The 115,343-nt window shown below is 37.5% G+C and carries 95 protein-coding genes and 3 tRNA genes (2 of these 98 only partly in view); 37 read left to right on the top strand and 61 right to left on the bottom strand.

Features of this window, described 5'->3' with window-relative positions; translation table 11 throughout:
- On the bottom strand, positions 1-342 hold the 5' end (the start) of the coding sequence (locus JM81_RS16670; RefSeq protein ID WP_144805078.1) for a carboxypeptidase-like regulatory domain-containing protein. The gene continues 1,254 nt to the left of window position 1, outside the view; the window shows 342 of its 1,596 coding nt (coding positions 1-342); its start codon is at positions 340-342; its stop codon lies beyond the left edge, outside the window.
- Between the two features lie 213 nt (positions 343-555).
- Positions 556-1,494, bottom strand: coding sequence for a calcium/sodium antiporter (locus tag JM81_RS16665; protein WP_144805076.1), 939 nt, complete (start codon positions 1,492-1,494; stop codon positions 556-558).
- Between the two features lie 149 nt (positions 1,495-1,643).
- Here JM81_RS16665 and JM81_RS16660 point away from each other — a divergent pair, with 149 nt between their 5' ends.
- The 3 genes from JM81_RS16660 (at position 1,644) to JM81_RS16650 (ending at position 4,132) form a co-directional block, all read left to right on the top strand.
- Positions 1,644-2,003, top strand: coding sequence for a BlaI/MecI/CopY family transcriptional regulator (locus tag JM81_RS16660; protein WP_089259653.1), 360 nt, complete (start codon positions 1,644-1,646; stop codon positions 2,001-2,003).
- Positions 2,004-3,473, top strand: a complete 1,470-nt coding sequence (locus tag JM81_RS16655; protein ID WP_144805074.1) for a M56 family metallopeptidase — start codon at positions 2,004-2,006, stop codon at positions 3,471-3,473. It abuts the gene before it with no gap.
- 506 nt (positions 3,474-3,979) lie between these two features.
- On the top strand, positions 3,980-4,132 hold the full coding sequence (locus JM81_RS16650) for an SsrA-binding protein (protein ID WP_144805072.1): 153 nt from the start codon (positions 3,980-3,982) through the stop codon (positions 4,130-4,132).
- Here JM81_RS16650 and JM81_RS16645 read toward each other — a convergent pair.
- Positions 4,129-4,641 carry an adenine phosphoribosyltransferase gene (locus JM81_RS16645; RefSeq protein ID WP_144805070.1) on the bottom strand — a complete coding sequence of 171 codons (513 nt, stop codon included), beginning with the start codon at positions 4,639-4,641 and terminating at the stop codon, positions 4,129-4,131. The genes JM81_RS16650 and JM81_RS16645 overlap by 4 nt on opposite strands.
- 75 nt (positions 4,642-4,716) lie before the next feature.
- On the opposite strand from JM81_RS16645, the gene JM81_RS16640 reads away from it, so the two are divergent.
- Positions 4,717-4,790, top strand: a tRNA-Arg gene (locus tag JM81_RS16640).
- Positions 4,791-4,890: 100 nt separating this feature from the next.
- Here the strand turns inward: JM81_RS16640 and JM81_RS16635 are convergent.
- From JM81_RS16635 to JM81_RS16585, 11 genes are all read right to left on the bottom strand, one after another.
- The gene (locus tag JM81_RS16635; RefSeq protein WP_144805068.1) at positions 4,891-7,125 is read right to left on the bottom strand and encodes a c-type cytochrome; all 2,235 of its coding nucleotides are present in this window, start codon (positions 7,123-7,125) and stop codon (positions 4,891-4,893) included.
- Positions 7,126-7,167: 42 nt separating this feature from the next.
- Complete coding sequence (locus JM81_RS16630) at positions 7,168-8,478, bottom strand: TRAP transporter large permease (RefSeq protein ID WP_186435598.1); 1,311 nt, start codon at positions 8,476-8,478, stop codon at positions 7,168-7,170.
- On the bottom strand, positions 8,479-8,952 hold the full coding sequence (locus tag JM81_RS16625; RefSeq protein ID WP_089259649.1) for a TRAP transporter small permease: 474 nt from the start codon (positions 8,950-8,952) through the stop codon (positions 8,479-8,481).
- Positions 8,952-9,977, bottom strand: coding sequence for a TRAP transporter substrate-binding protein (locus JM81_RS16620; protein WP_144805066.1), 1,026 nt, complete (start codon positions 9,975-9,977; stop codon positions 8,952-8,954). The genes JM81_RS16625 and JM81_RS16620 overlap by 1 nt, the downstream gene beginning before the upstream one ends.
- Before the next feature lie 9 nt (positions 9,978-9,986).
- Positions 9,987-11,183, bottom strand: coding sequence for a mannonate dehydratase (gene uxuA / locus JM81_RS16615; protein ID WP_144805064.1), 1,197 nt, complete (start codon positions 11,181-11,183; stop codon positions 9,987-9,989).
- Between the two features lie 85 nt (positions 11,184-11,268).
- Positions 11,269-12,087, bottom strand: coding sequence for an SDR family oxidoreductase (locus JM81_RS16610; RefSeq protein ID WP_089259646.1), 819 nt, complete (start codon positions 12,085-12,087; stop codon positions 11,269-11,271).
- The gene (locus tag JM81_RS16605; RefSeq protein ID WP_144805062.1) at positions 12,088-13,479 is read right to left on the bottom strand and encodes a putative oxidoreductase C-terminal domain-containing protein; all 1,392 of its coding nucleotides are present in this window, start codon (positions 13,477-13,479) and stop codon (positions 12,088-12,090) included.
- 136 nt (positions 13,480-13,615) lie between these two features.
- Positions 13,616-14,992: a Gfo/Idh/MocA family protein gene (locus tag JM81_RS16600; protein ID WP_144805060.1), complete on the bottom strand. Its 1,377-nt coding sequence runs from the start codon at positions 14,990-14,992 to the stop codon at positions 13,616-13,618.
- 12 nt (positions 14,993-15,004) lie between these two features.
- The gene (locus JM81_RS16595) at positions 15,005-16,222 is read right to left on the bottom strand and encodes a PmoA family protein (RefSeq protein WP_144805058.1); all 1,218 of its coding nucleotides are present in this window, start codon (positions 16,220-16,222) and stop codon (positions 15,005-15,007) included.
- A gap of 174 nt (positions 16,223-16,396) precedes the next feature.
- Positions 16,397-18,070, bottom strand: a complete 1,674-nt coding sequence (locus JM81_RS16590) for a RagB/SusD family nutrient uptake outer membrane protein (RefSeq protein WP_144805056.1) — start codon at positions 18,068-18,070, stop codon at positions 16,397-16,399.
- A 12-nt stretch (positions 18,071-18,082) separates the two neighbouring features.
- A complete protein-coding gene (locus JM81_RS16585) occupies positions 18,083-21,154 on the bottom strand; it encodes a SusC/RagA family TonB-linked outer membrane protein (protein WP_261375119.1) in 3,072 nt (1,023 codons plus the stop codon).
- Positions 21,155-21,409: 255 nt separating this feature from the next.
- Here JM81_RS16585 and JM81_RS16580 point away from each other — a divergent pair, with 255 nt between their 5' ends.
- The 5 genes from JM81_RS16580 (at position 21,410) to JM81_RS16560 (ending at position 28,104) form a co-directional block, all read left to right on the top strand.
- Positions 21,410-22,426 carry a LacI family DNA-binding transcriptional regulator gene (locus JM81_RS16580; protein WP_144805054.1) on the top strand — a complete coding sequence of 339 codons (1,017 nt, stop codon included), beginning with the start codon at positions 21,410-21,412 and terminating at the stop codon, positions 22,424-22,426.
- A 9-nt stretch (positions 22,427-22,435) separates the two neighbouring features.
- On the top strand, positions 22,436-23,365 hold the full coding sequence (locus JM81_RS16575) for a ThuA domain-containing protein (RefSeq protein WP_144805052.1): 930 nt from the start codon (positions 22,436-22,438) through the stop codon (positions 23,363-23,365).
- A 63-nt stretch (positions 23,366-23,428) separates the two neighbouring features.
- Positions 23,429-24,826, top strand: a complete 1,398-nt coding sequence (gene uxaC, locus JM81_RS16570) for a glucuronate isomerase (protein ID WP_144805050.1) — start codon at positions 23,429-23,431, stop codon at positions 24,824-24,826.
- 245 nt (positions 24,827-25,071) lie between these two features.
- Complete coding sequence (locus JM81_RS16565) at positions 25,072-27,120, top strand: tetratricopeptide repeat-containing sensor histidine kinase (protein ID WP_144805048.1); 2,049 nt, start codon at positions 25,072-25,074, stop codon at positions 27,118-27,120.
- Between the two features lie 150 nt (positions 27,121-27,270).
- Positions 27,271-28,104 carry a DMT family transporter gene (locus tag JM81_RS16560; RefSeq protein ID WP_261375118.1) on the top strand — a complete coding sequence of 278 codons (834 nt, stop codon included), beginning with the start codon at positions 27,271-27,273 and terminating at the stop codon, positions 28,102-28,104.
- 63 nt (positions 28,105-28,167) lie between these two features.
- Here JM81_RS16560 and JM81_RS16555 read toward each other — a convergent pair whose 3' ends face one another.
- On the bottom strand, positions 28,168-28,356 hold the full coding sequence (locus JM81_RS16555; protein WP_144805046.1) for a hypothetical protein: 189 nt from the start codon (positions 28,354-28,356) through the stop codon (positions 28,168-28,170).
- Between the two features lie 268 nt (positions 28,357-28,624).
- On the opposite strand from JM81_RS16555, the gene JM81_RS16550 reads away from it, so the two are divergent.
- On the top strand, positions 28,625-29,161 hold the full coding sequence (locus tag JM81_RS16550) for a YSC84-related protein (protein WP_144805044.1): 537 nt from the start codon (positions 28,625-28,627) through the stop codon (positions 29,159-29,161).
- Positions 29,162-29,214: 53 nt separating this feature from the next.
- Here JM81_RS16550 and JM81_RS16545 read toward each other — a convergent pair whose 3' ends face one another.
- From JM81_RS16545 to JM81_RS16510, 8 genes are all read right to left on the bottom strand, one after another.
- Positions 29,215-30,033, bottom strand: coding sequence for an SDR family oxidoreductase (locus JM81_RS16545; RefSeq protein ID WP_089259634.1), 819 nt, complete (start codon positions 30,031-30,033; stop codon positions 29,215-29,217).
- 154 nt (positions 30,034-30,187) lie between these two features.
- On the bottom strand, positions 30,188-31,807 hold the full coding sequence (locus tag JM81_RS16540; protein ID WP_144805042.1) for a sodium:solute symporter: 1,620 nt from the start codon (positions 31,805-31,807) through the stop codon (positions 30,188-30,190).
- An 8-nt stretch (positions 31,808-31,815) separates the two neighbouring features.
- The gene (locus tag JM81_RS16535) at positions 31,816-32,922 is read right to left on the bottom strand and encodes an aldose epimerase family protein (protein ID WP_261375117.1); all 1,107 of its coding nucleotides are present in this window, start codon (positions 32,920-32,922) and stop codon (positions 31,816-31,818) included.
- 94 nt (positions 32,923-33,016) lie between these two features.
- On the bottom strand, positions 33,017-34,516 hold the full coding sequence (gene araA / locus JM81_RS16530; protein WP_144805038.1) for an L-arabinose isomerase: 1,500 nt from the start codon (positions 34,514-34,516) through the stop codon (positions 33,017-33,019).
- Positions 34,517-34,540: 24 nt separating this feature from the next.
- Complete coding sequence (locus JM81_RS16525; RefSeq protein WP_144805036.1) at positions 34,541-35,242, bottom strand: L-ribulose-5-phosphate 4-epimerase; 702 nt, start codon at positions 35,240-35,242, stop codon at positions 34,541-34,543.
- Positions 35,243-35,246: 4 nt separating this feature from the next.
- A complete protein-coding gene (locus JM81_RS16520) occupies positions 35,247-36,920 on the bottom strand; it encodes a ribulokinase (protein WP_144805034.1) in 1,674 nt (557 codons plus the stop codon).
- A gap of 110 nt (positions 36,921-37,030) precedes the next feature.
- Entirely contained in the window at positions 37,031-38,578 is a 1,548-nt protein-coding gene (locus tag JM81_RS16515; protein ID WP_144805032.1) for an alpha-N-arabinofuranosidase, read from the bottom strand.
- 4 nt (positions 38,579-38,582) lie between these two features.
- Complete coding sequence (locus JM81_RS16510) at positions 38,583-40,760, bottom strand: family 43 glycosylhydrolase (RefSeq protein ID WP_144805030.1); 2,178 nt, start codon at positions 40,758-40,760, stop codon at positions 38,583-38,585.
- Between the two features lie 206 nt (positions 40,761-40,966).
- Here JM81_RS16510 and JM81_RS16505 point away from each other — a divergent pair, with 206 nt between their 5' ends.
- Positions 40,967-41,659, top strand: a complete 693-nt coding sequence (locus JM81_RS16505; RefSeq protein WP_144805028.1) for an NUDIX hydrolase — start codon at positions 40,967-40,969, stop codon at positions 41,657-41,659.
- Positions 41,660-41,665: 6 nt separating this feature from the next.
- Here JM81_RS16505 and JM81_RS16500 read toward each other — a convergent pair whose 3' ends face one another.
- From JM81_RS16500 to JM81_RS16455, 10 genes are all read right to left on the bottom strand, one after another.
- Positions 41,666-42,715 carry an alpha/beta hydrolase gene (locus tag JM81_RS16500; protein ID WP_261375115.1) on the bottom strand — a complete coding sequence of 350 codons (1,050 nt, stop codon included), beginning with the start codon at positions 42,713-42,715 and terminating at the stop codon, positions 41,666-41,668.
- 46 nt (positions 42,716-42,761) lie between these two features.
- Positions 42,762-43,502: a rhamnogalacturonan acetylesterase gene (locus JM81_RS16495; protein WP_144805026.1), complete on the bottom strand. Its 741-nt coding sequence runs from the start codon at positions 43,500-43,502 to the stop codon at positions 42,762-42,764.
- A gap of 25 nt (positions 43,503-43,527) precedes the next feature.
- Complete coding sequence (locus JM81_RS16490) at positions 43,528-44,328, bottom strand: cupin domain-containing protein (RefSeq protein WP_144805024.1); 801 nt, start codon at positions 44,326-44,328, stop codon at positions 43,528-43,530.
- Positions 44,329-44,384: 56 nt separating this feature from the next.
- Complete coding sequence (pelA, locus tag JM81_RS16485) at positions 44,385-46,376, bottom strand: pectate lyase (RefSeq protein WP_261375114.1); 1,992 nt, start codon at positions 46,374-46,376, stop codon at positions 44,385-44,387.
- 55 nt (positions 46,377-46,431) lie between these two features.
- A complete protein-coding gene (locus JM81_RS16480; protein ID WP_144805022.1) occupies positions 46,432-47,475 on the bottom strand; it encodes a Gfo/Idh/MocA family oxidoreductase in 1,044 nt (347 codons plus the stop codon).
- Between the two features lie 187 nt (positions 47,476-47,662).
- Positions 47,663-48,907, bottom strand: coding sequence for a glycoside hydrolase family 105 protein (locus JM81_RS16475; RefSeq protein WP_144805020.1), 1,245 nt, complete (start codon positions 48,905-48,907; stop codon positions 47,663-47,665).
- 21 nt (positions 48,908-48,928) lie between these two features.
- A complete protein-coding gene (locus JM81_RS16470; RefSeq protein WP_144805018.1) occupies positions 48,929-50,158 on the bottom strand; it encodes a glycoside hydrolase family 105 protein in 1,230 nt (409 codons plus the stop codon).
- Positions 50,159-50,165: 7 nt separating this feature from the next.
- Positions 50,166-51,155 (bottom strand): DUF4861 family protein, encoded by a 990-nt coding sequence (locus tag JM81_RS16465; RefSeq protein WP_144805016.1) that lies wholly within the window; start codon positions 51,153-51,155, stop codon positions 50,166-50,168.
- A 147-nt stretch (positions 51,156-51,302) separates the two neighbouring features.
- A complete protein-coding gene (locus tag JM81_RS16460) occupies positions 51,303-52,958 on the bottom strand; it encodes a RagB/SusD family nutrient uptake outer membrane protein (protein WP_144805014.1) in 1,656 nt (551 codons plus the stop codon).
- A gap of 10 nt (positions 52,959-52,968) precedes the next feature.
- Positions 52,969-56,088 carry a SusC/RagA family TonB-linked outer membrane protein gene (locus JM81_RS16455; protein WP_144805012.1) on the bottom strand — a complete coding sequence of 1,040 codons (3,120 nt, stop codon included), beginning with the start codon at positions 56,086-56,088 and terminating at the stop codon, positions 52,969-52,971.
- A gap of 1,796 nt (positions 56,089-57,884) precedes the next feature.
- Here JM81_RS16455 and JM81_RS16450 point away from each other — a divergent pair.
- The 8 genes from JM81_RS16450 to JM81_RS16415 all read left to right on the top strand — a co-directional run bounded on the left by JM81_RS16450 (position 57,885) and on the right by JM81_RS16415 (position 69,570).
- A complete protein-coding gene (locus JM81_RS16450) occupies positions 57,885-59,306 on the top strand; it encodes a glycoside hydrolase family 28 protein (RefSeq protein ID WP_144805011.1) in 1,422 nt (473 codons plus the stop codon).
- Between the two features lie 35 nt (positions 59,307-59,341).
- The gene (locus JM81_RS16445) at positions 59,342-60,970 is read left to right on the top strand and encodes a glycoside hydrolase 43 family protein (RefSeq protein ID WP_144805008.1); all 1,629 of its coding nucleotides are present in this window, start codon (positions 59,342-59,344) and stop codon (positions 60,968-60,970) included.
- A gap of 37 nt (positions 60,971-61,007) precedes the next feature.
- Positions 61,008-62,309 carry a nucleoside hydrolase-like domain-containing protein gene (locus tag JM81_RS16440; RefSeq protein ID WP_222430312.1) on the top strand — a complete coding sequence of 434 codons (1,302 nt, stop codon included), beginning with the start codon at positions 61,008-61,010 and terminating at the stop codon, positions 62,307-62,309.
- Positions 62,310-62,321: 12 nt separating this feature from the next.
- Positions 62,322-63,779, top strand: a complete 1,458-nt coding sequence (locus JM81_RS16435) for a DUF1593 domain-containing protein (RefSeq protein ID WP_144805006.1) — start codon at positions 62,322-62,324, stop codon at positions 63,777-63,779.
- A gap of 37 nt (positions 63,780-63,816) precedes the next feature.
- Positions 63,817-65,304 (top strand): DUF4038 domain-containing protein, encoded by a 1,488-nt coding sequence (locus JM81_RS16430; protein WP_144805004.1) that lies wholly within the window; start codon positions 63,817-63,819, stop codon positions 65,302-65,304.
- Between the two features lie 41 nt (positions 65,305-65,345).
- Complete coding sequence (locus JM81_RS16425) at positions 65,346-66,791, top strand: nucleoside hydrolase-like domain-containing protein (RefSeq protein ID WP_144805002.1); 1,446 nt, start codon at positions 65,346-65,348, stop codon at positions 66,789-66,791.
- Positions 66,792-66,803: 12 nt separating this feature from the next.
- Positions 66,804-68,240 (top strand): polysaccharide lyase family 1 protein, encoded by a 1,437-nt coding sequence (locus JM81_RS16420; RefSeq protein ID WP_186435597.1) that lies wholly within the window; start codon positions 66,804-66,806, stop codon positions 68,238-68,240.
- A 307-nt stretch (positions 68,241-68,547) separates the two neighbouring features.
- A complete protein-coding gene (locus tag JM81_RS16415) occupies positions 68,548-69,570 on the top strand; it encodes a LacI family DNA-binding transcriptional regulator (RefSeq protein ID WP_144805000.1) in 1,023 nt (340 codons plus the stop codon).
- Positions 69,571-69,585: 15 nt separating this feature from the next.
- Here JM81_RS16415 and JM81_RS16410 read toward each other — a convergent pair whose 3' ends face one another.
- From JM81_RS16410 to kduI, 10 genes are all read right to left on the bottom strand, one after another.
- On the bottom strand, positions 69,586-71,202 hold the full coding sequence (locus JM81_RS16410) for a UxaA family hydrolase (protein ID WP_144804998.1): 1,617 nt from the start codon (positions 71,200-71,202) through the stop codon (positions 69,586-69,588).
- Between the two features lie 16 nt (positions 71,203-71,218).
- Positions 71,219-72,655, bottom strand: coding sequence for a tagaturonate reductase (locus JM81_RS16405; RefSeq protein ID WP_144804996.1), 1,437 nt, complete (start codon positions 72,653-72,655; stop codon positions 71,219-71,221).
- A 24-nt stretch (positions 72,656-72,679) separates the two neighbouring features.
- Entirely contained in the window at positions 72,680-73,975 is a 1,296-nt protein-coding gene (locus tag JM81_RS16400) for a TRAP transporter large permease (RefSeq protein WP_089259780.1), read from the bottom strand.
- Positions 73,975-74,433, bottom strand: a complete 459-nt coding sequence (locus tag JM81_RS16395; protein WP_261375112.1) for a TRAP transporter small permease — start codon at positions 74,431-74,433, stop codon at positions 73,975-73,977. Before JM81_RS16395 ends, JM81_RS16400 begins: the two co-directional genes overlap by 1 nt.
- Positions 74,434-74,437: 4 nt before the next feature.
- Complete coding sequence (locus tag JM81_RS16390) at positions 74,438-75,418, bottom strand: TRAP transporter substrate-binding protein (protein ID WP_218822479.1); 981 nt, start codon at positions 75,416-75,418, stop codon at positions 74,438-74,440.
- Position 75,419: 1 nt separating this feature from the next.
- On the bottom strand, positions 75,420-76,091 hold the full coding sequence (locus JM81_RS16385; RefSeq protein WP_144804994.1) for a bifunctional 4-hydroxy-2-oxoglutarate aldolase/2-dehydro-3-deoxy-phosphogluconate aldolase: 672 nt from the start codon (positions 76,089-76,091) through the stop codon (positions 75,420-75,422).
- Positions 76,092-76,162: 71 nt separating this feature from the next.
- Positions 76,163-77,203 (bottom strand): sugar kinase, encoded by a 1,041-nt coding sequence (locus tag JM81_RS16380; protein WP_089259602.1) that lies wholly within the window; start codon positions 77,201-77,203, stop codon positions 76,163-76,165.
- Positions 77,204-77,226: 23 nt separating this feature from the next.
- The gene (uxaC, locus tag JM81_RS16375; RefSeq protein WP_144804992.1) at positions 77,227-78,645 is read right to left on the bottom strand and encodes a glucuronate isomerase; all 1,419 of its coding nucleotides are present in this window, start codon (positions 78,643-78,645) and stop codon (positions 77,227-77,229) included.
- Positions 78,645-79,430 carry a gluconate 5-dehydrogenase gene (locus JM81_RS16370; RefSeq protein WP_186435596.1) on the bottom strand — a complete coding sequence of 262 codons (786 nt, stop codon included), beginning with the start codon at positions 79,428-79,430 and terminating at the stop codon, positions 78,645-78,647. The genes uxaC (JM81_RS16375) and JM81_RS16370 overlap by 1 nt, the downstream gene beginning before the upstream one ends.
- A gap of 2 nt (positions 79,431-79,432) precedes the next feature.
- Entirely contained in the window at positions 79,433-80,269 is an 837-nt protein-coding gene (kduI, locus tag JM81_RS16365; protein ID WP_144804988.1) for a 5-dehydro-4-deoxy-D-glucuronate isomerase, read from the bottom strand.
- Positions 80,270-80,624: 355 nt separating this feature from the next.
- Here kduI and JM81_RS16360 point away from each other — a divergent pair, with 355 nt between their 5' ends.
- On the top strand, positions 80,625-80,846 hold the full coding sequence (locus JM81_RS16360) for a hypothetical protein (RefSeq protein ID WP_089259778.1): 222 nt from the start codon (positions 80,625-80,627) through the stop codon (positions 80,844-80,846).
- Between the two features lie 117 nt (positions 80,847-80,963).
- On the opposite strand, the gene JM81_RS16355 is transcribed toward JM81_RS16360, so the two are convergent.
- Genes JM81_RS16355 through JM81_RS16335 form a run of 5 tightly spaced genes read right to left on the bottom strand, consistent with a single transcriptional unit; the run spans position 80,964 to position 84,565 of the window.
- A complete protein-coding gene (locus JM81_RS16355; protein WP_089259598.1) occupies positions 80,964-81,239 on the bottom strand; it encodes an ATP-dependent Clp protease adaptor ClpS in 276 nt (91 codons plus the stop codon).
- A 20-nt stretch (positions 81,240-81,259) separates the two neighbouring features.
- A complete protein-coding gene (gene prmA / locus JM81_RS16350; RefSeq protein ID WP_144804986.1) occupies positions 81,260-82,102 on the bottom strand; it encodes a 50S ribosomal protein L11 methyltransferase in 843 nt (280 codons plus the stop codon).
- 24 nt (positions 82,103-82,126) lie between these two features.
- The gene (gene tpiA / locus JM81_RS16345) at positions 82,127-82,876 is read right to left on the bottom strand and encodes a triose-phosphate isomerase (protein ID WP_144804984.1); all 750 of its coding nucleotides are present in this window, start codon (positions 82,874-82,876) and stop codon (positions 82,127-82,129) included.
- A 38-nt stretch (positions 82,877-82,914) separates the two neighbouring features.
- The gene (locus tag JM81_RS16340; RefSeq protein WP_144804982.1) at positions 82,915-84,012 is read right to left on the bottom strand and encodes a BT_3928 family protein; all 1,098 of its coding nucleotides are present in this window, start codon (positions 84,010-84,012) and stop codon (positions 82,915-82,917) included.
- 10 nt (positions 84,013-84,022) lie between these two features.
- Positions 84,023-84,565, bottom strand: coding sequence for a DUF1599 domain-containing protein (locus JM81_RS16335; protein WP_144804981.1), 543 nt, complete (start codon positions 84,563-84,565; stop codon positions 84,023-84,025).
- Positions 84,566-84,718: 153 nt separating this feature from the next.
- Here JM81_RS16335 and folP point away from each other — a divergent pair, with 153 nt between their 5' ends.
- Both folP and JM81_RS16325 read left to right on the top strand, forming a co-directional pair.
- Complete coding sequence (gene folP, locus JM81_RS16330) at positions 84,719-85,492, top strand: dihydropteroate synthase (protein ID WP_315897756.1); 774 nt, start codon at positions 84,719-84,721, stop codon at positions 85,490-85,492.
- Positions 85,493-85,546: 54 nt separating this feature from the next.
- Positions 85,547-86,332 (top strand): diadenylate cyclase, encoded by a 786-nt coding sequence (locus tag JM81_RS16325; protein WP_089259777.1) that lies wholly within the window; start codon positions 85,547-85,549, stop codon positions 86,330-86,332.
- 36 nt (positions 86,333-86,368) lie between these two features.
- On the opposite strand, the gene JM81_RS16320 is transcribed toward JM81_RS16325, so the two are convergent.
- Together JM81_RS16320 and truA are read right to left on the bottom strand one after the other, a co-directional pair.
- Positions 86,369-88,135: an ABC transporter ATP-binding protein gene (locus JM81_RS16320; RefSeq protein WP_089259592.1), complete on the bottom strand. Its 1,767-nt coding sequence runs from the start codon at positions 88,133-88,135 to the stop codon at positions 86,369-86,371.
- Entirely contained in the window at positions 88,128-88,877 is a 750-nt protein-coding gene (truA, locus tag JM81_RS16315) for a tRNA pseudouridine(38-40) synthase TruA (RefSeq protein ID WP_144804977.1), read from the bottom strand. The genes JM81_RS16320 and truA overlap by 8 nt, the downstream gene beginning before the upstream one ends.
- A gap of 127 nt (positions 88,878-89,004) precedes the next feature.
- Between truA and JM81_RS16310 the strand changes: the two genes are divergently transcribed.
- Positions 89,005-89,499: a metallophosphoesterase family protein gene (locus JM81_RS16310; protein WP_144804975.1), complete on the top strand. Its 495-nt coding sequence runs from the start codon at positions 89,005-89,007 to the stop codon at positions 89,497-89,499.
- Between the two features lie 114 nt (positions 89,500-89,613).
- On the opposite strand, the gene JM81_RS16305 is transcribed toward JM81_RS16310, so the two are convergent.
- Entirely contained in the window at positions 89,614-90,024 is a 411-nt protein-coding gene (locus JM81_RS16305) for a DUF4293 domain-containing protein (protein ID WP_144804973.1), read from the bottom strand.
- A 194-nt stretch (positions 90,025-90,218) separates the two neighbouring features.
- On the opposite strand from JM81_RS16305, the gene rho reads away from it, so the two are divergent.
- From rho to JM81_RS18540, 4 genes are all read left to right on the top strand, one after another.
- Positions 90,219-91,859 (top strand): transcription termination factor Rho, encoded by a 1,641-nt coding sequence (gene rho, locus JM81_RS16300; protein ID WP_089259589.1) that lies wholly within the window; start codon positions 90,219-90,221, stop codon positions 91,857-91,859.
- 186 nt (positions 91,860-92,045) lie between these two features.
- Positions 92,046-92,711 carry a hypothetical protein gene (locus JM81_RS16295; protein ID WP_144804971.1) on the top strand — a complete coding sequence of 222 codons (666 nt, stop codon included), beginning with the start codon at positions 92,046-92,048 and terminating at the stop codon, positions 92,709-92,711.
- 21 nt (positions 92,712-92,732) lie between these two features.
- Entirely contained in the window at positions 92,733-93,407 is a 675-nt protein-coding gene (locus tag JM81_RS16290; RefSeq protein WP_089259587.1) for a hypothetical protein, read from the top strand.
- Positions 93,408-93,766: 359 nt separating this feature from the next.
- Complete coding sequence (locus tag JM81_RS18540) at positions 93,767-94,009, top strand: hypothetical protein (RefSeq protein ID WP_144804970.1); 243 nt, start codon at positions 93,767-93,769, stop codon at positions 94,007-94,009.
- 233 nt (positions 94,010-94,242) lie between these two features.
- Here JM81_RS18540 and rpsT read toward each other — a convergent pair whose 3' ends face one another.
- The 4 genes from rpsT to proS form a co-directional block, all read right to left on the bottom strand.
- Entirely contained in the window at positions 94,243-94,494 is a 252-nt protein-coding gene (gene rpsT / locus JM81_RS16280; protein ID WP_089259585.1) for a 30S ribosomal protein S20, read from the bottom strand.
- 55 nt (positions 94,495-94,549) lie between these two features.
- Positions 94,550-94,621: transfer RNA gene (locus tag JM81_RS16275), tRNA-Glu, on the bottom strand.
- 59 nt (positions 94,622-94,680) lie between these two features.
- Positions 94,681-94,752, bottom strand: a tRNA-Glu gene (locus JM81_RS16270).
- A gap of 78 nt (positions 94,753-94,830) precedes the next feature.
- Complete coding sequence (gene proS, locus JM81_RS16265; protein WP_144804968.1) at positions 94,831-96,306, bottom strand: proline--tRNA ligase; 1,476 nt, start codon at positions 96,304-96,306, stop codon at positions 94,831-94,833.
- 150 nt (positions 96,307-96,456) lie between these two features.
- Here proS and JM81_RS16260 point away from each other — a divergent pair, with 150 nt between their 5' ends.
- Together JM81_RS16260 and JM81_RS16255 are read left to right on the top strand one after the other, a co-directional pair.
- The gene (locus JM81_RS16260) at positions 96,457-97,647 is read left to right on the top strand and encodes a hypothetical protein (RefSeq protein WP_144804966.1); all 1,191 of its coding nucleotides are present in this window, start codon (positions 96,457-96,459) and stop codon (positions 97,645-97,647) included.
- Positions 97,648-97,678: 31 nt separating this feature from the next.
- Entirely contained in the window at positions 97,679-99,184 is a 1,506-nt protein-coding gene (locus JM81_RS16255; protein ID WP_144804964.1) for an OmpP1/FadL family transporter, read from the top strand.
- 59 nt (positions 99,185-99,243) lie between these two features.
- Here JM81_RS16255 and JM81_RS16250 read toward each other — a convergent pair whose 3' ends face one another.
- Both JM81_RS16250 and JM81_RS16245 read right to left on the bottom strand, forming a co-directional pair.
- Positions 99,244-100,689, bottom strand: a complete 1,446-nt coding sequence (locus JM81_RS16250; RefSeq protein WP_089259581.1) for a T9SS type B sorting domain-containing protein — start codon at positions 100,687-100,689, stop codon at positions 99,244-99,246.
- A gap of 124 nt (positions 100,690-100,813) precedes the next feature.
- Positions 100,814-102,571 carry a T9SS type B sorting domain-containing protein gene (locus tag JM81_RS16245; protein ID WP_261375109.1) on the bottom strand — a complete coding sequence of 586 codons (1,758 nt, stop codon included), beginning with the start codon at positions 102,569-102,571 and terminating at the stop codon, positions 100,814-100,816.
- Between the two features lie 424 nt (positions 102,572-102,995).
- Between JM81_RS16245 and cysS the strand changes: the two genes are divergently transcribed.
- Complete coding sequence (gene cysS, locus JM81_RS16240) at positions 102,996-104,474, top strand: cysteine--tRNA ligase (protein ID WP_144804960.1); 1,479 nt, start codon at positions 102,996-102,998, stop codon at positions 104,472-104,474.
- On the opposite strand, the gene JM81_RS16235 is transcribed toward cysS, so the two are convergent.
- Positions 104,475-105,398 carry an AraC family transcriptional regulator gene (locus JM81_RS16235; RefSeq protein ID WP_222430311.1) on the bottom strand — a complete coding sequence of 308 codons (924 nt, stop codon included), beginning with the start codon at positions 105,396-105,398 and terminating at the stop codon, positions 104,475-104,477. It abuts the gene before it with no gap.
- A gap of 189 nt (positions 105,399-105,587) precedes the next feature.
- Between JM81_RS16235 and JM81_RS16230 the strand changes: the two genes are divergently transcribed.
- The 7 genes from JM81_RS16230 to JM81_RS16200 all read left to right on the top strand — a co-directional run bounded on the left by JM81_RS16230 (position 105,588) and on the right by JM81_RS16200 (position 111,164).
- Positions 105,588-107,111 carry an aldehyde dehydrogenase family protein gene (locus JM81_RS16230; protein WP_144804958.1) on the top strand — a complete coding sequence of 508 codons (1,524 nt, stop codon included), beginning with the start codon at positions 105,588-105,590 and terminating at the stop codon, positions 107,109-107,111.
- Positions 107,112-107,122: 11 nt separating this feature from the next.
- The gene (locus tag JM81_RS16225; RefSeq protein ID WP_144804956.1) at positions 107,123-107,497 is read left to right on the top strand and encodes a DUF779 domain-containing protein; all 375 of its coding nucleotides are present in this window, start codon (positions 107,123-107,125) and stop codon (positions 107,495-107,497) included.
- A 124-nt stretch (positions 107,498-107,621) separates the two neighbouring features.
- Complete coding sequence (yidD, locus tag JM81_RS16220; RefSeq protein ID WP_144804954.1) at positions 107,622-107,831, top strand: membrane protein insertion efficiency factor YidD; 210 nt, start codon at positions 107,622-107,624, stop codon at positions 107,829-107,831.
- 88 nt (positions 107,832-107,919) lie between these two features.
- Positions 107,920-108,882 (top strand): prolipoprotein diacylglyceryl transferase, encoded by a 963-nt coding sequence (gene lgt, locus JM81_RS16215; protein ID WP_144804952.1) that lies wholly within the window; start codon positions 107,920-107,922, stop codon positions 108,880-108,882.
- A complete protein-coding gene (locus JM81_RS16210; protein ID WP_144804950.1) occupies positions 108,883-109,377 on the top strand; it encodes a DUF192 domain-containing protein in 495 nt (164 codons plus the stop codon).
- Between the two features lie 7 nt (positions 109,378-109,384).
- Positions 109,385-109,930: a GNAT family N-acetyltransferase gene (locus JM81_RS16205; protein WP_261375103.1), complete on the top strand. Its 546-nt coding sequence runs from the start codon at positions 109,385-109,387 to the stop codon at positions 109,928-109,930.
- 1 nt (position 109,931) lies between these two features.
- Positions 109,932-111,164, top strand: coding sequence for an ATP-binding cassette domain-containing protein (locus JM81_RS16200; protein WP_144804948.1), 1,233 nt, complete (start codon positions 109,932-109,934; stop codon positions 111,162-111,164).
- A 52-nt stretch (positions 111,165-111,216) separates the two neighbouring features.
- Here the strand turns inward: JM81_RS16200 and secDF are convergent, their stop codons facing one another.
- The 3 genes from secDF to mdh all read right to left on the bottom strand — a co-directional run.
- Positions 111,217-114,195 carry a protein translocase subunit SecDF gene (gene secDF, locus JM81_RS16195; RefSeq protein ID WP_144804946.1) on the bottom strand — a complete coding sequence of 993 codons (2,979 nt, stop codon included), beginning with the start codon at positions 114,193-114,195 and terminating at the stop codon, positions 111,217-111,219.
- Between the two features lie 109 nt (positions 114,196-114,304).
- Positions 114,305-114,922, bottom strand: coding sequence for a hypothetical protein (locus JM81_RS16190; protein ID WP_144804944.1), 618 nt, complete (start codon positions 114,920-114,922; stop codon positions 114,305-114,307).
- A 133-nt stretch (positions 114,923-115,055) separates the two neighbouring features.
- A protein-coding gene (gene mdh / locus JM81_RS16185; protein ID WP_089259571.1) for a malate dehydrogenase crosses the window boundary here: on the bottom strand, positions 115,056-115,343 show its final stretch. Its footprint extends 639 nt past the window's final position; 288 of the gene's 927 nt are visible here — the last part of the coding sequence; its start codon lies beyond the right edge, outside the window — the gene reads right to left on this strand; the stop codon is at positions 115,056-115,058.

The raw sequence follows: 115,343 nt of genomic DNA, 5'->3' as shown, positions 1-115,343 counted from the left end.
CGCCTCACTTAAAGAAATCGTAGCTGGAGACAGACGGATGATGTTTATATCATTTGGAGAAAGCTTTTGTAATGCAAACTCCTTCTTTTCGTAACCCATAAAGGAAATTATTATTGATTCTCCTGCTTCCCTTAAGGCAATAGGTAAACGAAAACTACCATCCATATTGGTAATAACACCGTTCGCTTTACCTTTAATACTTACAGTAGCAAATACAACCGGGTCACCCGTTTCTTGGTCTAATACTTTAGCCCTAAGGAATTCAGAAGTTTGAGCAGAAAGAATAATCGGAATACATATTAAGAAGAATAATATAAGACCCCTAATTGTAAAAATGCGCATAGGTTGGTTTTGTTGGTTTATTAAAGACGAAGCTTTAAAGTTATTTCCTACAAAAATTATGCCGACCAACAATTTATGATAAACAAATTCTACTCATAATTACATTAATTTATAAGCGTTAAATCTGCCAAAATTTAATTCTACATTAATTATTTTTTATACTAAAAATGCCTTGGACTATTACAAGGCATTTTTTTTAGTAGATTTTAAAGATTATCCTATTGTTGCATATATAAAAGTCAGATATAAAATGAATAGTATAAGACCATCTCTCCAACCTAGTCTTAAACCTTTTGGAATAAAGACCAATGGAAGAATAAGAAAAGAAATACCGAGCATCCAAAAAATATCATTTGTTAAAAGACCCTCGTCCATAACGGTTATTGGTGTAATGATAGAAGTAATACCTAATACGGCCAATAGATTAAAAATGTTGGAGCCAATTAAATTCCCCAAGGAAATTGCTTTTTCTTTTTTTATTATTGCGATTATAGATGCTGCCAATTCAGGAATACTAGTACCTACCGAAACTATTGTTATTGCTATAATACGCTCACTAACGCCAAATATAGTGGCCATACCCACTGCGCCATTGATCAACAGTTCAGAACCGCCCCAAAGGGCACTACCCCCCAAACCAAGAAACAATACTGTTTTATAGGTCGGCATCATGACGTCCGGTTCGTCCTCTTCATCAATCACGGCAGGCTTTTGAAAGCGTAGCAGATATACCAAGAATAAAAATAGAAATACCACCATTACTATACCCTCATACTGCACTAACACCCCATCAAAATAAATAAAGAAGAAAAAAAGGATAGAAGCAAGCATCATCACCGGCCAATCTGTTGTATAAAAACTTTTACTGACATCTATTGGGCTCAATAAAATGGTAATTGCCAATACAAGGCCTAAATTTGCAATATTAGACCCTACCACATTCCCCAAGGCTAAATCTGGAAATCCGTCCAGCGCGGCATTGATACTAACAATAAGCTCAGGAGCCGATGTTGCAAACGAAACCACCGTCATTCCTATGACAATTTTTGGGATATTTAATTTTAAAGAAAGATCAACCGCCGCTTTTAACAACCAATTACCGCCTGCAATTAGCAAGGTTAGTCCCGCTACAATAAAAAATAGGTTTAACATATATCCGCTTTTTGACAAATATAACAGAACAAAATTGTTGCTGATGACATAAACCCGGATATTAAAAACTAAAATTTTAGTTAAATAACTACAAAAATAGTTTTATAACTATAAAAACAGTTTATATTAGCACTCCCAAGAATAGGATTATGGAAAAATTGACCAATAAGGAAGAAGAGATCATGAAAATTCTTTGGCGCCTAAAAAAAGGGTTTGTCAAGGAAATAATGGCAGAAATTACGGATAATAAACCCCATTACAATACGCTTTCTACCATTGTAAGAAATTTAGAGGAAAAAGGGTTTGTTGATTTTATAGCTTATGGTAAAACCCACCAATACTATCCTATCATTTCTAAAGAGAACTATTACAAAGCCCATGTAAACGAAGATATGGTAGGCTATTTTGACAATTCATATAAAAATCTAGTTTCCTTTTTTGCCAAAGAAGAAAAAATTTCGGTCAAAGAACTGAAGGAAATCATAAACTTAATTGAAAAGGAAAATTAAATGGAAGCAATTTGTTTTTATATTCTAAAATCCGGTGTATTATTATTCCTTTTCTATGGTAGTTATTATATACTATTGAAAAATGAAACTCTATTTCGTTTTAATAGGCATTTTTTGTTGTCCGGCCTGATTATCTCTGTATTATTGCCATCGTTTTATATAACAACAACCGTAACGGTTCCTTTATACACTATACAACAAGAAACCACTGGTATTACAGAACTGATTAAATCCCCACTAGAAGGGTTTTGGAATACCTCGTTGATATTAATGATCCTTTACACTGCAGGAGCACTATTCTTCCTAGCCAGGCTATTTGCACAACTAATACAATTGCGAAAGATTTTAAAAGACGGGCAAATAGTATACGCTCAAAACACCATACACCTAAGGACAAACAAAAATGTACTCCCTTTTTCCTTTTTTAAAACCATTGTTTACAATCCGTCTAAACATAATCCAGAGGAATTAGCTGCAATCGTGGCCCATGAAGAAGTACATGCCAAGCAGTATCACTCCATAGACATTCTGATAATGGAACTTATTTTGGCATTACAATGGTTTAATCCCTTTGTATGGTTATACAGAATGGCCTTAAAACAGAATCTGGAATATTTGGCAGATACGGAAAACTCTCAAATAAAGTTTAATAAAAAAGCATATCAATATATATTGTTGCAACAGGCATGTAGCAATTATAGATTATCAATTGTAAATCCATTTTTTAATTCATTAATCAAAAAACGAATAGTTATGATCAATCAAAAACAATCACATCAATTAAACGCATTAAAAAGTTTAATCATAGTACCGCTTCTAGCATTTTTTCTGATAAGTTTTAATACGAAAGAGGTATATGCAATTTCCGATTCCAAAGTCTTGACCAAACCATTAAATACTATTGAAGTCTTAATCGATAAGCATACGACAGATGATGAGCTTTTGAAAATTAAAAAAGAACTACAGAAAGAAAAGTTTGATTTTTCATATACCGTTGTCCGTAACGAAGAAGGTTTTATTAAAAGTATTTCTTTACTAGTTACCGGAGGAAATAAAAAAAATGGTGAAGCAAGCAGTTCATTTAATTCTGTAGCGGAAAATGACACTATAGATCCAACATATATAAGTATAGACCTTAGTACAAACCGCATAACCATTAGAAATGGAAAAGCTGAACATAAAATGATCCAGGTACGGACCAGCCCCAGCAAAAAATTAAAAATTACGTCAAAGTCAGATAGCGATCATGATATTGAAATCATGGAAGAAGAAGGCAATACATTTCTCTATATAGAAAATGATAAACAGCCACTAATTTATATTGATGGTAAGAAAAGTGACCATGACATATTGAAGTCAATAAACCCATCAAATATTGCTACAATGAATGTTATTAAAGGTGAAGCGGCCATTACAAAATATGGTAAAAGCGCACAGAACGGAGTTATTGAAATAACCACCAAGAATTAATTACATAACCAATATATTATATAAACAGTCCGGTGGATAATCTCCTCCGGATTTTTCATTTTAAAGATGAAAAAGCCACTTATTACCATTTTACGAGAATAATTTGCCTACATTTTGCAATTCACTACAAAATAACCACTACAATTATTACAAAAGATAAGTATATCTAACTATTCATTTAACAAATGAAATAAGTTTATAAAACACTTGTTTTTATTTGTAATCCTTTTTGCGTTTTTACTTACAACTTAGTAGCCAATTGTATTATTTTAACAAGTTTAACTTGTTACAAAACCAACACTATAATACCTTAGAAGAACTATAACAGAACTATTAAATTTTATTCTCTATACGTATGATAGCAATCATAAAATTCTTGATTATTTTGATACTAAGCATCGTATCAACATTTGGATTTTGGTAGTACTACACCAAGCATAAAATACATAAATACAGGACCATAAAAACAACCTTTATTTTATGTATTTTTGAAAAAATCCGTTAAGTTGAAAAAAGCAGTATTCAAGGTATTGGCAAAATTGAACAAAATACTATTGCCATCTTATACCAGTAAGCGTTTAGATCTTTCCAAGGCCACGAAAATACAGTTGGCAATAATTGGTTGGCGATATTTTGTTACCACCAACGCTCTGGATTAATACGTTATTAAGGATTGTACGGAATACTCGTTAATTTTTTCCTTCCCGTTTAAAAAAGCAAGTTCAATCAAGAAATTGCATTGTACAATTTCACCACCTAATTTTTCTACTAATTTACACGCAGCTTTGGCAGTTCCTCCAGTAGCAAGAACGTCATCATGGATCAAAACACGATCACCTTTCTGTATGGCGTCTAAATGAATTTCAAGCGTATCCGTTCCGTATTCAAGTTCATAGGTCTCGCTAATTGTCTCCGCAGGTAACTTACCTGGCTTACGAATAGGTACAAAACCTGCATTAAGTTTATCTGCAAGCAATGGACCAAAGATAAACCCCCTACTTTCCATACCAACTACCTTGTCAATATCATTACCTTCTAATAAATTCAACAATGCCACGGTCGTTTTTTTTAGCGCATCTGGGTTCTGCAACAACATGGTTATATCTTTAAATACTACCCCTTCTTTAGGAAAATTGTGAATATCTCTAATTAAGCTTCTTAATTCCATTTAATAAACTGTTCTTAATTTTGTGGTAAATGTAAAAAGAAATATATTTGCACCCCGTTAAGGGAAATAAAAAATGGCCTCGTGGCGCAACTGAATAGCGCATCTGATTACGGCTCAGAAGGTTACAGGTTTGAATCCTGTCGAGGTCACTACTACACAAAAAAGCAAGCTAATTCATTTAGCTTGCTTTTTTTGATTATGGCTCTACAATAGCCTTGATCAATATCCTGTTACATTGTAAATTTGTGTCTATTCATCCAAGGCTTTCAATTCCTCTTCCGTAAACTCCATTCCCGTCTTGGATTTTACTTCCCTTAATTCACCTATTCGTTTTCGTCGTAGACTTTTAGGTTCATCAGAAAATGCGTTGGATACATAGGATATAATATCTGCGATATCCTTATCCGTAATATTTTCATTTCTAATAAGACCGGGCATTGCCAAGTTTAGGTTATATTCTTCTCCCTTTACATGAACCGGACCTTCTAGCCCATGAAGGATAATCAACGCCAATCGCTCTACATTTTCTACATGTTCCGATCCCATTAACGGTGGTGCTAAACCCTCAATACCTTGACCGTTGGCACCATGGCACGATGCACATATTTGATAGAACATTTTTGCCCCGCTGGTCCTATTATCCTCATTAATTGTTTTCCGGGTGTAGATAGCGTTCAGTTTACCGTTTCTTTTATTTTCCAAACTCTTACCAAGTTTATGAGCAAATTCCGATTCCCTCAACTCCCCAACAGCCATTATATTGGCATACATCAAAGAATCTATATTGGTAAGTCCACTTAACAAAGCCTCGGTAACCGTAGTATTATCCTGTCTCCTTTTCAATACCTCCAAAAATATGGGTTTAAATTTACCCTCTTCCAACGCCATCCATGGGCCCAAGGCATTGCCCAAATAAACATCTAAGGTTATATTCTTTCGAGAACCAATTGTTTTAAAAATAGCTGCGGCACTATCAATATATTCTGCTGAAACATATTTTTTGGAAAGAACTAAGGCATGCGCAGCTACATCTGTATGCGCATTCTCCATTAAGTTGGTCAATATATCAAAGGAAAGTGCACTCCACCCTTCTAATACATATAAGGCATGAAGTTGACCTAACCGATCCTTAGAATTGATTGCCAAATCCTTGACCTCATTGGTCACTTGGGTAAGCTCCTTGTATATTAGGTAATGTTGTGCCCGATCTCTGATATACCCATTTTTATGGGTTAAAAGTGAGACCAATTCATTAGCGCTCAAGGTATTGAAATCTGTAATTAAGGTTGTTTTATCGTTTTGATGTTTTATTTTCAAGATGCGTCCAAAATCAACTATAGTATCTATACGTGTTGTCTTGGTCTTCTCCTTTAAATATGGACTTAAATATGCATGGTGCCCAATCATACCCCTATGCATATCTACAACATACATACTACCATCTGGACCATTTTTTAGGCTTACCGGACGGAAGCCTTCATCCGTAGATGTCAAAAATTCCCTGTTCTCCCATGCATGTTTTGCAATTACGGAATCGCCTTTAAAATTAAGTAGCGTACGTTTGATCAGATTACCTTCAGGAATACAAACAAAAACGTTTTCCGCATAATCTTTAGGAAAGGACCCTCCCCTATAAACCAGAGGACTACAGGCCGCCGTGGCATTTACCAAAATACTATCCGCATTTAAAACTCCCTTGGCGTAACCCCGGTTAACCGATGTAGCATGCACAGGATATACCCGTTGATCAGTGGTCAACAGTTTATCCACACTGGCTTTTGGTGTAAAATATGCATTGTTGATCAAGGTATTGGGCAACACATAGTCCCCCAATAAAATTCTTGAATTATCATTATAATACAGTCTTCCAAAATTATCATGGGTCATACCCCATTGCCCCCTAAAAGTGGTAGGTTCCTTAAGCCATTTTCCTTTATGCCTGCGGTATCTAAAGTTAGATTTGGCATTATAGATCCAATTATCAATATTCAATTCCAAAGCGTTGGGTTGATGTTCTGGGTTACCCTCTACCGCATAGATAGAATCTACCAATACTTTATTTACCGGTTTGTCATCTTCAATTTCCACAAACCATAAATTAGGCGGAACCGCATACAATAAGCCACCATATACATGGGCCAAAGCCCTTGGCATTACAATACTATCCATAAATATTTTGGAATGGTCCGTAATACCGTCCTCATCCAAATCTTCTAGAATACGAATGCTCCCTATAGGCTCATCTTCCTCGGAACCCTGCATATCGCTCATATAGCCTGGCATCTGCGCTACCCATATTCTACCTTTGGCATCAAAATCCATTGCTACGGGAGCCTTAAGTAAAGGTTCTGCGGCCACTACTTCAAGCCCAAAACCCGCTTCAAGTTTGTAATGGTCCAAAGGAACTTCGGTTTCAGAGAAATTATCTTTACAAGAAAGTATCACCAAACAAAAAATGGTTAGGGGGAAAAAAGAAATGCGCATGTACTATTAAATATTTATGATAAAATTAAAGTGAAAGGTTTATTAATCAATAAGATCAAAGGCCCTTGGCAGCCAAAGGGAAATTGAAGGAAAATATGTGATCAGCATCAATACTACCACCATTGCTATCAATAGCGGAATAAGTGGTTTAATTACTTTTGCTACCGGTACTTTGGCCACACCACTACCCACAAAGAGCAAAGTCCCTACAGGCGGCGTACATACCCCTATACAAAGATTAAGAACAATGACCATACCAAATTGTACAGGATGCATACCCAAGGCCATTGCCACTGGTAAAAAAATTGGGGTGAAAATAAGAACCGCAGGTGTCATATCCATAAACGTACCTACTATTAATAAAATTAGATTGATCAGTAAGAATACCGCGATAGGATTACTTACGGAATCTACCAGTAAGCTGGTCAACATTTGCGGTATACCCTCAAAAGAGAATAACCAAGACATAGCCATAGAAGTGGCGATAAGAAACATAACAATGGCAGTTGTCCGTGCACTTTTCAGCAATATGGATTTAAAATCACCAACATTTAATTTCTTATTCCAAAAACCTAGCAACGCCGCATATACCACCGCTATGGCCGCAGCCTCCGTTGCGGTAAAAATACCGGCTACTATACCCCCTACCACAATAAACAATAAGGTTAGGCTTAGGAATGCGTTCTTAAAATCTACAAACAATTGTTTAAAACCAACCCTATTCGCTTTTGGCAAGCCTTTTCGTTTTGCGTAAATATAGACCATGAGCATAATGGCCAATCCTACTAATATTCCTGGAATATAGCCCGCTATGAACAATGCAGCAACAGAAGCAGTACCACCACTGGCCAAAGCAAATATTATAAGGACATTACTTGGGGGTATCAACAATCCCGTAGTGGATGAACTGATATTTACAGCTGCGCTGAATTCCCTAGGGTAACCTTCACTCTCCATTTTATCGGTAAGGGTACTTCCTATGGCAGAGGCGGCCGCAATGGCCGATCCGGATATGGCACCGAACAGCATGGCAGAAATGATATTTACATAGGCCAAACCGCCGGGTAGGCTCCCAATTAATGATTTTGCAAAATCAATAAGTCTTTTGGCCACGCCGCCCCTGTTCATCAGTTCACCGGCCAAAATAAAAAACGGTATGGCAAGAAGCGCAAAATTATCTATTCCCGTGGTCATACGTTGGCTTGCCGTAGTAACAGATGGCAAAAATGAAATATTGATCAATAATACCAGCATGGTAGATATACCTATAGAATATGCTACGGGAACACCATAGGCCAATAATGCCGCAAAACTTATGAACAATACCAATACACTTATAAGTTCAATGCTCATCTATAAAAAATTTTGTTTTTTAATATTGTAGATAGAAAAGAAAATTATGATTATACCACACACGGGTACAATGGCATAGACATAACCTAAAGGTACATGTAGGGCAGATGATGTTTGCCCTAAGCTCAAGGTTGTGTACACGAGATTACCCCCACCAATTACCATAATAACGAGCGCAAAAATCGCCATACAGATTTGGATAACTTTTTGTCTTCTCTTTCTTTTTTCGCCGGATAATTTGGATAGTAAAAAATCCATGGACAAATGCCCTTCTTTTTGTCCGTTAATGTAGGCAGCTCCCAAAACCGTAAGCCAGATTAAGGAAAATCTTGCAAATTCTTCCGTAAATGAACTTGATTGTCCTATTACATAACGCGATACTACTTGCCAAACAACATCAATGACCAAAAGGCCAAATATGGTTACCAGCAAATATTCAATACAGGAATTAAGGATAGTATATATTTTTTGCATTATTGGGCCAAGATTTTTTCAATTACCGTTTTCATCTTTTCATCCTGCATCATTTTTTCCATAACACCAGATGCCTTTGCAGAAAATTTGGTCTTATCAGGATATAGGAATTCTACATTGGCTTTCTTTAACACCTCCATATTCTCTGCAACCGTCTCTTGCCAATATTGCTTTTGTTTTATTACACTTTCATTGGCCGCATCTTGTAACCATTGTTGTTCTTGACTACTTAGTGTATTCCAAAATTTGGTACCTATAACCACCACGTCCGGGACCATCGTATGCTCATCGAACGTATAATATTTACAAACTTCATAATGGTTTGAGGTTACAAATGAAGGTATATTGTTCTCCGCACCGTCCACTACATTTTGTTGCAGGGCCGTGTACAGTTCACCGTAAGCCATTGGCGTTGCCGATCCTCCCAAGGTATTGACCATATTGACCGACATTTCGTCGTTCATGGTCCTTATCTTCATACCGTCCAAATCCTGAGGGGTTTTTACCGGTTTCTTTTTAGCATAAAAACTTCTGGCACCAGCATCATAAAAACAAAGTCCCCTTAAAAGATATGCAGAACTACTTTCCAATAACTCCTTGCCAACCTCGCCTTCCAACACCTTAAATAGATGTTCCCTGTCCCTAAACAAGTAGGGTATACTGGTAACTTGGTACGCTGGTGCAAAATTAGACATGGATGCCGCGCTAACCTTGGTCATTGCTATACTTCCGATCTGCAATAATTCCAACACCTCTCTCTCCGTACCCAATTGGCCATCCGGAAAGATTTTCACCACCAATTTGCCGTTAGATTTTTTCTCAACGGATTCCTTCATGGCAACAATTCCCTTATGTACCGGATGTGTTGTAGGTAAAGAATGGGCAAAAAAAAGAATTTTCTTATCGGAATCAATAACACAGGAATTAAAAAGAAACACACAACATAATAGTGCCCCTATACCATGTTTACCCTTCAATAACCGACTATTCAATAACCAACTACATATATTCCTTCCTGCTATCATGCACTATTTTTAAATGTTAAGGCCTAACCTTACACCCTTTTCCAATCCCGATAATTGTGCCAAGCCCATTGCCCTACCTATTAAGGAATACCCGGAATAAAATTCGTTTTGTCTTTTCTTATCATCTAGCAATACATGGCCATGATCTGGTCTCATAGGTATCCTTACCACACCATTACCACTATTCTCCCTTTTCCGCTGTTGTTCAACTATGGCTTTCATTACCTTATCTATTGGTACGGACCCCCCCAAATGTTCAGCTTCATAAAAACTGCCATCTTCTGACCTGGCCACATTTCTTAAATGTATAAAATGAATCTTGTCTCCAAAATCCTCTACGATTTTTACCAGATCATTATTTGCAGATGCTCCTAAGGAACCAGAACAAAAAGTTAATCCGTTACTTGGCGAAGGACAACATTCCAACAAAAATTTAATTTCGTCGTAATTGGATACAATCCTTGGCACACCAAAAACGGAAAACGGAGGGTCATCTGGATGTACCGCCATACGAACACCAATTTTTTCCGCTTCTGGAATGATGGCATTTAAAAAATAAGATAGATTCTCCTGAAGTTGGGTCTTACTAATTTTCAAGACTGTGGCATGGTTGGCCTTGAATTCATCTAACGCGATCAGTTTTCTAGAACCTGGCATTCCCGCCAATATAGATTCTTCCAATTTCTTTTTACCATCAGCGGAAAGTCCCTCAAAATATGATTTTGCCTCTTGATAAGCTTTCTCAGGGTAGGATTCCTTCGCATTTTCACGCTTAAGAATAAATAGGTCGAACGCTGCTGCCGAAATTGGACTGTACCGTAATGCAGATGCTCCTGTAGGCAAAATATAGTCCAGATCTGTGCGTGTCCAATCTATTAACTGCATAAAGTTATAGCACACATCATAAATACCATTTTCGGCCAGGTTTTTTAGTGTTTGAATATAATTGGCGATATACCGATCTCTTTCTGGCAAACCGTATTTAATAGCAGTGTGGATATTGACACTCTCAACTACAGTCCATTCCATATTATGGGCTTCAATTTCATATTTAAGCGCGGCAATGGTCTCCACGGACCACACCTCCCCAACAGGTACATTTTGGCATGCCGCCACAATACCTTCTACACCTAATTGACGTATATCTGCCAGTTCTACACCAAATTCAGGTCCAAACCAACGAAATGTTTTTTTTAAGTATTCCATAATTTATATGAGCAACACAATTGTGTATAATTAATATGCCTTAACAAGATTTAAATATAGTAAACTAGTTATTAAATGTAATGGATTACACACCAGAGAAAGAACTAAATCCACCATCTACATCGAATATACTACCAGTAACAAAACTAGAGGCATCACTCAGTAGATAATGCACCATACCGTTGAGTTCGGAAGCATCACCAAAACGACCCATAGGCGTATTTTTAATAATACTGTTGCCACGTTCCGTATAAGACCCGTCCTCATTGGTCAACAACCTTCTATTTTGGTTGCCTATAAAGAACCCGGGAGCTATGGCATTTACCCTTAACTTATCCCCATGTTTTGAAGCCAGCTCGTTAGCCATCCATTTGGTAAAAATATCTATAGCTCCTTTAGCCATAGAATAACCTAAAACTCTGGAAATGCTTTGTTTAGCTGCCATTGAAGATATATTTACGATAGAACCATAACCTTGTTCCACCATTAATTCACTTAATATTACGGTTGGGATTACGGTACCAAAAAGGTTAATGTCTACCACCTTACGGGTATCGCCCATGGTAATATCCCTAATGGTCTGTTCCGGTTTTAATGTAGCCCCGGGAATATTGCCCCCTGCTAAATTTACAAGTCCGTCCAAATGTTTAAACTCCTTTTTAATGCCGTCCTTTAATTGTAAAAGCTCTTTTTCATCCATGACATCAACCTTAAAAATAGATGTGCTTTTGGCAACAATATCATTTAGTTCGGATTGTTTGGCCTGCAATTTTTCAAGGGACCTACCAAGTAACAATACATGGGCACCATTTCTGATTAAATATTCTGCAATAGAGCCCCCTAAGGTACCCGTACCTCCGGATAAGGCGTAATTTTTGTTTTTTAAAGACAGTAAATCGTTCATTTAATTTTCTTTTGCTTTCTTATATGCGGCTATGGTGGTATAATATTTGGTCAACATATTGGGAACCTCCCACTTGGGCAGCTCACCAAGTTCCAAATACTTTAAATAATTTGATGTTACTTGCGCAAAATGGGCTTCATGACCAATCTTAAATTGATCGGGAATACCAATTTTCCATTTACCTTCCTCTATTTTTTCCAAGGTAGTACCCGGAAATTGTTCGCCTATCTCATTTTCAATTGCCAAGTTAAGGGATTTCTCAAAATTATCTCCCAATTTAGATTCCACATAAAGCACGGGCTTGAAATCTTCTTCCTTTCCTTGTTTGATAATCAGATTTGATTTTGTGCCCCGCATAATACTGTAATGCGTATCTCCGGTACCTTCTGGAGCCTTATAATTCCAAATTACGGAAACCTTTGCGTACTTACCATTAATCTTGTAGGTCATTTCACCGTTGCTAAAAACATTTAAGCCATCTTTTGCTATATCTTTTTCAAGATATTCCGGATAGGTATCCAGACCCGTAACATCTTGAAATTCCTGTAATGAAAGAACTGTAGGCCATCTACGTGCATGGACCATTTCTATTTGAGATGAATCTATAATCTGATCCGGAAAAGCTTCCCATTGCACCAAATCTACCAAATGTGTGGTAACGTCCACAATACCCTCGCCCTCTTCATTAACATCAAAAAACCATGCCGGTCTCACTAACGGTTTACCTGATACAAATTTATAAAAGTGATGAACACTCTCTTTGCTTATGGCCGGTTCTTCTGCACTACCATTGACCAGTTCACCAAATATATCCGGCAGCATAGATATTTTCTTTTGCATCATAGTCGTAGACTCAAAACGTTCCGTCATGATATCATAGATCAAAACACCTTTTTCCTCCGCAATCCTAAACGCTTCTTTAAGCTTTGCAAAACCATCAGGATTAATGACCAATGGCTTATCTGCATATACGTTTAAGCCGGCTTTTACCGCTGCAAGGATATAATCTATTTTTTTTGAATTTTTACCCGCAACCACCATGACGTTGCCAGGCTTATCCGTAACCATTTTATGCAAATAATCATCTTGCAAATACGTATTGACCTTCCAAGCCGTTGGGTCATCTGCCCTTGTATTATATTGCGCTATCTTATTTAAAAAATCATCTACTTCTGGTCCTTTGGGTGCAAATACATGAATGGTAGAATCTACCTGGGGATACATGGTCTTTTGAACAAGTGCCGCATGAAAATGTCCTGGATCTAATGTCATCAACTTAACCAACTGTTCTTTCCCATTGGTAGTTTCCACTTGTTTTTTTTCCTGTGCACATGAAAGGCAAAGAAAAAGTGCAGGCGCCACGATCATTTTAAATTTTAACGTTGTTTTCATTAGTTACATTTTACTAAAAAATATGACCACTACCGGTGGTCATATCCTTATTATTTTCTAGAAGATTCATTTCTAATACACTATGCATTAAAAATAACACCTTCATCATTTATAAACGAAGGAGCTTTCACTTTTTTTAAGCTTTTATATTATTGGTTCCGTAGGGTTTGCGCTGTACCCTTTCTAACATGGCGTTAGCCTCAGGGTCATTAATGAACCACTCATTTTCCGGGTCCCAACTTAACTTACGCGAAAACTGCATGGCAATATCGCTAATAAGACAAACCGTACATGCTTTATGTCCTTTATCTATAGGAGATATGGGTGCTTTACGTGTTTTAATACATTCTAACCAATTACCATGTTGGTCATCTATCTTTTCTAAATGAATTTCATTTTCCCCAATTACTGAATCCAATATTTTAGGGTCCGATGCATTCAGGGCCTTGGCACTTTTCTCCTTGTCTACCGGATCGGTGGCAGAAGCCGTATAATTTCCTCTGGATACAAAAATCCATCCGTCATCTCCAATATACTGAATTCCGTTAGTATAACCGCCACTGGTATATACCGTAATACCATTATCATATTCATGTTTTACAAAGAAATCTCCATGTACGTTCCATAGGCCGGACTTTGGAAACTCTGCCAAAGCCTCTACGGATATAGGTCCTGACAATTCAGTATTCATACCCCATGCGGCAGAATCGTAATGATGTTGGCCCCAACCGGTTATCATACCTGCTCCGTAATTACGGTGCCTTAACCATCCCGGTCTACTATAGCCATCTTGCGGATGCACCCCAATCTCGGTATAGGGAACTTCTGGGGTAGACCCCAACCACATATCATAATTTAAATTACTGGGCACGGGCATTTCTGGTGCTTCCGGACCAGCGGGATCACCGGGTAAACCAATTTTTACGGTATGTATTTTTCCGATCCTACCATTTCTTACCAATTCTGCCGCTACCCTAAATTGTGGCATGGCACGTTGTTGGGTACCCACCTGTAAAATTACATTATTATCCTGCACGGCTTTACGTAACTGTTGTCCTTCTTTTACAGTTAAAGAAGTTGGTTTCTGAAGATAGATATCCTTACCGGCAATAGCGGCTTCCATAGCGGGTTGCGAATGCCAATGATCGGGGGTACTGATGACTACGGCATCAATATCCTTATTCAATAACATTTCACGGTAATCCCCGTACATCTTGGTATCCATATACTTGTCCTTACCGGTCTTTTGCTTATAGTAACCATCTACCAAGACCTTGGCGTCGTTCATACGTTTACTATCCAGATCGCAAACGGCCACATAACGTGCATTGTCAAATCTTATGGTATCATGAATATCATGGTCACGTGCAATTCTCCCGCATCCTATCTGGCCAATATTTATTTTGTTACTTGGAGCATTTTTACCAAAAACCGAAGATGGTACTATGGTAGGAAATGCTACTGCAGCTGCAGTACCCAATGATGATTTTTTTATAAAATTTCTTCTCTGCATCTGTGTATCTTTTTAGTTTGAGATTGGTTTTAGTTCTAATGGATTTGCAAATGATTGCCAATAGGCCTCTGCTTCCTCTTTGGAGAGTTCACCATCGAACACAATCATTCTGTATTTTAATTCATATTCCTTGTTAGGTTCAATTTGCCATTCTACGTGACGGATCGGACAGAATTCAAAAAACATATCTCCCCTACCTCCATTACCATCAATAGGCCATACACGCATTGGTTCTGGATGCATTCTATTATTTGGGTTGCTTAAAAACAATATACCATTGGTACCCTTACCATCACTGGATTCCCCGGTAACTATGGCCCATTTGGCATTAGTACCATCGGCAGTTAGACGGTCTTCACCTTCTGAAGTCAACACTTTACAATTGTCCTTATGCCACCTTTCTGTAAAACGCATACCTAGTCCACCTCCATATCTATACGCTTCAAAAAGAATTCCTTCTGCTAAGGGGGTGGTAAATGAAGAGGTATAGTCCAACATATAACGATCGTCCCTACCAAGGTCCCATAATCTTATTTGAAGATTTTCATTTAATGCAACCTGTGGTTCTGTTTGTGTTTTGTAATCTATATGTTCCTGTACCGCATTAAAACCAGTTGAAACTGCACCATTGGAAATTTCATTAAACTCTTTGAACAGTACCGTACCTTGGCCATCCCCTAGGTTCCAAAAATCTACTCGCATGGTATCTATGCGGGTATGTGTCCATGGTCCCCAAACCCCATAATGATGCCAGTGATCTGGAGGGTTTATCCTGGTCAATGTATCTCCCTTTGGTGTAATGATAGGATGAATAAATCCTGATTTTTTAAAAATGGTATCCACTCCCTTTGGTGGGTAGTGCATACCGTAACGGTAACCTACCAGTGCATTATTGCTATTTTGCAACATTAAATCGCCCTCATTTTTTACCGCTGAAAATTTTTGAGCGGTATGTACAGGTTTGTTATTTACCAATACTTGATACTCATCTGTACGGTTTTTTTGATGTATGAACCAAATCTTATTTGCAACAGTATCCAAATCAAAGGGAATGATATCATCCCCATTCAATAGGCTAACGTTTTCATCTTTAAGTTCTTCCAGCTCCAAGGATACCGGTGTATTGATCAATAAGCCGCTACCCTCTTGCAAATGAAAGTTATATTCTTTTTTATTTTCCTGACAAGAAATCAGAAATACAACAAATGCAATTAAAAATATATTCTTCATTATTTACAAGTTCGGGTAACGGTTATTAAAAAAACTAACTCAACATTATTCACTTAAAAGTATTATAAAAAGATACAATAAACTACATATACTCTTTGTAATTCATTAATATATAGCAACATAACCTATTCCTGTCCTCACTTATTATAGGAATAAGCTTCATCTTAAACTATCCTAGTTGTACCCTGGGTTTTGAACCAGTTCAGCACCACGGTTTCCTTCTATCTCATCCGCCGGTATTGGCCAAAGATTAAAATGAGGCTGCATACCGTTTTCAACATAAAACGGATTATAATCCATAACACGCTCATAGATTGTATTGGTTCTCATAAGGGTCAGTCTTCGTTTTTCTTCCAAACCTAACTCACGAACACGCTCATCTAGAATATAATCCAAGGTTACATCACCAGCTTCAACTAAAGAAGCATTTGCCCTATTACGTACCACATTAATATCATCTGCCGCCAATTGTGGCTGACTATTGGCCAAATAAGCCTCTGCCCTAAGAAGATACGTTTCTGCCAACCTAACCATGTACTGATCGGTGTACGTACCTCCTGCAGAAGATGTCAACGCATACGGCACGTCACTATTTCTCAATAAGCCATCTGGGTGATTATAAGGTGTGGTCACTTTTGTAGGAAAAGCATAGAATTCCCTGATACGTGGCTGTGTTTCCGTAGACCATACCGTATCCCTGCCAATTTCTTCGGCCAAAATTGCCAATGCAGATGAATTGTCCTTATTAAACACCCTCACGAAATTATGATTGGCGTTTCTTATATCGTTCACAAAATCTGGATTGCTATCATCCCCGCCCCAAACAGTGTTGGTGTAATATTCCGTTGTAATTCCCCAACCAATTCCACGACCACCGGTATAATCACCTACGGGCCAAGAATTAAAAGGAGCAAACCTTAATAATGGACCAAAATGTCTTTCAAAAGGATACGAGCCACCACGGCTACCGGATTGAAGTCCACCACCCTGCACATCGGTCTCAAATTGAATTACCCATAGCGCCTCGGTATTTCCACTAGACCTATTTTGGTTGCCCCTTCTGAACAAATCCCAAAATACATCACCTGGCTCCTCGTTAGATCGTGTTCCAAATCGCTCTGTCATTAACCCTGTATCACCACTGTTGATTACCGTAGATAGCGCAGCGATAGCTTCTGTAGTATTCCCTAATGCCAATTGCGCTTCACCTAAATAGTGTAGGGCTACCAAATCATTGATACGGCCATCTTGCGCCTCACCTATACTTGGCAAGTTAGCGGCTGCAAACGTTAAGTCATCTATTACTTGGTTTAAGACCTCTTCCCTGGTATTACGAACAAAATCTATTTTAGGTTCAGTTATAGCATCTGTTACAATAGGTACACCTCCATATAACGTAACTAACACATTATAGGCAAAACCTCTAAAAAATCTTGCTTGGGAAATGATATCCTTAATTTCCTCCTCAGTCATTTCTGACTGTGGCGCCAACTCTATTACGGTATTGGCCTCGGAAATATTTTTGTACAACAAGTTCCAATGTGTAGTGGCAATGTCTCCCGCAGGATCATACGCCTGCACCATATTACCGTGTCTTTGGGTACCTCCCGGTTCTCCGTCAAATACTAAATCTGTACCATACAGAAAATCAAAAGGCCTGTTCTCGTCCCTATTATAAAATTGTCTTCTTACCAAAAAGTACATATTATTTACCGAAGCGGTAAAATCTGCATAGGTATTAAAGGCATTTGCAGAACTTAGAAAATCTTCTGGTTTCTCTTCTAAAAAGTCCTCGTCGCAGGACCAGAAAAAAGAAATAAGCGCTAAAAATATAATTGATTTTTTCATGTTTATTTTTTTTTAAAATGATAAGTTAACACCAAGTGAATATCCTTTTAATACCGGTCTTCCACCCGTTGTTAGACCAACACCGTAAATATTACGATCTGAGTCTTGATATTCGGGATCAAAACCGTTCCAATCTGTCCAAGTGGCCAAGTTCTTACCACTGATAAAGACACTTAGTGCATCTAGGCCTAAACTTTCCAACACATTGTTATCAAAGCTGTACCTTAGGTTAACATCCTGTAATCGTATAAAACTCCTATCCTCATATCGTGTTCCAGCAATACCCGGTCTATTAGGTGCCATGGCATTTAAGCCATCTGGGTTTTGAGGAGACCAGTAGTCTATACCGGATACCACATTCTGGTACAATGTATTTGCATTTCTATACAATGCATTATCATTACGTGATATGTAGTTGCCATCATTACCCTGTATGGAATTCAAAAAGAAACTGAAAGAAAGGTTTTTATATTTAAAGGTATTTAAAAGGGATATCGCATAAGAAGGATCCCTTGTACCAATAATTTTGCGATCATCTGCCTGTGTGATCAAGCCATCATTGTTTTGATCCACTATCCTATAATTTCCAATACCATAACCATCTGGAATATCATCACCAATTTGATAGATACCATCTGTTTCATAGTCGTAGATTGCATTAATGGATTCCCCAATGAACAACCCACTTTGAATTAAGTCATCCTCTACACCATCACCATCCGCATCTTCGCCGGTGAGCTCCAAAATCTCATTTTTATTCCTTGAATAATTTAAGCCTGCGGTCCATGTAAAATTATCATTTCTAACAATCTCCCCCGTCAATGAAACCTCTAGTCCGGTATTTTGGATTTTTCCCACATTGGTCTGTATATTACTAAAACCGGTTAAATAAGGTATACGTACGGAGAACAAAAGATCATCCGTAATATTTTTATAGGTATCTATACTTCCGTTCAATCTGCTGGAAAATAATGAGAAATCTACCCCCACGTTTAGACCGGCCGTTTTTTCCCAACGTAAATTAGGGTTTGCCAGAGTAGTCAACTCTTGACCAAAGGCAGGAGAACCTCCATCACCAAAAACATAGGCAGGCCTTGTTCCTAATCTTGCCAAAGAAGTATAGCGATCAGTTTGGTTACCGGCAATACCATAACTTGCACGAACCTTTAGGTTGTTCACCCAATCCGAATTTTGTAAAAAGGATTCATTTGAAGCGACCCACCCTAATGCACCAGATGGAAAGTAAGCGGATTTTTCATTGGCCGCAAAGCCAGAGAAACCATCTCGCCTAATAGTACCGGTAATAATATAGCGGTTATCAAATTTATAATTGGCCCTCAACATTTGATAGTTCAAGGTCTCTTTGAAAGAACTAGATCCAATGAAAGGAATAGCTCCTACCGATAAATCATTATACCCCAACGACAACCTATCAAAACCAGATGCATACGCATTTGTACGCTCGTCCTTACGTTCTATAGCACCATATAATAATGTTGCGGAAATATCATGTTTACCGAACAACCGGTTGTAATTAAGAAGGTTGTCCAACGTGTAATCCCTGTAAAAACGAATATCCTTACCGGCATCACCCGTAAGTCCCGCCCCATAAATACTGGAACCATATCTCTTTTCAATTCTATAATTGTTACCAAAATTAATTCGGTAAGAAAGTCCTTCTATAAAAGGTAGGTCCACCTCTGAATACACATTGGCAAAGAAATAATCCTTACGCTCATAATCCTGTGTATTTTGACCTAAAAATGGATTAGGCTCTATGGTACCTGCCGGATTAGGTATTAAATTACCATCTTCATCAAAAGGCACCAATAATGGTGAAAAGTTTCTAAGCTGTGAAATATGGGGCTCATCACCATCTAGTTTCTCGAATGATCCAAAAGCCTGAACTCCTATTTTCCATCCTTCGGAAACATTGGTATCTAAATTGACACGTAAACTCCTACGCGAAAAGTTATCATTATTGATAATACCCTCTTGTTCCGTTAAACCCATTGAAACCAAATAACTTGTCGTTTCCGAAGCTCCGGAAATACTGACCTCATTTTCTTGAACAAAACCAGTTTGTGTACCATTGCCCCACCAGTCATAATCATTATCACTAAATTCACCAGGGTTGGTATCCGACTCCAATTCAAAATTTGCATTAATTCCCTGACCAGGTTCAAAATAACCTACATAATCAGGATTTGGCGTGGTATAATCCGGACCAAGAAAACGTAAATCATAAAGTTGCATATTAATATGGTCAATATAATCCGATCTACGAAGTGGCCTATGGTCTGTAGTAGATTGTAAAGTTGCATAGGAAGAGGATACCGATATTTTGGCTTTTTGATTTCTTCTACCACCTTTGGTAGTAATCAAAATAACACCATTTGCGGCCTGTGCCCCATATACAGCGGTAGAACTAACGTCCTTTAGAACATCAATAGATTCTATATCGTTGGGATTCAACGAAGACAAAGACCCATTGAATTGAATACCGTCCAGGACAATTAAAACACTTTGACTACCATTTAAGGATACCTGCCCCCTAATGGAAATTTCCGGTGTTGAACCTGCAGAATTGACCTGTCCAATATTTAGTCCCGCTACGGTTCCTTGCAGACTCTGTGCAATATTGGTATTAGGGGAATTCTCAAATGCTTCAATATTTGCACTAGCTACCGCACCCGTTACATCTGACCTTTTTTGGCTACCATAACCAATAACCACGACCTCATCTAGATTGGCCACATCTTCCTGCAGAACAACATCTACACTAGCATTGCCGGCTACAGGTTTTGTTTGCGATTTAAAACCTATCAACGAAAAGACAAGTTCCGAGGTGTTGACATCACTAACTTCAATGGAGTAAACGCCATCAAAATCTGATACCGCCCCATTAGTGGTTCCCTTTTCCAAAATATTAGCGTAAGGTATAGGAACATTGTTCGCGTCCGTAATAGTACCGGTCACTACGGTACCGTTTTGGGCAAAGGCCGTAAACGAGATAAACAATAACAACAAGGTCATTGTTACACCCGCCCTTTCCCGAATTTTAAGTTTGTTAATTTTTTTCATGAATGTGTAATTAGGTTGATTTTAAGTTCCTCATTTTAAAGTGTAAGTATCACATTTAAAGACAAATCTATATAATCGATTTTAATAATGCAACCGATTGCACAAATATTTTGTTAAAAAATATAAATTATTAACATTTTTGAGGTGTTAATATCAGATATACCCTAATTTTAAGCAATCAATTTTATTAAAATCTTAAATTTTACGCAATAATTAAGAAAAGTTGCGTAATATTGTTGCGTTAAATACCACCAAATGTCCAAAAAGATTACTATTTACGATTTGGCACAAATGCTAAATGTGTCGCCCGCAACAGTAAGTAGAAGTTTAAACAACCATCATTCCATCAGTGATGCTACCAAAAAGCGCATACTGGAAAAAGCGGAAGAAGTGGGTTATAGAACCAATAAGTTCGCTGCCAATCTTAGCAATCAAAAATCCAACACCATTGGGGTCATTGTACCACGATTAAATTCCTATTTCATGTCTACCGTGCTAGCCGGTATAGAGCAAGTTGCCAATGAGGTAGGTTATAATTTGATTATTAGCCAGTCCTTGGAGTCTGAAGAAAAAGAAAAGATCAATGCAAAGACCTTACTTGATAGTGGTGTAGATGCCCTCTTGGTATCTCTGGCCAATGATTCTAAGGATTACAAACATTTTGAGCATTTTACAACACGTAAAATTCCATTATTATTTTTTGATCGGGTAATTGACCTCCCCCATTGTCCTACAATTTTAATAGACAACCTTTCTGCTGGCTATGAAGCCGGAAAACATCTTATTGAACAAGGTTGTACCAATTTGATGCATATAAGCGGGAATCTTGAAAGAAAACTATATGAGGATCGGTATAAAGGTTTTAAAAATGCATTGTTGGAACATCAATTGGAAATAAACGATTATACCCTAATAGAAACCGACCTGGACCCTAAAAACATACAATCTGTAATTGAAACCATTATGGGTTCTCCAAAAAAAATAGATGGTATTTTTGTAGCTAGTGACAACTATGCCGCCAATTGCATAAAAGAATTAAAAAAAGCGGGGATACGAGTACCACAGGATATAAAAGTGGTAGGGTTCAATAATGATCCAGTTTCTGAAATAATAAGTCCAAATCTCACCACAATTAATTATCCGGGGCACAAAATGGGAGTTTTGGCAGGTGAAAGTATTATTGCCCACTTAAAAGGTTCCATAAATTTACAGTCTACCAATACCATTCTATTACGTCATCAACTTATAACAAGAGAATCATCATCCAATTAATAAAAACCAATGAAAACAACACGTATTCTTGCCCTCCTATTTTGTTTATTAATAGGCCATTCCTTTTTGTTTGCACAAAGTCTAGAACCTATAAAAATTACCGATAATTGGCTGGCACAACTAGAAGAGCATATACCCTCGCCTACCGTTAAACCCACCAATAAAAGGAAGGTACTCGTCTTTTCCAAAGCCACGGGATTTGATCATTGGACCATTCCGCATAATATAGAGATGCTTAAACTATTTGGCAAAAAAACGGATGCCTTTGAAATACATGTAGGTTTTGATATTGATAATTTTGATAAAAAAAATTTAAAGAAATATGATGCCGTTGTACTCAACAATTCCAATCCTACCGGTCCTAAAAGAGATTTGTTCTACGACTTGTTAAAAAACTATACTTCTCTCTCTGAAGAGGATATAGTATACAAAGCCAAAACCTATGAGCAGAATTTAATGGACTATGTAAAAAAAGGGGGCGGTCTCATGATATTGCATGGTGCAATAGTGGTACAAAATAATTCCAAGGAATTTAGTGATATGACAGGTGGAAGTTTTGATTATCATCCAAAACAGCAACAAATGCATATTAAGGAAGTAGACAGCAAGCACCCTTTGGTAAAAGCCTTTAAGGGAAATGGTTTGATACATGTGGATGAACCCTATTTTTTCAAAAATTCCTATTTCAACTATAATTTCAGACCTTTATTATATTTTGAGGTGGATACAATAGAAGACGTTAAACACGAGCCATCAAATAATATTAACTATGTAGCTTGGATCAAACGATATGGAAAGGGAAGGGTCTTTTATTCTTCACCATCGCACAACGCACAAAGTTTGGAGCATCCTGAACTGTTACAGTTCTTAATGGATGGGTTACAATATGTCACCGGAGATTTAAAGGCGGACGATAGTCCTATGCAACGGCCAAACTAAAATATTTGCAATCCTTTAAAACAGGATTTATATAATAATTCCAAACCAATTAATTCAAAGACCATGAGCAATTTCTTAAACAGTAATTTTTTACTTGAAAATAAATTTTCTCAAGAATTATATCACGATTATGCGTGTAAAATGCCCATTATAGATTACCATAACCACTTACCGCCAGAGTTAATTGCCAATAATAATCAGTTTGATAACCTCACCAATGTTTGGATAGACGGTGACCACTATAAATGGCGTGCAATGAGAACGTTGGGCATTAAGGAAGATTATATTACCGGTAATGCTACTGACGAAGAAAAATTCTTGAAATGGGCACAAACGGTACCTTATACCATGAGAAATCCACTATACCATTGGACCCATTTGGAACTACAGCGATACTTTGGAATAGATGAATTACTTACCCCAAAGAGTGCACATAGTATTTATAAAAGCGCCAATGAACAATTAAAAGAAGCCAATTATAGCACCCAAGGGCTTCTTAATACCATGAATGTGGAATTTTTGTGTACAACAGAAGATCCAACGGATAGTCTGGACTACCATAAGATCATTGCAAAAAGTACATTTAAAACCAAGGTCAGCACAGCCTTTAGACCAGATAATGCCATACATATAGATGCACCATCATTTAATGAGTACATTGTAAAACTATCAGATGTTTCAGGTGTAGTTATTAACTCCTTAGATACCCTACAGGAGGCCTTACGTAAAAGAATACTCTATTTTCATGAACACGGATGTAGGATTGCCGATCATGGACTGTCTCATATGTACGCATCGGAATTTAGTGAAAACCAGGTCAATTCCGTTTTAAAAAAGAAACTGGACGGTAAATCTATTACCGAAGATGAGATACATATCTTTAAAAGCGCTGTGCTTATGTTCCTCTCCAAAACCTATCATGAATTGGGCTGGGTACAACAATTTCATTTAGGGGCATTACGTAATAATAATACCCGTATGCTCAACCAATTGGGACCAAATACGGGGTGGGACTCCATAGGTGATTGGTTACAGGCGGAACATTTGTCCAACTACTTAAACCAATTGGATGGGCAGGACCAATTATGCAAAACTATTATCTACAACCTTAACCCAAGGGATAATGAAGTGTTTGCCAGTATGATCGGTAATTTCAATGATGGCTCCTTAAGGGGTAAGGTACAATTTGGTTCCGGATGGTGGTTTTTGGACCAAAAAGATGGCATGACAAAGCAGATAAATGCCCTATCAAATATTGGGCTTATTAGTTGCTTCATTGGTATGCTGACGGACTCCAGAAGCTTTCTTTCATTTCCCCGTCACGAATACTTTAGAAGAATTCTTTGTAATCTATTCGGCACAGAAATAGAAAATGGGGAACTCCCTAATGATATGCAATGGATAGGGAGCATGGTTCAAGATATTTGCTACAATAATGCAAAAGAATATTTTGAACTTTAATAAAGTATATTTTTAAAAGCTGAACGTTTAAGGAATAGTCATAAAAGGAAATTGCGTACAATATATCTTACTTGTATTGTAGTGTTTCAATCCAAAAATCACCTAGTAAAGACATATTTGACAAACACTCCATACATATAATTGTAGGTTTTTACCTACAATTATATACTGTTCAACAACAATAATTAAGCATATCCCTTCAATTTTTTTACTTTGGACCAAGTTTAAAAACGAATCATCACAAGATGTTCCATACTATAATTTGGTATCGCCACCCTTTATTTGTCCTATTGTTGCTGTTTTGTCTTATCCCTATCGGCAACTTACCGGCGCAAACCTCAGAAAAGGATAGTTTATATCAGCAAATACAGGCATATCAAAAACTTAAGAATTACCAAAAAGATACCGCGTATATTAATCTGTTATATACGTATGGTAGAAAATTAAGTTATTATAATTTGGATAGCCTTTTAATTATATCCAATTCATCAATTAAGTTAAGTAAATCTATAGGTTATAAATCTGGGGAAATACAAGGTTTAATAAATCTAGGTAGCTATTATTCTGAAATAGGCGAACAGGATAATGCCATTGCCAAATTCCATACCGCTAAGGAAATGGCAGAGCAATCCCAAGATTTAGAACTGGCATTTAGGTCAAAAAACTTATTGGCCATAGAATACGAATACAAAGATGAATATGCCAAAGCCCTTAATGAATACCTGGAAGGAATTGAACTTGCAAAAACCTCAAAAAACAATACCTGGCTCACCACATTTTATGTAAACACATCACATTTATACAGTGTACAGGAAGATTATGAACAATCTATCTTCTTTTTAATAAAAGCCACAGAAATCAATAAACAGGGTAATGACGACAAAATTACTGCTATGACCCTTGCAAATTTGACTTCATCATATTTAGAGATAAATGATTTAAACAATGCTACTAAAAGTGTAGATGAAAGCATTACCATACTTGAAAATTTAAACTATACGGAATGGCTCACTTTTGCCTACGAATTAAAAGCGGACATATACTTAAAACAACAAAAATATGATGAGGCTCTTCAATGGTTTATGAAGAGTGAAAAAATTCATGATGACATTGAACAGCCAAGGTATAAGATTCCTTTATACACAGGTATTTCAAAAGCTTATATAGGACTCAAAAATTATTCGCAGGCGAAAACATATGCAGAAAATTCCTTGGCAATTGCAGAGCAATTAAATATTCTGGATAACCAACAACAAAATTTACAATTACTCTATGATATTAATAAAACAACCAACAATACAACAGGTGCCCTGCACTATTTAGAGCAACTTAAAAAAGTATCGGATACCATAAATGAAAACAAAAACGAAAAGGAATTAAGAATATTAAAGTCCACTCTTAAATTTGACCAGGAAAAAGAACGCTATCTTGCTGAAAACGAACAAAAAGTAACCCGTCAAAAATATTACTTTTATGGTGCTCTTTTGGCGGTAATGGCAGCCCTGATCATAATTTTTATTCTAAAAAGAAATAATAAAGTTCAAAACCGGCTAAATATAGAGCTCAAGAAAAAGGAAAAACATCTTAACCATGCCAACAATACTAAAAGTAGGTTGTTTTCCATTATAGCCCATGATCTTAGAGGCCCCATAAGTTCATTCAAATCCATGTTCAATCTCGTAGGATCAGGTGAAATCAGTACGGAGGATTTTATGAGTTTTACACCTCAAATGAGTAAGGATATAGACAGTATTTCATTTACGCTGAACAACTTACTTTCATGGGGACAGACCCAAATGGATGGTATGGTCACCAATATGGAGATAACCAATATAAAAGAAATTGTTGATGAAAATATATCTCTTCTTTCCAAAACCGCAATTCAAAAGTCCATTGCCATACATTCCAAGGTAGAGGACAATGTCCTTACTTGGTCAGATAAAAACCAAATTAGTATCGTAATTAGAAACTTGACCAGCAATGCCCTTAAATTTACACCGGAGAACGGTGTTATAATTATTGGAGCAACTGAAAAGGAAAAGTACTATGAAATTAATGTTAAGGATACCGGTATAGGGTTATCCAAAGAAGCCCTAAATAAATTATTCAAAAAGGATGAAACCTTTACCACATATGGCACCAACAATGAAAAAGGCACAGGACTTGGTCTAGTGCTATGTAAAGAAATGATTGAGAACAATAAGGGCAGAATCTGGGTAGAGAGTACCCTTAACGAAGGTACCTGCTTCTATTTCACGGTACCAAAGGCAAATTCCCAAATTGCGAATAGCTAAATATTTTATATGGTCAAGGACGTTTAATATCGTGATTAACCGTACATAAATTCCCGTAAGTTGCAAACAACACAAAAAAACAACCGTTTTGTAAGCTTTTAAATATAGTTTTGCCCTCAAGCAGAAATTCTATCGTATTAAATACAAGGTTTGAGGAAAGCAATATTTTACATGATCATTAGTACCTTTTCATTTAGTTTAATGAATTCGTTCGTAAAGTATCTAAGTGATTTCCCAACTTTTGAAATTGTTTTTTTTAGAGCGGTAGGCTCATTGGTATTAGGCACTTCCTACATTTTGGTAATGGGAATCCCCATCTTGGGAAATAAACGAAAATTAATGGTTTTGAGAGCTTTAGCCGGTCTTACCGCTATGAGCCTCTTTTTTATGTCATTACAATATCTACCCGCTGGTACTGCGGTTTCTTTACGGTATATGGCCCCAATATATGCAGCTATAATCGCTGTTTTTCTTTTAGGGGAGAAATTAAAAAATGTGCAATGGTTCTTGTTTTTACTTGCCTTTAGTGGTGTTTTGGTTTTGAAAGGTTTTGATAAGGAATTAAATTCTACCGGCCTAGTATTGGTCTTATCGGCCTCGGTATTTAGTGGTTTGGTGTATGTTTTGATACGGAAAATTGGAAATAGTGACCATCCATTGGTAATTGTAAACTACTTCATGTTCATTGCAACCGTAGTAGGGGGATTACTTTCTATAAAAGATTGGATCTTACCAATAGGATTAAATTGGATACGCTTGTTGAGCTTAGGACTATTTGGGTTTTTTGGACAAGTATTTATGACCAAAGCTTTCCAAATTGCAAAGACCAATATGGTAGCCCCATTAAAATATATTGAAGTCATTTTTACCATTTTGATCGGTGTAACTTGGTTTGGCGATGTCTATACCTTATGGAGTTGTGTAGGTATACTTATGATCGTTACGGCCTTGGTGGCCAATGTTATTGTCGGCAGAAAAACCTGAGAACAAAAAAACTACCGATAATAAATCATCGGTAGTTAAGGGTAAATGGTCAGTATTTATCTATTATTTCCTATATCCCTGTTCGGCTAAACTATTATTGCCATCATTTAATGAAGAGAAAATTACTTCAGTAACTTCTTGTTCAATTTCCGCAGCATTATTATAATAATATAATGCGGATAGTATAATTGCCATTAATACTATGCTATTGGATATCATTTTGGAATCAATACATCTCTCCTTATTGCACATAATACTTTCTTATTAGAGTAAGTAATTTAGAAATTTTAATTTTAATTAACAAATTTTTAAGAAAATTGAGGCTTACCAGTTTTAATTATTTGAGCATACGTTTTAAAATAATGTTAAGTGAAATGTTAATATTATAAGAGATTTAACAGTTAAAAAAACTTCTAATGAATACCATTAAATATCGTTGGAAAAACGTCAATAAATGCGTGAAACAGGCTATACTTTTGAATCATGTAAAATGAATGTATAATTATAAAAGATACAACACATGAAAACATTAAAAACAATAACAAGTAGTCTATTATTATTTTTGGCTATTGGTTTACATGCCCAAAATGATAAGGACCAAAAAATCATCGCAGACGCCAATGATGCCAAGGACAAGCTAATGACCATGGAAGTAGGCCTAGATCAATTTTTTACCAGTTCTGCAGGGTATGTCATTTTTCCTAATGTAGGTAAAGGAGGCCTTATTATTGGTGGAGCCTCTGGAAATGGTGTGGTTTATGAGAATGGAGACATTATAGGAATGGCAGATTTGAAAAAATTAAGTGTTGGCTTACAAGCAGGTGGACAAGCTATTACAGAAGTCATCTTTTTTGAAACTGCTGAGGACTTGGCAGAATTTAAAGAAGGGGATTTTGAATTCTCAGCAGAAGCGTCTGCCGTTGCCCTAAAGTCAGGAGTAGCCGTAAATGCAAAGTATAAAGATGGTGTTGCCGTTTTTGCCCTACCTAAAGCTGGTTTAATGGCCGATGCTTCAGTTGGTGGACAAAAGTTTGATTTTACTCCTATAATGAAGTAATTTCGATTTTTTATCATTTGATGTAAAGCCGCCCAATTGGGCGGCTTTTTTTATTATCCGTTTGCGGTAAAGCCTGGGTAACAGGTCATACCACCATCTACGAAAATGGTAGTCCCATTGATATATTCAGATTCATCAGAGGCCAACCAGCTGGCAACACTTCCAATATCGTCCGGTACACCAATTTGTTTGTAGGGTATTAATTTTAGCATGCCCTCCCTACCTTCCTTGGTACTCCAAACATCCTTATTGATATCCGTTTTAATTGCTCCCGGTGCTATAGAATTGCATCTAATTTTATCCGGTCCGTATTCCTGGCAGATAGTTTGCATCAACATGACCAAACCTCCCTTAGAAGCTGCGTAATTAGCATGACCGGCCCAAGGAATAACCTCATGTACCGAACTCATATGAATAATTTTACCCAGGGATTTCGAAATTTCCGGACGCATTCCCCTTCTTTTAAATTCAATAATGGCTTCCTTGGCACATAAAAACTGACCAGTTAGATTCACATCGATAACGCGCTGCCAATCCTTTAACGGCATCTCGTGCAGCGGATGGTCTAGCTGCAGACCGGCATTTGCCACACAGACATCAACCGTTCCATATTCGGCTATGGTTTTCTTGAACATTGATTGCACCTCTTCTTCTTTACTGACATCGCATTTTATTACTATAGCGTTACCGGACAAGCTATTTTGGGTAATCCAGTGAGCGACTTCTTCCGCTTCTTCCCTACTGCTATGGTAATTGATTACGATATTTGCTCCTTCTTGGGCCATAGCCTTGGCTACCGCTTCTCCAATACCATCACTAGATCCGGTGACGATACAGGTTTGCCCCTCTAATCTTTTATTTGGTTTTTGCATGAGTCTACATTTTATCTATTAAAGGTATACCCTATTAAGTTGATTACTTGTCCCAAATACAAAAATTTATAGCACACGTTGTAGGTTAACAAAAAAAATGACAGTAACCACCTTTTATGGGTTACTGTCAATCTAGAAATTTATAGGAAAAAAGTTATTTCCCGTTAAAGAATATCATAATACCTATTACGATAAGGACAATGATAATGGAAACGGTAATGTCTACCCAATTATAACTGCTCTTGTTCTTATTTTTTTCCTCTTCGGTTATCGTGCCAAATGTGAGGTTAACTATTTGTTCCTTATCAGGAACTTCGGTCAAAAGACTAACCACAACCATAAATATTAAACAAAACAAAAAGAACCATGCCCCAAAGCTTAGGAAATTCATATCCCCTAGATAGAACAAGATTCCATCTGGATCCAAACTGCCTTTGACCAACTCAAGCGCAATTCTACAAAAGGCGACCACAATACCCATTACCAGTGTATAAAAAGCACCGGTAGCATTGATTCTCTTATAGAATATCCCTAATAAAAATACTGCAGTAATAGGAGGCGCAATATAGGATTGTACACTTTGTAAATATTCATAAAGTACGCCAGATATATTGGCCATAATTGGTATCCAGATAATTCCAATGATCACTACAAATACCGTTGCGATCTGGCCTGTTCTTACCAACTTTTTTTCCGGTGCATTGGGCCGTAATTTTTTGTATACGTCTACCGTAAACAAGGTAGAACATGAATTAAAAACAGAAGCCAGGGAACTCATTAAAGCTGCCAAAAGTCCGGCTGCTACCAGCCCACGTAATCCAGATGGCAACAAATTACTCATTAATACAGGAAAGGCTTCATCTGCACTTTCCCAATGCAATTCCCCACGCATTTTTAAAGTTAAGGCGATCACTCCAGGAATCAAGAACAGGAACACGGGCAAAAGTTTTAACAATGCGCCAAAAATGGTTCCCCTACGGCCTTCTTTAATGTTTTTTGCCGTTAATGTTCTTTGCACGATATATTGGTCCGTACACCAATACCAAATACCTACAATTGTACTGGTAATGAACAATGATGGCCAAGGAAAATCTGGATCGGTTGCAGGTCTCCACATATTAAAATATTCCGGCCCCAAGGTGTCTACCATACTACCCCATCCACCAACTTTATCCAAGCCTATGAATGTCAATACTGCGGCACCCACGACCAATAAAATGGCCTGTAATGTCTCTGTATAGACCACGGCTCTCATACCTCCTAAAACGGTGTAGACACCGGTAAGGACCACAGTGGCAATAGCACCGGTCCAAAAATCTATTCCCAACAAAGCGGAAACTACTACCCCACCAGCATAAATGGTTACGGATATTTTGGTCAACACATAGGCAACAATGGAAAATATGGACAAAACCCATCTTGATCGGGCGTCAAAACGTTTTTCCAAAAATTCAGGCATGGTAAATACGCCGCTTCGTGCATAGAAAGGGAGAAATATCCAGCCCAACATTAAAACTACCCACGCGTGAATCTCATAAATCAATAAGGGTAACTTGTTACTTGCTCCGGTGCCGGCCAGGCCTACAACATGTTCAGATCCAATATTGGATGCAAAGATTGAGGCACCGACCACAAACCAGCCCACATTTCTACCGGCCAGAAAATAATCTTCGGTATTGTTTTCCTTTTTTCTGATGACCCATACCGCTACCCCAACGAGTAACAGAAAGTATAAGGATATACTGATCCAGTCAAAATTGTCTAATTGTTGCATGGTAATGGTTATTTAGTATAAAAATTAAAAGTGGTCTTGGTTTTATATTTATCGTCCGGTGTTAAGGTTACGGAAGGAAAGTTAGGTTGATTGGGCGAATCTGGATAGTGCTGTGTCTCTAAACAGAAACCGCTTCTTTTGGCATAGGTACCCCCATCTGGGCTTGGCAATGTTCCGTCCAGAAAGTTACCCGAGTAAAACTGCATTCCCGGTTGGTCGGTTAACACTTCTATGGTTCTCCCGGTTTCCGGATGGTGCGCAGTTGCTACGGAACGATACCCTTTATCCACATTATTCAATGCCCAACAATGGTCATAACCACCACCTAGGGCAATTTGTTCGTTCTCTTCATTGATACCCTCACTAACCAATTTGGCCGTTCTAAAATCAAAAGGCGTTCCTTCTACAGATGCCAATTTGCCTGTTGGAATCAGCGACCCATCCACAGGTACAAATTGATCGGCATCTATCTCTATTTCATGATCAAGAATAAGCTGTGAAAAATCGCCCGAAAGATTAAAATAAGAATGCTGTGTAAGGTTTACTATGGTCGTCTTGTCCGTGGTGGCTTCATACAGCACATCCAAACTATTGTCAGCATTCAACGTATAGGTAACCGTTGTATTTAAATTCCCCGGAAAGCCTTCTTCCATATCCTTGCTCAAATAACTAAGTTTCAAGGAAGCTGAAGACTCATTGACCTGGGTACCTTCCACTGTCCACACCACTTTGTCAAAACCTACCAGTCCTCCATGCAAATTATTCTCGCCATTATTTTTGGCCAACGTATATTCGGTATCATCGAGACTAAACTTGCCTTTTGCAATACGGTTGCCATAACGCCCGATCAAGGCACCAAAAAAGGGGTTGTTCTCTTCATATTGCGCCAAATTGTCGAAACCCAAGACCACATTCTCCTTACGGCCTTCCTTATCCGCAGCTTTTATTGAAGTAATACGGCCACCATAGGTAATAATAGCAACCTCAATACCCTCTTTATTGGAGAGCGTAAATTCCTCTACTTCATCACCAATTTTTGTAACACCGTAATCTGCCTTAGAAATGGTAACAGGATTCGACGTTGTTGCATCGTCATTTTTATGATCGGTCTTCATTGTTTTTTCTTTACAGTTAACGTTACACACAATTATGCTAATCAGCACAAATAAATAACTTATTTTAATAATTGGTCTCATAATATATGGTTTGTCATAGGTTGTTTTTAAATAAATGATAATATGCCTCATTGGCATTAAGTTGATTTTTAAATTCCCTAATTGTTGTGTTTTTATCTATCACCACTAATTCTATCCCTGCCATATCTGCAAAATCCTCCATAAATTCCGTGGTCAAAGCCTGGCTATAAACTGTATGATGGGCCCCACCAGCAAGTATCCATGCCGTTGCTGCAATTTCCAGATTTGGATTTGCATCCCATAATACCCTTGCCACAGGTAAATTAGGCAATTTCCCCATGGGTTCAACAGCATCAACTTCATTGACCACAAGACGGAACCTGTTACCTAAATCTACCAAGGAAACGTTAATGGCCGGACCGGCAGGGGAGTTAAACACCAAACGAACGGGGTCTTCCTTACCTCCTATTCCCAACGGATGTATTTCGCAAGAGGGTTTGGCATCTGCGATAGATGGACAAATTTCCAACATATGGGAACCCATGACATATGCCTTTTGTGGAGTAAAATGATATGTATAATCCTCCATAAAAGAAGTACCGCCCACCAAACCGCTGGCCATTACTTTCAAGGCCCTTAGCAATGCCGATGTTTTCCAATCCCCTTCTCCACCAAAACCATAACCATCTGCCATGAGACGTTGCGTAGCAATACCTGGTAATTGTTTTAACTCCCCAAGATTTTCAAAGGTATCTGTAAACGCTTTAAAGCCACCTTCATCCAAAAATTTACGAAGGCCCAATTCTATTTTGGCGGCATCGATTAATGATTGTCTTTGAGTTCCTCCCGCTTTTAATTTATCACTTAACTCATAACTCTCTTCATATACTTTCACTAAAGCATCTACCTCATCTTGGGTAAGTGTATTCATATGTTTAACTACATCAGAAGAATCATAGCCATTGACAGAAAAACCAAAACGTAACTGTGCTTCGACCTTGTCACCATCGGTCACGGAAACCTCTCTCATATTATCACCAATACGCGCAACGTTCAGGTTCTGAAACTCATTCCATCCCATGGCTACACGTGCCCAATTGCCCAATTTCTTTTGTATTCTATCTTCTTGCCAATGACCAACAATAATTTTTCTATTCTTGCGCATACGGGTCATCATATGGCCAAACTCACGGTCACCATGAGCGGATTGGTTCAGGTTCATAAAGTCCATATCTATGGTTTCCCATGGTACTTCAGCATTGAACTGTGTATGCAAATGACATAAGGGTTTATTCAATACGCTTAAACCTTTGATCCACATTTTCGCCGGGGAAAAGGTATGCATCCAAGTTATGATACCGATACAATTTTTAGTGGAACTTGCCTTAAGACAGATATCCGTTATCTCCATTGGAGATTTTACCGTTGGTTTATAAATAATTTTTACCGGTATTTTGCCCGAAGCATTAAAGCCTTCCACAATTTGTTGGGAATCATCAGCTACTTGTCTAAGCGTATCTTCCCCATATAAATCTTGGCTGCCCGTAACAAACCATATTTCCTTGTTAAACATAATAATTTTTATAAAGTGTTATAGTTATTGACCGTAATAGGCATTTTTACCATGTTTACGTTCGTAGTGTTTCTTGATCAATGCCTCTTTAAGGCGAGGTGCGTTAGGATTGATTTGAAGGGTCAGGTAGGCCATTTGCGCAACAGTTTCCAATACCTTGCTATTATATACCGCTTTGGCCGCGGATGTTCCCCATGCAAACGGACCATGGTTTCCAATAAGAATCATTTCTACCTCGTTGGGCGATAGATTTCTTTCCTTAAAACAATCTATAATCTGTATACCTGTATTATGTTCATAATTGCCTGCTATAAGCTGGTCGTTCATAGGTTCTGCACAAGGTATATCAACGGTTAAATGATCCGCATGTGTGGTTCCAAATATGGGAATATCTTGTTGTGCCTGTGCCCAAGCAACCGAATATGTGGCATGCGTATGGGCTATACCACCAATATGGTTCCAATTTTTATATAAATAAGCATGGGTCTTAGTATCCGATGAAGGTCTCATACCCCCCTCAACAATAGTATTCTCATAATCTAGGATTACAATATCTTCCGGTCTTAATTTTTCGTACGGTACTCCGCTCGGCTTAATTGCAAAAACACCATTATTTCTATCAACAGCACTAACATTACCAAAAGTGTAAATAACCAAGCCTAAATCATTAAGCTCAATATTTGCTTCAAAACATTCCTCTTTTAACGCTTTGTATTTTGAACTCATAATGCTACTTTTTTTTAATGGATGATTCAATGAATTCTCCCAGTTCAGTATACGAATCCATCAAATTGCCAAAGGCATCAATGGTATCCTCTTGTGGATAATATTCCGCTTCAAAAGCACTCCCCATATGGGCACTTGCTTCTACCACATTTGAATAGATACCTGATGCAACCGCTGCATAAATAGCGGCACCCAAAGCAGGTGCTTGATCGGAGGCAGCTACTTTTATAGGCAAATTCATGACATTTGCTAGGGTTTGCATAATATAGGGGGATTTTCTAGCTACCCCGCCAATACCAATAACCGAATCTATTCGAACTCCTTCTTCTTTAAATCTGTCGGCAATTTTTTTGGAACCAAAACAAATAGCGCTTACCAATGCCTTAAAAATATGTGGCGCCTTACTCCCTAACGATAAATTTGAAATTGCACTTTTAAGATTTTGGTCTGCATCTGGCGTTCTTCTACCATTTATCCAATCTAATGCTGTAGGTATACTTTCAGATAATGGAATAGCTTCGGCCGCATCAGATAATTTTCTAATGAAGTCATTTTCAATTTCATTTTTCAAATCAGCTTTCTGCTGTTCCGATAAAATATTAGATGTCATTACCAGATTATCAATAGGCCAATCCAATACATTTTTAAACCAAGCCAGTAAATCGCCAAAAGCGGACTGTCCCGCCTCTAACCCTACTAATCCCGGTATCACCGAACCATTGACCTGACCACAAATACCTTTTATAGTTTTACCGTCTATATCCTTGTCCGTAGCCACCATGATATCACAGGTGGATGTACCCATAACGCGTACAAGAGCATGCTCATCTATTTTAGCACCAACGGCTCCGGAATGTGCATCGAACGTGCCCACTGCGATAATCGTATCTGTTGTTAAACCAAGTTTATCTGCCCATTCTTTACTTAATTGGCCTGCAACCTGATCAGAGGTAAACGTTTCATTATATAGGCGATCTCTCAGATCTGCCAAATATGGGTCTAATTGTTCCAAAAATTCTTTAGGGGGAAGTCCGCCCCAGCTTTCATGCCACATGGCTTTATGTCCTGCGGCACACCTACTGCGTTTGAATGTGGCCAAATTCTTGTCCTCAATTAGCAAATAGGTCATGAGATCACAGTGTTCCATCCAGGTATAGGCATGGTTTTTAACCCCCTTATCTTCCTTGACCACATGCGCAATTTTAGCCCAAAACCATTCTGATGAATAAATACCACCAACGTATTTTGTAAAGTCCTCACCGCCCCATGTAGCACCAAGTTCATTTATGCGTTCTGCTTCTGTAATAGCAGTATGGTCTTTCCAAAGTACCATCATCGCATTAGGGTTTTCAGTGAAACCATCTACCAAGGCCAATGGCTTACCATCTTTGGTTACCGGTACCGGTGAAGAGCCCGTAGTATCTATACAAATACCCTTTACATCACTTGGATTCACCTTACTTTGGGAAACAACGGCTTTTATAGTGATTTCCAATCCTTCTATATGATCTAAAGGATGCTGCCTAAATTGATTGATAGATGGGTTGCAATATTGCTGTTCTGCCCATCTTTTGTACCAATGGACCTTAGAGGTAATCTCCTCTCCGTTACTGGAATCGATAAGTACGGCCCTAACGGAATCTGAACCATAATCCAAGCCTATTACATAACCTTTCATTCTCACTTTTAAATTTTAGGCTATAAATATACTATTAATCTCATAAGTGTAATTGATACACTTTAAAAAAATAGAATTATATATAATAGCACCATTACATTCCTATCTAATTAATCTTGTAAAGCTTTTAAAACCACCACTGAAAACGGAGGTAGACTTACAGTTAAAATACCTCGCTTCAAGGTATAATCCTTAAAATTTTTAGGGGTTATTTTTGATGGATTATTAAATGAATTATACTCTTGTAAACTTGTTGATGTTAAAATAGAACCAGAAATAGTTTTGATATCCAATTCATTCAAATCGATTGTAATCTCATGGTTACTTTTAGCGTCAATATTGGTAAAAGATATATGGGTTAAATTCTCTGAGTTTTGAGAAGCTGAAACCGTAAGTGCAGGTAATGATTCTTCGCCATATGAATATTTAGGGGAATTAAACGTAAGTGGTAATAATGTAGCGTCATGATGCACCTTATACATATTCATAACATGATACGTAGGTGTTAATATCATCTTCTCATCATCCGTAAGAATTACCGCCTGCAAAACATTTACCGTTTGGGCTAAATTTGCCATTTTTACGCGGTCTGCATGATTATTGAAAATATTCAAGTTCATACCAGCAATCATAGCATCACGCATGGTATTTTGTTGGTATAATACACCTCGACTTTTTTCTTTATCAACATCGTACCAACCGCCCCATTCATCAACAATTAAATCAACCTCCTTTTCAGCATCATACTTATCCATTATAGCAGTATGCTTGGTAATCAATTCTTCCATCAACCATGATTGTTTCATTGATTTAAAATAGGTTTCTTCATCAAAATCAATATCAGGACCTTTGTCTGCCCAATCAATTACAGTATAATGGTGTAAAGCCACCCCTTGCAACATACTTTTGGGTATGTTTTTCATAAGAACTTCCGTCCAATTGTAATCATCATCATTTGCGCCAGAAGCAATTTTATAGAGTCCCCCATCTACATCTGCATTAGACATAAAAGTTGCGTATTTTCTATAAATGTCTACATAATATTCTGCACGCATATTACCACCACAGCCCCACGCTTCGTTACCTATTCCCCAATACTTAACACCCCAAGGTTTTTCTTTACCGTTCTCTCGACGTAAATCGGACATTGGACTTTTACCTTTAAAATTGGTGTATTGCACCCAGTCTGCCAATTCTTGCACCCCACCACTACCTACATTACCAGATAGGTATGGTTCCGCTCCCAACTCCTTGCACAGGTTTAGAAAATTATGTGTTCCAAAGCTGTTATCCTCAGTGGTTCCTCCCCACCACGTATTTACAATGGTTGGTCTTTTATCTAAATCGCCAATACCGTCCATCCAATGATAGGTATCTGCAAAACAACCTCCTGGCCAACGTAAATTTGGTATTTGTAATTCTTTTAAAGCTTCAATAATATCTTTTCTAACACCTGCAGAATTTGGTATGGTACTATTCTCACCAACATAAAATCCTTCATAAATACATTTACCCAAATGTTCAGCAAAATGACCGTAGATATGTTTGCTAATTATGGGCGCATTTTCTTGATGGGTTAATTCAATTTTTGTTTGTGCAGAACTATTCCATGCCACTAAAAGACTAAAGAGTAGACTAAATACAGTAAGCTTTTTCATATCATTATTGTGCTATTAATAGTGGAGCAATTCCTTCTAAAGTAGGTATAACTTCATTAATAAATCCGTCTTTATCAAAAGTTAATTTATCAATAGAAACCTCACGATGAAAACCAGCTTCTCTACCCATACTTTTTCCTTTTGGATGTGTAAACCTGTGGTATACCAAATACCATTCATCTTTTCCTGGCACATGAATTACCGAATTGTGACCGGTGGCAAGAATCTCTAATGTCTTATCAGCCTGTATGATTATATTGTTCTCAGGAATCTCTAAAGGTCCGGTTGGACTTTTAGATGTAGCATACCTTACTTTATAATTCGGACTTCTGGTATCGTCTTCACTCCACATAAAATAATAAGTACCGTCACGGTAAAATACTTCGGTACCTTCTCTGTATGATTTATCTGGTGTAATTAGTTTTAGGGTATTGCTTTTAAGGGAAACCATGTCATCGTTCAATTCTGCAACCGCCATATACATATTTCCCCAGTATAAATAGGTTTTCCCACTTTTTGGATCTTTAAAAACATCTGGGTCAATTTCTTGTCCGTTCGTAATTCCTTTGGGTTTTGCATCAATAAGTGGTTTTCCACTATCAATGAAAGGACCTGTAGGATTATCAGAAACAGCAACACCGATTTTCTGCGCAGCAGTAAAGTAATAGTAGTATTTATAACTATCCCCTTCTTTTCGTTCAATAATACAAGGCGCCCATGCATTGCGGTCTGCCCATGACACATCTTTCTTTAAATCTAAAATAGTACCCTCATCTGTCCAATCAACTAAATTAGTAGAGGAGAATGTTTTGAAATAGGTGCCAGACCAATTATTGAATCCGTCGGAAGTTGGATAGATATAATACTTATTTTTCTTGTTGGAAAACAAAATTTCTGGATCAGCATAATACCCCTTTATTGCCGGGTTGTGATCCCCGGCAGCAGTTACATTATACGTTTGTTTTCCTTTGCCATCAATTTGAATAGTATAATCAACAGGACCTTTGCTAAAATTTTGTGCCCCTACAGGAGTGATTGTTGTACCAGGATATGATTTAAGTTGCGGGTCAAATTCTTCTAAACTTATTCCATTCTTTACCGGAAGCCTAATTTCTTTCTGTTGTGCATATACCGCAACATTTTGTTTTACTACATCGTCTGAACCTACTTCGAAAAGTGGATTTTCAAAAGAAGTAAACTCGGCCACAAGAGACTTTAATTCAGTCTCGGTAATAGGTAAAACCGAACCGTGACGCGGGTGAAAATTCATTGAAATGTCTTCATCAATTACCGTGAACTTTTCAAGGTCTTTGCTTTTAGTAAATTGATACCCCCCTTTTGTATATAAATCGTACATCAATATATATTCACCAGTATCATTTAGTTTAAAAATACCACTACCCTCAACAGGGTCAGTTGCTTCATCAACTCGGTCATTGCTTACCAACTCGTACCCTTCAGTTAACTTATCTGAAATAGCTAGTTTAATACCGGGGTTACCATCTTCCGCTTTATGAAATAAATGATACTTGCCATTCAAATAAATAATATCTCCATCAATACACGCTTTGTTATCACTATTCGCTGGCGGATAGTACAATTGCTTAGGTTCAGATTCCAAACCCGTAAAATCTTTATTTGCATAAGCGTAATAAATCTTATCAGGGTCATCACCTTCTTTCATTGAGAAATAGACCATGTATTTATCTACCTTCTCATCATAAATTGTTTGAGGAGCCCAAACTCTATACACCTCAGAGAATGTTTCGGGAAATGTCTCTGGAATATTGATGATAGAAGAGGTCCAATTAATAAGGTCATTAGACTTCATTAGAATCATCGCATAATTTTGCCATCCCATTTCTGGCACATATAAATCGGTAACCACCATATAAAAAGTCTTGCCATCGTTAGACCTAATTAAATGAGGGTCGCGTACACCGCCCGTACCACTTATATCTTCATTCTCTACAATTGGTTCATTATTATTTAGTGCCGTATAATTAAATCCATCAGTACTAATTGCATATCGAATTGACTCTTCACCAGGGTTGTTACCTATGAAATAAGTAAAAAGATATGCGCTAGTTTTTTCGGTACCTGCTAGTTGATTACATGAATTTAAAAACATTGCCACTAGGGTTAGGGTAAGTACCAACCGTAAGTTCATGAACTTTTTCATTATTGACCTCATTTAATAAGTGTTTTTTTTACACATGTAAATAAAACGAAGTAATCTTACATTTGCAAGAAAAAATACAATTAAGCACATTAATGTAATAAAGAGTTCAAAATTTGTATCTAATTATCCAAGATATTGCCCAATTTCAACATTATTTGGATTATTTAAATCTAAACTTACTAAATTGCCTTCGCAAAATATTTTAAATGGTTTTAAGTAATTATAGCACAGAGGATAAAGTGCTACTCGCAGTAGATTGTATCATCTTCGGATTTGATAAAGAAGAATTAAAAATTTTACTTGTTCAACGAGATTTTGAACCTGAAAAAGGGAAATGGTCTCTTATAGGAGGATTTCTAACACAACAAGAAAATTTAGACCAATCGGCCATTAGGATTCTTCATCACTTAACTGGTCTTAACAATATTTACATGGAACAGGTCTACTCCTTTTCTAAAGTAGATAGGGATCCAGCCGAAAGAACAATATCTGTCGCATATTATGCCTTAATTGATATTGCAACGCATGATGAGGAACTTTTAAAACAAAATCCCATTCAATGGTTTAGTTTAAAAGATGCACCAAAACTTATATTTGACCATGACCAAATGGTTGAAAAGGCAATGGCACGGTTACGTAGAAGAGCGTTAAGCAAACCTATTGGGTTTGAACTTCTACCGGAAAAATTCACCATGCGTCAATTGCAAAAATTATACGAAGCAATTCTTGATACTAAATTGGACAAAAGGAATTTCATTAATAAGTTCAATTCATTCGACATCTTAATAAAATTGGAAGAAAAAGATATGAGCTCTTCTAAAAAAGGAGCATATCTATTTAAGTTTGATCAAGAAAAATATGACCGAAAGGTAGAAGATGGTTTCAATTTTAAAATTTAATAATCTTTACAATACCATTTTAAGAAAGTTATCTATTCCCTTAACCGTAGGTTCAAACCAAGGAGTATAAAGAACAAATGAATGCGGTGCAGTCTCAAAAGAGATTACTTCTGAATAAATGCTATTACTGCGTAAAATATTGATATAGTCTTCCCTACCTGCATGCATACGTGCTACAGAACTATTGATAAACAATGTAGGAGGCGTCTTTTCATTTACGTAAGTTAATGGTGATGCTTGTTTCCATATACCAGGGTTTTCAGCTTTACTATAACCAAACCAATGTGTAGCAGCAGACGTTCGTTTAGAATCATCTCCTTCTCCACTTTCAGGATGCACGAAAGAGAGTGTGCCGTCTAAATCTATTATTGCATTAACATGTGATGAAATCCCAGAATTGCAATTATCGTTTTCGAACAATAATTTATTTGCGGTTGTACCTAGAAAAGCAGCTAATTCTCCCCCGGCAGAAAAACCAGAAACTACAATCTTCTCAGAATCTACAGAATACTTATTTGCATTTTTACGCACCCAACGTATAACCGCTTTTAAATCATAAACTGCTGATGGAAATAAAGCTTCTGTAGACAAGCGATACTCTGGCGTAAAACTAACATACCCTTTATTTGCCAATTGCTGTGCTAAAGGGTAGTGTTGTGTTCTATTACCTGAGCGCCAACCACCGCCATGTATGATAATAACTGCGGTTCTTAATGTTGTTGATTTAATCTTCGGTTGAAAAACATCAAGCTTCAATTCTCTTTTACCTAAAGTACAATAGGTTAAATCACTTTCCTTCTTAACCGTTTCAAAATCAAATTCCTTAACAAGTTTTATATGTGGATAATTCTTTACGTCTTTTGCAAAAGCTGATGCTGTAGTATATGAAGTGTCTCGAACACCTGTAACTCCTTCAAGATTTTGAGCAATTAATGAGTTTGAAAACATTGCTAAAACAACTGAAACAACAAACGACACAATTCTCAAATTCATAAATTCTAAACTATTTACCGAAATTCGGATATTAGGTTGATTCCTAAAAATTACACTTTTCAAAAATAGTGTATTTGTATTCTTAATTTTAAGACATTTTACCCTAGTTCTATTTTTTTAAAAATTTGGTTAATGAGAGTTCTAACATTTTCAATTCATTTACCGCCAAACTAGCAACTTCAAGCGCTCCTTTCTTAGACAAGTGCGTATCATCTTCTTTACCTTTAGGATAATACGAATGTTCCCCTGGTTGAAAATGCAAATGCAATGCTTTAGAACCCTCTACACCATAAGAAGTCTCCATCAATTCCGTTAAGTATTGTAAATCAATAAAGGGTACTTTTAATTCTTGAGCCAGTAAGCGTACCTCTAAAGGATACAACCCATGTGTGTCTACTAACGCACCAAATTCATTAAAATTTCTACGTACTATAGAGGAAAAAAGTATAGGCTGTGCTCCTTTCTCACGCGTTTCTTTAACAAATTGTTTTAGATTATTACGATAGGTCGTATGCGGAATTGTATACCGACTAGAATCTTTGAATTTTTGGTCATTATGCCCAAACTGTATAAACACATAATCTTGTGGGGCCAATGTTTCTAGCACAGTACTCCACCTACCTTCAGATATAAAGCTTTTTGTGCTACGACCATTTACTGCTCTATTGTCAACTTTCACTCGTTCATCAAAAAAAGTGGGTAAAACCTGAGCCCAACCATGTTCTGGGTTTTCAGTAGGATTCACTTTATCGGACATGGTAGAATCACCAATGCAATAGATGGTTATATCTTGTGCATTACTAGTAACTATAAATGCCAATACTAATAGGGTAAACAATTTTAATTTCATTTTAAATCTTTATAACAGGTAAAAATTAATTCCATTTAAAGGCAAAGTAAGAACAAGGACTGTTCGATGCATTTCTAATACCATGTTCTAATTGAGAATTGGCTAAATAAAAATCACCTTCTCCTGCAGTATATTCTTTACCATCAATTGTCATTTCAGTTTCACCAGATAAAATTAAAATAATTTCAGTTTCGTCATGAGCGTGAGGTTCATGGCTGGGTCCTTTCTGGTCCAATTGGGTAATGTGCATTTCAAAACGTTCGCACATAGCCGTGGCCCTATCAAAATAAGGAATACCACCACCACGTTCACTTTTGTTGAAAACCAACGAATCTTTGTTAAGCATTAACGACCCACCATTAGCAATACCCCTTTCAATATTCATATTTTTTTTAGATTGATATTGCATTACATAATAGGTAAGATTGGTATTCCCAATATTCTCAATACTGTGCATTTGCTTTGGCATCAATAAAATAACACCACCAGGGCCTAGAATTTGTGACTGCCCCTCAATAGTCACCTTCATGGTACCTTCCTTAACAATAATACATTCTTCCTTTGCCTCGTTTGCATGGGGAGGATTTGGTTTTGCACCGGGATATTGGGTAGTGGCATGTATTCTAAAATATTGTAGATGCGACCCAGTACCTTCCAATATTTTTCTGGACTCCCTCATTTCACCCTTTTTGACCGGATGGTCCTTCCATTTATATACTCCAGATTTAACAGGTTGTAAACCATCCATAACATTAGGTTTTAAATTCACGGTGAACGATAGCATTCCCAATACCAACGCAAACAATAATACAAGTTTAGTTTTCATATGTTAAGTGCTTTATATTTTAATTTGTTGAATTCTACCATTACTTGAACACCATATTAATCTATCTGAAACCACAAGGAATTACCGAGAATGGTTTTTCTTTCATATTCCTTGATCATATTTGTCCCTAATTGATATGACCATTCTACCCGTTGCTTAGGTATATATCCTGGTCCTGTATTATTATATTCCGCATAAAAGGATTGCTTTTCCGCTTCTTTATTGGACCAATTGTCCCATCCTTTAGGAACAATATGGCTCCCCATTTCACAATTTATAAACACGGTTTTAGCATGGGTTCGCCAAGGGCGCCCTAAATATACTTGAGTTACCTTCTTAGGGGCGGTCAATTTACAGTTCTTAAATACAAAACCGTAAGCAATACCTTTGGGTGTTGAGGCCGCAGTAATATAGGAGTTTGATTTACTATGAATTATACAGTCCTCAAAAAATGCGGTTGCCTGTCCAAAAATAAAATCCGTAGTTCCTTCAATATAGCAATTTTTAAAATACTGTACAGAGCCCTCACCTGTAACATAGACCGTGTCCTGATTACCCATGATTCTACAATTTTCAATTTTTACCCTGTTGGCAAGTACAGCGAGGGCAATGGCTTGGCCTACTTCGCCTGCGGTATTTTTTATGGTAACGTTCTTGAGGTAAAAATCGTTTCCTTCTATTAAAAACGTTGGGGTGTGGAACGTACTGTTCCTTCCTAGATTTATTTTATTGAAATGGTCATCAAAGGTAATAATGGTATTTTCCGTGCTTTCACCGATTATATGCATATTGGTATTCCATTCATATACCTTAACCTTTTCATTATATATGCCATTCTTGAGCAGTATTGTAACCGATTTATCTGGAAAACCTTTAGCGGCATTAATGGCGGATTGCAAATCAAAAAAATCGCCCGAACCATCTTTTGCAACGGTCATATTATAAATATCAATCTTGTTTTCCTTAGTCCCTTTGATAGCGACATTTTTCTGCCATTGAGAAAATTCATCCAACACTTCCTGAGGTTCATTCGTGTACCAACGGTACCCATTTCTTCGTTCATCGCCTATTTCTGACAACGAATATTTTTTAATTCCGTCCCGATCACAAAAGAATGCCCTATTATCAACTAAATTCATAAATCGGCCCCAAATAGGTTTGGCATTGTGATCTGCAATAACTTTCTTATCGATCAATTTACCATCACTATTATATATCCTTTCTACACGTGTACCGGTAATCTCAGCTTTTTTAAACCAATTCCTGGCAGCCGTAACGGAATGGATAATTTCTTCAGAAGGATTTTTAATGGACATTAATAACAACACAATTTTTGCAGATTCCTTACCGCTTAACGAGGGTAGTTCATATGCCCTAGCTTTAGCGGGTGCATAAGTCTCCACATCATGTTGTGCACACCATGCCGTTAAAACCCCATTTTGTTTATACTGGGTTTTTAAAATGCAATTTACGCCCTTGTCAAACGCATTTTTTGCTGCATTTTTAAGTGTAGCCGATATATTTAAGTGATCATATTTTTGGGTCTCACAGATATCCCTTAGCAAGTTCATAACATTGACCATGGCATCGTCATTATATGTTATATGGGTATAATACCCTTTTCTAAGCGGATAAAATTGTGGCCAACCACCATTCTCGTACTGGGCCTGCATCAAGTATTCCAATCCTTTAATAAAAGCTATTCTATATTTTTCATGGTTATGATGCGCATATACTTTGGCCAGAAATATCATTTCCAAAGTAGTAGCGCCGTTATCAATAGTAGCGCCAACATTGTCATTTTTATCAATGTGCAGTTGTACCTTTTCCTTTGCCGTAATATTTTGGGGCTGTTTATTTTTTGGCCAACCGCCAATCTCTTTCTGAAGCAACAATACATTATCCGCCACCTCTAATATCTCTGGAGATGCGTATAAATTTGGTTCGTTTGAATTTACCAGTTCGCCCCACGAATGATCTAAAACCTGACCATGAACAGTTGTACCTGCAATTAATAGGAGCATAAAGAGTACTATATTCCTGACCATAATTATCAAATAAATGAAAATCTGATGTTCCTTTTTAATGTTTGAACATTGATAGTTAAAGGGCAATCACCCTTTTTTCCTTATTGCTTGCAAGGCAGGCCTCTATCACTTCAATTACAAGGGTCGCTTCCTCACCGGTTACCGGCAAGGTTTTATCATTTCGTATTGCATCCACTACTCCATCAAAATACTGCATATAGTTACCTGCCAAAGTGGGCGCCTTAATTCGGTTTTCATTACCATCAATTTCAGCATGTAAGAGCCCCATTTCATTCTCCGGTTCTATGCCATACCCTTCACCCCCTGGTATTTCACCACGCTGCAGTGCCGCTTCCTGTACGTCTGCCCTAGATTTTACAAAGGAACCTTTTGTACCGTGAAGAGTAAAGCCCGTAGTGACCTCCTTAACAAATAGGCTTGATTTTAGGGTTACCCTAAATGTGTCATAAAACAACCTAACATCAAAATAATCCACCACTTTGGCCCCTGGCCTAAATACCTCCAGATCTGCAAAAACCGCATTTGGCTTGCCAAATAAATGAAGAGCCTGGTCTATTAAATGCGACCCCAAATCATATAGTCCGCCAACGGCTGGCGTATCTACCTCTTTGTGAGCTTTAGGGCTTAAACCAGGGTGGTAGCGATCATAATGAATGTGTGCCTCTACCAGTTGCCCAAGGGAATTGTTTTCCAAAACCTTTTGTACGGTTTTAAAGTCACTGTCATATCTTCTATTATGAAAAACAGATAGTTTTAGATCGTTTTTTTTCGCCAATGCAATTAGTTCATTTGCCTGCTCCGTACTTGCTACAAATGGTTTTTCTACAATGACATGCTTAAATGCCTCCAAGGCTTTTTTGGCATATTCATAATGTGTAACACTTGGCGTATTCACGATCACCAACTCTACCTTATTGTCCGCCAAAAGCTCATCCAACGTTCTAAAGGTGATAATATCAGGATATTTTTTGACTGCTTCATTTTTGGTTCGTTCCCAAACCGCATAGAGGTTGAGGTTTGGGTTTTTAGCGGCAAAAGGGGCATGAAAAACATAACCGCTCATACCAAATGAACATAGCGCTACATTAATTGGTTTCATTGTTGGTTTTTTGGTTACTTTATAATAAATGTACAATAAATCCTATCTCCATGAGATGAATTTTACGATCAAGAATGTGTTGGTCATCCTCATCGTTACCAACAAAATGCAGTACTTAATTCATTTTCAAATACCAATGGTCATTTTGTTGACTATTCTCTTTTCATAATGTTTGAACACGTATATTTTACCTATCCAATTCCAATGCCGCAAACATAAAAGGTCCTGTACCTTTGGGATCGTTTGAACGAATAATCTCGTTGACATAATAATCAAACGAACCATCCCGATACGGATCTCCACCTAAACCTGCTACTCCACAACATTTGTTCAAATTAATGACCCCGTTATTCTCTACCGTGACAAATTGCTCTAAAATACCATCAAACCCTTTTTTTGCATTGACCAGGTAATCAGATGAGATATATCCCTTATTGGCTCCTTTGGCCAAAACATAGGTGAACATACAAGACCCCGTTGCCTCCAGGTAATTACCTTTGCGGTCAGGAAGATCAAGTACTTGCCACCACGTACCACCCTCATCTTGATATTGAACGATAGCTTCTGCATACTGTTTTAAATATTGGATAATGCGTTCACGACCGGGATGATTTTCTGGAAGTACATCCAATATATCTACCATAGCCATGCCGTACCAGCCCATACCCCTAGACCAAAAATGTTGGGACAAACCTGTTTCCTTATCGGCCCAACGTTGTTCCCTGCTTTCATCCCACCCATGGTAATACAAGCCTGTTTCTGGGTCACGACTATGCTTTTCAATAAGGTCGAACTGTAGAACAATATGGTCCAAAACTTTATTGACCTCATCATCTTTTAAATACTTTAATGCATATTTTGCGTGAAAGGGCTCTGCCATGAACAAGCCATCTAACCACATTTGATAAGGGTATCTTTTTTTATGCCAATATCCTCCTTCTGATGTTGTAGGCTGACCTCCCAATTGTTTATGCAAGGTATCCATGGCCATTTTAAATCGTGGTTCCGGATTTTTCTCCTGCAACCAAAAAATGGCATCACCGGATTTGATCATATCCAAATTATAGTTTGAAAGTTTATAGGTTACAATGGTACCGTCATCTTCTATCATTCTATTTGCATAATCATAGACATAATCATACAGTTTTTGGTCTCCTGTTTGCTCGTAGACCCGTTCAATAGCCTGTAAAACTAGTCCATTTGTATAACTCCATCTAGACTCTGTTTGGAAATCCAATAACGTTGGATCCGGAAAACGATGTATTTCTGAAAGTGCCATACGTTCAGACCATTTTGCATCTTTAGAAACTACAAGTTCTTCTGCATTTTCCCCCGTAGATTTTGCTTCTTTCTTCTCTGATTTACAATTAAAAAAGAGCACGGTAATAAACAATAAGCCTATGCTTTTTAGGTGATTTAGATTATTTTTCATGGTTTATCTTGGTATAATTTTTTATTGATTTAATGCTAACGCAGCTAAAATAAATGGTCCGGTACCATGCAAGTTATCCGTAACTATTGGTTCACTGATATAATATTCAAAAGAACCATCTCTATAGGGATTGCCCCCTAGACCTGCACTTTTACAAATTTGTGTAATATGTACCTCGCCGTCTTTATCTACTTCTACCAGATGGTCTACCATTCCTTTAAAACCCTTCTCAGCAGCATCCTTGTATTCTGCAGGTAAATATCCTTTCTCTACACCTTTGGCAAAAGCATAAATAAACATTCCGCTACCTGACGCTTCTAAATAATTCCCATCCCGCTCTGGCATATTTGTTACTTGGTACCAAAGTCCGGTTTCATCTTGATATTTAATCAATGTCTTAGATAATTGATTTAGATGTGAAATAAGCATGTCTCGTTTAGGATGGTCTTGAGGAAAATAGTCAAGTACGTCTACCAAAGCCATCATATACCAACCCATGGACCTAGACCAAAAATTAGGTGATTTACCCGTAGTTTTATCGGCCCAATCCATTTGTTTGCTTTCATCCCAGGCATGGTAAAGTAGACCAGTTTTGTCATCATAGGTATGATCCCAAATCAACTTAAATTGAAAGGCGATATCATCCAATTTATCCCCATTTTCAAAGGTGGTATTATATTGAGCATAGTAAGGTGCCCCCATGTACAGGCCGTCTAGCCACATTTGGTTAGGATATATTTTCTTATGCCAAAATCCGCCAGAGGGAGTACGAGGATGTGTTTTCAATTGACTCCTTAAAGTTTTTAGCGCTGTAAGATAGCGGTCATCTTTTGTTGACTTATATAAACCAAAAAGGATTTTTCCAGAATTGACTAAATCCAAATTGTAATATTCAATTTTATAATCCCGGATATTTCCTGAGGCATCAATTAAAGTATCTGCAAAGGTTTTAATATAGTCGTAATAGACCTCCTGATTGGTGTGCGCGTATAAATTTCCAAAGGCGGTCAATAAAAGACCCGTTTTATAGTCCCATTCTTTTTTAATTTCATCTTCCGCTTGCCAAGCCTCTGGATGTCTTTTCATAATTGACAGGGCCAATCTTTCTGACCAAGGAAGGGTATCTGAAATTGCCATTTTTAAATGGACATCTTCATTTTTTTCACCATGTGTTTTATTCTCTGTCTTACAACTTACAATGGTTACACCTAGCAAAAGCATAAAAAGTTTAAAAAAGAATTTAATGCCCATTTTGCTCCTACTTTAAAGTGGCCAAAGTGCTATCTAAATACGCCACGAATGCATCTTTAGTAGTAATTCCGTTTTTTTCCTGTTCCCATGCGCCACCAAAGTAATAGGTGATTGTATCTGTAGTTGGTTTAAAGACCAATAAATGGTCAAACTCCGCATCGGTAACGGTTTCCACTTCATCTACTTTATAAAAAATAACCATTCCTAGGTTATCCGGTACTAAGGTCTGCTCCCCGTAGGTTGCAATATAAGCCCATCCATTTTCACCTTCTTTTTGGATTAGGTCAATACCATCAAACTTTACAATACCGGTACATAAGCCTTCACCTGCTTTAGATGGGGTTAAACTAGCTTTTGTTAAACGAGAATCCGTAGCAATCATCAATTGTGCGCGCAAATCAATTTTTTGGTTTGAAGCTTCCCATCCATAATAATTAACGGTAACTCCAGATTCATTTGTTTCGTTGTGTATTTGTGCGGTTGTAGAGTCTACCTCTTGAAAATGAGTAACGGTACTACCGTCAAAACGGCCGTAGGAACCTATTCCCAATGAACTTCCGGCTTTTAAGATATCCATACCCCAAGGGTTTTCCTCATGATAGGAGTCATAATTATCCAATCCTACTTTAGACAAAACCATTGTATCTACCTTCTTACCGAAAATGTCAATTGCGTTTCTCCAATCCAGATATAACCTATATCCAACTTTATTACTTTCCCACCCCGGGCCTTCATAGCGTATATAATATGAATGATCGGTCAAACTATCCGGCGCTCTTAGAAACTCCACGTTCTTGAAAGTGAAATTTTCACCTTCATATTTTTTACCCTTCCATTCTCCGCCTTCCTTGATTGAAATTTCTGCGTAGGTCTTCCGTACAGCTTCCTCAGCAACAATTTCTGCTTCTGGCGTTTTCTTTTTTTCTTCTTGCTTACAAGAACTGAATACTAGTAGAGCTGTAAAAAACACAACACTTAAACTTTTAATTGTTTTCATATGGTACACTATTTTGTTCTGTTAAATTTAAACAACTTTAAATGAGAATAAACAAAAAGGGACTTAATGAAATTACTTTCATTAAATCCCAATTCAACTAACTCAAAAAACTAACTCTAATATGCTTTTTCCTCACTAGTAAATAGATTAATTATATGCCGGATTTTGTGGAAAATCATTATTTTGATTTAAATCCAATGCTTGCTGGGGAATTGGCCTCAAAATTTTCAGCGCACCAGCACCATTAAAATCACTCTCATTAACTTGATTATTGTATAAAGAGGTTCTTTCAACTAATTTTCCTGTTCGCTTTAGATCGAACCACCTATGATATTCGCCAAAAAGTTCTCGAGCGCGTTCATCTAATATATAATCGATATCAAATTCACCAATGGTAGCATCTGCTACACCCGCCCTATTTCTTACTGCATTAAGCCTTAATAAACCGGTACTAGCCTGACCGGCTTGAAGGTATGCTTCTGCAGCTACCAAATACGTTTCGGCCAATCTTGATAATATAATATCCCTTGTGCTTGATCTACCACCAAACGCAGTTGTTGGCGAGGGGTCATCAAATTTCTTGACACAAATTACCTCATAATCCAAGGATACCGTATCTGTCCACTCTGAAGAATACTCACCATAGTTATGATATTTAAAACTTGGCGCAAGATTTTTGGTGGCCAAATAATTTGCTTTATCCTCTGGTGTAAACCATTGCGGTTCGTAAAATTCTATCACAGTCAATGAGTTATGCTCTTCTTCTGGAACTCTATAATACGTAAAATAAGAAGGCCCTGTATAATCATCAGTATCTATATAAAAAATTTCTGTCATAAACGTGCCTTCCCATCTTGCATCATCCTCCGTAAATAAGCTAATTGCAAAATCTGTAGGTGAAGATGAGTAATCACGAGCCGGAGCTTGTCCTTGCACTTCCGAACCACCTAAATATGAACCAAAATATGCATATTGTCTACTTCCCAATCCATCGGGATCCGCACTTATAGAAGCAGCATCAAACTGCACGGAAAAAATAACCTCTTCATTTAAATCATTACCAGGTCTAAAAACTTCACTAAAAGGTAAATTAAGTGCTTCACCACCAATAACTTCATCGGCCAAGGCAGCTGCAGTTGTAAAATCATTTTGTGATCCAAAAGACTCATAGCCTCTTGTCAAGTAAACCTTGGCCAATAAATTTCTTGCCGCTCTTTTATTTACCCTGCCAACGTATGCACCAGTTCCGGCACCTGCAATAGCATCTTCCAAATCTGAAATAATCTGCGCATAAACTTCTTCTGCCGTATTTCTGTCAAATTCCAAGATTGGACTATCTATATAATCCGTAATTGCAACACCCCCATACGATTGTACCAATAGAAAATAAGAAAGCGCCCGTAAGAACTTAACCTCACTGACCAATGTGGGAAGTTGTGCAGTTTGTTCCGTAATTTCCGAATAATATATGGCTCTATTGGCCAATTGAATAGCTGCGTAACATTCATTGTATAAATGATCAACACCATCAGAGGTAGAATTTAGGTCACGATATTCCGTTAAACCCAACGGACCTTGTCCCCTACCTTTTGAGATTAAATCTGTACCCCCTTCAAATAAGAAAGGAGAATCACCATAAATATCCCTTAGCTTTTCATAGTTAGCATTTACCAAGGAATTAAAACCATCTGGTGTAATGTAGAAAGAGTCTGCGGATTCCCCAGATAGGTTTTCCTCCTCTATAAAGTCGCTGCAAGAAGCAAATGCAGCTAATATGATTCCTAAAATATATATTTTTTTCATGTCTCTTTTTTTAAAGCTTTAAACTTAAACCTAATTGATATGTAATGGAGCTAGGTCTAGCTACATTTTGATCGGCATCTGCCCATTCCGGATCCCATCCTTCAAAATCCTTATTGGCAAAGACAAATGGGTTTAATACGTTAGCGTAGATTCTAAATCCTTTGATGTTTAGATCGTCAAGAACTTTTTGCCCAAACGAATAGCCTAAAGAAATATTCTTGATTTTCACGAAAGAAGCATCTCTGTAAAATCCGAAATCAGTTCCCCAAAACTGACCTTGACCACGTGGTCTAGGAATTTCATTTGATACCTGTACTGGAAGTCCGGCACCGTTTTCAGGAACATAATAACTGTCCCAATCCAAGTGATTACGTCCCCTATCATTAGGATCACCAAAGCTATCATTAAGAAAATCACTTCTGACCAAAACACCTTGAAGCGCTATAGCAGAGACGGTAAAATCAAAATTACCCACCGTTAGATTAGAGGTGATACCACCGATCCAATCTGGCTGCGTACTTCCAAGAACTACCCTATCATCATCCGGGTCAAAAACACCATCATTATTAATATCCCTTGGTCTGGCCTCACCTTCTTTCATGCCATAGGAAGCGGCTTCCGCAGCTTCACTTGCCTGCCAGACACCATCAAACACATAGTTATAGTGAGGTCTTAATGCTTCACCAATGAAAAAACCATTTCCTGGATCATCTTGCTCACTTTGGCCATATACGGACTCAAGTGCATTCGTGTTCTTACTAAAGGTAAAATTAGTTTCCCAAGTTACTTTTTCCGTTTGTATATTTCTTGTAACCAAAGAAACCTCTACCCCTTTATTGCTTAGAGACCCAACATTGTTGTTTATACTTCCTGCCCCAGTTTCAATAGGTAAATCTTGTTCAACAATTAAACCATCGGACAATCTATCATAAACATCTACACTACCAAAAATTCTATTTCTGAAGAAACCAAAATCAAGTCCAAAGTTTAATTCTCGAGTTCGTTCCCATGTTAAGAACCTATTGGCCAATTCATCGGCTACAAATCCGTTTGCCGCATTTCCGTTAAAATCATAATACGTTTGACTATCAACAGAATTTAAGGTAGAATATGGACTAACGTTATCATTACCGGTATACCCAATACTCGCCCTAAGCTTTAAGTTGTTAATGAAGCTTTCATCATTAAAAAAATCTTCTTCGGTAAGTTTCCAAGCCAAAGCCACCGATGGGAAATTTTGCCATTTATTACCTTCCGATAGTACAGAAGACCCATCCCATCTAATAGAAGCCGTTAATAAATACTTGTTCTTGAATGCGTAGTTTAAACGGCCCGCATAGGACATTAATGTATTTTTTCTAAAGCCCGAGCTTAAATTAAAGGTGTTCTGTGGTCCGGACCCTAAATTATACCATAATGTTTCAAATGGCTGTCCGCTAGAGAAAGCATAGGATTCTTCTGTTCTATTGCTATAGAAACTCTGTAACCCTAAGAAGCCAAATACATGATCCTCATTAAAAGTCTTGTTTATGTTGAATTGATTATCCCAGGTATAATTAAAGTTCTCCAGCTTGTCCAAGCTTGCCGTGTTGGTACCGCCATTAGATTGACCCACATAGGATTCCGCTCCATACGCCTCGCCAATGCGTCTATTCAATAAACCTGCAGAGAATGTAGTTTTAAAGGACAACCAATCTAAGGCCTTATATTCCGCAAACAAATTAGCCAAAGTTCTCCACCTTCTTACCTGTTGTTTGGAGTTGGCAATTTCCACCAAAGGATTTAAAGTACTTGTTTTGTTAAATGCCCAATCACCATTGGGGTAAGTAAGTTTTCCTGGCTGAAAGAATAGCTCCCCTACCAATTGATTACCATCTGCATCTATTGCCCATGGGGAAGCTAAGGGACTTAACCTTACGGCATCCCTAGCGGCCTGCTCACTACCCAGATCATTTACTTCATGCGATAAAGTTAAATTGGCACCCACAGAAAACTTATCACCGATATTATGCGTGGCACCCGCTTTAAACGTATACTTGTCTAAAGCTTCATTCTGCAAAAGACCTTCGTCCGATTGTAATCCTATGGCCAAATTATAGGCCATACCATTGTTTGCCCTACCATTAACCGAAACATAATTATTTTGAATACTCCCATCACGGTAAACTGCATCTGCCCAATCAAAATTAAAACCGGCATTAGCACGTTTAACCAATTCTGGGCTATTGTTGCTAGCCAAGGCAAAGTTATTTTCTGGAGTATCCCCTAACGGATCATTTTGATTCAAGTAAGCTGTTTGATGATATGCCCACCATTCTTGACCATCCATAAAGTCTGGAAATCTAGCTCTGCGAACTACCCCATAAGAACTTTCAAAAGAAACCGAAACCCCACCTTTTGCGGTTGCACCTCCTTTTGTAGTCACGATTACCACACCATTAGCACCTCTAGACCCATAAATAGCCGCTGAAGAAGCATCTTTTAATACATCTATACGTTCTATATCTTGTGGATTTAAAAAATCAATACCATCTGTGGGCACCCCATCTACAACAAACAAGGGTTGTGCATCCCCACTAAAGGAGTTGTTACCCCTGATATTGATATCAAAACCATCTCCAACACGACCCGTACTGTTGGTAATTACAACACCGGGTAAATTACCTTGAATCCCTTCTAAAGGATTATTAACGTTTCTTTGTGTGATTTGCTCATTGGACACACTAGTGACAGATCCGGTCAAATCAGCTTTTTTTACAGATCCGTAACCTACAACGACCACTTCATCCAAAGCTTGCGCATCTTCTTCTAAAGTAACATTTAGTTGCGTACGGTTGTTAACGGCAACCTCTTTTGCAGCAAAACCAATATAACTAACAACCAATACTGCATTATCTGTTGTTAATGTGATGGAAAAATTTCCATCAAAGTCTGTGACCGTACCATTTGAGGTACCTTTTTCAACCACATTTACCCCCGGCAAAGGTTCTTCGGTTGCCGTATCGGTAACAATACCGCTTACGGTAGTTCCTTGTTGGGAAAATGCATTATTACCCATTAAAAGGGTAAATAGCAATACTCCCGTAAAAAGCCGAAAATTGACTTTTACTTTTGTAATTTGTTGTTTCATAATAGTAATTAAGTGAGTGAATGATTAAGTTAATTTGTAATTGAGTTCATTTTTATTTCCTTTATATACATAGTTTAAAGTAAAAGCTCCCTAATTCAATGCGCTCCTTTAGGTGATGTCACCCATTAATATTAAAGGCAAATTCAAGTAGGTAGCAAAAGTCCTCTTACCGGATAAAAATTTATTTCTCTCCAAAAACTGTTGTTAATTTTTACAGCATTCTTACAAGAAACCATTATTAAAGCCGAAGCATTTAGTTTATGCTGGGATATACCTAGTTCATTGAAAAAGTTCATTCTCATAATGTCATAAAAAATTACATAAATAGTGTAATCGATTACGCAATTATAGCAAATAAAAAATACTTTAACAAAAATTTTATATAAAAAATTCAATTTTTAACAATAAAGTATCCGTTAATTTATTTAGTTATCGATTTTAGTTGCTTAATTTGATATATTCACAATATCCTATAATAGCTTATGTTAAAAGGGATTAAAACAAATTAGGAACAAGTACAATGACCATTTTTAATCAATTTTTAATTACAAAGTCCTGTAATACAATATATTCTTGGATATAAGAAGAAGTAAAACCAATATTAAAAAATACAAACATAAAGTACTTCCATGCCTTTAAGTATTACTGCATTTTTTTATTAATATTTTCGTTATAATGTATATAAAATTTTTTCCACCTTTAAATAAGCTAAAAACCGCTTAAAATATTTAAAATTAGTGCTAGTTTTTAAACATTTCCTTTATAATATGTAATCGATTATATAGTCAGACTTAAAATAGATGTCTACTTAAATGAGTCAATAAAATTGATACCAATAAGAAACCGCAAGTAAGTGACCCTATCAAAATATCTTTTATGAAAAAATCAATTTATTCGTATTTATTTACACTAAATTCAATTTTAATAGTTATAAATTATATTTACATTTACAAATAAAGTTTATACTAAAATTAATGTAATTTGTAATAATTGTTCATTTTGACACAGAACTAGTTTTATGTTTAATGTTTTGATTAGTATCAAATTAACAAGCGTAGTTAATAACGTAATTAAATATTTGTTATTTTTTATGATAATTTTCTTTTTATTTAATAAGCCCTAAGAGAATTATATTTTTCCGTTTTTTAAAATTTTATAAGATTTTTAAATCATATTAATTCTGTCTTAGAAAATGGTTTAAAAATAATTATACTGATTTAACGGCCAGAAGGAAGTTATAATCATCAAAAAAAGTCAAACTTAATAAACTATATAGACAATAACTTAAAATCACTATTAAACACACTAAAAAAGCGCAATCGATTACATCAACTAATAATCAAGAAGCACATCGTATGAAACACATTTTAAAAATTCGCTGGTTTTACTTACCAGCATCTTTATGGGCATTACTATATATGCTTAAGACAAGGTGGTTACAGGTACGGTTGCAGAAAAGTGTAGTGTTCCATTTGTAGAAGTATCCGTTGTAAAAAAGAATATTACAGCTGGTACATCAACAAATTTTGATGGTAATTATTCTATCTCAGCTCAAGTAGTCGAAACATTGGTATTCAACTAGCTTGGATACAAGATGAAAGTAGTTAAAATATAAATTGGAGATTTAGTTGCCCTTCTAATTGAGTTAGAAATATGTGTACAAAATATGATTAATCAAAAAAAAAAAACAAAAGTTAGTTGGGCAAAAGAACTACTGGAAAGCGATATCATAACATATTCAAAACAACATGTACTTAAAGGCCATGATAATTGGCTAATCAATTAAATGAACCCCTATGAAAAAAATGCGGATACTTTCAACAATTACAATTGCATTAATATGTAGTCTACTTTCTTTCTCTTGTAAAGAACAACCCAAAACAACTGAAAAAGCAGACGTTTTTGCACAGGCAGATTCAATTATTAAAAATATTCAAATTCCACAATTTCCGGATAAAGAATTCAACATAATGGATTTTGGAGCACTTGCGGATGGTAAAACCGATAACACCCAAGCGTTTATAAAAGCTATAGCTGAATGCTCCAATTCTCGAGGCGGCAAGGTCATAGTACCGGCCGGTGCATTTCTTACTGGACCAATTCACTTAAAAAGTAATGTAAACCTTCATTTAAATGAAGGGGCTACCGTATTGTTCAGTACGGACCAAAAAGCATATTTACCCATGGTCCATACTTCTTATGAAGGTGTAGAACTAATGAATTATTCCCCATTGATATATGCCTATAAACAAAAAAATATTGCTATAACCGGTAAAGGTACATTTGACGGACAGGCAGACAATGAAAATTGGTGGCCATGGTGCGGCAATAGTAAATATGGCCATGTTGAAGGTACCCCTCAGCAACGTGATGACCATAACTTACCCGCATTACGTAAAATGAACGAAGAAGGTACGCCGGTAGCAGAAAGAATATTTGGTGAGGGCCATCAGTTACGCCCCACTTTTTTAGAACCTTTTGAATGTGAAAATGTTTTGATACAAGGAGTTACATTTACAAACGCACCTTTTTGGGTTATACACCCTATAAAATCTAATTCAGTAACTGTAAATGGTGTCACTGTTCGTAGTCATGGACCAAATAATGATGGTTGCGACCCAGAATATTCTAAAAATGTACATATCGTCAATTGCACCTTTGACACCGGTGACGATTGCATTGCCATTAAATCCGGAAGAAATAATGATGGTAGGCGCGTAAATATCCCCAGTGAAAATATTGTGGTTGAAAATTGTATCATGAAAGATGGCCATGGTGGTGTGGTAATGGGTAGCGAAATTTCTGCAGGTGTTAGAAATGTATTCGTAAGAAATTGTAGTATGGACAGTCCTAACTTAGATAGGGCCATCCGTATAAAAACGAATACCCTACGTGGGGGGTTTGTAGAAAATGTCTTTGTAAGAAATATTAAGGTTGGGCAAGTAAAGGAAGCCGTGTTGCGCATTAATACCTATTACGGTATTTATGCCAATCAAGAAGGTGATTTTATTCCATCGATAAAAAATATTCATTTAGAAGATATTGAAGTTGAAAATGGTGGTGAATATGGGGTATTAATAAAAGGTAGGACAGAAAATCCTGTAAAGAACGTCACCTTTACCAATGTGCATATTAAAAATGCCAAGACACCACTTTCTGTTGAAAATTCAGAACCGGTACAGTTTACCAATAGTTCCATTAACGGTACGGCATACTAGTAAATTTTAAACCAACATTTTGTTATTAGAATTAAATGAAATTTTTTAGCGTACTTATTATCACTGTTCTCACAACCTTTTGCAGTGCACAAAGCAATGGGCCCAAAATATCAAGTACTTGGGTAGCGGATAATGGAGATGGCACGTATAAAAATCCTATACTGTATGCAGATTATTCAGACCCGGACGTAATTCGCGTAGGAAACGATTATTTTATGACCGCATCAAGTTTTAATGCAGCTCCCGGCCTACCAATTCTACATTCAAAAGACATGATTAATTGGGTGCTCGTCAATCATGCATTGCCAATGCAAGTACCCGTTGAAACCTTTAAGATACCCCAACATGGAAAAGGGGTCTGGGCTCCAAGTATTCGTTACCATAATGAAGAAATTTATATCTATTGGGGCGACCCGGATTTTGGTATTTACATGGTTAAAACTAAAGATCCTTTTGGAGAATGGGATAAGCCAGTGCTGGTAATGGAAGGTAAAGGTCTTATTGATCCCTCTCCCCTATGGGACGATGATGGTAATGCATATTTGGTACATGCTTATGCAGGAAGTAGAACCGGAGTAAAAAGTTTACTCTCCGTGAACAAAATGAATGTAGAAGGTACCAAAGTCCTGGACCAAGGAATTCATGTTTTTGATGGTCATGAAAACCATAAAACTGTTGAAGGCTCAAAATTCTATAAACGAAATGGCTATTACTATATATTCGCTCCTGCTGGTGGAGTCTCCACAGGGTGGCAGCTCATACTCCGTTCCAAGAATATTTATGGACCTTATGAAGAAAAAGTTGTATTGGAACAAGGTTCTACCACTATAAATGGCCCTCATCAAGGTGCGTGGGTAGAAACACAAACTGGAGAATCATGGTTCTATCACTTTCAAGATGTAGATGCCTATGGACGTATAGTTCACCTACAGCCAATGCAATGGAAAAATGATTGGCCTGTAATGGGTAAGGATTTGGATAAGAATGGTATTGGCGAACCAATCGCTACCTATAAAAAACCGGATGTTGGTAGTGCACATCATATCATTACACCGCAAGAAACCGATATGTTCACAAATTTTGGAATAGGATTGCAATGGCAATGGAATGCAAATCCAGAAGTGGTATGGCATGCAAAATTACCCGGTAATCATTTTTTAAGGTTGTTTGCTATAAAACTTCCGGCTGATGCTACTAATCTTTGGATGGTTCCCAATTTATTATTACAAAAATTTCCTGCGCCTACGTTTGAAGCCAGTACTAAAATTACATTGGTTCCGGAAGAAGCCGAACAAGGAAAATCTGCCGGACTGATTATCATGGGTATGGACTATGCTAAATTGAGTATTAAACATGATAGTAACGGGTATTTTCTAACACAAAACGTGGCGTTGAAGGCAGAAGAAGGGACACCGGAACAATTACAAGAAAAAGTAAGTCTTAAATCCAATTCAGTTTATCTAAAAGTGAACATTGAAGGGCCAGATGCAATGTGTCAATTTAGCTTTTCTGAAAATGGAAAAAAATATACCAAGATTGGTAAACCTTTTAAGGCGCAACCCGGCAAATGGATGGGTGCCAAAATAGGGTTGTTCTGTATAAGTACCCAAGAAGCTAAACGTGGCGGCTATGCTGATATTGATTGGTTTAAAATATCAAACTAAATGCACATAAATTTCTAACTATAATAAAACTTAAAATATGCAACAAAAGTCCAACAAGTTATACCATTTAAAAATTTGTATGGCTACCCTGTTCGTTGCATCATTTTACAATTGTACATCGGCAACAAAACAAGAGGTAAAGCCTAGGATCATTATCAGTTCTGATATTGGTGGTACAGATCCAGATGATTTTCAATCTGCCATTCATTTATTTATGTATGCAGACCGTTTTAATATTGAAGGACTTATTTCTTCTCCTTACGGAAATGGAAGGACAAGTGATTTTTTGGATATGATTGCCCTTTATGAAAAGGATTATGATAAGTTAAAAGTCAAGTCTGACGGCTTTCCTCTACCAGATGAATTAAGGAACGCTGTAAAACAAGGAGCTATAGATGCGGCACCATATAAAGGCTATTCCAATCCTACCGAAGGCTCTAATTGGCTTATAAAAAGTGCTAAAAAGAAAAGTGAACAACCATTATGGGTGCTGGTTTGGGGAGGTCTAGAGGATTTGGCACAGGCCCTTCATGACGCCCCTGAAATTAAAGAAAAAATAAAAGTATACTGGATCGGCGGACCCAATAAAAAATGGAGTGTAAATGCGTATGCCTACATAGCGGAACATCACCCAGACTTATGGATGATTGAAGCCAATGCTACATACAGAGGCTGGTTTATGGACGAAGATTCGTCAGAAGAATTGAAAGGTGATGTCTATTATGATAATTTTATAAAAGGTAATAGCGCTATGGGTAATGCTTTTAAAAATTATTACAATGGTGAAATAAAAATGGGCGACACCCCTTCCCTAGCCTATCTAATGCACGGAGATCCCAATGATCCAACCAGTGAAAGTTGGGGCGGCAGATTTTCTCCTATTGAACATAGCTCGCGAACTATTTTTGAAGGTAATAGCACAATCAATGATACCGTAACAGCCTATGCCGTTTTAGAGTATCGATTTAATGGCCCGTTATCCATAACATCAAAAGACTCTACTGCCTTCGAATTTACGGCAAACAACCAAACGTGGCCAGGATATTATGTTGATGACAAAACGTATGGTGTAAGATATTCTCCAAAAAAACCAGAAAAAGGTAATTATGTATCTCACAGCGATATTGAAGAATTAAATGGTCAAAAAGGTGCCTATGTAAGCATTACTCCATGGCCTGGAAAATTAGCTAATGACGACTATATGCTTGGCTCAAATTGGTACAGCGATATAAAAGATCCTAACTATTTTATTAAGGACCAACAGGGTGCTAAAACAGTTTCAAAACATAGAAAGGAATTTTTGGAAGATTGGGCAGAAAGATGGTCATGGCTAAAATAAATTCAATTAATTATGAATAAGAAAATAATCATAACCGGTATACTCTTTATAGGGATATTTACGATTAGTAGGGCACAATCAGAAGAGGTAAAACCTAGAATTATTGTTACCTCAGATGGTGAGATAGATGATGAATGCTCAATGGTTCGTTTTTTATTATATGCCAATGAATGGGATATTGAAGGAATAATAACTTCTAGTTCACAGTATCATTGGCATGGACATAGATGGGCAGGTGATGATTGGATAGACCCTTTTTTAAATGCCTATGAGAAAATTCACCCTAATTTAATACTACATGATAAAGCATACCCTTCTGCGGATTATTTAAAATCTATCAATTTTTTAGGAAATGTAGAAGACGAGGGCGAAATGGAAAGCATTACCCCTGGCTCACAACATATCGTAAAAGTATTATTAGATGAAACGGATAATAATCCCATCTGGCTACAAGCATGGGGCGGCACAAATACTATTGCAAGGGCTTTAAAAAGCATTGAGGAAGAACATCCAGATAAAATGGAGCAAGTTGCTAAAAAAATAAGATTCTATTTTATTTGGGAACAAGACAATACGTATCAAAAATATATTCTACCACATTGGGGAAAATATAACATTCCAACAATTATTTCTGACCAATTTATGGCAGTTGCATACTTCTGGGATAAGATTATGCCAAAGGATAAATTAAAATTTTTCAACTCGGAATGGATGACTACCAATATACTAGAAAATCATGGCCCACTTTGTTCATTATACGAAGCAGTAAAAAGTACCGATGATAAAGAAGGGTTTAGTGCTGGAGACCCAAAGACTAAAGGTTCTTTTAGGTCTGAAGGCGATTCGCCTGCTTTTTTTCATATGATTCCTACAGGCTTAAGGTCATTAGAATCACCTGGGTATGGGGGTTGGGGCGGTAGGTATGTAAACGTTCGGAATAATACGTGGCTAGATCCGGTTCCAGAACCCAACTATAGCTATCCTGAAGGAAGATGGTTCACCCAAACGGCCTGGGGTCGCAGTTATATGCGGAATACCTATCCAGAAAACCAGACCTTAATGGAACAATATTTTAAGCCCATTACCCGCTGGGCAGATGCATTACAAAATGATTTTGCGGCCCGTGCAGATTGGTGTATTGAATCCTATGACAATGCAAATCATCCGCCAGTAGTTAAACTTAATAGTAAATTGGATATTACCTCAACACCTGGGGCTACTATTGAACTTGACGCTAAGCATAGTTATGACCCAGATGGTAATGCACTTACATTTTCGTGGTGGAATTATAGTGAAGCAGGCTCCTACACCGGCACAATAAATTTATCACCTACCAATACAAGTAAATTGAGTTTACAAGTTCCAGCAGATGCCAAATCAGGGGACACTATTCATATTGTCTGTGAAGTAAATGATAATGGGAGCCCAAAACTAACAAGATATCAGCGTGTAATAATTACTGTTCAATGATGTAGTAAAATGAATCATCAACTAAAAAGGCACACTTATGAAACAGCTAACATTTAAACTTGTGGCAATGGTTTTCCTTGTAGGGTTACCATTAGCAAACAACGCTCAAACCCCTTGGCAAGACCATGGTAAATTGAAAGTATCAGAAAACAAACATTTTATAACACACGATGATGGTACGCCTTTTTTATGGTTGGGAGATACCGGTTGGGGTATGATACAACAATTGACCCGTGAAGAAATAGACACCTATTTAGATAATCGAAAAGCGCTAGGTTTTACAGTAATACAAACCGTAGCATTTTGGTTTCCACATGGCGGAGGAATGGATATGGGACCACATAATGCAGCCAATACCTATGGCTTTAGACCATTTTTTGGTCCGGCAGTTGCTCCAAACACCTCAGAGCCCTTGATAGTAAAAGGCGGAAGCAGTACTGCACCCAATGATTATTGGGATCACATGGATTATGCCGTTGAAGCAGTTAAAAAAAGAGGAATGTATTTGGCTCTATTACCTTGTTGGGGCAGAGCATATATTACACCACAAATGGGAGGAAATCAGCAAGAGTTCAATGAAGAGGAAGCAAGAATTTATGGTTCATTTTTAGGAAAACGCTATAAAGATGAACCCAATATCATATGGGTTTTGGGCGGTGATGCAAAAGCACAGCTAAATGGTTATGATAAGAACGTAAAGCAACAATCATGGGATAAGCGTGCTATTTTTAGGGCTATGGCAGAAGGACTTGCCCATGGTAAAACAGGACAAAAGCCAAAATGGAATGAAAAGCATGACGCGTGGAACGATTTATTTATAACCTTTCACCCAGATGGGGATGCCCCTGATAATTCATCGAACTGGTTTCATAAAGATGAATGGCTCACAGCAAATGGTGTAGAAGTGTGGAGAGAAATAGACCAAGTTTTCCCTACCATGCTACGTGATTACGAACTTAACGAACCTACAAAACCAAGCCTTTTTCTTGAAGGATCTTATGAATATGGTTCTTATAAACATGAATGTGGTTGGTCTACCCCTCTTCGTGTACGCAGACAATTTTTCTACACTTTTTTTGCAGGCGGTGCAGGCCACACTTACGGTGCAGGCCCCATATGGTCTATGCGCGGAAATGAAGGAGATTACAATTGTGGGTATATATGGAAGCAGGCCCTTGAATTTCCTGCAGCTAAACAATTAACAAGTATCAACAAACAATTTCTTTTGGAGCATAACTGGCAAAATTGGGTCCCCAATGGCAACATAATTTCTGGAGTTGGCCAAGGGGAAAGTTTAAAAACAGCCGTAACCTCCACTACGAAGGATATGGCATTGGTTTACTTTTCCAACAACTCGGTTTGTGAGGTCAGTAATATATTACCCAAGAATGCAACGGCCTATTGGTTTTATCCAAGAAATGGGGAAAGGGAACCTATAAAGAATTTTAATGCGTCTGAATCCAGAAATATGCTGCCACCGAGTGGATGGGAAGATGCCATTTTAGTGCTTAGAACAGACAATTGATTTAATACAAAATAATGGAACCACTACTATGTAGAAAAAAAATGGGGACGAAGATTTTTTTGAGGTCAAAATTAAAGGTGATTCTTTATTCGGTATTGTTTTTAATAACGGCATGCTGTTCATATGCCCAAGAAAAAACCAGAATTGTAGTTCTAACGGATATTGGTGGCGATCCAGATGACCAAATGTCTTTAGTCCGTTTTTTAACATATGCCAATCATTTTGATGTAGAAGGTATTATAGCTACTCCTTACGGAGGAAATAATTCCATTGAAAAAAAATATATAGATAATATAGTACGTGCTTATGGCAAGGTCAGAGATAATTTAGAGTTACATGAACCAGGGTTTCCTACAGAAAATAAACTCATATCATCTATTTCTGAAGGTATTGCATTAAAGGGCATGGATGGTGTAGGAAAAGGAAAAGATTCCCAAGGTTCTGAATTGCTCATAAATACAGTTGACAAAGAAGATGATCGGCCATTGTGGGTTACGGTTTGGGGTGGACCAAATGTATTGGCACAAGCTCTTTGGAAAGTACGTGATACCAGGTCAAAACAAAAATTACTAAAATTTGTCTCCAAACTTCGTGTATATGCAATTTCAGATCAAGATAATAGTGGTCCATGGATAAGAAAAGAATTTCCAGAGCTGTTCTATATTGTTACTCCCGGCATTAATGCTGGAGGCGGTTTCCACCACGCCACTTGGATAGCAATTGGGGGGGATAAATTTCATGGAAGATTTGATGGAGCCGATTTTTCACTAGTTACCAATGAGTGGTTAGAAAAAAATATAAGAGAAAAAGGACCATTAGGGGCTATGTACCCTAATTGGAAGTACATGATGGAAGGTGATTCACCATCTTTCCTTTATTTAATAAATAATGGGCTGAATACTCCAGAGCGTCCAGATTGGGGTGGCTGGGGTGGTCGGTATGAACTATATATACCTAAAACTGAAAAATGGTTCATAGAACCGGAAACAAGACCTATTTGGACAAATGTTCAAGATGAAGTCTTTGGTTTTGATGGAGAATGGCATACCACAAACCACGCAACCATATGGCGATGGCGAAATGCCTATCAAAATGACTTCTCTGCCCGGATGGACTGGACTATAAAATCATACGACGAAGCAAATCACCCACCGATTATAACATTAGATCATCCGGAATATATTAATGCTAAGCCAGGAGAAATAGTAAAATTAAGCGCTACTAGTTCTATTGATCCAGATGGTGATTCCCTTTCTTATGAATGGTTTTGTTATGAAGAAGCTGGAACGCGTGCCATGTCTAATTCAAGCACTGGTATCAAGCATGATATTAATGACCATGATCAACCAAAAGCATGGCTGAAAATAAAAAAAAGTCGGGTAATGCCACCAGGAACAGGAACTATGCATATCATCCTTGCCGTTACGGACCATGGCACTCCAAGACTTACAAGGTATAAGCGGGTAATTATTAATGTAGAAAAGTAAACAACCATTATTATGAGAATAAAGAGATATTTAATTCTTTCAGGAATCTTGTTTTTTGTAACATACTCTTGGGGGCAACAATTGGCTTTCCCTTCTGCGGAAGGTTATGGAAAATATACTGTTGGTGGTCGTGGTGGGGCTGTACTGGAAGTAACCAATTTAAAAGATTCCGGTGAAGGTAGTTTACGCGCGGCCATTGAAACGGAAGGACCCAGAACGGTAGTATTCAAGATTTCAGGAACCATTAAATTAGAAAGCGACCTCCGTATTAAAAACCCGTTTATAACCATAGCTGGGCAAACTGCGCCAGGTGATGGTATAACCCTGCGCGGATATCCATTACTTATTGATGCCGATGAGGTTATTATACGTTATATCAGGGTAAGGTTAGGAGATGAATCTGGTGACGATACCGATGCCATAACCAGTAGATACACCAAAAATTTAATCTTAGATCATGTTTCCGCAAGTTGGAGTGTTGATGAAACCATGTCTATTTATCATGGCGAATATGTTACGGTACAATGGTGTATCGTTTCAGAAAGTTTATATATGTCCAACCATAAAAAAGGTAGCGATCATGGTTATGGCGGCATTTGGGGTTCAAACTACAGTACCTATCACCATAATTTAATTGCAAGTCACTCCAGTAGAAATCCACGGTTTGCTTCTGGTGCAAAAAATGTAGATTACCGTAACAATGTGGTTTACAATTGGGGCTATAAAGGCACATATGGCGGTGAAGTCGTACAGGTAAAAAACGAAGAACGTTTTGGTTTCACAAATGTAAATATGGTCGCCAATTATTACAAACCCGGACCCGCTACGGTGGCAGGCTATGTTAGACAACAACTAGCAAACCCTTGGTCCCGTAACGGAGAAGATGATTATGGCAATTGGTACATTGCCAATAATGTTATGGTAGGTAGTAAAGAAGTTACTGCGGACAATTGGAAAGGTGTATTTCCATCCCTTACGGCAATTAAGGATGTTCAAGCATATAAAGAAATTAATTTAGAAGCTATACCAAGTTTAAAACTAGATGAACCGTGGCCGGCAATGCCGATTAAGGAAGAAACTGCAGAAATGGCCTATGAGAATGTTTTAAAAAATGCGGGAGCTATTCTACCTAAACGCGATGTTGTAGACCAACGTATAATCAATGAAACAAAAAGCGGTACGGCCACATTTGAAGGAACCAGCTATAAAAAACAACATAAGGTAATGGACCCCTCAAAAAAAACGGGAATTATAGATAGCCAAACCGAAGTTGGCGGTTGGCCTTTATTAAAAAGTTTACCTACACCAAAGGATAATGATCATGATGGTATAGCAGATTTATGGGAATTGGACAATGGATTAGATCCTGCAAATGCCTTAGATAGAAATTTGGTCAATACAGAAGGTTATACCATGTTAGAAGTCTATTTAAACAGTATAACGAACTAAAGACGAGGACTAGACGAACCTTAAAAATTTAATTTCTTATTTTAACCTATGTATTTTCAATTTATAAATAATGCAATAACAATGGCTTTACTATTTAAGGATAGGAATACCCGTTATTGTTTTATAGATTTTATACAAAACTTTTGCAAACAATATAAGTAACCACCATAAACCTGATTCAATACTTGATATTTAAATATCTTAGCGAAATAAAATGCCCATTCAATAGTATCCGTAAATACATGGCTATACTTTTGAACGACAATTTTTATATCAAATTTGGATTATTTATCCACCCCTAAAAAGAATGACCAAGAAAACCACTATTTACGATATTGCCAAGAAGCTAAATATCACTGCCGCCACTGTATCCAGGGCCTTAAACAACAACCCTAGAATCAGTAAAAACACCAGGGAGTTAGTGCTTGCAACGGCGGCCAAAATGAACTATAAGCAAAATCGTCTGGCATTGGCACTTAAAAGTGGGAAGAGTAAAAATGTGGGTGTGGTTGTCCCTTACATTAACAGAAACTTCTTTTCATCGGTCATAAGGGGTATTGAAGATGAATTATATCCAAAAGGATATCATGTAATTATCTCTCAAACTCATGAAGATAAAGATAGAGAGCTGAAAATAATTCAAAATTTATTGAACGCACAAGTAGATGGAATTCTATTATCCACATCGTATACTAGTGAAGAAAAAGAAAGATTAGATAGCGTGTTAAAAAAATCTACACCCTTCATATTCTTTGATCGAAAACCCAACATACCTGATATTAGTTCCGTAACTATTGACGATTATCAAGGGGGCTACGATGCAACCAAGCATTTAATTGACCAAGGGTGCAAAAAAATTGCCCACTTTTATGTGAGTAATGGACTTGAGCTTTATAAAAATCGATTACAAGGCTATAAAAATGCGCTCTTAGAAAATGGTTTAAAATTTAAACCTGAGTACGTCATACCTTTGAAAAGTGATATTGAAGCGGGAATGGAAGCGGCCAAGGCCTTAATGAAATTACCTGAACCTCCAGATGCTATCTTCTCATCCACGGATAACGGATTATTGGGTGCTGTTAAATATTTACAGGACCTATCAATTAAGATTCCTGAAGATTTCTGCGTGGTTGGTTTTAGTAATGAACCTTTTACCCAATTCATGAACCCATCCATTAGTTCCGTAGATCAGTCTCCGGTTGAAATGGGTAGAATGGCAGCAAAAGTATTTTTGGAACAAATGGATAACGATCAGTCCATAAAAATCCACAAAAAAGTGGTGCTTCCCATAAAATTGGTGGTTAGAAAATCTTCTAGTAGAAAAAGTTGAAGCTATGATATAGGCTTATAATGAAACGCCTCTTTTCCAAGGTATAAAATCATCTTGCCCCAATTGGTCCGCCTTTGCCTCTATGGTACCACTTGCCACATTGATTACATATTCCAAAATTTCCTCGCCCATTTCTTGAATGGATTTTTCACCTCGGATGACAGCGCCCGTGTCAATATCGATAATATCCGGCATACGCTCTGCTAGTATTGTATTTGAGGAAACTTTAAGCACCGGGGCAATAGGATTTCCCGTAGGCGTACCCAGACCTGTAGTAAACACGACAATATTTGCTCCTGAACCAACCATACCGGTTGTACTTTCCACATCGTTACCTGGCGTGCATAACAAATTTAGCCCAGGTTTGGTAACATATTCCCCATAATCCAATATGGACACAATGGGCGATGTACCCCCCTTTTTGGCGGCGCCCGCGGATTTCATGGCATCGGTTATTAAGCCGTCCTTAATATTCCCTGGTGATGGGTTCATATCAAAACCAGAACCGGCCGCTTCTGCAGAGGCTTCATAAGCTTTCATGAGTTGCATAAAACGTTTTGCATCATCATCATTTACGCATCTATTCACCAACTCCTGCTCCACTCCACATAGTTCAGGAAATTCAGAAAGTATAGGTGAACCTCCAACAGCTGCAAGAATATCTGAAGCATATCCTAATGCCGGATTTGCAGAAATTCCAGAAAAACCATCAGACCCACCACATTCCAATCCCAATTTTAATTTTGAAATAGAGGCTGGTTTTCGTTGAATGGCATTAGCTGCTTTTATACCCGCAAAAGAATCTTTAATAATGGTATTAAGCATCTCATCAACCGTACCCATTTGTTGCTGCTCATAAATTAGAACAGGTTTATCTAAATTGGAGTCGATATCTTTTAATGCATTCTTTAATAAATCTATTTGCAAATTTTGACAACCAAGGCTCAATACGGTTGCACCGGCCACATTGGGATTTTTTACGTAACCCGCTAAAAGTTTGGCCAATGTTTGTGAATCTTGGCGTATACCCCCACAACCCCCTTGATGGGTAATAAACTTAACATCAACATTATCAAAGGTTTCGGTACCGGTTTCCGTTTTTCCATCGTTAAAATCAGCATCTTTTCCGTTGATAAGGTTACGCAGTAATTGTCTTTGTTTACGTTCCCTGCCCATAGAAAGTTCCTTTTCAAAAACCTCTTTAAGTACCTCAATATTTCTATTTTCACAGAAAACCAATGGAAAAAATAACCACACATTTTGTGTGCCTACTTGCCCGTCTGGTCTATGATAGCCCATAAAGGTTCTATCTTTCCATTTTGATATATCTGGCGCTTTCCATGTAACCCTCTTGGTCCTTTGGGTTACAACATTACTCTGGTGAACTATATTTTCAGTGGTAAGAACATCGCCCTTTTTTATAGGATATAATGCTTTTCCTACCAGCACCCCATACATAATAATTTGACTGTTCTTCTCTAGATCGGTTAAAGCAATTTTATGCTTAGCTTTAGTATTGGACAATAGTATGATTTCCTCCCCATTAAACTGTACACGGTCACCTTGTACCAAGTCTACCAGGGCTACCGCCACATTATCTTCCTCTTGAACTTTAATCAATTTTTTCTGCATGGAGATTTTTTTTAGACTAACCTATTTTTGAAAAACCTTCTTTAATTCCATATTTCTCGATCATTTCCAATGATTTGGCAACCGCATCCGTTAATCCTTGTACCGTATTCAAATCCTTGCCCCAATATGATTGTTTTGCCAAAACCTGTTTAGCCACGTTCCTAACGTTATCAAACTGCCAAATACTTAACATTTCCGCGACAATTTCCCGATCATCATTGATCGGCAGTTGTTTACCATTGTAAGCTCCTTTATAAAAGCGGATCAAGCAAGCAAAAGCAAAAACTGTACGCATTGGTAGTTTACCTTTACGCTGTACGTACTCCAACAAGCTTGGCAATACCCTTACCTTAAACTTGGAAACGGAATTTAGGGCTATACTGGACAATTGGTGTACCACGAACGGATTCCTGAAACGATCAAACACAGCGTTGGCAAATGTTTCCAACTCTACTTGTTCCATGTCCAAGGTAGGAATGATTTCCTCAAAGACCAATGATCTTATAAACGGTCCCGTGAAATCTTCATCTACGGTCTCTTTTACGGTTTCATTACCATACAGCAGTGAAAAAGGAACCATAGCAGTATGTGCGCCATTTAAGATACGAACTTTTCGTGTTCTAAACGGTTGCATATCCTCTACGATTTTAACATCCAAATCTGTTTTATGAAAGGGAAGTTTTTGTCTTAATAACTCATCCCCTTCAATAACCCATAAGAAAAAAGTCTCGGCGCTAACAATCAAATTATCCAAATAGTCCAATTGCTTATTATAATCTTCAATTTGATCGCGAGGATATCCGGGTACTATCCGATCTACCAAAGTATTGTGGAACGAACAACTTTTCAGCAACCAATATTTAAAATCATCGGATAAATTCCATAATGAAATGTAGTCCAGAATAATCTGTTTTAGGGTATCTGAATTATGATTGATCAGTTCACACGGTATGATCGTTAATCCTTTTTCTTCCGCACCATCAAAATATGTGAAACGTTCATATAATAATCTGGTCAATTTTGCCGGAAATGAATTTGGAGGGGTCATATGCATCGTATCCGTTTCTACATACGCTATACCGGCTTCTGTGGTATTGGAAACTATAAATTGTAATTCTTCTTCCTTGCCCAAATCTAAATATGAGGCAAAATCCTTATATGGATCTATACCTTTAACAATATTGGTGATCAATTCTTTTTCCTCTATTTCCTTACCGTCCTTAATTCCTTTTGTAAATAAGGTATACAGTCCATCTTGATCGTTCAACATTTGCACCATTCCCTTATCAATAGGCTGTACTACGGCAATACCTGCATTAAATCCGGTTTTCTTGTTTAACGTTTGGAACGCGTATTCTACAAAAGCCCTAAGGAAGTTACCCTCTCCAAATTGGACGATCTTTATAGGTAAAGTAGAAGGTTCCCCTGCATTTTTTCTATTTAGTTTCTGCATGATTTTATTTCAGATAGATGATTCTTAAAGATCGAATAGGCTAGGCAACCACAAACTCAATTGAGGTATATAGGTTACCAAGAATAATGCAACGATCATAGCTATAAATAGCGGCAACAATGGTTTAAATACTTTTTCTATGGTGGTTTTGGCCACCCCGACCCCAACAAAGAGCACCGATCCCACGGGGGGAGTACAAAGACCTATACAAAGATTTAGGACCATAATGATTCCAAAATGTACGGGATCAAGTCCTAATTTGGTTACCACAGGTAAAAAGATGGGGGTAAAAATGAGGACAGCCGGTGTCATATCCATGAAAATGCCCACAAATAATAACAATAGATTGATAATCAATAGAATTACGATTTTGTTGTCACTTAAACTTAATAGTCCACTACTAATGTCCTGGGGTATGTTCTCATAGGACAAGGCCCATGACATACACATAGAAGATCCTATCAATAACATTACAATTGCTGTGGTTGCGGAGGAATCCAGTAGTATTTGAGGAAGGTTCTTAAAATCGATTTCCTTATATACAAATCCAAGTATCAAGCTGTACAACACTGCAATTGCCGAAGCTTCCGTAGCAGTAAAAATGCCGGTAACTATACCGCCAATAACCACTACGAGCATAAATAAACTTGGCATTGCATCGATAAAGGTTTTGCTTACTTCCTTTAACGAACTTCGTTTCCCTATTTTATACTTTTTCTTTTTTGCCCAAAACGCCGCAACGATCATCAAAAATAATCCGGTCATGATACCGGGAATATATCCTGCCAAGAACAAGGCTGCAATAGATGCCCCTCCACTGGCCAGGGAATATACGATAAGCACATTACTGGGTGGAATAATTAAGCCCGTTGTGGCCGATGTAATATTTACCGCGGCGCCAAATTCTTTGGAATAACCTTCCTTTTCCATTTCAGGGCCTAGGATACTTCCCATTGCGGAAGCGGAAGCCATTGCCGATCCAGCTATGGCGCCCATTAACATGGCCGCAATGACATTGATAAGTGCCAGTCCGCCCGGTAATGATCCCACCAACGTTTTGGCAAATGCTATAAGCCGGTTTGCAATACCGCCCTTGTTCATAAGCTCTCCCGATAATATAAAGAACGGAATGGCCAAAAGCGCAAAACTATCCAGACCTGTGGCCATACGCTGAGATACAGTGGTAAAAGCAGGCATTGCCGGTATACTTACCAACATAGTCAATAATGAAGATATGGCAATGCTCCATGCAACCGGTGTACCAATAGCCAGCAGGCAAACAAAACTTATGACCAATACGAGTATAGGAATTTGCTCCATCATAATTCTTTAGTATTTAAATCCGAAATTTTGTAATACATGATCAACAATCCACTTATAGGAATAATAATATAAACCAAAGCCAATGGTACCTGTAATGCTGGGGATTGTTGTCCTAAAACATAGGATATATATACCAATCTAGACCCCCCAATTACAAATGCAAAAAAGACAAATAGAATAACCAGCATGGTTACAATGGTCTTTAGTTTTTTTTGTGTTTTTTTATTTTGGCGCATGGGCAAAATATCTATGGCCACATGTAAATTTCTGCCGGAAACATATGCGGCTCCTAAAACACCGATCCATATCATTAAATATCTGGCTAATTCATCGGTAAAGGAGCTAGGGTTACCGGTTACGTACCTTGTAAACACCTGCCATAATACGTTAATGACCATTACGGCCATAATTACGATCAATGTTCTGCTTAAAACAGCATCTATTTTACGTCTCATTACTTTATTGGGTTTCTTGAATTTTTTTGATCAAAGGGTATATTTCTGCGTCATCCTTATAACTTTCATAGATGCCCTGTACTTTCTCGGCAAACAAGGTTTTATCCGGTCTACTGACTACAACGCCTGCCTTTTGCACCTCGCGCAATGCCTCTGCCTCTGCCTCTGCCCAAAGAATACGTTGATACTTTACGGACTCTTTCACCGCTTGACTTAACCACATTTGTTCTTGTTGAGACAACTTGTTCCAAACATAGGTGCCTATGAGTAACACATCTGGCAGCACCGTATGCTCATCCAAGGAATAATATTTACAGACTTCATAATGACGGGAGAGATAAAAACTTGGCGGATTATTCTCGGCACCGTCCACAACCCCCTGTTGTAAGGAAGTATATAACTCTCCCCAAGAAATTGGTGTAGGCGATCCACCTAGGGCCTTAACCATATTTACGGCAGTAACACTTTCCATAACCCTTATTTTCTCCCCTTCAAGGTCTGCTGGTTTTTCTATAGGTTTGTTCATCGTATAGAAACTACGACTACCGGCATCATAATAACCCAAGCCCTTTAGCCAGTATTTTTCACCTTCGTTCAATAACATTTGACCAATAGGTCCGTCAAGGACATTAAAAGAATGTTGTCTATCTCTAAACAAAAACGGAAGACCTAGAACCCTGGTTTTAGGTGCAAAATTTTCAAGTACACCTACGGATACTTTTGTCATGTCAAGACTACCAATTTGTAATAGTTCCAAACATTCCCGCTCCGTACCTAGCTGTTGGCTGGGATAGATCTCCAATTTAAGTCTACCACCCGAACGCTCCAGTAAATCTTCCCCCATTTTCACCATAGCCTTATGGACAGAATGACTTACGTCTAATCCATGCCCTAGACGGATTGTTTTTGTTTCATTGTCCACACCACATCCAAAAAAGGTTATGGTACATATTAATAGGGTTAAAAAACTTTTGCGTGTCATCATTTTAATTTGATCTGATCTTTTTAATAAGTGCCATGGCATCTGCCACTTTTTTTTCTAGACCTGCATAATCCTTATTGGCAAGCACATCCTTACTGATCAATTGGGAACCCATACCAACACAGGTTACACCGGCATCAAACCAACCTTTAAGGTTACTTTCCTCCGTGCTTACGCCACCTGTTGGCATAACACTGGTCCAAGGTTGTGGTCCTTTAATTGCCTTTACAAATCCGGGTCCATAGGTAGAGCCCGGAAACAGTTTAATGATTTCACATCCTAATTCTTCCGCTCTATTGATCTCTGCCAAAGAGCCACATCCTGGTGACCATAATACCTTTCTTCTATTGCATGCAATGGCAATATCTTCACGTAAGGAAGGGGTTACTATGAAATTTGCGCCCATCTGCATATAAAAACTTGCGGCGGCGGCATCGGTAATAGAACCAACACCCATGATCATGCCCGGTAATTCATTTACCGCAAATTTGTTCAATTCCAAAAATACTTCAAAGGCAAAATCGCCCCTTGCCGTAAACTCCATCAATCTAGCCCCGCCATCATAGCAGGCTTTCATAACTTTTTTTCCTAGCTCTATGTCCGGATGGTAAAATAAAGGTACCATACCGGTTTCCTTCATTACCGCCGCAACTTCCAATCTTGTATATTGTGCCATCTTATTTTTCTGTACTTTAAAATTGGCCGCTACCTGTACATCAAGTACCGACCAATATTTGTTATTTTTTCTTAACGAGCTACCCTACCAGAGGCATCTCCTCCCATTAATTTTTCTACTTCCTCTATGGTAGATAAATTTGCATCTCCTTTGATGGTATGTTTTAAACATGATGCCGCAACCGCAAAATCCAAAGCGTTTTGATCGTCTTCTGGGTACTTAAGCAAGCCATAGATCAATCCGCCCATAAATGAATCTCCGCCTCCTACTCTATCTACAATATCAGTAATTTGGTACTGACGCGTTTCGTACATTTTTTCACCATCCCAAAGTACTCCTGCCCATGTATTATGAGAAGCAGATATTGAGCCTCTAAGAGTGGTAATTACTTTCTTTGCTTTCGGAAATTTTTTCATCATTTGCTTACATACCGATAAAAAAGCTTCTGCCTTTACATCTGCACCATCCTTATGAACGTCCAGTCCTTCTGGGTGGATACCAAAATGTTTTTCGGCATCTTCCTCATTTCCTAAAATGATATCACAATAGGAAGTAAGTTCTGTCATTATCTTTTCGCGATCGCCACCATACTTCCATAATTTGGCCCGGTAGTTCAAGTCTGTTGATATTGTAATTCCTTTTTTTGCTGCCGCCTTGACCGCTTCTAGGCAAACATCTGCCGCACCTTGGGAAATTGCCGGTGTAATCCCTGTCCAGTGAAACCATTCCACACCGTCAAAAACATCATCCCAATCAATCATACCGGATTCTATTTCCGCAATTGCGGAATGTGCACGGTCATAGACGACTTTACTACCACGGCTTACTGCACCTGTTTCCAAGAAGTATATCCCCAAACGGTCTCCGCCAAAGACAATTTTACTAGTGCCCACTCCTCTTTTGCGCATTTCCATTAAAGCACATTCACCAATATCATTTTTAGGCAAACGGGTCACAAAATCTACGGGAACCCCATAATTTGCCAATGATACGGCAACATTGGATTCACCTCCGCCATATACTACATCGAACTCATTGGCTTGAGAAAATCTTAAAAATCCAGGAGGTGATAATCTAAGCATGATTTCACCAAAAGTGACTACTTTTTTCATTATTTATTGAATTGTAATTTGATTTAAAAATTGAAATATTCTTTTGCGTTGTTATAACATATATCCTGCACGATACCCCCAACCAGGTCAAAATCCTTTGGCAGTTCGCCGTTTTGCATTTCCTGACCAAAAAGGTTGCATAATACCCTTCTAAAATATTCATGCCTAGGATAGGACAAAAAGCTTCTGGAATCTGTGAGCATACCAATGAAACAGCTAATCAGTCCCATGTTTGAAAGGGCGTTGATCTGCTTAGTCATACCATCCTTTTGATCCAAAAACCACCAACCTGATCCAAATTGCATTTTTCCTTTTACCTTACCGTCATTGAAATTACCGATCATTGTGGCCAACACTTCATTATCGGCTGGGTTTAAATTGTATAAAATTGTCTTTGCAAGGTGATCACTGGCATCTAATCTATTTAAAAACTTGGACAAGGTGGCTGCCTGCGCATAATCCCCAATGGAATCCCAACCCGTATCAGGACCTAGAATACGGTTCATTCTAGCATTGTTGTTCCTTAAGGCTCCTAAATGAAACTGTTGGATCCAATTGCGCTGATGGTATTGCTTGCACAAAAACAGTAAAATAGCGGTTTGGAACTTTTCATCATCCTCTAGACTCAACTCCTCTTTATTTCTTCTCTTTTGAAATATTGATTCAATTTCCGTTTCCGTAAATTCACGGTAGGGAACATAGCTTAAGCCATGATCGGACAACTTGCAGCCATGCTGATCAAAATAATCCAAACGTAAGCTCAATGCATCACAAAGCGACTTAAAGGAATCTATGGAAACGCCGCTCACGCCCGATAATTTATCTAGATATTCCAAATAAGTACCTGTGGTTATCAAAATGGCCTTATCCGGCCTAAAGGCCGTACTTACCTTAACATCAAAATTGCTGTTGGCAATCTGTATATGATGGTCCAAACTATCAATGGGGTCTTCTGTAGTACAAATGACCTCAACATTCATTTTATTGATCAGGTTTTGGCAAGTAAATGCCTTAGTTTGAAGTTTGGAAGTAGCCTCATCATAAATAGCGTTTGCCGTATTTGAATTTAGAAGCATATTGATATCAAAATACCTTTGCAATTCTAAATGTGTCCAGTGATACAAAGGGTTCCTTAAGGTATAGGGAACCGTTTTGGCCCACTGTATAAATTTTTCCTTATCGGGTGCGTTTCCGGTAATATATTTTTCATCTATACCGAAAGTCCTCATAGCACGCCATTTGTAATGATCACCATTGATCCAAATTTTGGTAAGGTTTTCAAAACTTCTGTTGGATCCTATTTCATTGGGGGGTAAATGGCAATGATAATCTATGATTGGCATAGGAGCCGCAAACTCATGATAAAGTCTTTGAGAAAATTTATTTTCCAAAAGAAAATCATCATTGATAAACGTAGTGTTGATTGAAGCCGAAGTACTCATTAATTTTCATTTGATGGTTTACCAATGGTGGCCAAAATACCACCGTCAACGTATATAATCTGTCCGTTCACAAAATCACTTGACTTTGAAGCCAGAAAAACTGCCGTTCCCGCTAAATCCTGAGGGTCTCCCCATCTTGCGGCAGGAGTTCTATTAATAATAAATTCATTGAAAGGATGCCCATCAACCCGAATAGGGGCTGTTTGCGATGTTGCAAAATAACCCGGTCCAATACCGTTTACCTGAATATTATGTTTGGCCCATTCCGTGGCAAGATTGCGGGTCAGCATTTTTAATCCTCCTTTGGCGGCCGCATATGCGGACACACTATTTCTCCCCAACTCGCTCATCATGGAACAGATATTGATGATTTTTCCCCCTCCGTTATTGATCATCCTGTTCCCGATCAATTGCGACATTATAAATGCCCCTACGAGGTCAACCTCAATTACCCGTCTAAAATCGTCAACGGGCATAGTAGTGGCAAGTTCACGTTTTATAATACCCGCATTGTTCACCAAAATATCGATCTCACCACCTTCGGCAACTATTTCCTCTACCTTTTTAGCTGCCAATTTATCATCTGTAATATCAAATATATAACCAGAGGCCTTATATCCCTTTTCTTTATATGCCAACAGTGCATCATTCATTTTGGCGGGCGTGGTCCCAGTAATGACCAGTTCCGCACCGGCATTGGCAAGTCCTTCCGCCATTGCCATGCCCAAACCATGGGTACCTCCTGTAATCAACGCACGTTTTCCCGTTAGATCAAACATATTCATTATTATCTTAATTCGTTAGGCGCACAAACATCCATATCCCCATAATCCAAATTTTCTCCGGCCATACCCCATACAAAGGAATATGCACAGGTACCAGAGCCAGAGTGAATGGACCATTCCGGAGAAAGCACCGCTTGGTTACTTTCCATAAATATATGCCTAGTGTGCTGTGGTTCTCCCATGAAATGACAAACGGTCTGGCCTTCTTCCACATCAAAATAGAAATATGCTTCCATTCTTCTATTGTGCGTATGCGCAGGCATCGTGTTCCAAACATTGCCCGGCAAAAGTTCGGTAAGTCCCATCTGTAATTGACAAGTTTGCACAATACTATTTACGATCAATTTGTTCAATATTCGCTTATTTGCATATTTCTCATCTCCCAACTGGATAACTTCTGCCTCATTTGCCCCAACTTTTTTGGTAGGAAAACTTTTATGTGCAGGAGCGGAATTGATATAAAATAGAGGTTGTTCTCCATCTACAGCTTCGAAGATGACATCCTTGGCACCTTGACCCACATATAACGCTTCTTTTTTGGAAAGTTCGTAAGATGTGCCATCGACCGTAATTTTGCCTTTTCCACCCACATTGACCACTCCAAGTTCCCTACGATCTAAAAAATTCTCAGATTTTAAATAAGGTATCGTTTCTAACTTCACAGATGTATTTACCGGCATAACGCCACCTACAATATATCTATCATACATGGAATACGTAAGTTGTACACTATCCTTTATAAATAGTTTTGGTATTAGAAATTCCTTTCTTAGTTCATCTGTACCATATGCTCTACTATCAACAGGATGAGCAGCATATCTAAATTCGTAATTAGTCATATTATTATTTTATGCAATCGATTACACGAATATAATGGATTTTAAAGAATCGACAACTATTTAATCTTAAAAATATATTTAATCTTAAAAATTATACTTGATTCTAACTATAATTTAATTTATAGTTACATATTACTAAAAATACTGGTCTACGTACAAAAAACAATAAAAATGAAACAAAAAAAGCTTGGGAGAAATTTAAAAAATCTTGGAATTAGGTCATTTGTAATTTATTTAGCCTCATTTTAGTTAAATTGTTCACAAATACTATTATCTAATTGCCCTATAAGTATATACAATTGACAAAGAATTGCGTAATTTGAATATTATGTTAACTTTGAAAAAAAAGCAGCAAATGGAGTTACTTGAAAAAGCTCAAGAGTTTATAGGTCGGAAAATGAGTAATATGTCTACTAGTGACCGAGTAGAAGCGTCAAGAGAGGCAAAATCACTTATTTTAAGTATTAATGAAATATATAAGGAAACTAAAGACCCTAATTTAATGGAGGTCATGAAAGAAGTTACCGTTAAAAAGAAAAAGATTGAGAAGAGATTGAATGGTGTACCTTTGGTATAATTTAAATTCATTATCTATTTTAATTTAAAAGACCCCTTCATCTAAAGGGGTCTTTTAAATTATATAGTATTTGCAAACCTATTTTAGGAATGAATAAAAAGTTTTATATATAACGATCTAAACAATTTCCGCACTTAGTCCCGCTTGTAACAATCTTGAACATTGTGGCTTTAATTCTTCAAACTCGCCAGTTTTTACGGTACATTTTCCTTTATAATGAACTATTAATGAACATTGCTCCGCTTGTTCCGGTGAATGCTCACACACAGAGATCAGGGTATTGATTACATGATCAAAAGTATTGACTTCATCATTAAAAAGAACGATTTCATTTTGCTGAACCGTTTCTTCTTCTAAAAGTAGTTCTTCGGAAATTTCTTCTTTTATGCTCATCTCAATAAAATTAATACAGTCTAATTTACATATTTTGCTGCAACCCAATTATTCCGTTCAATATTTTTTACAAATTTTAACGAATTAATTTTACATTTTTCCGTGATCATATCCAAATCTTCGGTATAAAATCCACTTAAGAGTAAAATACCATCCTTATTCAAAGCCTTGGAATATGCCGGTATATCTGCCAACAAAATATTTCTATTAATATTTGCGATTATTAAGTCGTAAGATTTTCCGGAAACTAACGAGACATCACCTTCGTACACCTGGACGTTATCTATTTGATTACGCGCTACGTTTTCCTTTGCATTTACATAGCACCAATTATCAATATCTATGGCATCAACAAGAGCAGCGCCCCTTAAGGCCGCTAAAATTGCCAGAACACCTGTTCCACTTCCCATATCCAAAACAACTTTACCTTCCAAATTCAATTGAAGTATATGCTGTAACATCATGTGGGTAGTTTCATGATGACCTGTACCAAAACTCATTTTTGGTTCTATAACGATATCATATTCTACGCCGCTCATAGTTTCATGAAAAGGAGCCCTTATCATACATCTATCATCAACTACAATTGGCTGAAAATTCTGTTCCCAGGTGGCGTTCCAATTTTCCTGCTCTATTTCCTTGAACGCATAATCGATTTCAAAATTTGGATTGGAAAGAATGTCGATATCGTTCAAAATATCCATAGACCAATCTTCCTTTTGGATATAGGCCAAAATTGCGTCTTCCTCTTCTACAAAACTCTCAAAACCAGCTTCACCCAATTGGGCAATAAGAATATCTGAAGCTGGTTCTGGAGGTTGCACCGTAAAACGGTACTCTATATATATCATATTGTTGCTCATGCCTACATGTAGCGAATTTTCCAGTTAAATTGCGTTGATGATGGCCACAAAATCATCGGCCACCAATGAAGCGCCACCAATTAGACCACCGTCCACATCTGGCTTAGAGAATATTTCTTCGGCATTACCCGGTTTAACACTACCTCCGTACAAAATAGTGACATTTGTAGCTATGGTGCTATCAAAGGCCTCTGCTATGGTCTTACGGATAAAAGCATGCATTTCCTGCGCCTGTTCCGGAGAAGCGGTTTCTCCTGTGCCTATGGCCCAAACTGGCTCGTAGGCCAAGATAATATTTGTCCAAGCAGAAGGATCTAAATTAAATAGAACGTTTTTTAACTGGCTTTCTACCAATTTAAAATGATTGCCCGATTTACGATCCTCCAATTCTTCACCAAAACAGAACATAACCCGCATTCCCTTTTGTAGTGCGGTTATTACTTTCTTTCTCAATATTTCATCGCTCTCCATAAAATATGCCCTTCTTTCAGAATGGCCTATAATTACAGTATCCACACCTATATTCAATAACATATCTGCTGAAATTTCCCCAGTAAACGCACCGCTTTCCGCATAATGCATATTCTGTGCAATAGCTTCTATCTTAGAACCGTCAAGAGCACGCACGGCACTTGAAAGGTTTACATAAGTAGGTGCTACCATAACTTCTGCATTGGTATCAGGTAATTTAGCGGACAATTCTGCCAAAAGGGCTTCCGTTTCCGCTAAATTTTTATTCATTTTCCAGTTTCCAGCTACTATTTTTGCTCTCATTTTTATTATTTCTAATTATATTAATTCGCTTTAAATCGTTAATTGAACTTTAACTGTTCCAAATCGTTGTAATGAACCTTTTGCATAATGGTTCCTTTTTCCAATACCAATACACCCGGGTTAGACCTCACAATTGTTTTTAGAGTAGTCTCGTCCGTAAAATAAAAGTCGAAGCCCAAATTATATTCCTTTACCAAAATATTGGTTTGATCAGGTCCCGAAGCAGACATCCCTATAACTTTATATCCGGACTTTAAAGCTTTGTCCATAACCTTTTTTACATCGTTAAAAACCGTTAGGTTGGATTTTCTTAGATCATAGGCTATCACCATAACCAATTTAGGTTCTTGAAGTAAGGTGCCCGCAAAATCCTCCCCATCTTGCTCAATTGTAAAATCATGTACGGGAGGTTCGTAACCTGCTTGAATTTCCTCTGTTTCAATACTTATAAACTCACCATCAACAGTAGGGTAATCTCCATTGGAAATATGAATTTCTTCCTTTCCGTTAACATTAAATTTCCACCTATACTCAAACAATGCCTTGGGTGCATCTTCCGGAACGGACATTCCTTCTTCTATGTTCTTACCAATTTCATAAGGCCTAAAATCAATTACAGGTAAATGATTCAACACATAATATACATATCCTAAACAAGCTATAAGGGCCGCAACCATTACTGTTGATGTAGTTTTTGTATTTACCAATGGGGTAATGTATTTTCTTCCGGCATAAATGATCAGTATTAAAACCAGTAACACCACATCTTTTGTAAACGACTCCCACGGCGTCAGTTTTATGGCATCGCCAAAGCAACCACAATCCGTCACCTTATTAAAATAGGCCGAATAAAAAGTAAGGAACGTAAAGAAAACGATCATGGCCAATAATGTCCATATTGTAAACTTGCGTTTATAACCAAGAATTAACATTACACCCACCATGACCTCTATTACGACCACGGCTATGGATATAGCCAGTGCAAAAGGCATTAGAAAAGGCAGGTCAAGAACGCCTTGGCTAAAATATTCTTCCAATTTAAATGAAAAACCAACGGGATCGTTCAATTTAATAAATCCACTGATGATAAATAAAATACCAACAAATATGCGTACAACTCCTACCAAATATTTCATTGTCCTTGTTTTATTTTTCCAATCCTAAGTGAATGAGTGCAAATACTGCATAGTTGATCATATCCTGATAGTTGGCATCAATGCCCTCACTTACCAGGGTTTCTCCCTTATTGTCCTCAATCTGTTTTACGCGTAACAGTTTTTGCAGAATAAGGTCCGTTAATGAACTCACCCGCATGTCTCTCCAAGCCTCTCCGTAATCATGATTTTTGTTCAGCATGAGTTCCTTAGTAATCTGAATATGTTTAGAATATAAAGCAACCGCTTTTTCCGTATCCAAATCTGGCTGGTCCGCAACCCCTAGTTCTAACTGAATGAGTGCCATTACCGCATAATTGATAATCCCGATAAATTCTGATCGCTCACCTTCATCAACCTTACGGACGTCATTTTCCTGAAGGCTTCGTATACGTTGTGCTTTTATGAAGATTTGATCAGTTAAGGACGGCAATCTTAAAATTCGCCATGCACTACCATAATCTGACATCTTATTCTCGTACAGATTCATACAAACCTGAATTACCTCATCGTATTCCTTTGCCGTGTCTAGCATGTATTTCTATCTAATTTGTGTAAATTTCGCTTAAATATTCGTAACCATCAAGATTGATGGTTTAAACTTGGAAAATGCCACAAATTCCTATTAAATATTGATATGACGATAAATTGCAAGGGTAATATAATTTCGCTGGAGCAACCTAGGATAATGGGTATATTGAACGTAACCCCAGATTCTTTTTTTGATGGCGGAGAATACCAAGATCAGCATAGTATTTTAAACCAAGTTGAAAAAATGCTCACCGACGGAGCAACCTTTATAGATGTTGGCGCCTACAGCACAAGACCTGGAGCCGCAGAAGTAGATGAAGTGACAGAAATGCAACGTATAGTCCCGATCATAGATTTGATCTTGCATAAATTTCCAGATACCATGATATCCGTAGATACGTTTAGAAGTACTATAGCAAAAACTTGTATTGACCATGGTGCGGCTATGATCAATGATATCTCCGCAGGAATGCAGGATAACAATATGCTAAAAACGGTGGCTCGTTTAAATATACCCTACATTATGATGCATATGCGGGGAACTCCTCAAAATATGCAAGAACAGACAGACTATAGGGACCTGTTAAAAGAGATGCTTGTTTTCTTTTCCGAACGTCTAGGTGTAGCAAAATCATTAGGTATTAAAGATGTCATCATTGATCCAGGTTTTGGTTTCGCCAAAAATAGGTTACAAAGTTTTGATCTTTTAAAGCAAATGGAACTATTACAGATGACGGACAGACCCATTTTAGCAGGTATAAGCAGAAAATCAATGATCTACAAAACATTACAGACCCAGCCAGATAATGCATTGAACGGTACTACTGCACTACATATGGTATGTCTGCAAAAGGGTGCCAATATCTTACGGGTACATGATGTTAGGGAAGCTTGGGAATGTATAAAGTTATATGAACAATTAAATGCCTAAGTTTATATTAAATTCTTGCAATCTATTTTCTTAATTTTACTAAAACGGTACGGATTGGATTTTTTAAATTTTATTGACTTTAAGATTACCGATGTCCTGGACATCATTTTTGTTGCCGTGCTACTCTATTATATCTACAAGCTGGTTAGAGGCTCCGTGGCCATCAACATCTTTATAGGAATTGTAATCGTCTGGGCTTTCTGGAAACTGACGGAATTATTGGATATGCAGATGATCAGCAGTATGGTTGGTGCCTTCATGCAGGTAGGGCTAATTGCCTTGATCATAGTATTTCAACAAGAGATAAGAAAATTTTTATTGATGATCGGTTCCACCAATTTTGCCAATAAAAGAAATTTTGTAAAACATTTTAAGTTTCTAAAACAAGAAGGAATATCTACCGATACCGATGTAGACTCCATACTTAAAGCTTGCGAAAAAATGGCAAGTTCCAAAACCGGCGCAATAATAGTTATTGAACGTAGCAATTCCCTTGAATTTATAAAATCTACGGGAGATCGTATGAATATAGAAATCAATCAGCCTATTTTGGAAAGTATTTTTTACAAGAACAGTACGTTACATGATGGTGCTGCTGTAATTTCCGGTAATTTTGTTGTGGCCACAAGAGTTATATTACCTGTTTCCAATGAACGCAATATTCCCCTTCGCTTTGGATTACGACATAGGGCAGCCGTGGGTATTAGTGAAAAAACCGATGCCCTGTGCTTGGTAGTCAGTGAGGAGACCGGATTGATTTCCTATATAAAAAATGGTGAATTTGTAACCTATGATTCCATCACCCAGTTGGGTACCATGCTTAAACAGGATTTAATTTAAGCAACTAGCCTGTTCAATAATTAATATCCTATAATTCTACGCCACTTCCTCCGCTAAAAATTGTGCTTCATATAAATTACTGTAATACCCCTTCTTTTTAAGGAGTTCCTTATGGGTCCCCGTTTCTACGATATTACCTGCATCCATAACAATAATCTTATCCGCTTTTTTAATGGTGGCCAAACGGTGTGCTATTACAATGGAAGTTCTACCTTCTGTAATCTTATCCGTAGCCAATTGAATCAACTGCTCGCTGTAGGTATCTACGGAAGATGTGGCTTCATCCAAAATCAAGATACTGGGATTACTTACATAAGCACGTAAAAAAGCGATCAACTGACGCTGTCCACTTGAAAGCATTGTTCCCCTTTCTTTTACATTATATTGATATCCGCCCGGTAAACTGGAAATAAACTCATCTACACCAATAGCTTTGGCGGCCATTTCAATATCCGACACACTTATGGCAGGGTTTTTCAAGGAAATATTATTGGCAATGGTATCCGCAAACAAAAAGACATCTTGCAATACAATTGCAATGTGGGAACGTAATGATGCAAGGTTGTAATCCTTAATATCAATACCATCAATAGCAATGGTACCGGAATTAATTTCATAAAAACGGTTCAATAAATTTATGATCGTACTCTTACCGGCCCCAGTAGCCCCTACAATGGCAATGGTTTCCCCGGCCTTTACCTCAAATGAAATTCCGTGCAGTACTTCTTCATCCTCCAAATACCCAAAACTAACATTGTCAAATTTAATGTCACCTTTTACCTGTTCCCTTTCAATTGTACCCAAATCCTGTATATGGCTATCCGTATCCAAAATTTTAAACACCCTATTTGCGGCCACCATACCCATTTGTAAGGTGTTAAATTTATCCGCTATTTGGCGTAATGGCCTAAACAATAAATCTATGAGCATAATAAATGCAAATACCGTACCTGCAATATCCGTAGATATATTCGCCACATTTTGCAAACCGCCATACCAAACGATCAAGCCAACGGTAATGGAAGAGACAATTTCAGCAATGGGAAAGAAAATAGAATTGTACCATACCGTCTTTAACCACGCCTTTTTATGTTTTTCATTTATTTGCCTAAACTTATCACTTTCTATTTTTTCCCTAGTAAACAACTGCACTATCTTCATGCCCGTTATACGTTCCTGAACAAAAGAGTTCAAGTTGGATACTTCTGCCCTAACTTCGGTAAAGGCAACCTTCATTGCTTTTTGGAACAATCTGGTTGCATATAGAATAATGGGCAGTAATGAAAATACAATGAGAGACAGTTTCCAATTAATGATAATCATTACCACCGCCGCCACCGCCATTTTTAATAGATCGGCCACAATAACAAAAAAACCTTGACTGAAAATTTCACCAATACGTTGCATATCTGCCACCGCCCTGGTCACCAAAACGCCCAATGAAGAATTGTCAAAATACTTCATTTTAAAACCAAGCATTTTTTTAAAAAGGTCTATACGTACATCTTTAATAACAGATTCCCCCAACCAATTGGCATAATAATTAAAGGCTAACTGACTAATAACCTGTCCTATCAATACGGCCAACATGGCAATGATTAAATAGAGTAACATTTGCTCGTTGCCCTGTTTAATGGCATCATCAATAATTTTCTTGACGATCAAAGGGGTAAGTACCGCAAATCCAGATAATAAAATGGCCGCAAGGGCAACCCCATAAAACGTAATCTTGTACGGTTGGGTATAGGCCATTAAGCGTTTAAAAAGACGAGTGTCAAATGCTTTGCCAGAATCCTTATCCATTCTTTAAAATAGTATTGGGGTATACAATAGAGGTCAAATATAATCCTTTTGCGGGTACAGAAACCCCGGCCATGGACCTATCCTTACTTTTTAATATGGTATTAACATAGTCCGGATCATATTTACCAATACCCACATTGATCAATGTTCCTACAATTGCGCGTACCATATTCCGTAAAAATCGGTCTGCCGTTATGGTAAAGATCAGATGGTCTTGGTCCTGCTTCCAATTGGCCAGTGTAAGGTCGCAAATATTCGTAAATACATCAGTATTGGATTTAGAAAAGCATTCAAAATCCTTTTTACCGATCAATAACGAGGCTGCCTTGTTCATTTTACTTACATCTAAATCCTTTCTTACAAAATGGGCCGTATCGCTGAAAAATGGATTCTTAACCTTTGTGATATGATATTCATAGGTTCTGGACCGGGCGTTGAACCGCGCATGGGCATCATCAATAACTCGTAATATTTGTTTTACGGCAATATCTTCCGGTAGCAGAGAATTTAATCTAAAAATAAAATCAGGTATGTGCCTTAATTCTTCAATATCAAAATGGGCATACATTTCCTTGGCATGGACACCTGCATCTGTTCTACCCGCTCCCGTAAGAGCAATTGGCTGATTTAATATGGTTGCCATGGCCTTTTCAAGAACTTCTTGCACCGTTATGGCATTGGGTTGATTTTGCCAGCCGTGATACGCTTTTCCAAAGTATGAAAATTGAATGAAGAATCTCAAAAGGATGTGGTAATTTTGTATTTCGCAAAGGTATTAAAAAGGATACGTTTTATAACACCCTTGAACAACTCCTTTATATTTGACCGTGTGTGTAAAATACCATGAACCTCTTTCAATAATAATTGTAATGACCAAAATTTTATTGCTTTCGGACACCCATTCCTATATGGACCAAGCCATTCTTAAACATGCTCAATGGGCGGACGAGGTTTGGCATGCAGGCGATATTGGGTCACTAAAGGTTACGGACGCCATTAGCAATATAAAGCCTTTAAAGGCTGTTCACGGAAATATTGATGATCATATCATCCAAAAAGAATTTCCGGAGAACAATAGGTTTTTTTGTGAGAATGTTGATGTATGGATTACCCATATTGGAGGTTACCCGCCTAAATACAATATGAGGACCCGTGATATTATAAAAGAAAATCCGCCAAAACTATTTATAAGTGGCCATTCTCATATACTCAAGGTCATGTGGGATAAAAAATTAGGTTCATTACATATGAATCCTGGCGCATGTGGCAAACACGGATTTCATCAGGTACGTACCATGCTACGTTTTATAATAGACAAGGAAGAAATTAAGCATTTAGAAATTATAGAATTAGGCAAACGCTAATCTTAAATGCACAAAATCAACAAAATGTTTTGTGACCAATGATTTGTTCAATAAAATAAAAAAACCCGGAAACTACCCCGGGTTTTACGCACTAATACTACTAAGATGTTAGGTTTAACGCAAACGATCAACAGATTTTACAAGATCTTCATCCTTCTTTATGGCCCTATTTGCAAGAGCTAAAAAAACGATAGAAAATACTGGAATCAGCATCCCAATACCCTTCTCAGAAACCGAAGCTTCTCCGGATAAGTTTAGTGATCGGTAAACAAAAAATCCTAATAAAATAACGTTCAATATCATGTTCAGCCTGTTAATAACAAACTGATTTTTTCTATTTTTAAAACTTACTAAAGACCATATCGCCAAAACGGCACCGGCATAGAAAGCTATGGAAATAATCATATCATTATTGGCGAAAACCTCTGTGCCATCTATATCTACCCAAAGATTTAGAAAAAAAGGCAATACACCTGTAAGAATGGCGACAATTAATAAAAAAACACTCTGTATTCTCTGAATCATAAATTTATTACCACATTACAGTGCAAAAATACAGGTCTTTTCAAAATTTATGACTCTTTTATTCAAAATAATTTGTAATATTGCTTCGTTATCATGTTATAACGCCTACCAAGAAGGAAAACATTCCTTGAGATTACCCTTAATATAATATACTTCTTACAATACAAATTACTTATAATTTATTCGACTATTTAATGTTTGAGATTTCAGATTTAAAATCAAAAAAGCTACCTGAGCTTCAGGAAATAGCTAAAGGACTTAAAGTTCCAAAATTCAAAACTTTAAAAAAATTAGATTTAGTCTACCAGATTTTGGACTTACAAGCTGCCAACCCCAAAGTCGCCGCGGCAATAGCTCCCGCTAAGACAGAAACAAAAGAAGACAGCCCATCATCTGAAGAAAAACCTAAGTCCAAGCCAAAACCAAGGCCAAGACCACGTGTTTCAAAAGATGCAACCAAAGAATCTAATACCAACACAAGAGAAGAATCCACCAAGAGCGAGGATATTGCGGAAAAGAGTTCCAAGGAAAGTACGGAAACTCCAAAGCCTAGGCCCAGACCACGACCTAAAGCTTCCAATTCAAGCAATAACAAAAAGGATTATCAGAAAAATTCTTCTCAAAACAACCAGAACAAAAAACCAAATCCTAGGGTTCAACACGACAAAAGCAATTTTGACAAAGACCTTAAGAATAGATATAAAGAGCCAGAATACGAATTTGATTCTATAATAGCTAGTGAAGGTGTTTTGGATATTATGCAGGACGGCTATGGATTTTTACGTTCCTCTGATTACAATTACCTTTCTTCACCCGATGATATTTATGTTTCCCAGTCACAGATAAGACTTTTTGGATTAAAAACAGGGGATACGGTATTGGGCAATGTAAGGCCTCCAAAAGAAGGTGAAAAATATTTTCCATTGATAAAGGTCAACAAAATCAATGGTATTGATCCCCAAATAGTTCGTGACCGTGTGTCCTTTGAGCATTTGACCCCATTATTTCCGCAAGAGAAATTTAATTTAGCAGAGCGCCAAAGCACCATATCCACAAGGATTATAGACTTGTTCTCTCCAATTGGAAAAGGGCAGAGAGGTATGATCGTGTCGCAACCTAAATCTGGTAAGACCATGCTATTAAAGGATATAGCCAATGGTATCGCCGCCAATCACCCAGAAGTTTACCAGATAATATTATTGATCGATGAACGTCCTGAAGAGGTTACGGACATGCAACGTAATGTTCGTGGGGAAGTAGTCGCCTCTACGTTTGACAAGGAACCTACAGAACATGTTCGCGTTGCCAATATTGTATTGGAAAAAGCCAAGCGATTGGTAGAGTGCGGTCATGATGTAGTTATCCTTCTTGATTCCATAACACGTTTGGCCAGAGCTTATAACACGGTGCAGCCAGCGTCAGGTAAGGTATTAAGTGGTGGTGTGGATGCCAATGCGTTGCACAAACCTAAACGATTCTTTGGTGCAGCACGTAATATTGAAGGAGGCGGATCACTTTCGATCATTGCAACGGCATTAACAGAGACCGGTTCAAAAATGGACGAGGTAATCTTTGAGGAGTTTAAAGGTACAGGCAACATGGAACTTCAATTGGATCGTAAAATTGCCAATAGAAGAATATTCCCTGCTATTGACCTTACCTCATCGAGTACACGAAGAGATGATATGTTACTGGATGAAAATACATTGCAACGTATGTGGATAATGCGTAAATACCTTGCAGATATGAATCCGGTAGAGGCAATGGAGTTTATTGAACAGCGTTTTAAACAAACCAAGAACAATGAAGAGTTCCTAATGACCATGAATCAGTAATTTATAAAAATTAATAAAAAGCCCGATTTCAAATGAAATCGGGCTTTTTTTATTCTTTAAATAACACATTCTTGACCCCTGGCAAATCGTTATCACTACTATTTTTTTATATCTTTAACATAATAATAAAAGAACCACCCCCAGTCTTTTAACAATTTTCTCATTAATAACCTTAATTCCCGGAAAATGAAAAGACCAAATTCCATTGCTACACTAATGTTATGTTCATTATTAATGTTAAGTATAGTAAATTGCAACCAAGAACCAAAAAAAGAAAAACCAGTTCCTCCAGTAGTAGAGGCTCCCGCCAATATCATTTCTTTGGATGAGGCAAATGTCATTTATGACAATTATACAAAACACAGAGTAACACTTATTGAACCATACGAGCAACAAAGAGAACAAGATGAAGACTTTACAGCCGGAAGATTTGTGGATTTCGATTATGACACCATTAAGCAATACATAGCATACATAGATCAAGAAGCGAAAGATGCGGGAGTTAATAAAGTAACAAAATTAAGATTATATTTTGCCAACTATCCCAACTCCGATAAATTTCCTAATGGCAAAAAAGTAATCCACAAAAGACAGAACTCAATTTTTATGGTTCCAACCTTGGATAAGGGCGGGATTAATTATGGATTTTTTATTGGAAGTAACGGCAAGGCAGAATTGATAAAGGATTGGAGAGATTCTAGCACAGACGGAATTGGTGTACATATAGGCCAAACACAAAAAGCCCATGCAGGTATAATGCCCACCTTTACCTTAAACTCAAATTTACAGGACAGTAAAAGTTTAGCTTTAAATTTTGGCCAAGGTGGTCCGCCGCCAAAAACAGATTTCTAATTTAGCTTATGCATATCACATATGTCTTTCATTAAGGATAATTATTACATGTTGGTATATGCGATAACATTATTTGTGTCGCTAGCTTCATATAGAAAATATTACGATACTGTTTTAAAATACTTTCCAATTATTATTGCCTATACTTTCTTTAATGAAGTATTAGGCTATTTGGTACGCACCTATGATGAAATTTCCTTCTTTCAAAATGTGCAATACAGTAATTTCAACGATGTAATTTATAATATATACGCCCTAATTTTCTTTGCATTTTTTTATCGAGTCTATTGGCAGCTCATACATAACAAGCGTTATAAAAAGTATATATTTTCATTCTTCTTTATTTTTTTGATTGCATACATTGTCAGCACCTTTTTTCAAAATCCGCTAGAGACCAATTTATATTATGCATTGGCCATTAGTTCATGGTTATTGGTCATTTGCATTGTCTTATATTTTAAGGACAAAAAGGAATTGGATGAAGATATTTACCAGGCACATAACCTTATGTTCTGGGTTAGCTTGGCCCTATTCATATTTTATTCCATATTTCCAGTTATATACGTCATAGGATACACTCAATATGAGATTTGGGTTAAATATGATTTGCGCTCCTTACTAAATGTATTAATAGTTATAATGTACACTTTATTCATTTTCGGTTTTTTAAAAAGCAGAAAATTGGCATTTAGATAATCATTAATAAATAATCATAGTTACCCTAGCGCTAAAAGATATTGGAATACCTTATAAATAATTACTTTATCCTTTTTTATGCACTGGCCTTAGTATTGTCCATTGGCACATATAAACACTATTACAATTCCATACTAAAGTATTTACCTATACTTTTCACCTACACTTTGTTAACAGAATTATTTGGTATGATCATTCGTGATATTGATGATATTCAAATTATATACAAAAAAGAATACTATAATTACAATACGCCAATTTTCAACATATTTGACATAATCTTCTATCTCTATTTTCTGTACATCTACTACAAACTATCCACAAATACTGTACATAAAAAAATAATCAAATATGGAGGTATGGCATTTTTACTTGCCTGTATTATTAATTTATGGATACAAGATTTTTATACAGAACCACAAGCTTTGGCAATTATTATTGGGTCGTTACTACTTATATTTGGGGCACTAACTTATTTGAGGGTATTAAATTCCCAAGATTCCAAGAACACAACGTTATACTACACTACTCTTTTGGGTAAGTACAGGATTACTAATCTTCTACAGCTGCTATCCTATAACCATGTATCTACTTTCGTTTAAATATGACATATACATTCAACTTGGTCTAACCAATTTGCATTACGCTTCTATTGCGGCAATGTATACTTGCTTCATCATAGGTTTTATATCCATGAAAAGAGTCACACCCAGGTACGGTTGGTAGAATTAACTTTATATAGGTTACCAACGCTAACCGCACATTATTATAATGGTTGTAAATAAAAAAAGCCTTCCTAAAAAAGGAAGGCTTTTTATACTATTAAAATACGGTATTATAAAGCAGCTACATGCTTAGCTAGTTTACTTTTTAAGTTGGCCGCCTTATTATCATGGATAATATTACGCTTAGCCAAACGATCGATCATACCAACAACAGTAGGAAACAAGGTTTCAGCAGCCTTTTTATCCTCCTCTGCACGTAATTTTCTCAATGCGTTACGCATTGTCTTGTGCTGATATTTGTTACGTAAACGTACTGCTTCGTTTCTTCTGATTCTCTTTAACGCTGACTTGTGATTTGCCATTTTATCTCTTAATTTGTTTATAGGATTTATTAAAATCCTGAAAATGTTTTTTTAGTAGTCCGTAGGGGAATCGAACCCCTGTTACCAGGATGAAAACCTGGCGTCCTAACCCCTAGACGAACGGACCATAATCTTAAACTTGAACTTAAAAATAGCAATTAAAGAACTAAATCCAAAAATGCTTAGTAGTCCGTAGGGGAATCGAACCCCTGTTACCAGGATGAAAACCTGGCGTCCTAACCCCTAGACGAACGGACCATACTTTGTGCAATTGCGGATGCAAAAATACAAATATTTTTTACTATCACAACACCTGAATATTATTTTTTAAAAAAATTAATATGCTTTAGCAAATAACACCCTTTTATTAGATGGTTTGCCGCTTACCATACATACCCCATCCTCAGCAACGGCATCAATTGGAATACACCTAATAGTGGCTTTTGTTTCATTTTTGACACGTTCCTCGGTTTCCTTGGTACCGTCCCAATGGGCAGAAATAAAACCACCTTTTTCTTTTAAAACTTTTTTAAACTCATCGTAAGAATCAACTTTTGTAATGTGCCCTGTGCGAAAATCCAATGCTTTTTGATAAAGGTTTTTCTGTATATCATCAAGCAAGAACACTATTTTATCCACAACATCTACCGCCATTACCGTTTCTTTCTCCAAGGTATCTCTACGTGCCACCTCAAATGTACCATTTTCAAGATCCCTTGGTCCTACCGCTAATCTTACCGGTACACCTCTTAATTCATATTCGTTGAATTTAAACCCAGGTTTATGGGTATCCCTATTATCAAATTTAACCGAAATTCCTTTTTCCCTCAACTCCTTAACCAAAGGCATAACTTTTTCGGAAATGAGGTCAAGTTGGTCAAGACCTTTATAAATTGGAACGATTACAACTTGTATTGGGGCCAATTTTGGAGGAATTACCAAGCCGTTATCATCGCTATGCGTCATAATCAAAGCCCCCATCAATCTAGTGGACACCCCCCAAGAGGTAGCCCAAACATATTCTTTACCACCTTCTTTGGTAGCAAACTTAACGTCAAAGGCCTTTGCAAAATTTTGACCTAAAAAATGTGATGTTCCCGCCTGTAAAGCCTTGCCGTCTTGCATTAAAGCCTCTATGCAATATGTTTCCAAGGCTCCTGCAAAACGTTCACTTTCTGTCTTTGTCCCCTTAATAACGGGAACGGCCATATGGTTCTCGGCAAAATCCGCATATACGTTCATCATCTGTTCGGCTTCGGCAATAGCCTCTTGCTCCGTAGCATGTGCAGTATGCCCCTCTTGCCATAAAAACTCTGATGTTCTAAGAAACAACCTGGTTCGCATTTCCCAACGCACAACATTTGCCCACTGATTTATCAACAACGGCAAATCCCTATAGCTTTGGATCCATTTTCTATAGGTATCCCAAATAATGGTTTCAGATGTTGGTCTTACGATCAACTCCTCCTCTAATTTTGCTTCAGGATCTACGACAACACCACTTCCATCATCCGCATTTTTAAGCCTATAATGGGTAACTACCGCACATTCTTTAGCAAAACCTTCCACATGGCTAGCTTCCCTACTAAAATAGGATTTAGGAATGAACAAAGGAAAATAAGCATTTTCATGACCTGTTTCCTTAAACATTTTATCCAAGCCTGCTTGCATTTTTTCCCAAATACCATAACCGTATGGTTTTATTACCATACACCCCCTAACGCCGGAGTTTTCGGCAAGGTCTGCCTTAACTACTAATTCGTTATACCATTTGGAATAATCCTCACTTCTCTTAGTCAAATTTTTACTCATTATCTGGAGTTTGGCACAAATTTTGTGAATATTATAATATAATAATTGGGTAAAACTAGTTATTTTTAATATGTTCAACAATATAATTTTGATCCGATGATATATTCAATACCCCACAACAAAATTCGCAACATAACAATACTGCTAACCATGGCCATAGTAGCAGCTTCATGCGGATCGTATGAACAGGCCTCTTATTATGACAATGATGGCATTTATTCTGATAATGCTCCTAGAATGGTAGAAAAAAGACCTGCTCAGACTCAAAATCAGGAAGAAAACACCTATAGTGCTTATTTTGGGGAAAAAGCATCCCAATATGATGAAATATTGGATAGTGAGATTTTTACAGATATTGATTCCTATTCATCCAATACGGATACCCTAAATATAGAAGATGGGCAATTAACGGATTATTATTCAACTGAAAATGACTATCAAGGTTATGGAGGTTGGGGAGATAATGCCACTAGTGTTAGCATAAATTTTTATGATAACGGATGGAACAATTGGGGTGTGGCCGGCTTTGGTTGGGCAAGTCCACTTTGGGGATGGAATTACGGTTATGGACCTTATTATGGCTATGGATGGTTTAGTCCATGGGGATGGAACCGTTGGAATAATTGGAATTATGGCGGTTTCGGTTATCGCGGTTTTGGTTTTGGCTATGCCGGTTTTGGTTTTGGCTGGAACTATCCTTATTACAATTATGGATATGGATATGGAAACAGGTATTATAACCGCAATAACAGATTTGTAAACAGAAGTTATGCCTATAATAATACGAGGAGGGGCAATTATACTAGATCGAACAATACTACTAGCGCAACTGCCTTAAGAGGTAGGTCTAACGTGAATACCAGAGGGGATTCCCCCAGATATAGGACTACAACTTCAAGGACCGCTACCGCCCGTAGTTCTGCCAATACACGTAGTTCAAGAACGTATTCTGGAACTACCACTACTAGGAGAACCGTAGGTGTGGACCAAAATAGGGCATATAGGACCAGTAGAAGTACAAGGGCCGTACCAAGGTATAATTCCTCAAGAAATGCAAATATAAGTAGCAGATACTATAATGGAACAACTAGGTCCAGTAGTAGAATAGCTACCCCAAGAACATCGTCCTACAGAAGTAGCGGAAACAATTACTCTACAGGCAGGTCTACCAATAGTACGTTTCGTAGTTCAGGAAATAGTAGTTCCAGAAGTTCTGGTACAATGAGAAGTTCAAGTGGTAGCAGTTCTAGAAGTTCCGGATCCATGAGAAGTTCAAGTGGTAGTAGCTCTCGTTCTTCAGGTTCTTCATCTTCCAGCAGAAGTGGCGGAAGAAGAAATTAATTACACGTATACTTAAATTTAAAAAGATTGTATGAAAAGATATATCACTTTCATAACCATATTGTTATGCGCAGTTGGTAATGCACAAAATATTAATGAAGCCTTGCGCTATAGCAATGAAAATCTTCAGGGCACAGCTAGATTTCAAGCTATGGGTGGAGCCTTTGGAGCACTTGGCGGCGATTTATCCGCATTGAATATTAACCCTGCCGGTTCCGCCGTATTCAATAATAGTTTGTTTACCATTTCAGGTTCTTCCTATAATGTCGATAATGAAACCAACTATTTTGGTACAACTATTGGTACGAAAACCAATAATTTGGAATTAAATCAAATTGGGGGAACGTTCGTATTTAGAAGTACCGATCAAAATTCTGACTGGCAAAAATTTTCATTGGCCTTTAATTATGATGTGATCAATAATTTTGATAATGAATTTAGGGCATCAGGCAATACGACCCAGGGTATTGATAATTACTTTTTAAGTTATGCACAGGGCACCCCTTTTAGTTCAATTCTTTTGCAGGATGGTGAATTTTTGGAAGAGGCCTATCTCGATATAGGTGCCAGACAAGGATTTAGGGACCAACAAGCTTTTTTAGGTTATTATGGAGGTATTTTGGACCCATTGGTAGACGATGACGCGAATACGGATTACATTAGTAATGCATCATATAGCTCAGTTAATCAAGATTTTATTAGAAGAACTACAGGATACAACAGTAAATTTACGTTGAACATGGGGTCTCAGTTTAAAGAAAATATTTACATGGGGGCTTCTTTGAACTTTCATAATATTCTATATACTAAATATGATCAGTTTACAGAAAGTGGTTATGATGGTAATTCGGAAATTCAAAATACAACTTTTGACAATTATTTAAATACCGAAGGAAACGGTTTTTCATTTAGCCTAGGTGCCATAGCCAAACTAAATGATTACTTACGAATGGGAGCAAGTTATCAATCTCCTACTTGGTATCGTCTAAACGAAGATTTTTCGCAACGAATAAATTCCGATCTAGCAGATTCTGATATCAATTTTATCAATTTCAATATAATTAATGTGTTTGAAACATATACCGTTAAAACCCCTAGCAAGTTAACCGGTAGTTTGGCCATGGTTTTTGCCAAAAATGGATTGTTGAGTTTTGATTATGGTTTTCAGGATTTTTCCAATACTGAGCTTCGTCCTGCCAATGACCCAAGTTTTCAGACCGTAAACGACCAAATTTCTAATGAATTGGGCACAGTTTCCACATTTAGGTTAGGTGGTGAGTATCGTATAGAACAGGTTAGCTTACGTGCTGGATATAGATTTGAACAAAGTCCGTTCACCAATGGCAATACCGTAGGTGATTTAAATGCAATTTCTGGTGGTATAGGTTATAATTTTGGAGGTAGTAGGTTGGACTTTGCCTTAAGTCGTTCTCAGCAAGATGTAGACGAGCGCTTTTTCGATGCCGGATTAACTACCCCCGCAAACATAGACAGGATTAACACCAATACAACATTAAGTTATACCATTAATTTTTAATTTACCTTAAGCGTATACTAAATAATAAAGGGTCGTCAATTATGACGACCCTTTATTATTTATCTTTTTAACGTAAAATGGGTTTTCCTAGTTTTGGCGACGAGAAGGCCATCATCTGTTTCTCCAAATTCAAATCTAAACCAATAATCCGTAGCAGGCATGGGCCTGCCATTAAAAGTTCCGTCCCAACCCCCGTCAGCACCTAGTTGCTTTAACAACTTCCCATACCGGTCAAAAACAAATACTACCGGGTTAGTCAAGGTTTCAATTCCTTTAATATTCCAGTCATCATTGACACCATCCCCATTGGGAGTAAAAAATTTAGGATAGCCTACAATTAAAAACTCCAAAGGCTCCGTAATGCCACAGCCATTTTTATCATTGATAATAACGGTGTTAAGGCCTGGTGGCACATTCAAAAATATGGCCTCATCCTGAAATTCCCCATTATTTATAGCAAATTCGTAATCCCCGTTTCCAGTAACTATAAATTCTATATTGTTTTGATCCGGTTCTATGGATAAATTGGTATCCAAGATTTCTACCCTATCTAATATGGGTGTACCAAAAAAAGTTATAAGCACACCACTGTCATCACTATATGAGGATGGTCCGCCTGAGGAAGGGTCTGCATATACTGTGGCGAAATAACGACCGGAATTTGGACTCACCACCACCAGCTCCGCCTGAAATTCACCGGAACCCATGAGAACATCATCCACTATACCGTCATCTTCATAATCTACGGACCATTCCACATTTTGGATAGCTGCACCAGCAGGGGAATTTAATGCGCTAAGGGTAATGTCATCATCCCCTTCACATGCTACAATGTCCAATCCTAAAAATTCATCGCGTAACGTACAATCCAATGCAGTATCTTGGTTAGCATTAACGGAGCTTCCGGTAAACGTTAGCATAAAAGGTTCCGGATCACCGGTAAAATTATCAGCAAAATTATTGATCAATATGTAGTAGATCTCTCCCGGCTGTACATCTAGATACTCATCATATGTATTTTGACTACCGGTCAATGAAGGTTCTCCCTCCTGGCCATTTTCAGGATTTACCCCTAAACCGGTAAAACGTGTATCATTGACCTCATAATTACAACGGATAGGTTCTGCAGTACCACTGCTTATATCCCCACAATCTACATCCGGGCCAAATACGGCAAAATCCCATTCTGCAGTAGGGGTTCCACTTCCATTGGTAGGCAAGGCTTCTATATCAAAGCCCACTTGCCCTCCTGTTCCTGCCCTAAACACAAACCAAGAAGTATTATGTTCAATATTGGCAGAAGTAAGACTACCTTTCTCCAAACAACCTGTTTGACGTATAATTTCCGGGTCAAAATCATCAACATCACCCGTGCCTTCCGCTATACCCATTATGGGTTGATCTGCACACACAGGAATGGCAGTTCTACAATCTGCAGAATTTTGGGCAGCTACATGTGTTACAAAAAAAAGTAAACAAAATATAGAACCTATGAATGTTCTCATAAATGGTGTGGCTATTAATCTACGTAACGTATATAATAACTACACATGCCAATATTTAGTATTCTACATCGAATAATATGACCTTTAATCGATAAAATACACCTTTAGTAGTAAATTTAGAGGGTTAGCGCTTTAATGTAAAATGGTTGTTAATATATGCCGCATGGGTAGTTTGGCCAAGCGAATCTCTGTAAGATAATTTAAACCAGTAATCGGATTCAGGCAATAGTACACCATTAAAAGAGCCGTCCCAACCATTTGAGTTTTTATGTAGTTGATGCAGTAATTTTCCATATCGATCATAGATGCTGATAATAGGATTGTCCAAAATATCCAGTCCGGCTACATGCCATGTATCATTTACTCCATCCGCATTAGGGGTAAAGAACTTTGGAAATCCCAGGACCACTATTTTTTTGGAATCGCTACCGCATCCGTTCAAATCAATTACCGTTATGGTATGCTCTCCTGGAAAAAGGTCATGAAAAGTGGCACTTTCCTGTGGTTCCTCACCATCCAATTGATAGGCAAGATTTCCGTCGGTCTCTACATATACCCTTACCGTATTTGCCAAATCGTCCTCATATTCAATACTAATATCAGTAATAACTGGAGGTTTGGAGAAAACAACCTCTATAGATTTAACGGTTACACATTGTAATGCGTTCGCCGCATTGGTAACGGATAAGGTATAAACCCCACTCTGATCCACCGTTATCATAGGTGTAGTTTCACCCGTACTCCACTCATATGTATAATTTGGATCTGGCGTTTCTTCCCCAATTGTAGCAACAGGAGCCTCACCGCATTCGTATATTCTTGTAGGAAAATCAAGTTCCGGCAATGCCACACTATTAATTTCAAAAGATTCCGAAACATCAAAACAATTACCGTTTTCCAAAGATGTGGTTCTTACATGTATGGTTTCCGTTAATGCAGAAGGTACATAGCTTTTAGGCAATGGATCAATACCATCAATGGCATCCTCAACAGAAGAATGGTAAGTAACACGAAACTCAAAAGTACTTTGGTCCCCCAACGCTTCCTCGTCCTTTAATGTTAAATCAATGGCCGTACCATCAAAACAGGCCGTACTATCCGCTACCTCATATGTAACGGGCGAAGGCGCGTAAGCTACCTGAGTCTCGCTAATTAAATTATTGCCCAGAGGCCTTATTACAAGTACTCTGTACATTGCAGAAACCGCCACGGAAAGTTGTGCCCCATTTTCATTTGGTATACGCTGATAACCTGTTCCCAAATCTATATACCACTCATAACCCAATGCATTATCCGTAGTTGCATCAAGTACTACGTTCTCGTTATCGCACGCTATGATCGGTGGCCCCAATAAATTATCAATGATATCACAATCTAATGCACTATTAGGAAATTCCACAAAAATGCTTCCCGAAAATTGAATGGAAAATCCAGAATTATTATTGCTATAATTATTGATCAATAAATAATAATCCTGTCCGGGTTCAACCTCTAACCAATCTTCATATTGTATATTATCCGCCCCTGTGGGGTCTACCCCCACTCCAATAAAATCGCTATTGTCCGAATTGTCGAAATAATTACATCTTACAGGCTCACCTAAATCATTACAATCTGTAGTATTATACAAAGCAAAATCCCAATCTTCGTTGGAGTCAAGTCCAATATTAAAGCCTAATTGACCAGATTCTCCTGTTCTAAAGCGGTACCATGCAGAATTGGTTTCTATTGTCCCTGATGCCTGTGTAAAACAACCTGAAACGGAGGCCCCGTTGAAATCATCTATACCATAACCATTGGTCCCGGCATTGATCGGAGTATTGTAACAAATAGGTATGGCATTGATACAATCTGGAGCAACTTGAGAGAAACAAGTTAACATACCAAATAAACTGAGGAAAAGAATGGCTAAACCACGCTGGGTCATAAGGCAAAATAGATTTGGTTTTTAAAAGTAACCCCTAGCTTGCTTTATCACCAATTATTGTTGTGTAATCCCCCTATTTAGTTATAAAGTGACACTTATTGTATATCTTTACGGCTTGAATTGAGCGGGAACAAAAAGTACGAATAGTCAAGTTGCCCAAATCAATTGTCAACATTAAAAAACAGGGTTTTAACCTATTGGTAATAAATGCCGCAAACTTTATGAACGTACAAAAAGGTGTCTTATATCGTTAATTCATATCGCTTTACCATGGCATATTTTACAAATGACAGCAATGCGTTCAAAACTATCGGAGATAATCTTGTATGGACAAATTTTACAAAAACCCTAAACACTCATTTTAAACGCACATAATTTCATGCAGTTGTACGAAAATCAAGAAATTAAGGTTCACAATTCACTTACTGGAAAAAAAGAAATTTTCACTCCGATCAATAAAGGACATATAGGCATGTATGTATGCGGCCCTACAGTTTACAGTAATGTGCATTTGGGAAATTGCAGAACCTTTATGTCATTTGATATGATTTTTAGGTACTTTAAACATCTTGGGTATAAAGTACGGTATGTCCGTAACATAACGGATGCCGGTCACCTTGTAGATGATGCTGAGGATGGTGAAGACAAAATAGCTAAAAAGGCCAGATTGGAGAAGCTTGAACCTATGGAAGTAGTACAGCGCTATACGGTAGATTTTCATAATATTTTGGAAAAGTTTAATTTTTTACCCCCTAGTATTGAACCTACCGCTACTGGCCATATCATAGAACAAATAGAGATTATAAAGGATATCCTTAACAAAGGATATGCCTATGAGACGAATGGGTCCGTTTATTTTGATGTCGCCAAGTTTAACACTGATCATGAATATGGCAAGCTAAGCGGTAGAAAGTTAGAGGATATGATCGCCAATACACGTGACCTTACCGCTCAGGACGATAAAGGCAATCCGCAGGATTTTGCTCTATGGAAAAAAGCGGAACCGCAACATATAATGAGATGGCCATCACCTTGGGGAGATGGTTTCCCCGGATGGCATCTGGAATGTACGGCAATGAGCACTAAGTATTTGGGGGAGACCTTTGACATTCATGGCGGAGGAATGGATTTGAAATTTCCGCACCATGAATGTGAAATAGCCCAAGCAGAGGCAAGTAATGGTAAATCTCCAGTAAATTATTGGCTACATACCAACATGCTTACCTTAAATGGTAGGAAAATGGCCAAATCTACAGGAAACAGTATTCTTCCTGGTGAAATATTTTCTGGTGAAAATGACATTCTAAGTAAGGCTTTTTCTCCCTCTATGGTACGCTTTTTTATGATGCAAGCTCATTATACCAGTATTTTGGACATTAGTAATGATGCACTTTTAGCTTCTGAAAAAGGGTTCAATAAATTAATGGAGGCCATCAATTCCTTAAAATCCCTTCCAGTAGCAAGCAGCAGTAATTTTAATGTGGCCGAATGGAAATCTTCCTGTTATACCGCCATGAACGATGATTTTAATACGCCTATATTAATTGCCAAATTGTTCGACGCCGTAAAACATATTAACTTGATCAAAGAAGGTAATGAAACCATTACAAAAGAAGACAAGGAAGAACTGGAACAAACCTTATACGCATTTATATTTGATGTTTTAGGATTGGAAAATAAAAGTAGTTCAGATGCGGATTCCGAAAAACTGGGCGGAGTCGTAGAATTACTCATACAATTACGTAAAGAAGCGCGTGAGAACAAGGATTTTGCAACTTCTGATAAAATTCGTGACCAATTGTCCGCTTTGGGCATACAGCTTAAGGATGGAAAAGACGGTACTACGTACAGTTTATAACTAATCCAAAAATTTGGCTTTTTGAATTTTATCTTGGTATTCCTTGGGAGCAATATGTTGTCTATTTTTAAATACCCTATTAAAATAAGATCTGCTTTCAAATCCACAATCCAAGTAAACTCCTTTAATGCTTCTGTTGGGATCCTGTAATAAACCTACGGCCAATTTTATCCGTTCGTTATTAATAAATTCCACAGGGGACACACCCAGCTCCGTTTTAAACAAACGATAAAAATGAGAAGGGCTCATACAGGCCATTTTACTGAGTTCATCTATAGAGAGGGGTTTATGCACATTGTTTCTGATATAACGTATGACCTCCGTTAGCCTGCTTTCCTTTTTTAGTGACAATGTTGCATTGCTATAAATTTTGCGTTCATTGGTCTGTAAAATTCTAATAATCAGTTCACGAAGCATATTATCCACAAAATAATCCTTGGAAGGGTGATCTTCGGAAAAAAGAAACAGCAACCGTTGAATAATTTGAAAGATTCCTCGATCGTTCACAAAATGAAAATTGTAATCCATAAGGCCCCACTCCTCCTTGTTATCCTTGGGCATGTTCTCGTTCATGAATTGCAATACCTTATTGATTTTATCCTCAAAAATTGCCATGGCAAGACAACGCGTAGGATTTTTGGACATAGCCTCAGGGAAATCTATACACATACGTTCATTGGCCGGTAGGACCAAGGATTCTCCTGGCAAAAAATCAAAACGTTCGTAATCGCGTAAATGCATTATTTTTTTACCCTGTATCATACTGGCCAGAACCGGCTGTTCAAATTGCAATAGCACACTACTAGCTTGTTCATGTGTTTCAAAAACATGCATGGCAGCATTGTTCATTGTAAAAGAGGTTTGGTTTTCGACCAAGGTCTCTAGACGTCTTTGTTTTAAAAATTCATCAGATAACTGTATCATACCCTTGTATTTACATTAAGAAATTTACAAAATATTATAGGTAAAAAAGAGATATTAACAATAAATGATAGAATAGTTCACATTATTCATAGAATGCGTCAGATTAATGGAGAATATGAAGAGTACATTTAAGCTGTAACAGGATGACATTATACTTATTTCAACAAATATTAACTTAAAACATGTATTATGAGCACAACAGCAACCGTAGCAAAAGACGTACTACAAAAACCTAAATTCAAGAATCAGTATGAAAACTATATTGGTGGAAAGTGGACAGCCCCTACCAAAGGTGAATATTTTGATAACACTTCACCGGTAGACGGTAAGTCCTTTACCAAAATACCACGTTCCACGGCAGAAGACATTGAAAAAGCTATAGATGCGGCTTGGCAGGCAGCTCCTTCTTGGAATACATCTTCTGCAACTGAACGAAGTAATATGCTATTAAAGATTGCGGACAAAATGGAGCAGAACCTAGAGGTTTTGGCCAGGGCAGAAACTTGGGACAATGGCAAGGCTATACGTGAAACAAGAGCGGCCGATCTTCCTTTGGCCATTGACCATTTTAGATATTTTGCCGGTGTCATCAGAGCAGAAGAAGGTTCCGTTAGCGAACTGGATGCCAATACCGTTGCATTGAACGTAACCGAGCCTCTTGGCGTAGTAGGACAAATAATTCCTTGGAATTTTCCATTATTAATGGCCACTTGGAAACTGGCACCTGCATTGGCAGCCGGAAACTGCGTGGTCTTAAAACCTGCCGAACAGACCCCTGTAGGTATTTTAATTCTAATGGAATTGATAGAAGGTATTTTACCGGACGGGGTTTTGAACATTGTTAATGGCTTTGGTGCAGAAGCGGGCAAGCCTTTGGCTTCTAGTCCAAGAATAGATAAAATTGCCTTTACCGGAGAAACTACCACAGGGCAATTGATCATGCAGTACGCCTCTAAAAATATTACGCCAGTTACCTTGGAACTCGGTGGCAAATCCCCAAATATTTTCTTTGAAAGCATTATGGATGCGGATGATGCCTTTTTTGACAAGTGTTTGGAAGGTGCCAACATGTTTGCCTTGAACCAAGGCGAAGTTTGCACATGCCCATCAAGAATGTTGGTACAGGAAAGCATTTATGACAAATTCATTGAACGTGTTTTGGAACGTACCAAGGCAATAAGAATGGGCCATCCTTTAGATTCTTCCACCATGATGGGAGCTCAGGCATCCAACGATCAATTTGAAAAGATTCTAAGTTACATCAATATTGGTAAAGAAGAAGGTTGCGAAGTGCTTACCGGTGGTAGCCAAGCCTATAACGAAGGACTGGAGGGCGGTTTCTATATACAACCTACTATTTTAAAGGGCAATAACAAAATGCGTGTTTTTCAGGAAGAGATTTTTGGTCCGGTCCTTTGTGTAACCACTTTTAAAGACGAAGCGGAAGCCATAGCCATTGCCAACGATACCTTATATGGATTAGGTGCCGGTGTTTGGACACGGGACACCCACCAGGCCTATCAAATTTCAAGGGCCATAAAAGCCGGTAGGGTTTGGGTAAATTGTTATCACCTTTATCCTGCACATGCTCCGTTTGGGGGATATAAAAAATCGGGAATTGGCCGGGAAAACCATAAAATGATGTTGGCACATTACCGTCAGACCAAAAATATGCTCATTTCCTATGATAAAAAGCCTATGGGATTCTTTTAACCGGAATAAACATGAAAACTAAACGCGTATTAGTAACGGAAAAAGCGGCACACATAATCCAACAATTAAAGGAGCGCCATGGTGAACTTATGTTTCATCAAAGCGGGGGCTGTTGTGATGGTTCTTCGCCCATGTGCTTTACCAAAGGCGACTTAATGCTGGATGATAATGATGTTTGGCTGGGGAATATTGAAAATTGCGATTTTCATATGTCAAAAGATCAGTTTGAATATTGGAAACATACCCAATTGACCGTTGATGTTACCCCAGGAAGAGGCGCTAGTTTTTCATTGGAAATACCGTTAGGTGTCAGGTTTTTAATCAAATCCAGATTGTTTACCGAAGAAGAATCCAAAAATTTAGAGGATATACGACTAGGGGTTTAATTGCGTTTATTATAGTTAACAAGTCCGGATGGTGAGTATCCGGACTTGTTCATTTTTAATTGTTTCTTTTGTGGTAGCTTTGCTACTATAATTCACAGTCTTGAAAATTACGTTTAAAAAAATAATGATAGCCCCATTTGTATGGTTGATTCGCTTTTATCAAATAGCCATATCGCCCTACACACCTGCCACATGTAGGTACTCGCCAACGTGTTCTCAATATACTTTGGAAGCCTTAAAGAAACATGGCCTTTTTAAAGGTGGATGGTTGGCAACAAAACGAATTTTTAGCTGTAACCCTTGGGGTGGTAAAGGATATGATCCAGTTCCTTAAAAAGGAAATTTTAATTACCCATATCTCTAATCCAAAACTTAATTTGTCTGTTGGCTATTTATTATCTTAGCCAAACAAAATACAACACATGCATTTCTTAGGAATTACCTGGAATCCAAATGAAACCCTTTTCAATATAGGATTTATACAGATCAAGTATTATAATTTATTATGGATAACGGCATTTGCTTTGGGCTGGTTCATAATGAAAAAGATATTTACCAATGAAAAAAAATCGGTAGAACAGTTAGATTCACTCTTTATCTATACCGTTCTTGGTACTATGTTGGGTGCTCGACTGGGTCATGTGTTTTTTTACGATTGGCCATATTATTCCAACCATTTACTTGAAATTCTACTACCAATACGGGAGAGTGAAAACGGCAGTCTGTTGTTTGGCTTGGTCAATGGTTATGAATTTACAGGATTTACAGGATTGGCCAGTCATGGGGCCACCCTTGGTATTATTATAGGTACTTATCTATATACAAGAAAGCATAAAGAATTTAGTATGCTTTGGATATTTGATAGAATGGTAATACCTGTTGCTATTGGTTGTTTTTGTGTGCGACTTGGAAATTTTTTCAATTCTGAAATAAATGGTAAGGTTGTAGATGAAAATTTTATTTTCGCTACAAAATTTATAAGGGATTCAGATGACCTACATCCATCAAAAGCATTGGGCATTACCCAAGAAAAATCAGTAAATGCCGCCTATGCGGCCATTGAGAACAACCCTCAATTTTCTCAATATCTAGCGGAAATTCCATATCGCCATCCTGCGCAATTGTATGAAGCGGTTTGTTACTTACTGATCTTTATTCTACTCTATTTTTTATATTGGAAAACGGATAAAAAGAACAAGCCAGGTTATCTTTTTGGATTATTCTTTGTTTTATTATGGACAGTGCGCTTTTTTGTGGAGTTCGTAAAGAAAAGCCAGGGTGGCTTTGAAGAAAGTCTTGGGGTACTCTCTACAGGACAATGGCTTAGCATTCCTTTTATTTTCATAGGTCTGTTCTTTATGTTCAAGAAAACAAAAACCGCATAGATGTACGGTTCTAAATTTATACGGCTTCTGATGATATTTGCCATGTTATTGGCAGTATGCTCCTGTAAGAAAGAAGAAAAAAAAAGTATCTCCACTCCATCAGTCAGTTTTACGCATGAAGGTGATCTTTTTATATATCAAGGTACCACAGATTCAATTAAGGCGTCATTCAACATAGAATTCGCCGAAAGTTCATATGAAACACAAACAGGATTAATGTATAGAAAGGGCATGGAGAACGATCAGGCCATGCTATTTATTTTTCCCACGGAAGCTATGCACTCATTTTACATGAAGAATACGGAGTTTCCTTTGGACATATTGTATATAGATGAAGATTTGAACCTTGCCAGTATGCAGGAAAATGCACAACCGTTAGATGAAGATGGACTTTCCTCAATAGTTCCCGTAAAATATGTACTTGAAATTAACGGAGGATTAGCTGAAGTATTGAATATTTCAATTGGGGATAGTATTAGTTATAGTCGTAAATAATTATAATTTGCCTCTACAACAGCACAATATAAAGCCTAATTATCTACTTACGAATGAGGAAACCGATCGGTTATTGATCAAAAAAGTCACTCAGTCCCATTTTCAAGAATGGCTTCCTTTTCATAAAGAGCCATTAAGTAGTCAATTTTGGAGCGGCTTACCCAAAGATCCAATTCAAGCTTGTCAAGAGCAATTTAATAGAATTTTTGAACGGTATGACAGTGGTGCAGGTGGTATGAACGCCCTTATACACAAAGAATCAAATATGTTAATTGGCCTAGCCGGTCTACTAATCCAAAATATAGATCACCAAGAAGAATTGGAAATTGGATATTCAATTTTGCCCAAATATTGGCGTCAAGGATATGCTTTTGAAGCCGCAAGCGCTTGTAAGAACGTAGCCTTCCAAAACAACTGGGCAGAAAGCTTAATTTCAATTATACAGGTCAATAACATACCTTCCCAGCGAACGGCCCTTAAAATAGGCATGTCCATAGACGGCAGTACAACTTATAAAAAAAATCCGGTCAATATTTTTAGAATTCGTAAATAAAATGAATCATTGGGTTATATACATCAATAATAATTCTAATAAAAAAGATTTTTTCAAGCTTTTCAATAAGGGTTCCCTACCCAAGGAACTAAGAGAATTTCAAGGCAAAACAGGATGCATATATTCATCATTTACACTAGAAAAATTAATTGATGAAGAAGATAGGCATGACCGGAAAATTATAAGTACTCAAAGTCAAAGCTTGGAAACCATGTCCAGTGGTGAACAAAAAAAAGCGTTGTTGCATTACTTGTTGCAGCAAAAACCTGATTACATAATTTTGGACAATCCTTTTGATAATTTGGATATAGGTTTTCAAAAAGAATTACAACATATACTTCTTAAAAACTCCATTTCCATTGCTTTCGTACAAATTGCGAGCCGTACAGCGGATACCTTATCATTCATGAACAAATTTGGTAAATTAGAAGGGTCATTGTTCTCTGAAATAACATTTCCTGAAGCCTTACATACCAGCATAAAAAATACATTTAGTACTGACCGCATTCCAAAACCACTAAAGATTCCCATACCATGTAACAATGCATTGGTAAAATTTAAGGATGTAACGGTCAATTATGGAAATAGGCCAATCTTAAAAAATATCAATTGGACTATTAATCCGGGGGATTTTTGGCAATTGACGGGACCAAATGGCAGTGGTAAAAGTACCCTACTTTCCATGATAACAGGAGACAACCCTAAAGCTTATGGACAAGACATCTATTTATTCGGCACTAAAAAGGGAAGCGGTGAAAGTGTTTGGGACATTAAAGAAAAAATTGGATACTATTCCCCCGCTATGACCAATAAATTTAGTGGAAGGCATACTATTGAATATATGCTCATATCCGGATTAACAGATTCCGTAGGCCTATATACTATTCCTACAGAGTCCCAGAAACGGGTTGTAAAGGAATGGTTGTATTTATTAGATCTTTATGAAGAAAAAGAAATTCATTTCAATAAACTATCCACGGGAAAACAACGATTGGTCATGACTGCACGCGCAATGGTAAAACACCCACCTTTGTTAATATTGGACGAACCTACCGCTGGTATGGACGATGTTTCTGCCACACTGCTGGTTGAACTTGTCAATAAAATTGCAGAAGAGACTACAACTGCGATCATTTTTGTTTCCCACAGGAAAGAGCCATTTTTAGAGCCAAAAGATATATTTAGCCTATCCTACTCCAATGACGGTTCAAAAGGACTTATAAGCAAGACATAAAAAAAATCGCTATCCTTTTGGGATAGCGATTTTTTCTTAAAATTCTAAAATTCTATTTTTCCTTTCCTGATGTAATTTTTTTGCTCAAAGCATCGAACATTACAGGAGTTGCAATAAATACGGAAGAATATGTACCTACTATAACACCTACAATCATTGCGAACATAAATCCTCTTAACGATTCACCACCGAAAATAAAAATGGCCAATAACACCACTAAGGTGGTCAAAGACGTATTCAATGTTCTACTTAATGTAGTATTAATCGCAAAATTAATATTGGAACCACCTTTCCAACCACGTTCCGCCAACGTTTCACGAATTCGGTCAAACACAACCACGGTATCGTTCAAGGAGTAACCAATTACCGTTAGAATCGCCGCGATAAAAGCTTGGTCAATTTCCATATTAAAAGGCATCAATTTACCAAATATAGAGAACACACCTAATACGATCAATACATCATGGAAAACGGCTACTACCGCTCCTAAAGAGAATTGCCACCTTCTAAACCTTAATAAGATATAAAGAAACACTACGGCAAGAGAACCTAAAATGGCTAAAAATGCATTGTTCTTAATATCATCTGCAATTGTTGGCCCAACCTTTACAGATTGTAAAATACCTATTGCATCCTCATCTACACCTCCAAGGACAAAAGCATCCTTGTCAAAGCCATCTGGCAGGTATTTTTGAAGTGAAGTATATAATTTATCCTGAATTTCAGTATCTACTTCAATACCTTCCACATCTACTTTATAAGGAGTAGTAATCTTTACTTGGTTAGATTCACCATAAGTCTTTACATTGGTTCCGCTACCAAAAACGGTATTAAGTTCCGATGCAATTTCAGAAGGGTTCACCGGTTGCTCAAAACGAACGGTATACGAACGCCCGCCCACAAAGTCAACACCTTGCTGTAATCCCGGGCCAAAGAATAGTGAAAACAATCCTACGGCAACAAGAATAGCGGAAATTACATAAGCAATCTTTCTTTTGATCAAGAAATCTATATTGATATTCTTAAACAGGTTCTTGGTTAGACTTGTAGAAAAATCAAGGCTTCTACCTTTACCTTCTAAATACCAATCTACCAATAAACGTGTTATAAATATGGCCGTAAATAAAGATGTAATGATACCTATCAATAATGTAGTTGCAAAACCTTTAATTGGTCCAGAACCAAATATGAACAGTATAATTGCGGTAAGGCCTGTTGTTATGTTGGCATCCAGAATAGAAGAAAGCGCATTTCCAAATCCGTCAGCAACTGCCTGACTCTTCCCTTTTCCTTTTGCCAATTCTTCCTTGATACGTTCAAAAATAAGAACGTTGGCATCCACGGACATACCTATGGTCAATACGATACCTGCAATACCAGGTAATGTCAATACGGCGTTCAAGCTGGTCAACACCCCAAAGATCAATAAGATGTTCAATAACAATGCTATATCCGCAAATGCACCTGCTTTACCATAGTAAGCGATCATCCATAATAAAACGATAGCCATGGCAATTAGGAAAGACATAAATCCACTGTCTATTGCCTCTTGCCCCAATGATGGACCAACAATTTCCGATTGAATGATTTCTGCACGTGCAGGAAGTTTACCGGCCCTAAGTACATTGGCAATATCCTTGGTCTCGTTAATAGTGAAATTTCCAGAAATTTCCGTTCTACCACCTGTAATACCACCAACAACCGAACAGCCAGGAGCGGTATACACCTTGTTATCCAACACTACGGCAATACCCGTTTGGTTAATATTGGCATCACTCGTTAATTTCTGCCATAATTTTGAACCAGCAGAGTTCATGTTCATGGTAACGACAGGATCATTGAATTGATCAAACTCGGCCCTAGCATCGCTTACAACATCTCCACTCATTCTAGGAGTACCTTCCCTATTGCTTTTTAAAGCATACAAATCAATAACCTCAGCATATTTTGTTGCAGGTCGTTGCCATAAGAACTTTGTAAATTGAATATCAGCAGGTAACAATCTCCTAATTTCCGGCATTCTTAAATACGAACCTATTGTGGCCGTATCCTTAATTGCCGCACGGAACATGGCGTTGCTTCCTGGATTGGCAGGAATCAACAACTCGTACAAAGGATTAACCTGTGTGGCCAAATCCAATGAATCCGCAGAAACATCCGATAATAAAGAGTCAAGCTCCGTTTCTTCCTTTACCGGCTCCGGACGCTCTACATCCACAATTTCCTTTAGCTTCTCATTTGCCTGAATCAAAAAGGTACTAAAGCTTGGATTGCTTTGTTTGTGAGTTTCCCAGAACTCCAATTGGGCTGTACTTGACAATAATTCCTGTGCACGGGCAATATCCCTAGCTCCAGGTAATTCTACCAGAATACGACCAGAATTTCCTTCTCTCTGAATATTAGGTTGTGTTACCCCAAAACCATCAATACGCTCTCTTAATACCTCAAATGCAGATACTATGGATTCATCTATCTTAGTTCTGATGATCGGCTTCACCTCATCATCTGACATTTGGGTGTTCACCTCGTTGGCATCTACCAAACTTTTGGTCGCAAAAATATCGGGCGATGCCAATTTGGTATCTCCCTTAATATTATCGAATGCTTCAAAGAACAAATCCAAATAAGTATCATCACTATTTTTGGCCGCTAAATCAGCATCTGCCAAAGCTTTGTTGAATACAGGGTTCTTTGTATTATTGGCCAAGCCTTTCAAAATATCCTTTACGGAAATTTGTAAGGTTACGTTAATTCCACCTTTAAGGTCAAGACCTTTATTTAGTTCTTTCTTTTTGGCTTCATTATAGGAGGTATATCCTAAAACGGAATTATCACCTATTGAATCCAAATAACGCATAGCCACTTGTTCTCTTTTGGTTATATAATCTTCCTCTGATTCAGGAACTTGACTAGCAGCAAACACCGTAGATTCTTTTTCTACCTTGCTGGTCACAAATGTGTAGGATAGCTGGTAAATACTCACTAACCCGAATAATAAAGCAAATAGCTTTATAAGTCCTTTATTTTGCATTTTAATTATTTATTTAAGTGTATTGATTAAGGTTCTGAAATTTCTTAAAATTGGGCCATCATACTTTAACGAAAAGTAGATACGCTCCGTGTAAGTACACGTACTATTACTAACTGTTGGCATTATTGTAAGGTCCTGCCCTTACCTCTGGGATATTTTGGAAAGTTTGATCAATTGCAATAGCAATATCTTTATTGATTTTATACGCTGTATGTTCAACGATCCCTTGCTCTAAAACAATTTGTGCGTTGAAATTTAATACTACAGGATTAAAAAGGTCAGTAATCTCCTGCTTTTGTACAGGTACTAGATTACCGTATAAAACTACTACGGTATCACCTTGTTGATGAAGGTCAGATACTACAAGTTTATACTCCTCAGGAATTTTTTCCTTTGGAAAGTCTATTGGCAACCTATCGCCACTAGAAGAATCCCCTAAGTTTTCTTGCGTAAGAAACGCTTTAACGCTTGGGGCATCAATATCACTATAATAACGGATACTTACTTGTGTTCCGTCATTCTCTATAATTTCAATAGCTTCAACACCCAGAACGTTCAACTTTCTGGTGATAGCTGCCACAACTTCGTCATGAGCGGTATCCGAAGCTAGTTCTACATCTGTAAATTGTAATGAAATTTGCTGATTAGAAGCTTTGGTATGCCCTTGACTTAGCCCTAAAACGGCCAGTATAATGATTAAAGTACTTACGCACCATTTTGCATTCATGCGGCAAATATAAAAAGAAAGATTATACTAGGTAGTTTATTTCATACAATAAATACCTGGTGGCTATTCACTTATAATAGAAAACCCCCATAGTTCTAATATGGGGGTTTTCCGTATAGTAAGGTTATTAGGGTTATAACTCTAAAAGCCCATTGGTTTTTGTAACACCTGCGGCACTCTCCTGCATTTTAGCTTTCTCGGCATCGCTTAAAGGAATATCAACTATTTTTTCAATACCGTCCTTACCTAAGATCACCGGTACACCAATACAGATATCGTTTAGGCCATACTCACCTTCCAACAAAGAGGAACATGGGAACATTTTTTTCTGGTCACATGCAATGGCCTGTACCATAGATGATACTGCAGCTCCTGGCGCGTACCATGCACTTGTACCTAACAATTTGGTCAAGGTTGCACC

Origin of the sequence: Maribacter sp. MAR_2009_72, assembly GCF_007827235.1 — a bacterium.
Lineage (GTDB): Bacteria > Bacteroidota > Bacteroidia > Flavobacteriales > Flavobacteriaceae > Maribacter > Maribacter sedimenticola.
Note: the sequence above shows the minus strand (reverse complement) of the source record. Positions and strands in the feature narration are given on the sequence as shown.

Bases quoted from the DNA above. Each gene is read 5' to 3' on its own strand.
- JM81_RS16665 (WP_144805076.1), bottom strand. From the start codon at position 1,494: ATGTTAAACCTATTTTTTATTGTAGCGGGACTAACCTTGCTAATTGCA.
- JM81_RS16660 (WP_089259653.1), top strand. From the start codon at position 1,644: ATGGAAAAATTGACCAATAAGGAAGAAGAGATCATGAAAATTCTTTGG.
- JM81_RS16655 (WP_144805074.1), top strand. From the start codon at position 2,004: ATGGAAGCAATTTGTTTTTATATTCTAAAATCCGGTGTATTATTATTC.
- JM81_RS16645 (WP_144805070.1), bottom strand. From the start codon at position 4,641: ATGGAATTAAGAAGCTTAATTAGAGATATTCACAATTTTCCTAAAGAA.
- JM81_RS16635 (WP_144805068.1), bottom strand. From the start codon at position 7,125: ATGCGCATTTCTTTTTTCCCCCTAACCATTTTTTGTTTGGTGATACTT.
- JM81_RS16630 (WP_186435598.1), bottom strand. From the start codon at position 8,478: ATGAGCATTGAACTTATAAGTGTATTGGTATTGTTCATAAGTTTTGCG.
- JM81_RS16625 (WP_089259649.1), bottom strand. From the start codon at position 8,952: ATGCAAAAAATATATACTATCCTTAATTCCTGTATTGAATATTTGCTG.
- JM81_RS16620 (WP_144805066.1), bottom strand. From the start codon at position 9,977: ATGATAGCAGGAAGGAATATATGTAGTTGGTTATTGAATAGTCGGTTA.
- uxuA (WP_144805064.1), bottom strand. From the start codon at position 11,183: ATGGAATACTTAAAAAAAACATTTCGTTGGTTTGGACCTGAATTTGGT.
- JM81_RS16610 (WP_089259646.1), bottom strand. From the start codon at position 12,087: ATGAACGATTTACTGTCTTTAAAAAACAAAAATTACGCCTTATCCGGA.
- JM81_RS16605 (WP_144805062.1), bottom strand. From the start codon at position 13,479: ATGAAAACAACGTTAAAATTTAAAATGATCGTGGCGCCTGCACTTTTT.
- JM81_RS16600 (WP_144805060.1), bottom strand. From the start codon at position 14,992: ATGCAGAGAAGAAATTTTATAAAAAAATCATCATTGGGTACTGCAGCT.
- JM81_RS16595 (WP_144805058.1), bottom strand. From the start codon at position 16,222: ATGAAGAATATATTTTTAATTGCATTTGTTGTATTTCTGATTTCTTGT.
- JM81_RS16590 (WP_144805056.1), bottom strand. From the start codon at position 18,070: ATGAAAAAATCAATTATATTTTTAGCGCTTATTTCTTTTTTCTGGTCC.
- JM81_RS16585 (WP_261375119.1), bottom strand. From the start codon at position 21,154: ATGAAAAAAATTAACAAACTTAAAATTCGGGAAAGGGCGGGTGTAACA.
- JM81_RS16580 (WP_144805054.1), top strand. From the start codon at position 21,410: ATGTCCAAAAAGATTACTATTTACGATTTGGCACAAATGCTAAATGTG.
- JM81_RS16575 (WP_144805052.1), top strand. From the start codon at position 22,436: ATGAAAACAACACGTATTCTTGCCCTCCTATTTTGTTTATTAATAGGC.
- uxaC (WP_144805050.1), top strand. From the start codon at position 23,429: ATGAGCAATTTCTTAAACAGTAATTTTTTACTTGAAAATAAATTTTCT.
- JM81_RS16565 (WP_144805048.1), top strand. From the start codon at position 25,072: ATGTTCCATACTATAATTTGGTATCGCCACCCTTTATTTGTCCTATTG.
- JM81_RS16555 (WP_144805046.1), bottom strand. From the start codon at position 28,356: ATGTGCAATAAGGAGAGATGTATTGATTCCAAAATGATATCCAATAGC.
- JM81_RS16550 (WP_144805044.1), top strand. From the start codon at position 28,625: ATGAAAACATTAAAAACAATAACAAGTAGTCTATTATTATTTTTGGCT.
- JM81_RS16545 (WP_089259634.1), bottom strand. From the start codon at position 30,033: ATGCAAAAACCAAATAAAAGATTAGAGGGGCAAACCTGTATCGTCACC.
- JM81_RS16540 (WP_144805042.1), bottom strand. From the start codon at position 31,807: ATGCAACAATTAGACAATTTTGACTGGATCAGTATATCCTTATACTTT.
- JM81_RS16535 (WP_261375117.1), bottom strand. From the start codon at position 32,922: ATGAAGACCGATCATAAAAATGACGATGCAACAACGTCGAATCCTGTT.
- araA (WP_144805038.1), bottom strand. From the start codon at position 34,516: ATGTTTAACAAGGAAATATGGTTTGTTACGGGCAGCCAAGATTTATAT.
- JM81_RS16525 (WP_144805036.1), bottom strand. From the start codon at position 35,242: ATGAGTTCAAAATACAAAGCGTTAAAAGAGGAATGTTTTGAAGCAAAT.
- JM81_RS16520 (WP_144805034.1), bottom strand. From the start codon at position 36,920: ATGAAAGGTTATGTAATAGGCTTGGATTATGGTTCAGATTCCGTTAGG.
- JM81_RS16515 (WP_144805032.1), bottom strand. From the start codon at position 38,578: ATGAAAAAGCTTACTGTATTTAGTCTACTCTTTAGTCTTTTAGTGGCA.
- JM81_RS16510 (WP_144805030.1), bottom strand. From the start codon at position 40,760: ATGAAAAAGTTCATGAACTTACGGTTGGTACTTACCCTAACCCTAGTG.
- JM81_RS16505 (WP_144805028.1), top strand. From the start codon at position 40,967: ATGGTTTTAAGTAATTATAGCACAGAGGATAAAGTGCTACTCGCAGTA.
- JM81_RS16495 (WP_144805026.1), bottom strand. From the start codon at position 43,502: ATGAAATTAAAATTGTTTACCCTATTAGTATTGGCATTTATAGTTACT.
- JM81_RS16490 (WP_144805024.1), bottom strand. From the start codon at position 44,328: ATGAAAACTAAACTTGTATTATTGTTTGCGTTGGTATTGGGAATGCTA.
- pelA (WP_261375114.1), bottom strand. From the start codon at position 46,376: ATGGTCAGGAATATAGTACTCTTTATGCTCCTATTAATTGCAGGTACA.
- JM81_RS16480 (WP_144805022.1), bottom strand. From the start codon at position 47,475: ATGAAACCAATTAATGTAGCGCTATGTTCATTTGGTATGAGCGGTTAT.
- JM81_RS16475 (WP_144805020.1), bottom strand. From the start codon at position 48,907: ATGAAAAATAATCTAAATCACCTAAAAAGCATAGGCTTATTGTTTATT.
- JM81_RS16470 (WP_144805018.1), bottom strand. From the start codon at position 50,158: ATGGGCATTAAATTCTTTTTTAAACTTTTTATGCTTTTGCTAGGTGTA.
- JM81_RS16465 (WP_144805016.1), bottom strand. From the start codon at position 51,155: ATGAAAACAATTAAAAGTTTAAGTGTTGTGTTTTTTACAGCTCTACTA.
- JM81_RS16460 (WP_144805014.1), bottom strand. From the start codon at position 52,958: ATGAAAAAAATATATATTTTAGGAATCATATTAGCTGCATTTGCTTCT.
- JM81_RS16455 (WP_144805012.1), bottom strand. From the start codon at position 56,088: ATGAAACAACAAATTACAAAAGTAAAAGTCAATTTTCGGCTTTTTACG.
- JM81_RS16450 (WP_144805011.1), top strand. From the start codon at position 57,885: ATGAAAAAAATGCGGATACTTTCAACAATTACAATTGCATTAATATGT.
- JM81_RS16445 (WP_144805008.1), top strand. From the start codon at position 59,342: ATGAAATTTTTTAGCGTACTTATTATCACTGTTCTCACAACCTTTTGC.
- JM81_RS16440 (WP_222430312.1), top strand. From the start codon at position 61,008: ATGCAACAAAAGTCCAACAAGTTATACCATTTAAAAATTTGTATGGCT.
- JM81_RS16435 (WP_144805006.1), top strand. From the start codon at position 62,322: ATGAATAAGAAAATAATCATAACCGGTATACTCTTTATAGGGATATTT.
- JM81_RS16430 (WP_144805004.1), top strand. From the start codon at position 63,817: ATGAAACAGCTAACATTTAAACTTGTGGCAATGGTTTTCCTTGTAGGG.
- JM81_RS16425 (WP_144805002.1), top strand. From the start codon at position 65,346: ATGGGGACGAAGATTTTTTTGAGGTCAAAATTAAAGGTGATTCTTTAT.
- JM81_RS16420 (WP_186435597.1), top strand. From the start codon at position 66,804: ATGAGAATAAAGAGATATTTAATTCTTTCAGGAATCTTGTTTTTTGTA.
- JM81_RS16415 (WP_144805000.1), top strand. From the start codon at position 68,548: ATGACCAAGAAAACCACTATTTACGATATTGCCAAGAAGCTAAATATC.
- JM81_RS16410 (WP_144804998.1), bottom strand. From the start codon at position 71,202: ATGCAGAAAAAATTGATTAAAGTTCAAGAGGAAGATAATGTGGCGGTA.
- JM81_RS16405 (WP_144804996.1), bottom strand. From the start codon at position 72,655: ATGCAGAAACTAAATAGAAAAAATGCAGGGGAACCTTCTACTTTACCT.
- JM81_RS16400 (WP_089259780.1), bottom strand. From the start codon at position 73,975: ATGGAGCAAATTCCTATACTCGTATTGGTCATAAGTTTTGTTTGCCTG.
- JM81_RS16395 (WP_261375112.1), bottom strand. From the start codon at position 74,433: ATGAGACGTAAAATAGATGCTGTTTTAAGCAGAACATTGATCGTAATT.
- JM81_RS16390 (WP_218822479.1), bottom strand. From the start codon at position 75,418: ATGATGACACGCAAAAGTTTTTTAACCCTATTAATATGTACCATAACC.
- JM81_RS16385 (WP_144804994.1), bottom strand. From the start codon at position 76,091: ATGGCACAATATACAAGATTGGAAGTTGCGGCGGTAATGAAGGAAACC.
- JM81_RS16380 (WP_089259602.1), bottom strand. From the start codon at position 77,203: ATGAAAAAAGTAGTCACTTTTGGTGAAATCATGCTTAGATTATCACCT.
- uxaC (WP_144804992.1), bottom strand. From the start codon at position 78,645: ATGAGTACTTCGGCTTCAATCAACACTACGTTTATCAATGATGATTTT.
- JM81_RS16370 (WP_186435596.1), bottom strand. From the start codon at position 79,430: ATGAATATGTTTGATCTAACGGGAAAACGTGCGTTGATTACAGGAGGT.
- kduI (WP_144804988.1), bottom strand. From the start codon at position 80,269: ATGACTAATTACGAATTTAGATATGCTGCTCATCCTGTTGATAGTAGA.
- JM81_RS16360 (WP_089259778.1), top strand. From the start codon at position 80,625: ATGGAGTTACTTGAAAAAGCTCAAGAGTTTATAGGTCGGAAAATGAGT.
- JM81_RS16355 (WP_089259598.1), bottom strand. From the start codon at position 81,239: ATGAGCATAAAAGAAGAAATTTCCGAAGAACTACTTTTAGAAGAAGAA.
- prmA (WP_144804986.1), bottom strand. From the start codon at position 82,102: ATGAGCAACAATATGATATATATAGAGTACCGTTTTACGGTGCAACCT.
- tpiA (WP_144804984.1), bottom strand. From the start codon at position 82,876: ATGAGAGCAAAAATAGTAGCTGGAAACTGGAAAATGAATAAAAATTTA.
- JM81_RS16340 (WP_144804982.1), bottom strand. From the start codon at position 84,012: ATGAAATATTTGGTAGGAGTTGTACGCATATTTGTTGGTATTTTATTT.
- JM81_RS16335 (WP_144804981.1), bottom strand. From the start codon at position 84,565: ATGCTAGACACGGCAAAGGAATACGATGAGGTAATTCAGGTTTGTATG.
- folP (WP_315897756.1), top strand. From the start codon at position 84,719: ATGGGTATATTGAACGTAACCCCAGATTCTTTTTTTGATGGCGGAGAA.
- JM81_RS16320 (WP_089259592.1), bottom strand. From the start codon at position 88,135: ATGGATAAGGATTCTGGCAAAGCATTTGACACTCGTCTTTTTAAACGC.
- JM81_RS16310 (WP_144804975.1), top strand. From the start codon at position 89,005: ATGACCAAAATTTTATTGCTTTCGGACACCCATTCCTATATGGACCAA.
- JM81_RS16305 (WP_144804973.1), bottom strand. From the start codon at position 90,024: ATGATTCAGAGAATACAGAGTGTTTTTTTATTAATTGTCGCCATTCTT.
- rho (WP_089259589.1), top strand. From the start codon at position 90,219: ATGTTTGAGATTTCAGATTTAAAATCAAAAAAGCTACCTGAGCTTCAG.
- JM81_RS16295 (WP_144804971.1), top strand. From the start codon at position 92,046: ATGAAAAGACCAAATTCCATTGCTACACTAATGTTATGTTCATTATTA.
- JM81_RS16290 (WP_089259587.1), top strand. From the start codon at position 92,733: ATGTCTTTCATTAAGGATAATTATTACATGTTGGTATATGCGATAACA.
- JM81_RS18540 (WP_144804970.1), top strand. From the start codon at position 93,767: ATGGCATTTTTACTTGCCTGTATTATTAATTTATGGATACAAGATTTT.
- rpsT (WP_089259585.1), bottom strand. From the start codon at position 94,494: ATGGCAAATCACAAGTCAGCGTTAAAGAGAATCAGAAGAAACGAAGCA.
- proS (WP_144804968.1), bottom strand. From the start codon at position 96,306: ATGAGTAAAAATTTGACTAAGAGAAGTGAGGATTATTCCAAATGGTAT.
- JM81_RS16260 (WP_144804966.1), top strand. From the start codon at position 96,457: ATGGCCATAGTAGCAGCTTCATGCGGATCGTATGAACAGGCCTCTTAT.
- JM81_RS16255 (WP_144804964.1), top strand. From the start codon at position 97,679: ATGAAAAGATATATCACTTTCATAACCATATTGTTATGCGCAGTTGGT.
- JM81_RS16250 (WP_089259581.1), bottom strand. From the start codon at position 100,689: ATGAGAACATTCATAGGTTCTATATTTTGTTTACTTTTTTTTGTAACA.
- JM81_RS16245 (WP_261375109.1), bottom strand. From the start codon at position 102,571: ATGTTAACTTGTTTCTCTCAAGTTGCTCCAGATTGTATCAATGCCATA.
- cysS (WP_144804960.1), top strand. From the start codon at position 102,996: ATGCAGTTGTACGAAAATCAAGAAATTAAGGTTCACAATTCACTTACT.
- JM81_RS16235 (WP_222430311.1), bottom strand. From the start codon at position 105,398: ATGATACAGTTATCTGATGAATTTTTAAAACAAAGACGTCTAGAGACC.
- JM81_RS16230 (WP_144804958.1), top strand. From the start codon at position 105,588: ATGAGCACAACAGCAACCGTAGCAAAAGACGTACTACAAAAACCTAAA.
- JM81_RS16225 (WP_144804956.1), top strand. From the start codon at position 107,123: ATGAAAACTAAACGCGTATTAGTAACGGAAAAAGCGGCACACATAATC.
- yidD (WP_144804954.1), top strand. From the start codon at position 107,622: ATGATAGCCCCATTTGTATGGTTGATTCGCTTTTATCAAATAGCCATA.
- lgt (WP_144804952.1), top strand. From the start codon at position 107,920: ATGCATTTCTTAGGAATTACCTGGAATCCAAATGAAACCCTTTTCAAT.
- JM81_RS16210 (WP_144804950.1), top strand. From the start codon at position 108,883: ATGTACGGTTCTAAATTTATACGGCTTCTGATGATATTTGCCATGTTA.
- JM81_RS16200 (WP_144804948.1), top strand. From the start codon at position 109,932: ATGAATCATTGGGTTATATACATCAATAATAATTCTAATAAAAAAGAT.
- secDF (WP_144804946.1), bottom strand. From the start codon at position 114,195: ATGCAAAATAAAGGACTTATAAAGCTATTTGCTTTATTATTCGGGTTA.
- JM81_RS16190 (WP_144804944.1), bottom strand. From the start codon at position 114,922: ATGAATGCAAAATGGTGCGTAAGTACTTTAATCATTATACTGGCCGTT.